Origin of the sequence: Streptomyces sp. NPDC092045, assembly GCF_044756005.1 — a bacterium.
Classification (GTDB): domain Bacteria; phylum Actinomycetota; class Actinomycetes; order Streptomycetales; family Streptomycetaceae; genus Streptomyces.
In genome coordinates this window covers 1-108,249 of record NZ_JBIVSC010000020.1, presented here as the reverse complement: position 1 = coordinate 108,249, position 108,249 = coordinate 1, and the positions used below count along the sequence as shown (strand labels likewise).

Here is a 108,249-nt window from a genome sequence, read left to right as displayed (position 1 = left end):
ACAGCCGGTGCGCCAGGTGGATGGGCAGCGGCATCAGCTCGGGCGTCTCGTCCGACGCGTAGCCGAACATCAGACCCTGGTCGCCCGCGCCCTGCTTGTCGAGCTCGTCCTCGTCGCCCTCGACCCGCTTCTCGTACGCGGTGTCGACACCCTGGGCGATGTCCGGCGACTGCGACCCGATGGACACCGACACGCCGCAGGAGGCGCCGTCGAAGCCCTTCTTCGAGGAGTCGTAACCGATCTCGAGGATCTTGTTCCGGACGAGGGTGGGGATGTCCGCCCACGCCTTGGTGGTCACCTCTCCGGCGACGTGCACCAGGCCGGTGGTGATCAGCGTCTCGACGGCGACACGCGAGGTGGGGTCCTCGCGCAGCAGGGCGTCGAGGATGGTGTCGCTGATCTGGTCAGCGATCTTGTCGGGGTGTCCCTCGGTGACGGATTCCGAGGTGAACAGACGACGGGACACAACGCTCCCTGGGGTTGCAGCGGCTGCTGGCTACTCGTGGCTCGGACCGGCAGGGGGCTGCGCCCCGCGACGTTCCACGAACAGTCTATCGGTCGTGGTCGGGCTGTGGACCAGGTGTCTCGCCCGGTGGATGGCCCCGGACGGCCGGAACCGGCCGCCGACAAGGGCGGAACGTCCGTTCCGGTGGGACGCGAATCACTCGCCAGGAGGTGTTTCGCCCCCTTCTCCCGGGTGACGGCGTGCCGCGCGGTGACCGGACCCGGACATCTCAGTCGGTGGGACGGAGCCTCGGCAGGACCAGGTCCCAGACCGTCTCGGCGAGCGCTTCCTTCGGGCCGTACGGCACGGGGGTCTCGGCGCCGTCCGCGGCGAGCACCACGGCCTCGTTCTCCTCGGAGCCGAAGGTCTTGCGCTCCCCCACCTCGTTGACGACGAGGAGGTCGCAGCCCTTGCGGGCGAGCTTCTCGCGTCCGTTGGCGAGGACGTCGTCGGTCTCGGCGGCGAAGCCGACGACCACCTGGCCGGGCAGGGCGCGGTCGGCGGAGAGCTCGGCGAGGATGTCGGGGTTGCGGACGAGCTCGACGACGGGGGCGCCGTCGTCGCCCTTCTTCTTGATCTTTCCGGGGGCGTAGACGGCCGGCCGGAAGTCGGCGACGGCGGCCGCCATGACCACCGCGTCGGCGTCGGCGACGGCCTTGAGGACGGCCTCGCGGAGCTGGACGGCGGTGCCGACGCGGACGACGTCGACGCCGGCCGGGTCGGGGAGGCCGGTGTTGGCCTCGACGAGGGTGACCCGGGCGCCCCGGGCGGCGGCGGCCCGCGCGAGGGCGTAGCCCTGCTTGCCGGAGGAGCGGTTGCCCAGGTAGCGGACGGGGTCGAGGGGCTCGCGGGTGCCGCCCGCGCTGACCACGACGTGGCGGCCGGCGAGGTCGGGGGCGGTGGCGCCCCGGGCGAGGACGCGGCGGCAGACCTCGAAGATCTCGCCGGGGTCGGGCAGCCGCCCCTTGCCGGTGTCGACGCCGGTGAGGCGGCCGACCGCGGGCTCGACGACGACGGCGCCACGGCGGCGCAGGGTCGCCACGTTCTCCCGCGTCGCCGGGTGCTCCCACATCTCGGTGTGCATGGCGGGGGCGAAGACGACGGGACAGCGCGCGGTGAGCAGCGTGTTGGTGAGCAGGTCGTCGGCGAGGCCGTGGGCGGCCTTGGCGAGCATGTCGGCGGTGGCGGGGGCGACCACGACGAGGTCGGCGGCCTGGCCGATGCGGACGTGCGGCACCTCGTGGACGGACTCCCACACCCCGGTCGAGACGGGGTTGCCGGAGAGCGCGGACCAGGTGGCCTCGCCGACGAAGTGGAGCGCGGAGTCGGTGGGCACGACCCTGACGTCGTGGCCCGACTCGGTGAACCTGCGGAGCAGCTCGCACGCCTTGTAGGCGGCGATGCCGCCGCTGACGCCCAGGACGACCTTCGGCTTTGCCACGACTTCCACGACTCCCCGCACTCGGATGCGTACGACTCCATGAGACACCACAGGCCCGGCGGATGTTCCGCCGGGCCTGTGGTGACAGATATGACAAACGCCGCGTGCTTACTGCGCCGGGCCCTCGATGGCCTCGGACGTCAGCAGGCCCGCGTTGATCTCGCGCAGCGCGATCGAGAGCGGCTTCTCGTGGACGTGGGTGTCGACGAGCGGACCCACGTACTCCAGCAGGCCCTCGCCGAGCTGGGAGTAGTACGCGTTGATCTGACGCGCGCGCTTGGCCGCGTAGATCACGAGGCTGTACTTCGAGTCGGTGGCCTCGAGCAGCTCGTCGATCGGCGGGTTGATGATGCCCTCGGGCGCGGTGATGGAAGAGGACACGCTCTACCTTCCGAAGATGGAGAAAAGATCAGACAACGTTCATCAACGTTAGCAGCTCGCGCGCGACGTCCTCGACGGAGGTGTTGACGAGGGTGGTGTCGAACTCGGACTCGGCGGCCAGCTCGACCTTCGCGGCGTCGAGGCGGCGCTCGATGACCTCGGGGGACTCGGTGCCGCGGCCGGTGAGGCGGCGGACCAGCTCGTCCCAGCTCGGCGGGGCGAGGAAGACCAGCTGGGACTCCGGCATGGAGTCCTTCACCTGGCGGGCGCCCTGGAGGTCGATCTCCAGGAGGACGGGCTCGCCGGCGTCGAGGCGGTCGAGGACCGCGCCGCGCGGGGTGCCGTAGCGGTTCCCCGCGAACTCGGCCCATTCGAGGAGCTCACCGTTGGCGATCAGCTTGTCGAACTCGTCGTCCGCCACGAAGAAGTAGTGGACGCCGTGCTTCTCGCCGGGGCGGGGCTTCCGCGTCGTCGCCGACACCGAGAGCCAGACCTCGGGGTGGACCTTGCGCATATGCGCGACGACCGTGCTCTTGCCGACCCCCGAGGGGCCGGAGAGCACGGTCAGCCGCGGACGTACCTCTGCTGCCATGCAGCGATTATTCCAGCTTCGCGGGCATGCCCGGGACGCGCGTCCCGGATCAGGCGCCGGTCGAGCCGAACTCCCGCTCCAGGGAGGCGATCTGGTTGGAGCCGAGACCGCGCACCCGGCGGCTCTCGGAGATGCCGAGCCGCTCCATGATCTGCTTGGCGCGGACCTTGCCCACGCCCGGCAGGGACTCGAGGAGCGCGGAGACCTTCATCTTGCCGATGACGTCGTTCTCCTGGCCGGTCTTGATGACCTCGTGGAGGGAGGCTCCGGAGTGCTTGAGTCGATTCTTGACCTCGGCCCGCTCCCGGCGAGCCGCGGCGGCCTTCTCGAGCGCGGCAGCGCGCTGTTCAGGGGTAAGGGGCGGAAGAGCCACGCCTACGTCACCTCGGATGTCGATCTGTCGGATACGGACCGGTGAGGAAGCTAGTCGCCCCGCACCAGTGGAGCGACGGTCAACGGAGTGGCCGCTGAACGCCTGCTCTGCCCCGGAGACTAGCGGCCGAGGCCGCTCCAGTCAGCGAGAACAGCGGAAAAGTCCTGGTCAGCATCGACCGACCAGGGCTTTTCCGACATAACGACCGGGTTTTGAGCCAAGATTTCGTCAAGTGGCGGGGCGGCCGACCGGGGCGGGCCCGGAAAGCGGCCCGATCCGCTCCGACCTGCGGATTGGTCCCGGACCGGCCCCGGACGGCTCCCGACGGGGTTACGCGCCGACGGCCGCGCGGATCTCGTCCGCGTAGCGGAGCGCGGAGTCCCGCAGGGCGGTCGCGTCCGGGCCGTGCCGCAGGACCCCGCGGCTGACGTTCGGGACGACGTTGCGGACCGCCGCGCCGAAGACGGCGGGGAGGTCGGCGGGGGTCGCGCCCTGGGCGCCGATGCCGGGGGCCAGGAGCGGGCCGTTGACGTCCAGGTCGAAGGAGGACAGGTCGCCGAGGGTGGCGCCGACGACCGCGCCGAAGGAGCCCATGGGCGTCTCCCCCGCGTTCTCCTCGGCCAGGTGGGCGAGCATCGTCGCGCCGATCGTCCGTCCGGCCGGGTCGTCGGTGCGCACGGCCCGCTGGACCTCGCTCCCCTCCGGGTTGGAGGTCAGCGCGAGGACGAAGAGGCCGGCGCCGGACTCGCGGGCCAGGTCGACGGCCGGCTTCAGGGAGCCGTAGCCGAGGTACGGGGAGACCGTGAGCGCGTCGGAGAAGAGCGGGGAGCCCTCGCGCAGGAAGGCCTCGGCGTAGGCGGCCATGGTGGAGCCGATGTCGCCGCGCTTGGCGTCCATGACGACCAGGCCGCCCGCCGCGCGCAGGTCGGAGACGGCGCGCTCCAGGACGGCGACGCCGCGCGAGCCGAAGCGCTCGAAGAAGGCGGACTGGGGCTTGAAGACGGCCACCGTGCCGGCGAGGGCCTCGACGACGGTGAAGGTGAAGCGCTCCAGACCGGCGATGTCGTCGCCGAGGCCCCAGGAGTCGAGCAGGGCGGCGTGCGGGTCGATGCCGACGCAGAGGGGGCCGCGCTCGTCCATGGCGGAGCGCAGACGGGATCCGAAGGAGATCGTCATTTCGCGGCCTTCCGGTTGTCGGCGCCGACGGCCTCGGCGAGGGTGGCGTACGGGGAGGCCGCGAGGCGCGCGGCGAGTCCCTTGTGGATCGCGCGGGCGTAGAACGGACCCTCGTAGACGAAGGCGCTGTAGCCCTGGACGAGGGTGGCGCCGGCGAGGATGCGCTGCCAGGCGTCCTCGGCGTTCTCGACGCCGCCGACGCCGACCAGGACCAGGCGGTCGCCCACGCGCGCGTGGAGGCGGCGCAGGACCTCCAGGGAGCGCTGCTTGACCGGGCGGCCGGACAGGCCGCCGGTCTCCTCGACCAGCTCGGGGGCGGACCTCAGGCCGAGGCCCTCGCGGGCGATGGTGGTGTTGGTGGCGATGATGCCGTCGAGACCGAGCTCCAGGGCGAGGTCGGCGACCGCGTCCACGTCCTCGTCGGCCAGGTCGGGGGCGATCTTGACCAGGAGCGGGACCCGGCGGTCGGCGACCGCGCGGTCGGCGGCCTCCCGCACGGCGGTCAGGAGGGGGCGCAGGGACTCGGTGGCCTGGAGGTTGCGCAGGCCCGGGGTGTTCGGGGAGGAGACGTTGACGACGAGGTAGTCGGCGTGCGCGGCGAGGCGCTCGGTGGACTTCACGTAGTCGGCGGCGGCCTCGGCCTCGGGGACGACCTTGGTCTTGCCGATGTTGACGCCCACGACCGTCCTGAAGACCGGCACGCGCGCGCGGAGGCGGGCGGCGACGGCGGCGGAACCCTCGTTGTTGAAGCCCATGCGGTTGATCAGGGCACGGTCCGGGACGAGCCGGAAGAGGCGCTTCCGGGGATTGCCGGGCTGGGCCTCGCCGGTGACGGTGCCGATCTCGACGTGGTCGAAGCCGAGCATCGCCATGCCGTCGATGGCCACGGCGTTCTTGTCGAAGCCGGCGGCGAGGCCGAAGGGGCCGTGCATGCGCAGGCCGAGGGCCTCGGTGCGCAGCTCCTCGTACCGGGGGGCGAGGACGGCGGCGACGAAGGTGCGGAGCACCGGGACGCGGGCGGCCAGGCGGATCCAGCGGAAGGCCAGGTAGTGGGCCTTCTCCGGGTCCATCCGCTTGAAGACCAGGTGGAAGAACAGCTTGTACATCGTCCGGAATATCCCTTGTTCGGTCATGAAGAGGGGGACACCGCGCGGTGGCCGGTGTCCCCCTTCTCCGTACGGCTGCCGGGCCTGCCCGGCGGGTCGTGGCCGGGGCCGCGACCCGCCGGACGGCGCCTAGTCGCGGGCCGCGACGAGGTGCTCGGCGTGCTCCTGGAGGGAGCGGACGCCGGCGCCGCCGTGGTTGAGCGCGTCGATGCCCTGGACGGCCGCGGCGAGCGCCTGGACGGTGGTCAGGCACGGGACGCCGCGGGCGACGGCGGCGGTGCGGATCTCGTAGCCGTCGAGGCGGCCGCCGGTGCCGTAGGGGGTGTTGACGATGAGGTCGACCTCTCCGTCGTGGACGAGCTGGACGATCGTCTTCTCGCCGTCCGGGCCCTCGCCCTCGCTGAGCTTGCGCACGATGGTGGCGTTGATGCCGTTGCGCTTGAGGACCTCGGCGGTGCCGGAGGTGGCCAGGAGCTCGAAGCCGTGGGCGACCAGCTCGCGGGCCGGGAAGATCATCGAGCGCTTGTCCCGGTTGGCGACCGAGATGAACGCGCGGCCCTTGGTCGGCAGCGGCCCGTACGCGCCGGCCTGCGACTTGGCGTACGCCGTGCCGAAGACCGAGTCGATGCCCATGACCTCGCCGGTGGAGCGCATCTCCGGGCCGAGGACGGTGTCGACGCCGCGGCCGTGGATGTCGCGGAAGCGGCTCCAGGGCATGACGGCCTCCTTGACGGAGATCGGCGCGTCGAACGGCAGGGTGCCGCCATCGCCGTTCCTCGGCAGCAGGCCCTCGGCGCGCAGCTCGGCGATGGTGGCGCCCAGCGAGATGCGGGCGGCGGCCTTCGCCAGCGGCACCGCGGTGGCCTTGGAGGTGAAGGGGACCGTCCGGGAGGCGCGCGGGTTGGCCTCCAGGACGTAGAGGATGTCCCCGGCCATGGCGAACTGGATGTTGATCAGGCCGCGGACGCCGACGCCCTTGGCGATGGCCTCGGTGGAGGCGCGCAGCCGCTTGATGTCGTGGCCGCCGAGGGTGATCGGGGGCAGGGCGCAGGCCGAGTCGCCGGAGTGGATGCCGGCCTCCTCGATGTGCTCCATCACGCCGCCGAGGTAGAGCTCCTCGCCGTCGTAGAGCGCGTCCACGTCGATCTCGATGGCGTCGTCGAGGAAGCGGTCGACCAGGACCGGCCGGGTGGGGCTGATCTCGGTGGACTCGGCGATGTACGACTCCAGGCGGGCCTCGTCGTACACGATCTCCATGCCGCGGCCGCCGAGCACGTACGACGGGCGGACCAGGACGGGGTAGCCGATCTCGTCGGCGATGGCCTTGGCGCCGGCGAAGGTGGTGGCGGTGCCGTGCTTGGGGGCCGGGAGGCCGGCCTCGGCGAGGACCTGTCCGAAGGCGCCGCGGTCCTCGGCGGCGTGGATGGCCTCCGGGGAGGTGCCGACGACCGGCACGCCGTTGTCCTTGAGCGCCTGGGACAGGCCCAGCGGGGTCTGGCCGCCGAGCTGGACGACGACGCCGGCGACGGGCCCGGCGAGGGTCTCGGCGTGGACGATCTCCAGGACGTCCTCCAGGGTGAGCGGCTCGAAGTAGAGCCGGTCGGAGGTGTCGTAGTCGGTGGAGACGGTCTCGGGGTTGCAGTTGACCATCACGGTCTCGTAGCCCGCGTCGCTCAGGGCGAAGGAGGCGTGGACGCAGGAGTAGTCGAACTCGATGCCCTGGCCGATGCGGTTCGGGCCCGAACCCAGGATGATCACGGCGGGCTTCTCGCGCGGCGCGACCTCGTTCTCCTCGTCGTAGGAGGAGTAGAAGTACGGGGTCTTCGCGGCGAACTCGGCGGCGCAGGTGTCGACCGTCTTGTAGACCGGGCGGACGCCGAGGGCGTGCCGGACCTCGCGGACGACGTCCTCGCGCAGGCCGCGGATCTCGGCGATCTGGACGTCGGAGAAGCCGTGGCGCTTGGCCTCGGCCAGGAGCTCGGGGTCGAGCTTCTCGGCGGCGGCCAGCTCGTCGGCGATCTCCTTGATCAGGAAGAGCTGGTCGACGAACCACGGGTCGATCTTCGTGGCGTCGAAGACCTCCTCCGGGGTGGCGCCGGCGCGGATCGCCTGCATGACGGTGTTGATCCGGCCGTCGGTCGGGCGCACGGCCAGGCGCAGCAGCTCGTCCTTGTCGCCGGGCTCGCCCACGAAGGTGAACTGCGAGCCCTTCTTCTCCAGGGAGCGCAGGGCCTTCTGGAGCGCCTCGGTGAAGTTGCGGCCGATCGCCATGGCCTCGCCGACCGACTTCATGGTCGTGGTCAGCGTGGAGTCGGCGGCGGGGAACTTCTCGAAGGCGAAGCGGGGGGCCTTGACGACGACGTAGTCGAGCGTGGGCTCGAAGGACGCCGGGGTCTTCTCCGTGATGTCGTTCGGGATCTCGTCGAGCGTGTAGCCGACGGCGAGGCGGGCGGCGATCTTGGCGATCGGGAAGCCGGTCGCCTTGGAGGCCAGGGCGCTCGACCGGGAGACGCGGGGGTTCATCTCGATGACGATGATCCGGCCGTCGGTCGGGTCGATCGCGAACTGGATGTTGCAGCCGCCGGTGTCGACGCCGACCTCGCGGATGATCGCGATGCCGATGTCGCGCAGCCGCTGGTACTCGCGGTCGGTGAGCGTCATCGCCGGGGCGACGGTGATCGAGTCGCCGGTGTGGACGCCCATCGGGTCGAAGTTCTCGATGGAGCAGACGACCACGACGTTGTCGTTCTTGTCGCGCATCAGCTCCAGCTCGTACTCCTTCCAGCCGAGGATGGACTCCTCCAGGAGCACCTCGGTGGTCGGGGAGAGCGTCAGGCCCTGGCCGGCGATGCGGCGCAGCTCCTCCTCGTCGTGGGCGAAGCCGGAGCCGGCGCCGCCCATGGTGAAGGAGGGTCGGACGACGACGGGGTAGCCGCCGAGCGTCTCGACGCCCTTGATGACGTCGTCCATGGAGTGGCAGATGACCGAGCGGGCGGACTCGCCGTGGCCGATCTTGGCCTTGACGGCCTCGACGACGCCCTTGAAGAGGTCGCGGTCCTCGCCCTTGTGGATGGCCTCGACGTTGGCGCCGATCAGCTCGACGCCGTACTTCTCCAGGACGCCCTGCTCGTGCATGGAGATCGCGGTGTTCAGCGCGGTCTGCCCGCCCAGCGTCGGCAGGAGCGCGTCGGGGCGCTCCTTGGCGATGATCTTCTCGACGAACTCCGGGGTGATCGGCTCGACGTACGTGGCGTCGGCGATCTCCGGGTCGGTCATGATCGTGGCCGGGTTGGAGTTGACCAGGATCACCCGCAGGCCCTCGGCCTTGAGGATGCGGCACGCCTGGGTGCCGGAGTAGTCGAACTCCGCGGCCTGGCCGATCACGATCGGGCCGGAGCCGATGACCAGGACGGACTGGATATCGGTGCGCTTAGGCACGCTCGGCCTCCATCAGGGCGGTTTCCATCAAAGACGTGAAACGGTCGAAGAGGTACGCGGCGTCGTGCGGACCCGCGGCTGCCTCGGGGTGGTACTGGACCGAGAAGGCCGGCCGGTCGAGCAGCTGGAGGCCCTCCACGACGTTGTCGTTGAGGCAGACGTGGGAGACCTCGGCGCGGCCGAAGGGGGTGTCGGAGACCTTGTCGAGGGGCGCGTCCACGGCGAAGCCGTGGTTGTGCGCGGTGACCTCGACCTTGCCGGTGGTGCGGTCCTGGACCGGCTGGTTGATGCCCCGGTGGCCGTACTTCAGCTTGTACGTGCCGAAGCCGAGGGCGCGGCCCAGGATCTGGTTGCCGAAGCAGATGCCGAAGAGCGGCGTCCTCCGCTCCAGGACGGCCCGCATGAGGGCGACGGGGCCGTCGGCGGTGGCCGGGTCGCCGGGGCCGTTGGAGAAGAACACCCCGTCGGGCTCGACGGCGTAGACGTCCTCGACGGTGGCGGTGGCGGGCAGGACGTGGACCTCGATGCCGCGCTCGGCCATCCGGTGCGGGGTCATGCCCTTGATGCCGAGGTCGACGGCGGCGACGGTGAACTTCTTCTCGCCGACGGCGGGGACCACGTAGGTCTCCTTGGTGGCGACCTCGGCGGAGAGGTTCGCGCCCTTCATCTGGGGCTGCGCCTTGACCTTGGCGAGCAGGGCCTCGTCGCGGACGCCCGTCCAGGCGTCGCCGGAGAAGATGCCGACGCGCATGGCGCCGCGCTCGCGCAGGTGGCGGGTGAGGGCGCGGGTGTCGACGCCGGAGATCCCGACGACGCCCTGGCGCTCCAGCTCCTCGTCGAGCGAGCGGCGCGCGCGCCAGTTGGAGGAGACGCGGGCGGGGTCGCGGACGACGTAGCCGGAGACCCAGATGCGGCCGGACTCGGGGTCCTCGTCGTTGACGCCGGTGTTGCCGACGTGCGGGGCGGTCATGACCACGACCTGGCGGTGGTACGAGGGGTCGGTGAGGGTCTCCTGGTAGCCGGTCATGCCGGTGGAGAACACGGCCTCGCCGAAGGTCTCCCCCACGGCCCCGTAGGCGCGGCCGCGGAAGATGCGGCCGTCCTCCAGGACGAGTACGGCGGGAGCCTTGGCGGGTCCCCTGGTGGAGGTCGTCATCGTGCGATGCCTTCCGTTGCGCTGGTCATGGAATGGACGGTGTCGACCCAGGCGGTGTGTTCCGCCGCCCGGTCGGACCGGAAGCCGGAGTCGAGGAGGACGCCGCCGTGCTCCCAGGTGACGATCAGGAGCCCGCCCTCGGCGAGGACCTTTCCGGCGATGCCCTTGTCGAGGCGGGCCTCGCGCAGGGCGTCGGCCGGGATGTGGAAGTCGTTCGCCCCGGGGCGGACGACCGTGATCCCGGCGTCGGTGAGCGTGAGCTCGACGCGGCTGCGGGCGCCGAGGCCGTGGGCGACGATCCGGTCGAGCCACTGCCCGGCGGTCGTGGACCCGTGGTAGCGCCCGCTGAGGGTCAGTTTCGCCTCGCCGGCCGTCTCCGGCACGGCGGGCAGGGCGGGGAGGTCGGACTGGAGGCTGCCGCGCCACTTCCATCCCTGGCGCATGAGCCAGTACACGAGGGCGACGAAGAGCAGCAGTCCGGCGACCCAGCCGAGCCGTCCGGCCCAGTCGGTCACCTCCGCCGACTTCTGTTCGGCTGCCTCTGCGGCGATTGCGATGAGTGGTGTCACGCCAGCTTCCCGTCCACGACCGTTGCCCGGCCCCGCAGGAAGGTGTGGGTGACGCGTCCCGGCAGCTCGCGGCCCTCGTACGGGGTGTTGCGGCTGCGGGAGGCGAAGTCCGCGGGGTCCACGACTCCACGGTAAGCCGGATCGACCAGGGTCAGGTTCGCGGGCTCACCAGCCGAGACGGGACGTCCGTGGCCCGTGGCCCGGCCGATGCGCGCGGGGGCGAAGGACATGCGGTCGGCGACGCCGGCCCAGTCGAGGAGGCCGGTCTCGACCATCGTCTGCTGGACGACGGAGAGGGCGGTCTCCAGGCCGACCATGCCCATGGCGGCGGCGGCCCACTCGCAGTCCTTGTCCTCGTGCGGGTGCGGGGCGTGGTCGGTGGCGACGATGTCGATCGTGCCGTCGGCCAGCGCCTCGCGAAGCGCGAGGACGTCCTTCTCGGTGCGCAGCGGCGGGTTGACCTTGTAGACCGGGTTGTACGAGCGGACCAGCTCGTCCGTGAGGAGGAGGTGGTGCGGGGTGACCTCGGCGGTGACGTCGATGCCGCGGGACTTGGCCCAGCGGACGATCTCGACGGAGCCGGCGGTGGAGAGGTGGCAGATGTGGACGCGGGAGCCGACGTGCTCGGCGAGGAGGACGTCGCGGGCGATGATCGACTCCTCGGCGACGGCGGGCCAGCCGCCGAGGCCGAGCTCGGCGGAGACGATGCCCTCGTTCATCTGGGCGCCCTCGGTGAGGCGGGGCTCCTGGGCGTGCTGGGCGACGACGCCGCCGAAGGCCTTCACGTACTCCAGGGCGCGGCGCATGATCACGGCGTCGTCGACGCACTTGCCGTCGTCGGAGAAGACGGTGACGCCGGCGGCGGAGTCGTGCATGGCGCCGAGCTCGGCGAGCTTCTTCCCCTCCAGGCCCACGGTGACGGCGCCGATGGGCTGCACGTCGCAGTAGCCGGACTCCTTGCCGAGGCGCCAGACCTGCTCGACGACGCCGGCGGTGTCGGCGACCGGGTGGGTGTTGGCCATGGCGAAGACGGAGGTGTAGCCGCCGGAGGCGGCGGCGCGGGTGCCGGTGAGGACGGTCTCGGAGTCCTCGCGGCCGGGCTCGCGCAGGTGGGTGTGGAGGTCGACCAGGCCCGGCAGGAGGATCTGTCCGTCGGCCTCGATCACGGTCGCGCCCTCGGCGGAGAGCCCGCTTCCGACCTCGGCGACGGTCTCGCCGTCGATCAGGACGTCCCGGACCTCGCCGCCGAGCACCTTCGCGCCGCGGATAAGGATCTTGCTCATGGTCACTTGTTCTCCTCGGTGCGCGCGGCGGGGGTGGTGGTGACGGCGGGCTCGGAGCCGCCCAGGAGCAGGTAGAGCACGGCCATGCGGACGGACACGCCGTTGGCGACCTGCTCGACGACCGTGCAGCGGTCGGAGTCGGCGACCTCGGCGGTGATCTCCATGCCGCGGACCATGGGGCCGGGGTGCATCACGATGGCGTGCTCGGGCATCCTGGCCATCCGCTCGCCGTCGAGCCCGTAGCGGCGCGAGTACTCGCGCTCGGTGGGGAAGAAGGCGGCGTTCATCCGCTCGCGCTGCACGCGCAGCATCATCACGGCGTCGGACTTCGGCAGCACGGCGTCGAGGTCGTACGAGATCTCGCAGGGCCAGGTCTCGACGCCGACGGGGACCAGGGTGGGCGGGGCCACCAGGGTGACCTCGGCGCCGAGGGTGTGCAGCAGGTCGACGTTGGAGCGGGCGACCCGGCTGTGCAGGACGTCGCCGACGAGGGTGATCCGCCTGCCCGCGAGGTCCTGGCCGAGTCCGGTGTCGCGGCCGACGAGGCGGCGGCGCATGGTGAAGGCGTCCAGGAGGGCCTGGGTGGGGTGCTGGTGGGTGCCGTCGCCGGCGTTGACGACGGGGGCGTCGATCCAGCCGGAGGTGGCGAGGCGGTACGGGGCGCCGGAGGCGCCGTGCCGGATGACGACCGCGTCGACGCCCATGGCCTCCAGGGTCTGGGCGGTGTCCTTGAGGGACTCGCCCTTGGAGACGCTGGAGCCCTTGGCCGCGAAGTTGATGACGTCGGCGGAGAGGCGCTTCTCGGCGGCCTCGAAGGAGATCCGGGTCCGGGTGGAGTCCTCGAAGAAGAGGTTGCAGATGGTGCGGCCGCGCAGGGTCGGCAGCTTCTTGATGGGGCGGTCGGCCACCCGGGCCATCTCCTCGGCGGTGTCGAGGATCAGTACGGCGTCGTCGCGGGTGAGGTCGGCGGCCGAGATGAGGTGACGCATCATCGGGGTTTCTCTCCGTGGTGGGGAGGCGTGAGGGCGTGCGGGGGCAGGGAGGTGCCCCGGCCCCGGCGGGGAGGCCGGTCCGGCTAGGAGACGGGCTTGGAGCCGAGCAGGACGGTGTCGCGACCGTCCTCCTCGGCGAGCAGGACCTTGACCGTCTCCCGCAGCGACGTGGGGAGGTTCTTGCCGACGTAGTCGGCGCGGATGGGCAGCTCGCGGTGGCCGCGGTCGACGAGGACGGCGAGCTGGACCGCACGGGGGCGGCCGATGTCGCCGAGGGCGTCGAGGGCGGCGCGGATCGTGCGGCCGGAGAAGAGGACGTCGTCGACGAGGACGACGAGGCGCCCGTCGATGCCGTCGGCGGGGATCTCGGTGCGGCCGATGGCGCGGGCGGGCTTCATCCGCAGGTCGTCCCGGTACATGGTGATGTCCAGGGAGCCGACCGGGACCTTGGTGCCGGTGATGGCGGCGAGCTTCTCGGCGAGCCGGCGGGCGAGGAAGACGCCGCGGGTGGGAATGCCGAGGAGGACCACGTCGTCGGCGCCCTTGGCGCGCTCGACGATCTCGTGGGCGATGCGGGTGAGGACCCGCGCGATGTCGGGGCCTTCGAGAACGGGCCGCGCGTCGTCGCCGTACTGCTGGGTGTCCATGAGAAACGGACCTCCTTCTCCGCCTCACGGGACGGCTCTTAAAGGACGTCGTACTTGCGCTCCCACCCTACCAGGGGTGGCGCGGCGCGCTCCGCACACCCGGGCGCCCCTCCGGGCGCCGTCCCCCGGGAGGGGGCGGTACGGACCTTTCGGCTTGACGGGTGGGTGTAACGCTGCGTAACCTCACAGTGAGTTACCAGCCGCGCGGCGCAGCCGCATGTCGTCACAGCGTCCGGGAGCGTTATGTCCAGCGAATACGCAAAGCAGCTCGGGGCCAAACTCCGCGCCATCCGCACCCAGCAGGGTCTCTCGCTCCACGGGGTGGAGGAGAAGTCCCAGGGCCGCTGGAAGGCCGTGGTGGTCGGCTCCTACGAGCGGGGCGACCGCGCCGTGACCGTGCAGCGCCTCGCCGAGCTGGCGGACTTCTACGGGGTGCCGGTGCAGGAGCTCCTGCCGGGCACGACGCCGGGCGGGGCCGCCGAGCCGCCGCCGAAGCTGGTCCTGGACCTGGAGCGCCTGGCCCACGTCCCGCAGGAGAAGGCCGGCCCGCTCCAGCGCTACGCGGCGACGATCCAGTCGCAGCGCGGCGACTACAACGGCAAGGTGCTGTCGATCCGCCAGGACGACCTGCGCACCCTCGCCGTCATCTACGACCAGTCCCCCTCGGTCCTCACCGAGCAGCTGATCAGCTGGGGTGTGCTGGACGCGGACGCGCGCCGCGCGGTCGCCCACGAGGACAACTGACCCCTTCGCAGGGCTCAGCAGAAACGTACCGCCGGATCCGTGGACGTCACCGACGTCCACGGATCCCGTGCTTTCCGGACCCGTACGGGGGCGCTCCCGGGCCCGGGAGCGCTTTCGGACCTCCGAGGGACACCCGAACGGCCGAAGGGGCCCGCGGCATCGAGTGCTGCGGGCCCCTTCGGGTGTGTCGGCGGGTGCGGGCGCGGACTCAGGCGTCCACGTCCCGGCGCAGGCGCGGCTTCAGGTCCTTGAAGCGCGCCAGGAGGCCGTTGACGAAGGCCGGCGACTCGTCGGTGGAGAACTCCTTGGCGAGCTGCACCGCCTCGTCGATCGCGACCGCGTCGGGCGTGCCGTCCTCCCAGATCAGCTCGTACGCGCCGAGGCGCACGATGTTCCGGTCGGTGACGGGCATCCGGTCGAGGTCCCAGTCCACCGCGTAGGTGGCGATGAGCTCGTCGATGCGCGCCACGTGGGACGCGTACCCCTCCACCAGCTGCATGGTGAACTCGTTGACCGGCGGCTGCCGGTCGTCCGACCGGGCGTGCCGGACCTGGTCCGCGAGGACCTCCTGCACGGAGGCACCGCGCTGGTCGGCCTCGAAGAGGATCTGGAAGGCGCGCTTGCGGGCCTTGCTCCGGGCGGCCACGGTTAGTCGTTCACCCGGCCGAGGTAGTCGCTGCTGCGCGTGTCGACCTTGATCTTCTCACCGGTGGTGATGAAGAGCGGGACCTGGATCTCGTGGCCGGTCTCCAGGGTGGCGGGCTTGGTGCCACCGGTGGAGCGGTCGCCCTGGACGCCCGGGTCGGTGTGCTGGATCGTCAGGACGACGGCGGCCGGGAGCTCGACGTAGAGGACCTCGCCCTCGTGCTGCGCGACGGAGGCGGTGAAGCCCTCGATCAGGAAGTTCGCGGCGTCGCCGACCGACTTGCGGTCGACGTGGAGCTGGTCGTACGTCTCCATGTCCATGAAGACGAAGTAGTCGCCGTCCATGTAGGAGAACTGCATGTCACGACGGTCGATGGTGGCCGTCTCGACCTTGACGCCCGCGTTGAAGGTCTTGTCGACGACCTTGCCGGACAGCACGTTCTTGAGCTTGGTGCGCACGAAGGCCGGGCCCTTGCCGGGCTTGACGTGCTGGAACTCGACGACGGACCAGAGCTGGCCGCCTTCGAGCTTGAGCACCATGCCGTTCTTGAGGTCGTTCGTGGAAGCCACGGTTGCGGAATCTCCTGGACTCTGGACTGACGTGGGACCGGGGAGGCGTGCGCGCCCTACAGCGCGAGCAGCTCCTTGGTCGTGATGGTGAGTAGCTCGGGTCCGCCGTCCGCCTCCTGGCGCACGACGAGCGTGTCATCGATCCGGACCCCGCCCCGGCCCGGGAGGTGGACCCCCGGTTCGACGGTGACCGGCACACAAGCGTCCAGTTTACCCATGGCCGAGGGTGACAACTGCGGGTCCTCGTCGATTTCGAGCCCCACACCGTGCCCGGTGAGGGGCACGGCGGTCTCCGCGTGCCCCGCCGCCTTCAGGATCCGGCGGGCCGCCCGGTCCACGTCCCGGTACTCGGCGCCGGGCACGAGCGACTCCCGGCCGGCCCGCTGAGCGGCGAAGACGAGTTCGTACAGCTCGATCTGCCACTCGGCGGGGGTGGTGCCGATGACGAACGTGCGGCCGATCTCGCACCGGTAGCCGCGGTAGTCGGCGCCGAGGCAGACGGAGAGGAAATCGCCCTCCTCGACCCGGCGGTCGGTGGGCCGGTGCCTGCGGCGGCCGGAGTGCGGGCCGGTCGCCACGGAGGTCGGGAAGGCGGCCCCATCGGCGCCGTGGTCGACGAGCCGGCGCTCCAGTTCCAGGGCGAGGTGGCGCTCGGTCCGTCCCACCAGGATGGATTCGAGGAGTTCGCCGAGGGCCTGGTCGGCGATCTCGGCGGCGATCCGCAGGCAGCCGATCTCGTCCTCGTCCTTGACGATCCTGAGCTGCTCCACGGCGCAGGCCAGGTCGGTGAGGCGGGGCGCGGCCGCGACGGTGCCCATGGCCCGGTGCCGGGCCACCGTCAGGTGGTGCTCCTCGACGGCGAGCGCGTCGGCGCCCGCCCGGCGGGCGAGGTCGACGGCGGCGACGGCCGGGTCGCCGCCCCCGGTGGGCAGGACCTGCTGCCGGAGCAGTTCGTCGAGCCGTCCGTCGGCCGGCTCGCCCCCGGGCGGGACGGGGCGGAGCAGGACGTCGGCCTCCGGTTCGGGGCCGACCAGCAGGACGGCGCCCGGCGGGGAGCCGCCCGCGAGATAGCGGACGTTGGCGGGGCGGGAGACCAGGGCCGCCGGGCTGCCCGCGGCCGCGCACCTGTCGCGCAGCCGTACACGGCGGTCCGCATACACCTCTGACATGCTCCGAGCCTACGAGGAGCGGGCCGCGACGGCCTGTTCGGGACGGCCGACCGGGCGCCCGGCCCCCGGCGGGCACGGCCTCACCAGGAGGGCGGGCTCGCGATCGCGCGGGCGAGGACGTCGTCGAGGACGCGGGCGGTGGTCTCGACGTCGTACGTGGAGTTGTCGATGATCGGCAGGCCCGAGCCGTACCAGCCGGCCATCCGGCCGTGGATGGCGGCGACCTCCTCGTCCGAGAGGCGCCGGTTGCCGCTGCGCTGGGCGTTGCGCTCCAGGACGACCTCCAGGCCGGGCAGGAGGACGACGGGCAGCAGGCCGGGGCCGACGTGGCGTTTCCAGCCGCCGAGGCCGACGACGGGCCGGTCGGGGAAGACGGCGTCGTCGACGACGCAGGAGATGCCGTTGGCGAGGAAGTTGCGCGCGGCGAAGCCGCAGGTGCGGCGGGCGAGCCGGTACTGCGCCTCGGAGTGCTCGTTCCAGCCGGACTGGGGGTCGGCGAAGCCGGAGCAGACCCATTCGCGGACGTCGTCGAGGCTGATGTGCGCGGTGGGCACGCGGCGGCGCTGCGCCCAGTGCCGGGCGACGGTCGTCTTGCCGGCGCCGGCGGGGCCGATGAGCAGCACGGCCAGGGTCGCGCCGCCGGTCCCGGCCCCGTGCTCCACGGGCGGCGCGAGGGGCGCGACCGGGGGCGGCAGCGGGACGTTTCCGGTGGGCTCGGGGCGGGGGGCCGGCGGGGCGGCGGGGTACTGGGGCGCGGCCGGGGGCCGGGGGGCGGAGGAGTGGGGCGCCGGGGAGTGCCCGGGTATGCCGCCGGAGGCGACCGCGCCCCAGCCCTGCGTCCCCGGTCCCGTGGCGGGCGGGGCCGGGGGTGCCGGGTGCGGAGGCGCCGCGGGCGGCGCCGGGTGCCGGGGCGCGGAGGTCCCGCTGGGGACGGCCGGGTGGACGCCGAGACGGGAGCCGGTGCCCGGTCCCGCGTCCGTGCCCGGTCCCGTCCTCGGGTAGGAGGTGTCCCCCGCTCCGGGGCCGGGCGTCCCGCCGGGCCGCTCGTGCGGTGGCAGCGGACCCCCCACTGCGTGCTGCATCCGGTGCCACTCCGTCTCGTACGCCTGTCGTCTTCCGGGACCGGTCGTGTACCCGGACGGCGAAACGTTACCGCCCCGGGCCCCCGCAGGGGGAACGGCCGAGAGTGCTTTCCGGTGCCCCGGCGGCGGGAATCCCGCCGGGGGAATCCGTCCACGGGAATCCGCCGACGGGTCTCCCGTGGAGGGGGGTTCCGCCGACGGCGGTCCCGTCAGTCGGAGAGTTCCTCGGCGAGCGCCCGCAGCGCCAGCCGGTAGGAGCCGATGCCGAACCCGGCGACCGTCCCCGTCGCCACGGCCGCGATCACCGAGGTGTGCCGGAACTCCTCGCGGGCGTACGGGTTCGAGATGTGCACCTCGATGAGCGGCGCGGTCCGCTGGGCGGCCGCGTCCCGCATCCCGTACGAGTAGTGCGTGAACGCCCCGGGGTTCACGACCACCGGGACCGAGCCGTCCGCCGCCTCGTGGAGCCAGCGGATCATCTCGCCCTCGTCGTTGGTCTCCCGCACCTCGACGTCGAAGCCGAGCTCCGCGCCGAGGGCGCGGCAGGACTCGACGAGCCCCTTGTAGGAGGTGGCGCCGTAGATGTCGGGCTCGCGGGAGCCGAGCCGGCCCAGGTTGGGGCCGTTGAGCACCAGTACCGGACGCGGCTCGCTCACGCGGACACCTCGCCGTACGCCGCGGTCAGGACGGCCGGGTCGGGGCCCTCCAGGACGGTGGGCCTGGCGAGCCCGTCGAGCACGATGAACCGCAGCAGGTCGCCGCGGGACTTCTTGTCGACCCGCATGGTCTCCAGGAGCTTGGGCCACTGGTCGCCGCGGTAGCCGAGCGGCAGGCCGACGGACTCCAGGATCGCGCGGTGCCGGTCGGCGGTGGCGTCGTCGAGGCGGCCGGCGAGGCGGCCGAGTTCGGCGGCGAAGACCATGCCGACGGAGACGGCGGCGCCGTGGCGCCACTTGTACCGCTCGTTCTTCTCGATGGCGTGGGCGAGGGTGTGGCCGTAGTTGAGGATCTCGCGGCGGCCGGACTCCTTGAGGTCGCCGGAGACGACCTCGGCCTTGACCCTGATCGAGCGGACGAGCAGCTCGGCGGTGTGCGGTCCGGTCGGGGTGCGGGCGGCCTGCGGGTCCTCCTCGATGAGGTCGAGGATCACCGGGTCGACGATGAAGCCGGCCTTGATGATCTCCGCGAGGCCGCTGACGTAGTCGTGGACCGGCAGCGAGTCGAGGGCCGCGAGGTCGCAGACGACCCCGGCGGGCGGGTGGAAGGCGCCGACGAGGTTCTTGCCCTCGGCGGTGTTGATGCCCGTCTTGCCGCCGACGGCCGCGTCGACCATCGCCAGGACGGTGGTCGGCACGGCGATCCAGCGCACGCCCCGGAGCCAGGTCGCGGCGACGAAGCCGGCCAGGTCCGTGGTGGCGCCGCCGCCGACGCCGACGACGACGTCGGTGCGGGTGAAGCCGGTCTGGCCCAGGGCCTTCCAGCAGTAGGCGGCGACCTCGGCGGTCTTGGCCTCCTCGGCGTTCGGCACCTGGATGGCGACCGCCTCGTAGCCCTGCTCGGCGAGGTCGGCGCGCAGCGCCTCGCCGGTGTCGGCGAGCGCCTCGGGGTGGATCACGGCGACCCGCTTGGCCCGGTCGCCGATCAGGCCGGGCAGCTCGCCGAGGAGCTGCCGGCCGACCAGTACCTCGTACGGGTCCGTGCCCGCGCTGCCGGCCACGTGGATGCGGGTCACGTCCTGGTCCGTCGTCATGCGTCCTTCTCGATTTCCAGTGCCGAGAGGACCGCGTCCGCGACCTCGTCGGGGGTGCGGTCGTCGGTGGCGACGACGACCCGGGCTACTTCGGTGTAGAGGTGGCGGCGCGCCTCCATCAGCTCGCGCCACTGGCGGCGCGGGTTGACGGCGAGCAGCGGCCGCGCGGTGTTGAGGCCGACGCGGCGGACCGCCTCCTCGACGTCCATGGAGAGGTACGCGACGGGCAGCCCGGCGAGCAGCTCGCGGGTGCCGGGGTCGAGGACGGCGCCGCCGCCGAGGGCGAGGACGCCCTCGTGCCCGGCGACGGCCCGGGCGACGGCGTCCCGCTCCAGGGCGCGGAAGTGCTCCTCGCCGTCCTCGACGAAGATGTCGGAGATCTCGCGTCCCTCGGCGGCGACGATGTCGGCGTCGGTGTCCCGGTAGGGCGCGCCCAGGCGCTCGGCCAGGAGCGCGCCCACCGTGGACTTGCCGGAGCCCATCGGCCCGACGAGGACGACCAGGGGTCCGGCGGTCACCGGATGTGCAGGTTGTCGAGGTACGACCGCACGTTGCGCCGGGTCTCGGGGACGCTGTCGCCGCCGAACTTCTCCAGGACGGCGTCCGCGAGGACGAGCGCGACCATGGCCTCGGCGACGATGCCGGCGGCGGGGACGGCGCAGACGTCGGAGCGCTGGTGGTGGGCGGCGGCGACCTCGCCGGTGGCGACGTCGACGGTGGCGAGGGCGCGGGGGACGGTCGCGATGGGCTTCATCGCGGCCCGGACGCGGAGCAGTTCGCCGGTGGTGAGGCCGCCCTCGGTGCCGCCGGAGCGGCCGGAGGAGCGGCGGATGCCCTCGTCGGTCCTGACGATCTCGTCGTGGGCCTTGGATCCGGGCACCCGGGCGAGCTCGAAGCCGTCGCCGACCTCGACGCCCTTGATGGCCTGGATGCCCATGAGCGCGGCGGCGAGGCGGGCGTCGAGGCGCCGGTCCCAGTGGACGTGCGAGCCGAGGCCGACGGGCACGCCGTGGGCGAGGACCTCGACGACGCCGCCGAGGGTGTCGCCGTCCTTGTGGGCCTGGTCGATCTCGGCGACCATCGCCTTCGACGCGTCGGCGTCGAGGCAGCGGACCGGGTCGGCGTCGAGCTTCTCGACGTCGGCGGGGGTCGGGTGGAGGCCGTACGGCGCCTTGGCGGCGGCCAGCTCGACGACGTGCGAGACGATCTCGATGCCGGCGGCCTCCTTGAGGAAGGAGCGGGCGACGGCGCCGAGGGCGACGCGGGCGGCGGTCTCGCGGGCGCTGGCGCGCTCCAGGATCGGCCGGGCCTCGTCGAAGCCGTACTTCTGCATGCCGGCGAGGTCGGCGTGGCCGGGGCGGGGCCGGGTCAGGGGCGCGTTGCGGCCCGTCTCCTTGAGCTCCGAGGGGTCGACCGGGTCGGCCGACATGACCTTCTCCCACTTGGGCCACTCGGTGTTGCCGACCATGACGGCGATCGGGGATCCGAGGGAGAGCCCGTGCCGGACGCCGCCGAGGAAGGTGATCTCGTCCTGTTCGAACTTCATCCGGGCGCCGCGTCCATACCCGAGGCGTCGTCGTGCGAGGTGGTCCGCCACCAGCTCCGTGGTGACCGGGACACCGGCGGGCAGACCCTCAAGGGTCGCTACCAGCGCGGGTCCGTGGGATTCCCCAGCCGTCAGCCAACGCAACCTGCTCAACGATGCTCCTCATGCTCGCGCCTGGCACTGCGACGGCGCGCCCGGGTGCGCGGCCCTGGCCCGCCACACCCGATCCTCCCACGTCGGAGCGGCCGTTTGGGCGCACGTCCGGCCAGCGGACCGGAGTCTCACATTCCGGAACACCCCGTCCATGCGCCGGGGCTGCGGAGCCCCTCTCCCGCGATCTGCCCCGTGACCAGGAGAGGAGGCCGTGCGCGGCGGCCGCACCGAGGAGTCCGGGCACGGCGTACCGCACCCGCGCGGGCAGGCCGCCGAAGAACCCCGCGTGCGGAAAGCGCATCAAGTCGGAGGCGGCGTCCCCCGTGGACGCCGGCACCGGTTCCCCGTTCGTTTCCCCCGCGTTCCCCCCGCGGCGCCGACCGGGGCCGGCGCCTGCCGGGGGCCTACCGGGCGGTCAGCGCCTCTTCCCCCGTCGCCCTCATGGCGGCGAGCGGGGCCGGCGCGCGGCCCGTCATCAGCTCCACCTGGAGGACGGCCTGGTGGACGAGGAGGTCGAGGCCTCCGACGACCTTGCCGCCGCGGTCGGACCAGGCGGCGGCCAGCGGGGTCGGCCAGGGGTCGTAGAGGACGTCGAAGAGGGTGCCGACGGCGTCCGGGACGGCGGCGGCCAGGGCGTTCGTGGTCCCGGCGGGGGTGGTCGCGATCACCAGCGGGGCGTCGAGGGCCTCCGCCGCGCGGTCCCAGTCGGCGGTGCGCACGTCCACGCCGAGCCGCTCGCCCCAGCCGCGCATCTCCTCGGCCCGCGCCTCGCTGCGCACGTACGCGGTGACGGGTCCCGCGCAGACGCGGGCGAGGGCGGCGAGCGCGGAGGAGGCGGTGGCGCCGGCGCCGAGGACGGCGGCGGCCTCCACCTTCTCGACGCCCCGCTCGCGCAGGGCGGCGATCATGCCGGGGATGTCGGTGTTGTCGCCGGTCCGCCGCCCGTCCTCGTGGAGGACGACGGTGTTGACGGCCTCCACGGACGCGGCCGTGTCGCTGATCCCGTCGAGCAGCGGGATGACCGCCCGCTTGAGCGGCATGGTCAGCGAGAGCCCGGCCCAGCTGCCGTCCAGCCCGCCCACGAACCCCGGCAGGGCCGCCTCGTCGATCTCGAAGCGCTCGTACGACCAGTCGTGCAGGCCGAGTTCGGCGTACGCGGCGCGGTGCAGGACCGGGGAGAGGGAGTGGGCGATCGGCGAACCGAGGACGGCGGCGCGGCGGGCCGTCTCACTGGTTCGAGTTGGCATTGAACTTGTCCTTCAGCTTGAGGAACTCGTCGTGCGTCTTGGCGAACTCGGTCTTGTTCATGCCGTCCGTGGCCACGAAGTAGATCCAGCCGTCCTTGGTCGGGTCGACCATGGCGGCCAGCGCCTCGTTGCCGGGGTTGCCGATCGGCCCGGGCGGCAGCCCCTTGTGCTTGTAGGTGTTGTACGGGTCGGTGTTGCTGTTGGCTTCCTTCTCCGAGATCTTGATCTCGCTCTGACCCTTCAGGTAGTTGAGGGTCGAGTCGAACTGCAACAGCTGGTACGTCTCCCGGTTGTCCGGCTTGAGGCGGTTGTAGACCACCTCCGCCATCCGGCGGAAGTCGTCGTGGGTCTTGCCCTCCGCCTGGACCAGGCTCGCGACCGTGACGAGTTCCCACGGTCCGCCGACGCCCAGGGCCTTCGCCTTCGCGTCCAGCTCCAGCTTGCCGTACTCCTGGTTCGCGCGGGCGACCATCCTGCGCAGGGCGTCCTCGGGCTTGCTGCCCTTGGCGACCGGGTAGCTCGCCGGGAAGAGGAATCCTTCCAGCGGGTCCTTGATGTCGGGGTGCTTCTTGGCCCAGTCGGGCAGGCCGAGGGAGTCCGCCTTCGCGAAGGCGATCTCCTTGGTGGTGCCGGGCTTGAGGTCCAGGCGCTGGTCGAGGGTGTTGTAGACCCAGACGTTCCGCTTGCCCTCGGGGATGATGAGGTTGGCCTGGCTCGCCGGGTCGAGCATCAGCTTGACCGCGCTCTCCGCCGACATCTCCTTCTTCATGGTGTAGACGCCGGCCTGGATGGACTGGCCCTTGGGGTCCTTGAGCTGTGCGGAGGTGAAGGCGTCGACGCTCTTGACGACCCCCGCCTTCTTCAGGATGTTGCCGATGTCGGAGCCGTACGACCCCTTCGGGATCTCGACCTGGACCTCGCCGGCGCCGCCGCCCGCGTAGTCCGGCACCTCGGCGAAGCGACCCTGCCAGAACTGGTAGCCGAAGTAGGCGACACCGCCGACGCCGCCCACCAGGACGACGGCGACGACCAGGCAGGCCACGCCGTTCTTGCCCTTGCGCTTCTTCTCCTTGCCGCGGCGGTCGCGGTCGTCGCCGCGGGAGCCCCGGCCGCGCGCCGGTTCCTCGTCGTACCCGTCGTCGTAGTCGTCGTGGTCGCGGGCGTCCCTGCCGCCGCGCCCGGCGCCGCGGTCGTCCTCGCCGGTGAAGAAGGGGTGGTTCTCCTCCTCCGGCTCCGGCTCACGGCGCGCCTCCTCCTCCGGGGCCCAGTCGACCACCGGCTCCGGCGGGTGCTGCCGGTGGCCGGGGGGCCGGGGCGGCGGGTACGCCTCGGGCGTGCCGTAGAGGTCCGGGTTCTGGCCGCCGTACGGATCGGCCGGAGGCGTGCCGTAGGCCATCGCCGCCTGGCCGGTCTCCCAGTTGCCGTCGTACTGCTGTCCGAGCTCCCCGGGCGTGTCGTAACCGCCCGGGTGGCCCGTTCCGTACTGCTGCTGGTCGTACGGCTGCTGCTGGCGGTACTGCGGCTCGTACTGCTGCGGCTGCTGGTGGCGCGGATCGGGGTAGGCCTCCGGCTGCTGCCGGTACTGCTGCCGGTAGGGGTCGTCCGCGTATCCCTGGCCGCCCTGCCCGTACGGGTCCTGGCCGCCGTACTGGTTCGCCTGCTGCGGATGCGGGTACTGCTGCTGGCCCTCCCACCCCTGGTCCCCGTAGAGCGGGTCCCCGGGGTGCCACGGTTCGGAGCCCGGGCTCCGGCCATACTCAGTCATCGATCCCCAAAACAGCCGCGAGGCTTCCGGACGATCCGCCTCTACGTAGTGCGGTGGCTGTTCGAACACCGCCGCATCGCGCGGAACGTTACCGTATCGCGATCAGATGACCACTTCGACGCCCTCGCCGGGAGGATTACCCGATACCCGTTCGGACTCAAGAGCGTTCTGGAGGATGATCACGGCGGCCGCCTGGTCGATGACGGACCGGCCCTTCTTCGACTTCACCCCGGAGGCCCGCAGGCCCTGGGTGGCGGTGACCGTCGTCATCCGCTCGTCGACCAGCCGGACCGGCACGGGGGCGATGCCCTTGGCCATCTCGCGGGCGAAGGCGCGGACCTTGGTCGCGGCCGGGCCCTCCCGCCCGCTGAGCGAACGGGGCAGGCCCACGACGACCTCGATCGGCCCGTACTCCTCGACGATCTGCCGGAGCCGCCGGTGGGCGGCCGGGACGTCGCGTCCCGGCACGGTCTCCACCGGCGTGGCGAGGACCCCGTCGGGGTCGCACGAGGCGACCCCGATCCGGGCGTCCCCGACGTCGACCGCGATGCGGCGGCCGCGGCGCATCGTCACGCCGTCTCCACCACGAGGCGCTCGACGGCGGCGATGGCCTCGCCGACGGCCTCCGGGTTCTGGCCGCCGCCCTGGGCGACGTCCGGCTTGCCGCCGCCACCGCCGCCGAGGGTCTTGGCGGCGGTGCGGACCAGCTCGCCGGCCTTGAGGCCGCGCTCGCGGGCGGCCTCGTTGGTGGCGATGACGGTCAGCGGCTTGCCGTTGACCGTGGTGAACAGGGCGACGACGGCCGGGCGGCCGCCGGAGATCCGGCCGCGCACGTCGAGGACCAGCTTGCGCAGGTCGTCGGCGGTGGTGCCGTCCGGGACCCGGCCGGTCACCAGGGCGACGCCGCGGACGTCGCGGGCGGAGTCGACGAGGCCGGCGGCGGCCTGGAGGACCTTCTCCGCGCGGAACTTCTCGATCTCCTTCTCGGCGTCCTTCAGCTTGCCGAGCATGGCGGAGATCTTCTCCGGCAGCTCCTCCGGGCGGCCCTTGACCAGCTCCTGGAGCTGGGCGACGACCGTGTGCTCCTTGGCGAGGAAGTTGTACGCGTCGACGCCGACCAGGGCCTCGATGCGGCGCACGCCGGAGCCGATCGAGGATTCGCCGAGCAGCTTCACCAGGCCCAGCTGGGCGGTGTTGTGGACGTGGGTGCCGCCGCACAGCTCCTTGGAGAAGTCGCCGATGGTGACGACGCGGACCTGCTCGCCGTACTTCTCGCCGAACTCGGCGATGGCGCCCTGGCGCTTGGCCTCGTCGATCGGCATGACCTCGGCGTGGACCTCCAGCTCGCGCGAGAGGACCTCGTTGATCTTCTGCTCGACGTCGGTGAGGACGGCGCCGGGGACGGCGTTCGGCGAGCCGAAGTCGAAGCGGAAGCGGCCGGGCTGGTTCTCGGAACCGGCCTGGGCGGCCGTCGGGCCGAGGGCGTCGCGCAGGGCCTGGTGGGTGAGGTGGGTGGCCGAGTGGGCGCGGGCGATGGCCCGGCGGCGGCGCACGTCGATGGCGGCGTAGGCGGTGGCGCCCACGGTCACCTCGCCGACCTGCACGGAGCCCTTGTGCACCGAGACGCCCGGGACCGGCTGCTGCACGTCGCGGATGTCGATGACGGCGCCGCTGTGCAGCTTGATGCGGCCCTGGTCGGCGATCTGGCCGCCGCCCTCGGCGTAGAACGGGGTGCGGTCGAGGACGACCTCGACCTCGTCGCCCTCGGTGGCGGCCGGCGAGGGGACGCCGTTGACGAGGAGGCCCACGACGGTGGTCTCGCCCTCGGTGCTGGTGTAGCCGGTGAACCGGGTGGCGCCGCTGGTGTCGGCGATCTCCCGGTACGCGGTCATGTCGGCGTGGCCGGTCTTCTTGGCCTTGGCGTCGGCCTTGGCGCGGTCCCGCTGCTCCTTCATCAGGCGGCGGAAGCCGTCCTCGTCCACGGACAGGCCCTGCTCGGCGGCCATCTCCAGGGTGAGGTCGATCGGGAAGCCCCAGGTGTCGTGGAGCAGGAACGCCTTGTCGCCGGAGAGGACCGTGCCGCCGGAGGACTTGGTCTCGGTGACGGCGGTGTCGAGGATGTTGGTGCCGCCGCGGAGGGCCTTGAGGAAGGCGGCCTCCTCGGCGAGGGCGACGGTCTCGATGCGCTTGCGGTCGGTGACCAGCTCCGGGTACTGCTCGCCCATCGTCTCGATCACGGTGTCGACGAGGTCCTGGACGACCGGGCCGGTGGCGCCGAGCAGGCGCATGTTGCGGACGGCGCGGCGCATGATGCGGCGCAGCACGTAGCCGCGGCCCTCGTTGCCGGGGGTGACGCCGTCGCCGATGAGCATGACGGAGGTGCGCATGTGGTCGGCGACCACGCGGAGCGAGACGTCGCTCTCGTGGTTCGCGCCGTACCGGACGCCGGTCAGCTCGGTGGCCTTGTCGATGACGACCTTGAGGGTGTCCGTCTCGTACATGTTCTGGACGCCCTGGAGGATCATCGCCAGGCGCTCCAGGCCGAGGCCCGTGTCGATGTTCTTGGCGGGCAGGTCGCCGAGGATCGGGAAGTCGTCCTTGCCGGAGCCCTCCCCGCGCTCGTACTGCATGAAGACCAGGTTCCAGATCTCCACGTACCGCTCGTCGTTGACGGCCGGACCGCCCTCGACGCCGAACTCGGGGCCGCGGTCGTAGTTGATCTCGGAGCAGGGGCCGCAGGGGCCGGGGACGCCCATGGACCAGAAGTTGGGGCCCATGCCGAGGCGCTGGATGCGCTCGGCGGGGACGCCGACGACGTCGCGCCAGATGCGCTCGGCCTCGTCGTCCTGCTCGTAGACGGTGATCCAGAGCTTCTCCGGCTCGAGCCCGTAGCCGCCGTGCTCCACCGGGGTGGTCAGCAGCTCCCAGGCGAGCTTGATGGCGCCTTCCTTGAAGTAGTCGCCGAAGGAGAAGTTGCCGCACATCTGGAAGAACGTGCCGTGGCGGGTGGTCTTGCCGACCTCTTCGATGTCGGGGGTGCGCACGCACTTCTGCACGCTGGAGGCGCGCGAGAAGGGCGGCTTGACCTCGCCGAGGAAGTAGGGCTTGAAGGGCACCATGCCGGCGGGGACGAGCAGCAGAGTCGGGTCGTCCGCGATGAGCGACGCCGAAGGGACGACGGTGTGCCCGCGCTCCTCGAAGAAGCTCAGCCAGCGGCGGCGGATTTCAGCCGACTCCATCAGTGGTCCTCATTCCGGTTGTACGAACTCTTGGGAAGGGTGAAATGCGAAGGCGGGGTGGGACCGAGGGCGGTCCTGCGGCGGGGCTCCGGGAGCTCCCGGGCCTGTGCCGCTGCCGGGTCGGCGGGGGCGTCGAGTCCGAGCGCCTCCCCCAGCTCGGCCTCCCGCTGGACCATGCCCGCCCTCACGTCGAGGGCGAAGTCCTTGAGCCGGTGGCCGGTCTCGACGGCCTTGTTCGCGGCCTGGGCCGCCAGGCTCTCGGGGGTCAGCTGCTTCAGCTTCCGGTTGACCTTGGCGGTGGCCCACACACCGGCGGCTGCGCCGGCCGTGAACCAGAACGTGCGGCGGAACATCTCGGGTCAGCCCTTCTGCTTCCGGCGGCGCATGGACGGCACGGTGCGGCCGACGATCACGGTGCGGCGCGCGGAGGCGCGCGGCGCCTCCTCCCCGTCCCGGCTCCGGCCGAGCGCCCGGCGCACGCCGTAGCCGAAGGCGGCCACCTTGACGAGCGGGCCGCCGAAGGTGGAGGCGACGGTGGTGGAGAGCGCGGAGGCGTTGGAGGTGACCTCCTGGACGTCCGAGGCGATGGCGTCGACCCGGTCGAGCTGGGTCTGCGCCGACCGCACGGTCGCGGAGGCCTCGGCGAGCAGGGGAACGGCCTGCTCCGTCACGTCCGCCACGAGCTTGGTGGTCGCCCTGAGCGTCTGCGCCAGCCTCGCCAGCGCCACGGCGAGGAAGGAGACGAGGATCGCCCAGAAGACGGCCACCAGGATCCCGGCAACCTCTCCACCGGTCACGCTGCACCGCTCTCTGCTGTCGTTGGGCCTTGTGAAAGTCGTCCCCCGACCCTATCGCGCCCGGGCTGTCGCGCCGTACCGCATTACCGTGCGCGAGACGCCCGTCACGGGATCCGGTTGTACGCAGCGCGCGCGGGTGAGTACGCTCCGTGTCCCATGCGACGGAGCAATCTTCCGGCGGAGCTGAACCGGTTCGTCGGACGGGCCGCCGAGCAGGCCGCGTTGACGGCGCTCCTCGGGACGTCCCGCCTGGTCACGGTCGTGGGCGTGGGCGGGGTGGGCAAGACGCGGCTCGCGCTGCGGACGGCCGCGGAGGTGCAGAAACGCTACGGCGACGGGGTCCGGCTCGCCGGGCTCGCGTCCCTGCGCGACCCGGAGCTGGTGGCGCACGCCCTGGCCGAGGCGCTCGGCCTCACGGACCACACGCCGAGGCCGCCGCGCGAGGTGCTGGTGGAGCACCTCGCGGAGCGGCGCGTCCTGCTGGTCCTCGACGGTTTCGAGCACCTGGTGGAGAGCTGCGCCCCGCTGGTGCGGGAGCTGCTCGCGCACGCGCCCGGCCTCACCGTCCTCGCGGCCGGGCGCAGGCCGCTGCGGGTGGCGGGCGAGGCGGTGTTCCCGCTGGCGCCGATGGGCGAGGCGGACGCGGTGGCCCTGCTGGCGGAACGGGCGGCGGAGGCGGGCGCGGCGGTGCTGCCGGGCACGGGCGGCGCGGACGCCCCGGCGCGCATCGACGGCGCGGACACCCTCGCGGGTCCGAACGGTGCGGACGCGGGCACGGTCGCGGGCGCGGGCGCCGGCCGGGCGACCTCCGAAGTACCGCAAGCCGTAAGGGAGTTGTGCCGACGGCTCGACGGGATCCCGCTCGCCCTGGAACTGGCGGCCGGACGGCTGCCCCTGCTCTCCGCCGAGCAGATGCTGCAACGGCTCGATGACCGCTTCCGGCTCCTGTCGGACGGCGAGCGCGGGGCGCTCCCCCGCCACCGGGCACTGCGGACGGCGATCGGCTGGAGCCACGAGCTGTGCACGCCCCCGGAGCGGCTGCTGTGGGCGCGGCTCTCGGTGTTCGCGGGCCCCTTCGACCTGGAGGCGGTGGAGTACGTGTGCGGGGGCCGCGAGCTGCCGCCGGAGCGGATCCTGGACCTGCTCGGCGGGCTGCTCGCGCAGTCGCTCGTCTCGCGGGAGGACACGCCGGCGGGCCCGGCCTACCGGATGCTGGGGACGGTCGCCGCGTACGGCGCGGAGTGGCTGGCGGCGCTGGGCGACACGGAGCGGATGCGGCGCCGGCACCGCGACTGGTACATGGGCCTGGCCACCTGGTGCGAGCTGGAGTGGTTCAGTCCGCGCCAGGCGGAGGTGGCGGCGCGCACGGACGCGGCGCTGCCCGATCTGCGGGCGGCCCTGGAGCTGTGCCTGGAGCTTCCGGAGGACGCGCACCTCGCCCAGCACATGGCGGGCACGCTCTGGTTCGCCTGGGCGGGCTGCGGGCGGCTCTCGGAGGGCCGGTACTGGCTGGACCGGGCGCTCGCCCCGGAGTCCGGGCACGAGGAGGCGCGGCTGAAGGCGCTGTGGGTGCTCGGGTACGTGGCGGTCCTCCAGGGGGACGGCACGGCGGCGGTGGCGGCGCTCCACGAGTGCGGGGAGCGGGCCAGGTCCTCGGGGAACGCGCTGGCGGAGGCGTACGCGACGCACCGGATGGGCTGTCTGGCGCTGCTCACGGACGACGCGGCGCGCGCGGAGGAGCTGATCGGGCGGGCGCTCGACTCCTACCGGGAGCTGGGCGAACTGAACAGCAACGTGCTGATGGGCCGGGTCGAGGTGGCGATGGCGCGGGCCTTCCGGGGCGACCTGGAGGGGGCGGCGGCGCTCTGCCGGGAGGTCCGGGAGATCTGCGAGGAGCGCGGGGAGCTGTGGACGCGGGCGTACGCCCTCTACGTCCTGGCGTACGCGGCGTGGACCCGGGACGCGTACGGGGAGGCGCGGGAGCTGCTGACCGAGTGCGTCTCGATCGACCACGCCTTCCACGACCTGGTGGGGCTCGTCCTGGCGATCGAGCTGCTGGCGCTCGTGACGGTGAGCGAGGGGGATCCGGCGGAGGCGGCGGTGCTCCAGGGTGCGGCGGTGCCCCTGTGGGACGCGGTGGGCGTCCGGCTCTTCGGCGCGGAGTCGTTCGGCGGTCCGGGAGAGCTGTGCGAGGGGCGGGCGCGCGAGGCGCTGGGCGCGGAGGCGTACGAGGAGGCGTTCCGGGAGGGGCGGGGGCTCTCGGCGGACGCGGTGGTGGAGCGGGCGCTCGCCGGGCGCCGGGATCCGGCCACGGGCGGCCCGGCGGCGCCGCGCCCGTTCCGCACGGGCCGGCCCGCGGGGGTCCCGGGAACGCGGAAGCCCGCCGGCTCCCCCACCGGAAAGGGCGGGGAAGCGGCGGGCTGAACACCGCGGGGGCGGTACCGCGCCTGCGTCAGCGGGCGTAGTACTCGACGACCAGCTGCTCGTCGCAGATGACCGGGATCTCCTTGCGGTTCGGGTCGCGGTCGAGGCGGAACGCCAGCGCCTTCAGGTTGACCTGGAGGTAGCGGGGGGTCTCGCCGTCGGCGGCGAAGCCACCCTCGCGGGCGACCTCGAACAGCGGCTTGGTGCGGCTGCGCTCGCGGACCATGACGACGTCGTCCGGACGGACGCGGAAGGACGGCTTGTCGACCTTCTGGCCGTTGACCTGGATGTGGCCGTGGACGACCATCTGACGGGCCTGGTAGATGGTGCGGGCGATGCCCGAACGCAGGACCAGGGCGTCGAGGCGACGCTCGAGCTCGACGACCAGCGCCTCGCCCGTCTTGCCCTCGGCCTTCTTGGCGCGGTCGTAGGCGCGCGCCATCTGGCGCTCGCTGATGTCGTACTGGGCGCGCAGGCGCTGCTTCTCGAGCAGACGGACCTTGTAGTCCGAGTTCTGCTTGCGACCACGGCCGTGCTCGCCCGGCGGGTACGGGCGGGCCTCGAAGTACTTGACGGCCTTCGGCGTCAGCGCGATACCGAGCGCACGGGACTTCTTGACCTTGGGACGCGACTGGTTAGGCACGTTCTCCAGACCTCCGTTGTAGGTTAGGTTAGGCTCACCTTACTCAAGGAGATCGCATGTCTCGCCCGGGGAACACCACGCGCATCACGGACGGCAACACAAAGAACGACGCCCAATCCATGGATGAAGCCCTGGATGGCATCGATACGACGGAGGTCCGATCAGCTCATGGTCAGCCGCGTCCCAGCGGACTTGAAATCGCGCGGATGCCGTCAGCAGCCGAGCGCACACGAACTCTCGTACAGAGTACATGCTCCGGCGTACTGCTGATCCCGGGGGCCGAGGCGCACCGACCCGAGCAGCTCGCGCCCGAGGCGCGGGCCGTGGGCCCCGACGGCGAGGTCTTCCTGCTCTACGCGGCCGACGCCCCGCCCGTGCGGGCCGCCACGCACGCCGTGGACGACGAGCTGCCGGTCGTCCTGGAGCTCACGGACGTGGCCCCCGTCTCCGTCCCCCACCGCATCCGGGGCCGCGCCTGGGTCTCCGGCTGGCTCACCTGTCTGCCGGGCGTCGCCGAGCAGGGCCGCGTGATGCTGCGCCTGGAGGTCGGGGAGGCGCGCGTGGACGACCTGTGGGGCACCGCCGGGATCGACGCCGAGGAGTTCGCGGCCGCCGCGCCCGACCCGCTGCACGCGCACGAGACGGAGCTCCTCCAGCACCTGGCGGCGGCGCACGGCGATCGGCTGCGGGAGCTGGCCTCGCTGCTCGGCGACCGCTCGGCCGCCCTCGTCCCCACCCGGGACGCGGCCCCGCTCGCCCTGGACCGCTTCGGTCTGCGGGTCCGCTTCAGCGCGGGCCCCGGGAACTGCTTCGACGCCCGCTTCGACTTCCCCGAGCCGGTGCGGGAGGTCTCCGAACTGCGCCGCGAGATGCACCGGCTCTTCGAGGCCGCCCGCGCCTGAGCGCGCTACCGCCGCGGCTCCTCGCCCTTCAGGCGCGTCCGCGTCCACTCCACCACGTCCGCGTACCGCGCCTCCCCGCCGTGGCGGGTGGGCTCGTAGTACCGGCGGCCGTGGATCGCGTCCGGGGCGTACTGCTGGGCCGCGATGCCGCCCGGCACGTCGTGCGGGTACACGTACCCCCGCGCGTGGCCGAGCTCGGCCGCGCCCTTGTAGTGGCCGTCGCGCAGGTGCGCCGGGACCGGGCCCGCCAGGCCGCCGCGCACGTCCGCGAGGGCGGCGCCGATCGCGGTCGTCGCCGCGTTCGACTTCGGTGCCAGGGCCAGGGCGATGGTGGCGTGGCTCAGGGTCAGCGCCGCCTCCGGGAAGCCGATCATGGCGACGGCCTGGGCGGCGGCGACGGCGATCGGCAGGGCGTTCGGATCGGCGAGGCCGATGTCCTCGCTCGCGGAGATCATCAGGCGCCGCGCGATGAAGCGCGGGTCCTCGCCCGCCTCGATCATCCGCGCCAGGTAGTGCAGGGCCGCGTCCACGTCCGAGCCCCGGATCGACTTGATGAGCGCGCTGGCCACGTCGTAGTGCTGGTCGCCGTCCCGGTCGTACTTCACGGCGGCCCGGTCGACGGTCTCCTCCACCGTCAGGAGGGTGATCTCCGCCTCCTTCTTGGCGATCGCCGCGCCGGCGGCGGCCTCCAGGGCCGTCAGGGCGCGGCGGGCGTCGCCGCCCGCGACCCGGAGGAGGTGGGACTCGGCGTCCTCCGGCAGGGTCACGGCCCCGCCGAGGCCGCGCTCGTCCGTGAGCGCCCGGGCGAGCAGCCCCTTCAGGTCCTCGTCGGTCAGCGGCTCCAGGGTGAGGAGCAGCGAGCGGGAGAGGAGCGGGGAGATCACCGAGAAGTAGGGGTTCTCGGTGGTGGCGGCGATCAGGGTCACCCAGCGGTTCTCGACGGCCGGCAGCAGGGAGTCCTGCTGGGCCTTGGAGAAGCGGTGGATCTCGTCGAGGAAGAGGACGGTCTCCTTGCCGTAGCCGCCCACCGCGCGCCGGGCCCCGTCGATGACGGCCCGGACCTCCTTGACGCCGGCGGTGATGGCGGACAGCTCCACGAACCGCTTGTTCGTGGCCTTCGAGACGACGTACGCCAGGGTGGTCTTCCCGATGCCCGGCGGGCCCCAGAGGATCACGGAGGAGGCTCCGGCGGGGCCGCCGTCGCCGTCGTCCACGAGCCGGCGCAGCGGCGATCCGGGCTTGAGCAGGTGCCGCTGCCCCACCACCTCGTCGAGGGTGCGGGGGCGCATCCGGACGGCCAGCGGGCTGCTGGACGGGTCCTTCTCCTGGCGGTCTTCGGCGGCTGCGGTAAAGAGGTCGGGCTCCACGTTCACGAAGCCTAGGTCACGCCGCCGACAACGCCGCCGGGGCCGGCCCGCCCGGCGCCCGGGTCAGCTCGTCCAGAAGTCCCACCAGCGGGTCAGGATCAGCATGCCGATGATCCCGACGTGCAGGGCGGGCAGGACCCAGGTGAACTCGCCGAAGAAGGTCCTCAGGCCGGCCGGGGCCGGGATCACGCCGTGGCGCACGTTGTGCGAGGTCACGTACCAGAACATGACGATGGTCCCGACCCAGGCCAGGCAGCACCACAGGCAGAGCGCGTTGATCTCGTACAGCGACTGGTAGGTGAGCCAGGCGCAGAAGACGACGCCGAAGAGGGTGCCGGCGTTGAGGCCGAGCCAGTACCAGCGCCGGTAGCGGGCCCCGGCGAGCAGGCCGACGCCGATCGCGATCACCATGCCGTACGTGACGAGGCCGAGCATCGGGTTGGGGAAGCCGAAGACCGAGGCCTGCTCGCTCTTCATGATGTTGCCGCAGGACACGACCGGGTTGAGGCTGCACCCGGGGGTGAAGCCCGGGTCCTCCAGGAGCTTGAACTTGTCGATCGTGATGACCCAGGCGGCGAGCAGTCCGGCCGCGCCCGTGATCACCAGGAGCCAGGCGAGGGCGCGGCTCGCTCCGATCGTGCCGGGTGCCGGGTCGTCCACCGCTGCTTTCGTCATGTTTCCGATCCATCGCTCACGGGCTGCTGGGCACGGTCATTCTGCCGTAAGGAGGTCGCCGTCGACCGTTCGGTGGACATAAGGAAGGGCCCGGCCGCTCGCGCGCACCGGGCCCCGCCTCCGCGCGTACGACCGGACGTCAGGCCAGCTCGGCCCGCACCGCGTCCAGGAGGCCGTCCAGGGCGACGGCCCGCTGCTCGCCGGACTCCATGTCCTTGAGCTGGACGACGCCCTCGGCGAGGTCGCGCTCGCCGGCGACGACGGTGAGGCGGGCGCCCGAGCGGTTGGCGTCCTTCATGGAGCCCTTGAGGCCCTTGCCGCCGAAGGAGAAGTCCGCGGCGATCCCGGCCCTGCGCAGCTCGGTGACCTTGCCGAAGAGGATCCGGCGGGCCTCCTCGCCCAGGGCGACGGCGAAGACGCTGGTGGCGGAGGGCAGGTCGAGCGCGACGCCCTCGGCCTCCAGGGCGAGGACCGTGCGGTCCACGCCGAGCGCCCAGCCGACGGACGGCAGCGCGGGGCCGCCGATCATCTCGGAGAGGCCGTCGTAGCGGCCGCCGCCGCCGACCGCCGACTGCGAGCCGAGGCCGTCGTGGACGAACTCGAAGGTGGTGCGGGTGTAGTAGTCGAGGCCGCGCACCAGCCGGTCGTCGTCCTCGAAGACGACGCCCGCCGCGGTGATCAGGGCGCGCACCTCCTCGTGGTACGCCTTGCACGCGTCGCACAGGTGGTCGCGCAGGAGCGGGGCGCCGACGAGCTGCTTCTGCACCGCCTCGCGCTTGTCGTCGAGGACGCGCAGCGGGTTGATCTCGGCGCGGCGCAGGGTGTCCTCGTCGAGGTCGAGCCCGCGCAGGAAGTCCTGGAGGGCCTCCCGGTAGACCGGGCGGCACTCCTTGTCGCCGAGCGAGTTCAGCAGGATGCGGAAGTTCCGCAGGCCGAGCGAGCGGTAGGCCTCGTCGGCCAGGATGATCAGCTCGGCGTCGAGCGCCGGGTCCTCGGCGCCGATCGCCTCGGCGCCGACCTGCGAGAAGTGCCTGTAGCGGCCCTTCTGCGGGCGCTCGTAGCGGTAGTACGAGCCGGAGTACCAGAGCTTCACCGGCAGGTTGCCCTGCTTGTGGAGGTTGGCCTCCAGGGCGGCGCGGAGCACGGAGGCGGTGCCCTCAGGACGGAGGGCGAGGCGGTCGCCGCCCTTGGTCTCGAAGGCGTACATCTCCTTGGTCACGATGTCGGTGGACTCGCCGACGCCGCGGGCGAAGAGGTTCACGTCCTCGAAGCCGGGGGTCTCGACGTAGCCGTAGCCGGAGCGGCGCAGCGGGGCCGCGATGGCCTCGCGGACCGCGAGGTAGGTCGCCGAGACCGGCGGGATGAGGTCGTACGTGCCCTTGGGGGCCTTGAAGGTGCTCACGTGAGTCGTCACATTCCTCGTCGGGGAGCGTCGGGGCTCCCGAGGCCGGCGGCCACCTGCCGGAGGTAGGGGTTGGTGGCGCGTTCCTGGCCGATGGTCGTCTGGGGACCGTGTCCCGACAGCACCACGGTCGAGTTGTCGAGGGGCAGGCACACGCGGGCCAGCGATCCGAGCATCTCGTCCATGTCACCGCCGGGCAGGTCGGTGCGTCCGACGGAGCCGGCGAACAGCAGATCCCCGGAGAAGAACACGGAGGGGATCTCCGCGGTCTCGGGCATCCGGAAGGTCACCGACCCCTTGGTATGGCCGGGCGCGTGGGCGACGGAGAACTCCAGACCGGCGAGCTTCAGCTCGGATCCGTCGGCGAGCTCGCGCACGTCGGCGGGCTCCCCCACCGTCAGCTCGCCCATGAGGGGCGTCCCGAGGGAGCGGCCGAGGGCCTTCTCCGGGTCGCTCATCATGTAGCGGTCGGACGGGTGGATCCACGCGGGGACGTCATGGGCGCCGCACACCGGGACGACGGAGGCGACGTGGTCGATGTGTCCGTGGGTGAGGACGACGGCGACGGGCTTGAGACGGTGCTTCCTGAGCGTCTCCTCGACTCCCCGGGCGGCCTGGTGGCCGGGGTCGATGATCACGCACTCCTCGCCCGCGGCGGGGGCGACCAGGTAGCAGTTGGTGCCCCAGGCCCCGGCGGGAAAGCCGGCAATCAGCACGTTCGTCCTTGGATGTCGTCCGGCACGGGGCGCGGAAATCACGGGAATGACGGGATTCAGCAGATCAGAGCCTACCGGCGGTGCCTGTTCCACAGCCAACCCGTATACGGTACGGGCACATCCGGCCAGGACGGGAACAGACGAGCGACAAGGAGCGGACCGGTGGTCACCAGCGATCAGCGGCGGCGGCAGCTTGCCAGGGATAAGTACGTGCGGCAGCAGCAGCGGCGGGAGGAGAAGCGCCGCAAGGACAGGCGCCGCAACACCGTCGTCGCGGCCGTCCTCGCGGTGGTGCTCGCCTCGGGCGGCGCCGTGTACGCCTCGGTGGCGCTGTCGGACGGCTCGAAGAAGGGCTCGGACGGCGCGGCGGGCGACACGGCCACCACCCCGGCGCCCTCGCCGTCGCAGGAGTCCGCGAGCCCCGAGCCGAAGCTCACCGTGGACCGGAAGGCCGTGTACGACATGGCGCTCAAGACCAACGCGGGCGACATCACGATCACCATGGACGCGGCGAAGACCCCGCGCACGGTGAACTCCTTCAAGCACCTCGCCGACAAGAAGTACTTCGACGGCAGCAAGTGCCACCGCCTCACCACGCAGAACATCTTCGTGCTGCAGTGCGGCGACCCCCAGGGCACCGGCACGGGCGGCCCCGGCTACACCATCCCGGACGAGAACCTGGACGCCCTGGGCAAGCCCGGCGCGGACGGCTCGGTGACCTTCCCGGCCGGCACCGTGGCCATGGCCAACACCGGGCAGCCGGGCACCGGCGGCTCGCAGTTCTTCCTCGTCTACAAGGACACCAAGCTGCCGCCGACCTACACCCCCTTCGGGAAGATCGACGCGGCCGGCCTCAAGGCGGTCCAGGAGGTCGCCGCCGCCGGTGTCGAGGGCGGCGCCACGGACGGCGCCCCGAAGAAGGCCGTCACCGTCGAGAAGGCCACCGTCACGAAGAAGTGAACCCGCGCGTCCGCACCAGCGGGCCGACCGTCGAATCTCGGTCGCGCTGAGTGCGGACAGCCGGGGCGCGGTTCGCCTAGATTGGCGGTGTGCAGCGTGGGCCGTCGGCCGCGCTGCGGAAGGCGGGCGAGGCCCGCCGGGAAACTGTGGACGATGCCCGCGGGGTGCGACCCCGCGACGGCATCATGGTGAGGAGGCGCTGTGAGCAGCGACCCGTGGGGCCGCGTCGACGAGACGGGCACCGTGTACGTGCGGACGGCCGAGGGTGAGAAGGTCGTCGGATCGTGGCAGGCCGGCACCCCCGAGGAGGCCCTGGCCTACTTCGAGCGCAAGTACGAGGGCCTGGTGGTCGAGATCGGCCTCCTCGAGAAGCGGGTGAGGACCACCGACCTCTCGGCGAAGGACGCCAACGCGGCGATCGAGCACATCCGGCACCAGGTCGACGAGCACCACGTCGTCGGCGACCTGGCCGCGCTCTCCGCCCGCCTGGACAAGCTCGTCGAGACGGTCGAGTCGCGCCGCGAGGAGCGCCGGGCCCAGAAGGCGAAGCAGGCCGACGAGGCGCGCGTCGCCAAGGAGAAGCTCGTCACGGAGGCCGAGGAGCTGGCCCAGAGCGAGCAGTGGCGTTCGGCCGGCGAGCGGCTGCGCGCGCTCGTGGACACGTGGAAGGGCCTTCCCCGGCTCGACCGCAAGTCCGACGACGAGCTGTGGCACCGCTTCTCGCACGCCCGCTCGGCGTTCTCGAAGCGCCGCAAGGCCCACTTCGCGTCCCTGGACGCGCAGCGCGAGGACGCCCGCAAGGCGAAGGAGCGCCTGGTCGCGGAGGCGGAGTCGCTGTCGAACTCCACCGACTGGGGGACCACGGCGGCCCGCTACCGCGAGCTGATGACGGACTGGAAGGCGGCCGGCCGCGCCCAGCGCGAGCACGAGGACGACCTGTGGAACCGTTTCCGCGGCGCCCAGGACGTCTTCTTCGCGGCGCGCGGCGAGGTCTTCGCCGAGCGGGACGCGGAGCAGGGCGAGAACCTCAAGGTGAAGGAGGAGCTCGCGACCGAGGCCGAGAAGCTCGTCCCGGTGACGGACCTGAAGGCGGCCCGCGCGGCCTTCCGCTCCCTCAACGAGCGCTGGGAGGCCGTCGGCCACGTCCCGCGTGACGCCCGCCCCAAGGTCGAGGGCCGGATGCACGCGGTGGAGCGGGCGATCCAGGAGGCCGAGGAGGCCGAGTGGCGCCGGACGAACCCGGAGGCGCGCGCGCGTGCCGCGGGTCTGACCGGCCAGCTCCAGGACGCGGTCGAGAAGCTGCGCAAGCAGATCGACGCGGCCCGCGCCGCCGGCAACGACGCCAAGGCCGACAAGCTCTCGCGCGAGCTGGAGGGCCGCCAGGCCCTGCTCGACCAGGCCCTGAAGGGTCTGGAGGAGTTCGGCGGCTGATCCGCCCGTACGCGAAGGAGGGCGGCCCCGGTACGCAGGTACCGGGGCCGCCCTCCTTCGTGCGGCGCCGTTACGGCCGACGGGCCGAGGTCACGCGGTACACGTCGTAGACGCCCTCCACGCCCCGCACGGCCTTCAGGACGTGGCCCAGGTGCTTCGGGTCGCCCATCTCGAAGGTGAAGCGGGAGGTGGCCACCCGGTCGCGGGAGGTCTGGACGGCCGCCGAGAGGATGTTGACGTGCTGGTCGGAGAGGACCCGGGTGACGTCGGAGAGCAGCCGGGAGCGGTCCAGGGCCTCGACCTGGATGGCGACGAGGAAGACCGAGGACTGGGTCGGGGCCCACTCGACCTCCAGGATCCGCTCCGGCTCCCGGGACAGCGAGTCCACGTTGACGCAGTCGCTGCGGTGCACCGAGACCCCGCTGCCCCGGGTGACGAAGCCGATGATCGGGTCGCCGGGGACGGGGGTGCAGCAGCGGGCCAGCTTCACCCAGACGTCCTCGACGCCCTTGACGACGACGCCGGGGTCGGCGTTGGAGCGGCGCTTGGAGCGGCCGCGGGCCGGCGGCGCGGACTCGTCGATGTCCTCGGTGGCGGCCTCCTCGCCGCCGAGCGCCTGGACCAGCTTCTGCACGATGGACTGGGCGGTGACGTGGCCCTCGCCGATCGCCGCGTACAGCGAGGAGATGTCGCTGTAGCGCATCTCGTGGGCGAGGGTGACGAGGGAGTCGCCGGTGAGGATCCGCTGGATCGGCAGGTTCTGCTTGCGCATGGCCCGCGCGATGGCGTCCTTGCCCTGCTCGATGGCCTCGTCCCGGCGCTCCTTGGAGAACCAGGCGCGGATCTTGTTGCGGGCGCGCGGGGACTTGACGAAGCCGAGCCAGTCGCGCGAGGGGCCCGCGCCGGCGGCCTTGGAGGTGAAGACCTCGACCAGGTCGCCGTTGTCGAGGGTCGATTCGAGCGGGACGAGCCGCCCGTTGACCCGGGCCCCTATCGTGCGGTGGCCGACCTCGGTGTGGACCGCGTAGGAGAAGTCGACGGGGGTGGCGCCGGCGGGCAGCGCGATGACGTCGCCCTTGGGCGTGAAGACGAAGACCTCGTTGCGGGAGAGGTCGAAGCGCAGGGACTCCAGGAACTCGCCGGGGTCCTCGGTCTCCTTCTGCCAGTCGAGGAGCTGGCGGAGCCACGCCATGTCGTTGAGGTGGTCGTCCTTGCCGGTCTTCTTCGGCACGTCGGTGCGCACCTTGGAGGCGCCGGCGACGGCCTCCTGCTTGTACTTCCAGTGCGCGGCGATGCCGTACTCGGCGCGCCGGTGCATGTCGAAGGTGCGGATCTGGAGCTCGACGGGCTTGCCGTTGGGTCCGATGACCGTCGTGTGCAGCGACTGGTACATGTTGAACTTCGGCATCGCGATGTAGTCCTTGAACCGGCCGGGGACCGGGTTCCATCGCGCGTGGACGGTGCCGAGGGCCGCGTAGCAGTCGCGGACGGTGTCCACGAGGACGCGGATGCCGACCAGGTCGTAGATCTCCGCGAAGTCCCGGCCGCGGACGATCATCTTCTGGTAGACGCTGTAGTAGTGCTTGGGGCGGCCGGTGACGGTGGCCTTGATGCGGGCGGCGCGCAGGTCGGCCTGGACCTCGTCGGTGACGACGGCCAGGTACTCGTCCCGCTTGGGGGCGCGCTCGGCGACGAGCCGGACGATCTCGTCGTACATCTTGGGGTAGAGGATCGCGAAGGCGAGGTCCTCCAGCTCCCACTTGATGGTGTTCATGCCCAGCCGGTGGGCCAGGGGCGCGTAGATCTCCAGGGTCTCGCGGGCCTTCTTCTCCTGCTTCTCCCGCTTGAGGTAGCGCATGGTGCGCATGTTGTGCAGGCGGTCGGCGAGCTTGATGACCAGGACGCGCGGGTCCTTGGCCATGGCGACGACCATCTTGCGGACGGTCTCGGCCTGGGCGGCCTCGCCGAACTTGACCTTGTCGAGCTTGGTGACGCCGTCGACGAGCAGCGCGACCTGGTCGCCGAAGTCCCGGCGGAGGGTGTCGAGGCCGTACTCGGTGTCCTCGACGGTGTCGTGCAGGAGTCCGGCCATCAGGGTCGCCGGGTCCATGCCGAGCTCGGCGAGGATGGTGGTGACGGCGAGCGGGTGCGTGATGTACGGGTCGCCGCTCTTGCGCTTCTGGCCGCGGTGCCAGCGCTCGGCGACCTGGTAGGCCCGCTCGACCTGGCGCAGCGTGGCCGTCTCGATCTTGGGGTCGTTGGAGCGGACGATCCGGAGCAGCGGTTCGAGGACCGGGTTGTACGGGGAGGAGCGCTGCACGCCGAGCCGGGCGAGGCGGGCGCGGACGCGGTTGGACGAGCCGCCCGAGCGGGCGGGCGCGGTCGGCGCGGGGCGCGCGGCCGGAGCGGCCGCGGGGGCCGGCTCGGGCGCGGCGGGCGCGGGCCCGGTCTCCGCGGGCTTGTTCTGGGGCGTGCCGGTCCCCGGCGCGGCCTTTTCGGCCTTCGGGTCGGGCTGCGCGGCGGAGATTGGCTGGGCCTCGTCTGGCAAGAGCGCTCCTCGTGCATGTCCGGGTCCCCCGGTCAGGCCCGGAACGGCCATGGTATCGAGCCCGGACCCGCACTGCTCACGCGGCCGGGGAGTGAACGGATCCGGCCACGGGCGGCATCCGTTCCCGGGCGGCCGGACCGGGGCACTCCGGAAAACGACGGGGGCGCTCCGGGGATTCCCCGGAGCGCCCCGTACGGGCCGGAGCCCGGTGTCAGACGGTGATCAGCGCCGTGAGCGGAGCGCCCTTCAGGGCCGGCTCCAGCCGGGCGCGGCCCGGCAGGAAGCCCAGCTCCATGAGGACGGCGACGCCCGCGACCTCGGCGCCGGCGCGGCGGACGAGTTCGAGGGAGGCCTCGGCCGTGCCGCCGGTGGCGAGGACGTCGTCGATGACCATGACGCGGTCGCCCGCGACCAGGTCCTCGGCGTGCACCTCGATCTCGGCGGTGCCGTACTCCAGCTCGTACGCCTGGCGGAGCGTGGCGCCGGGGAGCTTGCCGGCCTTGCGGACCGGGATGAAGCCCAGGCCCGCGCGGACGGCCACCGGGGCGGCCAGGATGAAGCCGCGGGCCTCCAGGCCGACGACCTTCGTCGCGCCGTGCGCGGCGCACAGCCCGGCGAGGGTGCCGGTGAGGGCCCCGAACGCCTCCGGGTCCGCGAGCAGCGGCGTGATGTCCTTGAACAGCACGCCGGGCTTCGGGTAGTCCGGTACGTCGCGGATGCGGCTGAGCAGGAGGTCGGTGACGTCCTGGGCCCCGGCGGTCATCCTCGGTGCTCCTGGGTGCGGCCCCGGCGTCCGGCCCGGGGGCCGACGACCGCGGCCTCGGTGCCGTCGGCGAACGCGTCGCCGTCCGCGGACTCGCCCTTGGCGGCGGCGCTGGCCCGCTTGGCCAGGACGCGCTTCTTGAGGGCCTTGATCGCCGGGTCGCGCTCCTTGAGGTCGGCGACGAGCGGGGTGGCGATGAAGATCGACGAGTACGCGCCTGCCGCGAGGCCCACGAACAGCGACAGCGAGATGTCGTTGAGCATGCCGGCGCCGAGGACGCCGCCGCCGATGAAGAGCAGGCCGGCGACCGGCAGCAGGGCGACGACGGTGGTGTTGATCGAACGGACCAGGGTGCCGTTGATCGAGCGGTTGGCCAGCTCGCTGTAGGTGAAGCGGGTCTGCTTCGTGATGTCCTTCGTGGACTCCTTGAGGGAGTCGAAGACGACCACCGTGTCGTACAGCGAATAGCCGAGGATCGTCAGCAGGCCGATGACCGTGCCGACGGTGACCTCGAAGCCGACCAGGGAGTAGATGCCCACGGTGATGGTGAGGTCGTGGATGAGGGCGATGAGCGCCGCGACCGCCATTCTCCACTCGAAGGCGATGGCCAGGTAGATCACCACCAGGATCATGAAGACCCCGAGGCCGGTCCAGGCCTTGTTGGCGATCTGCTCGCCCCAGCTCGGGCCGACCAGCTCGGCGGCGATCTTGTCCTCGGCGACGTTCAGGTCCTTGGCCAGCTCCGAGCGGACCTGGTCGGACTGGGCGGTGTCGAGACCGCCGACCTGGATGCGCAGCGAGCCGTTGCCGAGCTGCTGGACGATCGCGTCGTGGCCGGAGGCCTCCTCCGCGTACTCCTGGGCCTGGCTGACCGAGACGTCCGTCTTCGGGGTGGTGAAGACGGCGCCGCCCTGGAACTCGATGCCCATGTTGAGGCCGCGGACGGCCAGGGCGACGATGGCGGTGATGGTGATCAGGACGGACAGGCCGTACCAGATCTTGCGGTTGCCGATGAAGTCGTAGCCGACCTCACCGCGGTGGAGTCGGGCGCCGAGATCTCCGAGCTTCGACATCTCACGCCTCCTTCGGGTCGACAGGGCCGGCGGGGGCGGTGGTGCGGCGGGTGCGGCGCAGCGGCGGCTTGGCACCGAGGCGCTTCGGGTCCAGGCCGGACCACGGGTGGCCGTCGCCGAAGAACTTGGTCCGCGCGAGCAGCGTCATGATCGGCTTGGTGAAGAGGAACACCACGACGATGTCGAGCAGGGTGGTCAGGCCGAGCGTGAACGCGAAGCCCTGGACCTTGCCGACGGTGACGACGAAGAGCACGGCCGCGGCCAGGAACGACACGAAGTCGGAGACCAGGATGGTGCGGCGGGCGCGCGGCCAGGCGCGCTCGACGGCCGGGCGGAGTGTGCGGCCCTCGCGGAGCTCGTCGCGGATGCGCTCGAAGTAGACGATGAACGAGTCCGCCGTGATGCCGATGGCGACGATGGCGCCGCAGACGGCCGGCAGGTTCAGCGCGAAGCCGATGGCCGGGCCGAGCAGGGACATGATCACGTAGGTCAGCAGCGCGGAGACGCCGAGGCTGAGGATGGCGATCAGCGACAGGCCGCGGTAGTAGGCGACCAGGTAGACGATGACCAGGGCGAGGCCGATGGCGCCGGCGATCAGGCCGGCCTCCAGCTGGTCGCCGCCGAGCGCGGCGGTGACGGTGTCGACGCTCTGGGTCTGGAAGGAGAGCGGCAGGGCGCCGTAGGACAGGATGTTGCCGAGGTCCTGGGCGGACTGCTGGGTGAAGCTGCCGGAGATCTCGGCGCTGGCGCTCAGCGTCTGGCGCACCGAGGGGGCCGAGACGACCTCGCCGTCGAGGACGATCGCGAACCGGTTCTGGGGGTCGGCCTGCTGCGACAGCTTGCTGGTGATCGACTGGAACTTCTTCGATCCGCCGTCGGTGAAGTCCATGGTGACGATCCACATGCCGCGCTGCTGGTCGAAGGCGCCCTGGGCGTCGTCGACGTCGCGGCCCTCCACCTCGGCCGGGCCGAGGAGGTACTTCGACCAGACGCCCGGGGCGTCCTCGCCGCAGGCCACGGTGGGCTCGGCCGGCTTGACGCCCTGGCCGGCGGCGGTGCGCTGCTTGGGGTCGAGGCAGTTCAGGGCGGTGAACTTCTGCTCCAGCGCCGCGGTGCCGGGGTCGGGCGTGGGAGTCGCCTGCGGGGTCCCGGTGGCCTTCGGCGTCGCGGAGGACGAGGGCGAGGCGCTGCCGGTGGGCGTCGGGCTCGGGGCCTTGAGGGCCTCGGTGAGCGCGCGGCCCTGCGTGGAGGCGGTGGCCGACGGGGTGGCCGACTTCTCGCCCGCGGTGGCACCGGAGGGGGTGGCCGACGGCTTCGGCGAGGCCGAGCCCGAGGGGGTGGCGGTCGGCGCGGCCTGGGGCGCGCCGTTCGTCACCGCGAGAACGGGCCGGAAGTAGAGCTGGGCGGTGGTGCCGACCTGCTCACGGGCCTGCTTCTCGTTCGTCCCGCGGGGGATGTTGACGATGATGTTCTCGCGGCCCTGGGTCTGGACCTCGGCCTCGGAGACACCCAGACCGTTGACACGGCGCTCGATGATGTCGACCGCCGTGTTCATGTTGGTCTCGTTGACCGCCGACTCCTGGCCGGGGTCGGCCTTGGCCTTGAGCGTGATCGACGTGCCGCCGGCGAGGTCGATGCCGAGGCGCGGGGTGGTGTGCCCCGACCAGAACATGCCGCCGGTGAGCGCGACCATGGCGATCAGGATGAGTGCCAGGGCGCGGCCCGGCCGGCTCTGTCCCCCCGCCGGCCTTCGGCCCTTCTTCGGTGCTGCCACCTGTCGTATCTCCCTGTCCAACCGCCGCGCGACGGGTGTGCGCGCGACGGCCACGAAGTGTGTGTGGGGACCATCCCCCGCAGACGTGGAACCGTTCGGGGGCGCCCGCCCGCCGGTGGGCGTGCGCGCGTTCCCCCGATCGCGATTACTTCGCGCCGGCCTCGCCGTCGGTCTTGCCGTCCTTCTCCCCCTCGGCGGCGGCCTCGGCCGCGTCCGACTTCTTCGTCAGGTCGGCCTTGGGCGCGTCCTCGGCGGTGACGTCGGTGGCGCCGCCGGTCAGCGAGGAGGCGTCGTCCGGGACGACGGTGGCGGAGTCCGAGGACTCGTCGCCGTCGTCGTCGCCGTGGACGATCCGGTTGTACTCGGAGTCCTCGAGGACCGCGCCGATCGCGTTCTTCGCGTAGACGGCGTGCACGCCCGGGGCGACCTCGAGGAGGACGGTCTCGTCGCCGATCTCCTTGACGGTGGCGTACATCCCCCCGATCGTGCGCACGCCGGTGCCGGGCTGCATCTCGTCACGCATCTGCGCCGCCGCCTGCTGCTTCTTCTTGGCGGAGCGGGTCATCAGGAACATGGCCCCGATGAGGACGATGAAGGGGAGGAGGGTCACGATGTTCACGGGACGGGTTTCCTTCGCATGGTCGCGGAGAACCCGCGGCCTGATCTTCGGGGGTGGGCGCGCCGACCGGAAAGGGCGGCATCGGCGGAGTCTAGGCGAGTCCGCATCGCTGGAACAACGTCCAGCATCGCACCCTGGTTCCGGTACGGGCGAGTGTCCGCACCGTCACGCCCCGAAGAGCCCCTGTTGTCCCGTTCCCGTCCCGCTCCCCGCGCCGCCCGGGCCCGCTGCCTGCGGCGGAACGAGACCGAGGTGCGCCCAGGCGGCGGGGGTGGCGACCCGGCCGCGGGGCGTGCGGGCCAGTAGCCCCTCGCGCACGAGGAAGGGCTCGGCGACCTCCTCGACGGTCTCGCGCTCCTCCCCCACCGCGACGGCGAGGGTGGACAGGCCGACCGGTCCGCCGCCGAAGAGCTTGAGGAGGGCCTCCAGGACGGCGCGGTCGAGCCGGTCGAGGCCGCGGCCGTCGACCTCGTACACGCTGAGGGCGGCCTCGGAGATCTCCCGGGTGATCGCTCCGTCCGCCCTGACCTGGGCGTAGTCGCGGACCCGGCGCAGCAGGCGGTTGGCGATGCGGGGGGTGCCGCGGGAGCGGCCGGCGATCTCGGCGGCCCCGGCCGGGTCGATGGCGACGTCGAGGAGTCCGGCGGAGCGGTGGATGACCCGCTGGAGCTCGGACGGGTCGTAGAACTCCATGTGGCCGGTGAAGCCGAAGCGGTCGCGCAGCGGGGGCGGCAGGAGTCCGGCGCGGGTGGTGGCGCCGACGAGGGTGAAGGGCGGCAGTTCGAGGGGGATGGCGGTGGCGCCGGGGCCCTTGCCGACGATGACGTCGACGCGGAAGTCCTCCATCGCCATGTAGAGCATCTCCTCGGCGGGCCGGGACATGCGGTGGATCTCGTCGAGGAAGAGGATCTCGCCCTCCTGGAGGGAGGAGAGGATCGCGGCGAGGTCTCCGGCGTGCTGGATGGCGGGGCCGGAGGTGATGCGGATCGGGGCGTTCATCTCGGCCGCGATGATCATCGAGAGGGTGGTCTTGCCGAGTCCGGGAGCGCCGGAGAGCAGGACGTGGTCGGCGGTGGCGCCGCGCTGCCGGGCGGCCTTGAGGACCAGGTCGAGCTGCTGGCGGACCTTCTCCTGGCCGACGAACTCGTCGAGGTCCTTGGGCCGCAGGGCCGCCTCGACGGCCTGGTCGTCGCCTTCCGCGGCGGCGCCGACGATGCGCGCCTCGGCGTCGGGTGCCCCGGCGGTGGTGTCGTCGTCCCAGTTCACGGTGGGTGCCTTCTCGTTCGTACGGCCCGGCCGGGCGCGGTCGGGGGTGGTCAGCGGGCGCGGTTGAGGGTCTGCAGGGCGGCGCGGAGGAGCTGCGGCACGGGGGCGGTGCCGGTCTCGGCGAGGGCGGCCTCGGCCTGCGGGGTGACGGCGTCGACGGCCTCCTCGGCCTCGCGGCTCGCGTAGCCGAGGCCGATGAGGGCGGCGGTGAGCTGCTCGGTCCAGGGCGCGGGGCCGGAGGCGACGCGCTGGGCGCCGACGAGGCCGCTGCTGCCGAGGGGCGAGCCGAGCTTGTCCTTCAGTTCGAGCAGGAGCTTCTGCGCGCCCTTCTTCCCGATGCCGGGGACGGCCGTGAGGGCCTTCTCGTCCCCGGTGGAGACGGCCAGGCGCAGCGCGTCGGGGCTGTGGACGCCGAGCATGGCCTGGGCGAGGCGGGGGCCGACGCCGCTGGCGGTCTGGAGGAGCTCGAAGACCTGCCGCTCGTCGTCGTCGGCGAAGCCGTACAGGGTGAGGGAGTCCTCGCGGACGACGAGGGAGGTGGCGAGCCGGGCCTCCTCGCCGATCCGCAGTCCGGCGATGGTCGCCGGGGTGCACTGGAGGGACATGCCCACGCCGCCGACCTGGACGACGGCCGTGGTGGGGGCGAGGGCGGCGACCTGGCCGCTGACGAAGGCGATCATCGGGTTCGGCCTTTCACTGCGGACGCGTGCCGGGCGGCCGCTTCCTGGAGGCGGTTCTGGGCGGCGACGGCCTGCTGGAGCCGGTTCTGGGCGGGGGCGCGCCAGATGTGGCAGATGGCGAGGGCGAGGGCGTCGGCGGCGTCGGCGGGCTTGGGCGGCTCGGAGAGCCGGAGGAGCCGGGTCACCATGGTGCCGACCTGGGCCTTGTCCGCGCGGCCGCTGCCGGTGACGGCGGCCTTGACCTCGCTGGGGGTGTGCAGGGCGACGGGGATGCCGCGGCGGGAGGCACAGAGCATGGCGACCGCGCTGGCCTGGGCGGTGCCCATCACCGTGCGCACGTTGTGCTGGCTGAACACCCGCTCCACGGCGACGAGTTCGGGCGAGAAGCGGTCGATCCACTCCTCTATGCCCTGCTCGATGCCGACCAGGCGCATGCCGGTGTCGGCGTCCGCGGGCGTCCGCACCACTCCGACGCCGAGCATGGTCAGGGGCCGGCCGGCGACGCCCTCGACGACGCCGACGCCGCACCGGGTGAGCCCGGGGTCCACTCCGAGTACGCGCACGTCACCCCCCTCCCTTCGATCTCCTGTTTGAGCAGGCTATCGGCTGCCACCGACAAAGCGGCGGGCCGACGGGAGCGTGTCCCCGTCGGCCCGCCGCGAAAAGCAGGTGATCAGGCGTCGACCTTCGCCATGACCTCGTCGCTGACGTCGAAGTTGGCGAAGACGTTCTGCACGTCGTCGCTGTCCTCGAGCGCGTCGATCAGCTTGAACATCTTGCGCGCGCCCTCCTCGTCCAGCTCGACCTGCATGGTCGGGACGAAGCTGGAATCGGCGGAGTCGTAGTCGATGCCGGCCTCCTGGAGGGCGGTGCGGACCGCGACCAGGTCGGTGGCCTCGCTGACGACCTCGAAGGACTCTCCGAGGTCGTTGACCTCCTCGGCGCCCGCTTCGAGCACCGCGGCCAGGACGTCGTCCTCGGACAGCTCGCCCTTGGGGAGCACGACGACGCCCTTGCGGTTGAACAGGTACGAGACGGAGCCCGGGTCGGCCATGGAGCCGCCGTTGCGGGTCATGGCCACGCGCACGTCGGAGGCGGCGCGGTTGCGGTTGTCGGTGAGGCACTCGATGAGCACCGCGACGCCGTTCGGGCCGTAGCCCTCGTACATGATCGTGGCGTAGTCGACGCCGCCGGCCTCGAGGCCGCCGCCGCGCTTGACCGCGGAGTCGATGTTCTTGTTCGGGACCGAGCTCTTCTTGGCCTTCTGGATGGCGTCGAAGAGGGTCGGGTTGCCCTCGGGGTCGGCGCCGCCCGTGCGGGCCGCGACCTCGATGTTCTTGATCAGCTTCGCGAAGAGCTTGCCGCGCTTGGCGTCGATCACGGCCTTCTTGTGCTTCGTCGTAGCCCATTTAGAGTGGCCGGACATCTGCCTGTCTCCTTCGCGTAACCCATTTCTGAACGAACCCCAGAGATCCTACCGGGATCGGATCAGCCCGCCGCGCGCACCATGTCGACGAACAGGGCGTGGATGCGGTGGTCGCCGGTGAGTTCGGGATGGAACGAGGTCGCGAGCGCCCGGCCCTGCCGTACGGCGACGACGTGGCCCCCGTGCTCGGCGAGGACCTCGACGTCCGCGCCGACCGACTCCACCCAGGGGGCCCGGATGAAGACGCCCTCGACGGGGCCGCCCGCGACGCCCGCGACGGTGACGTCGGCCTCGAAGGACTCGTTCTGCCGGCCGAAGGCGTTGCGGCGGACGATCATGTCGATGCCGCCGAAGGTCTCCTGGCCCGAGCGCGGGTCGAGGATCTTGTCGGCGAGCATGATCAGGCCGGCGCAGGTGCCGTAGACCGGGAGGCCGGCGGCGATGCGCTCGCGCAGCGGCTCCATGAGGCCGAAGAGCGCGGCCAGCTTGGAGATGGTGGTGGACTCACCACCGGGAATGACCAGGCCGTCGACCTCGGCGAGCTCCTCGGGGCGCCTCACCGGCCTGGCCACGGCGTCCGCCGCGGCCAGGGCGATCAGGTGCTCCCGCACGTCGCCCTGGAGGGCCAGGACACCCATCACGGGAGTGCTGCTCATCGGTGCTTACCAGCCCCGGTTGGCGTAGCGCTCGGCCTCGGGGAGGGTGTCGCAGTTGATGCCGACCATGGCCTCGCCCAGGTTGCGGGAGGCGTCCGCGATGACCTTCGGGTCGTCGTAGAAGGTGGTGGCCTTCACGATGGCGGCGGCGCGCTTGGCCGGGTCGCCCGACTTGAAGATGCCGGAGCCGACGAAGACGCCCTCGGCGCCGAGCTGGCGCATGAGCGCGGCGTCGGCGGGGGTGGCGACACCACCGGCGGAGAAGAGGACGACCGGCAGCTTGCCGAGCTCGGCGACCTCCTTGACGAGCTCGTACGGGGCGCGCAGGTCCTTGGCGGCGGCGAACAGCTCGTTGTTGTCGAAGCCGCGCAGCCTGGCGATCTCGTTCTTGATCTGGCGCAGGTGGCGGACGGCCTCGACGACGTTGCCGGTGCCGGCCTCGCCCTTGGAGCGGATCATGGCCGCGCCCTCGGCGATGCGGCGCAGGGCCTCGCCCAGGTTGGTGGCGCCACAGACGAAGGGGGTGGTGAAGGCCCACTTGTCGGAGTGGTTGACCTCGTCGGCCGGGGTGAGGACCTCGGACTCGTCGATGTAGTCGACGCCGAGGGACTGGAGGACCTGGGCCTCGACGAAGTGGCCGATGCGGGACTTGGCCATCACCGGGATGGAGACCGCGCCGATGATCTCCTCGATCATGTTCGGGTCGGACATGCGGGCCACGCCGCCGTCCTTGCGGATGTCCGCGGGGACCCGCTCCAGGGCCATGACGGCCACGGCGCCGGCGTCCTCGGCGATCTTCGCCTGCTCGGCGTTGACCACGTCCATGATCACGCCGCCCTTGAGCTGCTCGGCCATGCCGCGCTTCACGCGCGCGGTGCCGGTCTCGGGGGACGAGGAGGGGGTGGAAGGCGTGGTGGACACGGATACCTCACTGGTGACAACGGGGGTTGACGACAGAGACGAGGAAACAGTCCACTCGGGGGCCACGGCAAGGGCCAATGTGGACCCGGTGGATCGTTTTCGCAGGTTGGAAGGATCAAGCCGGGCGATCGGCAAGGGCCACCGGGGGCTCGTCGTCCATTTCGAAGGCCAGTGGGAAGGGCGCGTGGCCCGCGAGCCGGAACCAGCGGACCGTGCGGTGGCGGCGCAGGGCCCGGGCGGCCCGTACGGCGTCGTTGTGGAAGCGGCGGGCCATCGGCACCCGGCGCACGGCCTGCGCCAGCTCCCCCGCGGCCTCCTCGCCGCCCGGGGCCTCCCGGACGAGGTCCATCTGCTCGGGCTCGCCGAAGACGGCCCGCAGCGCCTGGCTGAGCTCGCTCTCGGCGACCTCCCGCTGGTCCTCCTCGGCCTGCCGGGCGGCGTGCGCGGCCTCGTAGAGCACGATCGAGGCGGCCGGGTCGAGGACCCCGGAGGTGGCCAGCTCCTGGGTGACCGAGGCCCGGCGCAGCAGCTGGGCGTCCAGGGCCGCGCGGGCGGCGTCGATGCGCGAGTGCAGCCGGTCGAGCCGCCCGGCGGTCCAGCTGAGGTAGACGCCGATGACGATCAGCGCGACGACGGTCCAGATCAGGGTTTGGGTCACGGGCGCACAGGCTACCGGGGCGGTGGCGGCACGCCTTCCCGAAGGGCGGGGCCAGGCCCGGGACCGGGGCTGAGGACCCGGACCGGAGGACCCGGACCGAGGGCAGCCGAGAGCCCCGGTGCTCCCTACAACCCCAGCCGTGCCCGCAGGCCGCCCGCCCGTTCGTCCGTGTCCACGGCCGCCGCGCCGTCCGTGACGGTCTCGTAGACCGCGAGGACGTCCGCGCCGACGGTGGACCAGTCGAAGCGGCGGACGTGGGCCGAGCCCCGGGCGCTCAGCTCCTTGCGGCGCTCCTCGTCGCCCAGGAGGCGGATCGCCGCGTCCGCGAGGGCGTCGGCGTCCTCGTTGGCGAAGAGTTCGCCCGCGCCGCCCTGGTCGAGGACCTGCGCGAAGGCGTCCAGGTCGGCGGCGAGCACGGGCGCGCCGGCCGACATCGCCTCGACGAGGATGATGCCGAAGCTCTCGCCGCCGGTGTTGGGCGCCACGTACACGTCGACGCTGCGCAGCAGCCGCGCCTTGTCCTCGTCGCTGACCATGCCGAGGAACTCCACCCGGGACCGCATCTCGCGCGGCAGCGACGCCACCGCCTCCTCCTCGTCGCCGCGCCCGGCGACCAGGAGCCGCGCCCCGGGCCGCTCGGTGAGGACGCGGGGCAGCGCCTTCATGAGGACGGGCAGGCCCTTGCGGGGCTCGTCGATCCGGCCGATGAAGCCGAGGGTCTCGCCCTGCCACTCCTTCTTCGGCTCGGCGCGGGCGAAGAAGTCCACGTCGACGCCGTTGGGGATGACGACGGCGTCGCCGCCGAGGTGCTCGACGAGCGTGCGCCGCGCGTACTCGCTCACCGCGATCCGCGCGCTGATCTTCTCCAGGGCGGGCTGGAGGATCGGGTACGCGGCGATCATCGCCCGCGAGCGCGGGTTCGAGGTGTGGAAGGTCGCCACGATCGGACCCTGCGCCGCCCAGCAGGTGAGCAGCCCGAGCGACGGCGAGGTGGGCTCGTGGATGTGCACGACGTCGAAGGCGTTGTCGTGCAGCCAGCGGCGCACCCGCGCGGCGGACAGGAAGCCGAAGTTGAGCCGGGCCACCGAGCCGTTGTACGGCACGGGGACGGCCCGGCCGGCCGAGACCACGTACGGCGGCAGCGGGGTCTCGTCGTCGGCGGGAGCCAGGACGGAGACCTCGTGGCCGAGCCGGATCAGGTGCTCGGCCAGGTCGCGGATGTGGAACTGGACGCCGCCCGGCACGTCCCAGGAGTACGGGCAGACGATCCCGATCTTCACGCCGCCCCGCCCTCTCTCCCGCCCGAAGCCGGCTCACCCGGAGCCCGGCCGTCCGGAGCCCGCTCACCCGGGGCCCCCTCGCCCGGAGCCCGCTCCTCCAGGTCCGCGAGCCACAGCCGTTGCAGCATGTGCCAGTCCTCCGGGTGGTCCGCGATGCCCTCGGCGAAGGCGTCGGCGAGGGCCTGCGTCATGACGGCCGTCCTCTCCGCCCGTGTACCCGCGTCCGGCACGTCCACCGGCGGGTGGACCCGGCCCTTCATGACGGGCGTGTCGTCGTACCAGAGCGTCACCGGCAGCAGCAGGGCGCCCGTCTGCTGGGCGAGTATCGCCGGCCCCGCCGGCATCCGCGCGGTCTCCCCGAAGAACGTGACCTCGGTGCCGGAGGCCGACAGGTCCCGGTCCGCGACCAGGCAGACGAGCCCGCCGGCCCGCAGCCGCCGCGCCAGCCTGCCGAAGGCGGAGCCGCCGGTGTGCGGCACGACCTCCATGCCCAGGGACTCGCGGTAGGCGACGAACCGGTCGTACAGCGACTCCGGCTTCAGCCGCTCCGCGACCGTGGTGAACGGCAGGCCGAGCACGCGGGTCGCCCACACGCCCGCGAGGTCCCAGTTCGCCAGGTGCGGCAGGGCGAGGACGACCCCGCGCCCGGAGGCGAGGCCTTCCTTCAGATAGTGGATGTCCTTGATGTCTATCCCGCGTTCGACCCGCTCCTTGCTCCAGGTCGGCAGCCGGAAGGACTCCATCCAGTACCGCATGTACGAGCGCATCCCGGCCCTCGACAGCTCGGCGAGCCGCTCGGGCGTGGCGTCCGGCACCACGCGCGCGAGGTTGGACTCCAGGCGCAGGACGCTCTTGCCGCGCCGCTTCCACGCGACGTCGGCGATCCGTCGGCCGAGGCCCGCGGCCACCGGCTCGGGAAGCTTCTTCACGGTCGCCCAGCCAAGCCCGTACAGGCCGTCGCTGAGCCGGTCCTTGAGGTCGCTCACGACGCCGCCCCGCTTCCCCCGGCCGCGGCGGCGTCCGCCTCGGCCGACTCCCGCCGCACGGTGACCACCCGCTGCCCCAGGGTGACCGCGCTGCCGGCGGCCACGATCCACAGCGCGATCGGCAGCAGCACCTGGACGCCGGGGACGCCGAAGGCGTGCAGTCCGGCGAGCCCGGCGGCGACCAGGGAGATCACGAGCCGCTCGGCGCGCTCGACCAGGCCGTTGACGGCGACCGGCAGCCCGATCGACTCGCCTCGGGCCTTGGTGTACGAGACGACCTGACCGCTCGCCAGGCAGAAGATGGACACGGCGCACATCACGTTGTCGTCGCCCTTGCCGGCGTACCAGAGCGCGAAGCCGCCGAAGATCGCGCCGTCGGCGACCCGGTCGAGCGTCGAGTCGAGGAAGGCGCCCCAGCGGCTGGAGACGCCCGCCTGCCGGGCCATGTTGCCGTCGACGAGGTCGGAGAAGACGAACAGGGTGATGACGATCGTTCCCCAGAAGAACTCTCCGCGGGGGAAGAAGACCAGCGCGCCGGCCATCACCCCCGCCGTGCCGATGAGCGTGACCGCGTCGGGGCTGACGCCCCTGCGGAGCAGAAACGCGGCGAACGGTGTGAGGACACGCGTGAAAAAGGCACGCGCGTACTTGTTCAGCATGGCCTTCCCGAGGTTCGGTGGGCCGCGCGGCCCCTGCGACCACCGGCCCGCCCATCGTAGTCACCGGTGCCCCCGGCTACCGGCGGGTACCCGCCCCGCCGCGTCGGCGTCCATCGGTCGGGAGCCCGCCCCGCCGCGTCGGCGTCCCCCGCGGGAGCCCGGCGGACGCGGCGCGCGGGCCCCCGACCGATGGACGCGCCCCGGTGTCGGTGCCAAGCTCGAAGGACCACCGAGGCACCGCGGGCACCGCGGAAGCCGCGCCACCACGACACGCCGCTCCCCCGCGCCCGCGTCCCGCCGCACCGTGCGAGCAGTCGGGAGGAACACGTCATGGGTGACAGGGCGAAGACACCCGCCGGGGCCGCCGGCAGGGCTCCGACGGCCGACCGGCCCTCGGACATACGGAACGTGGTGCTGGTCGGCCACAGCGGATCGGGCAAGACGACGCTCGTCGAGGCCCTCGCGCAGACCGCGGGCGCGCTCAACCGGGCCGGACGCGTCGAGGACGGCGGCACGGTCTCGGACCACGACGAGATCGAGCGGCGCCGCCACCGCTCCGTCCAGCTCTCGCTCGTCCCGGTCGGCTGGGACGGCCACAAGATCAATCTGATCGACACCCCCGGGTACGCCGACTTCGTCGGGGAGCTGAGGGCCGGTCTGCGCGCGGCGGACGCGGCCCTCTTCGTCGTCTCGGCCGCCCAGGAGGCCGACGCCGTCGCCGCCTCCACGCGCGCGATCTGGGAGGAGTGCGCCGCCGTCGGCATGCCCCGCGCCATCGTCGTCACCCACCTCGACACGGCCCGCACCGGCTTCGCGGAGCTGACCGGGGTCTGCGCCGGGCTCTTCGGCCACGACGACCCGGACGCCGTCCTCCCCCTCCACCTGCCGGTCCACGGCCCCGAGGCCGCCGACGGGCACGCGCCCGCGACCGGCCTGATCGACCTGCTCCCGGAGCGGGTCCTCGACTACTCCACGGGGGCGCGGCGGGAGGAACCGCCCGACGAGAGCGGGCGGGAGCGGATCGCGGAGGCCCGCGCCCGGCTCATCGAGGGGATCATCGCCGAGAGCGAGGACGAGACCCTGATGGACCGCTACCTCGGCGGCGAGCCGATCGACCCGGGGATCCTCGTCGCCGACCTGGAGAAGGCGGTCGCCCGGGGCGCCTTCCACCCGGTCCTCGCGGCCGCCCCCGCCGCCGAGGGCGGCACGCAGGGCCTCGGCACCGTCGAACTCCTGGACCTGATCACCCGCGGCTTCCCCTCCCCCCTGGAGCACGGGCCGCGCGCCGTCACCACCCCCGACGGCCGGCACCGGCCCGCGGTCACCTGCGACCCCGGGGGCCCGCTGGTCGCCGAGGTCGTCAAGACCGCCGCCGACCCCTACGTGGGCCGGATCTCGCTGCTCCGGGTCTTCTCCGGCACCCTGCGCCCCGACGAGACCGTCCACGTCTGCGGGCACGGCCTCGCGGACCGGCCCCGCCCCGCCCCTGCCCCCGCTTCCGCTCACGCCCCCGCTCCCGCTCCCGGCGAGCAGGACCTCCACGAGGCCGACGACCGGATCGGCGGTCTGACCTCCCCCTTCGGCAAGCAGCAGCGCCCCATGGCGCACTGCGTCGCCGGGGACCTCGCCTGCGTCGCCCGCCTCGGGCACGCGGAGACCGGCGACACCGTCTCCGCCAAGGACGACCCGCTCCTGATGGAGCCGTGGACCCTGCCCGAACCGCTGCTGCCGCTCGCCGTCCGGGCCCACGGCAAGGCCGACGAGGACCGGCTCTCCCAGGGCCTCGCCCGGTTGGTCGCCGAGGACCCGGCCCTGCGGCTCGAACAGAACCCGGACACCCGGCAGACGGTCCTGTGGTGCCTGGGCGAGGCCCACCAGGACGTCGCCCTCGAACGCCTCCGCGAGCGCCACGGCGTCCGGGTCGACGCCGTGCCCTACGAGGTCGCGCTGCGCGAGACCTTCGGCGGCGCCGCCTCGGGCCGCGGCCGGCACGTCAAGCAGTCCGGCGGCCACGGCCAGTACGCCGTCTGCGAGATCGACGTGGAGCCGCTGCCGCCGGGCAGCGGCGTCGAGTTCGTCGACAAGGTGGTCGGCGGCGCGGTCCCGCGCCCCTTCGTCACCTCCGTCGAGAAGGGCGTGCGGGCCCAGGCCGCGCGCGGGATCGCCACCGGCCATCCGCTCGTCGACGTCCGGGTCACCCTGCGCGACGGCAAGGCCCACTCCGTCGACTCCTCCGACGCCGCCTTCCAGACGGCCGGCGCCCTCGCCCTGCGCGAGGCGGCCGCCGACGTCCCCGTCCGCCTCCTGGAACCGGTGGACGGGGTCGGGGTCCTCGTCCCCGACGAGTACGTCGGCCCGGTCATGAGCGACCTGTCGGGACGGCGCGGCCGGATCGTCGGCACCGACCGGGCGGGCCCGGGGCGGACCCTCGTGCGGGCCGAGGTGCCGGAGGCCGAGATCGTGCGGTACGCGGCCGACCTGAGGTCCGTGTCGCACGGCACCGGACGGTTCGACCGCGCGTACGTCCGGCACGAGCCGATGCCGCCCCACGTGGCGGAGAAGTTCCGGCAACAGACCGAAAACTGACCCCGGTTGACGGCCCGACAGCCACGTCCGCCCGCTCCGCCGCCGCGGGGCGGGCGGCATTCGGCCGTCCCCCCGCGCTCCGGTGACGCGCCGGGCGGTACCCGGTTACGCTGGGGTGCCCAGCTCAGAAGGTGTGCGGGGCACCGCAGTTGGGAAACAGCCCGCACAGGGACTCGGCGCGATGGGGGCGGCAGTGGCGATGGACGGTTTCGGTCTCGGGGCGCAGGTCCCCCTCCAGGGCTCGGACGGGCAGACGGGGGCGACCCACGCCCTCGCCTCCGCCGCGTACCGCGACGGCCCCGTCGACAAGATCAAGGAAGCCGACAACGACCTGTACAAGTCGACGGTCACCCCGGGCAAGTGGCACAAGCTCTTCCGCCCCGACCTCGGCGAGGCCTTCTCCCGCGCCGTCCAGGTGCGGATGCTCGGCGGGGCCCGCGGCGCCCTCATCCAGTCCTTCGGCGTGGAGCCCCAGCCGGTGGTGGTCCACTGCCTCGCCGCCAACCGCATCCGCAAGCAGCGGGACGTGCGGCTGACGCTGATCACGCTCGTCTGCGGGGTCCTCTTCCTGCCCGGCCTGCTGCTCTGGCTCGCCGTCATCCAGCTCCGCCGGTTCGCCGCGGGCTCCGACAACAGGCGCACCAGTTTCCTCGGCACCGCCGTACTCGTCGCCGCCGGGTTCCTCGCCCTGCTCGTGATGTTCAAGCTGCCCTTCGCCGGGATCCTGCCGACCTATCTGCGCGCCATGCTGGTGGCCCCGGTCATCGGCTGGTTCCTCGCCCGCCGCGTCGTCGAGAGGACCGCCGTCGAGCTGCGCGAGCGCTGGAGCGCCCTGCTCGGCGGCGGCGGCATCGGCGCCAAGATCCCCGAGGCCGCGCCGCGGGACCCGGGCGAGAAGGCCGCCGAGGAGCTCCGCCAGAACCTGGAGAAGCTCTCCGCCGAGCAGCAGTCCAACGTCGTGTTCTACGCCGGTCCCAAGGGCGTCCTCGGCCTGGGCACCCGCTGGGGCAGCTGGACGCTCGCCGAGGAGCTGGTCCCGGTACCGGGCAAGGAGATGCACGACTTCCGCGCCTGGGACGTCGTCCGCAAGATCCACGAGCAGCTCACCCTCCTGGAGCGCGGCTCCCTCAAGACCGGCTTCCCCAAGCCGACCGTGAAGCACTGGATCGTCTCGCCGGTGGGCGAGGGGGCCGGATCCGTCAGCCGCCCCGAGGGCGACAACATCGTCCACTACCAGGTGAAGCCCCACGAGATACAGCGCATCTGCAACGACCAGCAGTTCGGCGCGGGCAACCGCCACTACCTCGGCGTGCAGTTCACCCTCTGGGACGGGAACCTCGTCCTCACGATGATGGTCACCGTGACCTCGCTCCACCACACGCTCCGCGTCGAGGTCACCGGCCACGCCCTCGGCCCCGTCCACGGCCTGTTCGGCGAGAAGCCCGCGGCGAAGACCAAGGCGGTCTCCAAGTCCGTCCGCTTCTGGGAGACCCGTGAGGTCAAGCTGCCGCTGACCACCACCGACGACGTCGTCCGGACGGCCGTCCGCGCCCCGCTCACCTGGTTCCCGCCGGTCCTGGAGTTCCTCGGCGGCAAGCTCGTCCTGCCGGAGCCCTTCGGCCTGCGCCACGTCTGGGCCGGACCGCTCTGGAAGAACCGCTTCATGGCCGACGACGCCATCCGCATGGCGACGCCGGTGCTGCGCGCGGTCCACAAGGCCACCATCAAGGTCCTCGACGAGCACAACGTCGACACCGAGCGCTTCACCAACCGCTCGCTCGCCCTCAGCGGCGGCGCCCAGGAGGCGAGCCCCCGGAAGGCCGACGTGTACGACGCCTGACCGGTCCGTACGACACGAGGACCCGGCCCCCGTACAGATCGGGGCCGGGTCTCGCTCTCCGTACGGCTCAGATACCGGCCGGCCAGGCGTCGGCCAGCATCTTCCGGGTGTCCGCGAGCAGCTGCGGCAGCACCTTCGTGTGCCCGACGACCGGCATGAAGTTGGTGTCCCCGCCCCAGCGCGGCACCACGTGCTGGTGCAGGTGCGCGGCGATGCCGGCGCCCGCCACCGTGCCCTGGTTCATGCCGATGTTGAACCCGTGCGCGCCGGAGGCCGCCCGCAGCGCCACCATCGCCCGCTTCGTGAAGTCGCCCAGCTCCGCCGTCTCCGCCGCGTCCAGGTCCGTGTAGTCGGCGACGTGCCGGTAGGGGACGACCATGAGGTGACCGCCGTTGTACGGGTACAGGTTGAGGACCGCGTACACGCTCTCGCCGCGCGCGATCACCAGGCCGTCCCCGTCCGACGCCGAGGGGATCGCGCAGAACGGACAGCCGTCCCCGGCACCCGGCCCGGTCGGCTTGTTCTCGCCCTGGATGTACGCCATCCGGTGAGGCGTCCACAGGCGCTGGAACGCGTCCTGCGTCCCCACTCCGATCTGCTGCTCCGGCTCAGTCGTCATGCCGTGCAGCATATTGCGTCGTCCGTTCGGAACGTGTCGCCGGGGCGACGCATCCGTCCGCCGTCCATGCTGGTGCGATGAGCGACAGGCCACCGCCGCCGGCACCGTCCCGGCTGGAGCACTGGGACCGCCGCATGGAGGTCCCGCTCGCCCTGGCCTCCTTCGCCTTCCTCGGTGCCTACGCCGTCCACGTCCTCGCCCGCGGCCTCCAGGAGGTCTGGCACGACGTCTGCCTCTCGGTCACCCTCGGCTCCTGGACCTTCTTCGTCGTGGACTACCTGGTGCGGCTCCGGCTGAGCGGCCTCGCCCCGCACCGCTTCCTGCGCACCCACCTCCTCGACACCCTGGTGGTGGTCCTCCCCCTGCTGCGCCCGCTGCGCATGGTGAACCTGTACGGCAGGGTCCAGCGCCGCCACGGTCCGAGGCTCAGCCTCTACGGGCGCGTGATGGTCTACTCGGGCCTCAGCGTGTCCCTGCTCGGCTTCGCGGGGTCGCTCACGGTCTACCACCACGAGGTGGACGCCCCCGGGGCCACGATCCTCACCTTCGGCGACTCGGTCTGGTGGACCTGCGCGACGCTGGCGACGGTGGGGTACGGGGACGTGTCCCCGGTGACCCCGGCCGGCCGGGTGACGGCGGTGGGCCTGATGGCCTGCGGCCTGGCGCTGCTGGGGGCGGTGACGGGTTCGTTCTCGTCCTGGCTGATCCAGGCGTTCACGAGGGAGGACGAGAAGAGGCCCCCGGGGAGTCCCCCGGGGGCCTGATCACCGCTCGTGCGGAGAGGCGTCACACCTGGACGCGGCTCTCCACCACGTCGACGAGCTTCGCCAGCGCCGCGTCGCGCGGGATGCCGTTCTCCTGCGAGCCGTCGCGGTAGCGGAAGGAGACGGTGCCGGCCGCCATGTCGTCGTCGCCGACGATGATCATGAACGGCACCTTCTGCTTCTGGTGGGTGCGGATCTTCTTCTGCATCCGGTCCGAGGACGCGTCCACGTCGACCCGGAGGCCCAGCTTCTTCGCCTCGGCCGCGAAGCCCTGGAGGTACTCGACGTGGGAGTCGCCGATCGGGATGCCGACGGCCTGCACGGGCGCCAGCCACGGCGGCATCGCGCCCGCGTAGTGCTCCAGGAGCACCGCGAAGAACCGCTCGATCGAGCCGAACAGCGCGCGGTGGATCATGACCGGGCGCTGCTTGGTGCCGTCCGGGGCGGTGTACTCCAGGTCGAAGCGCTCCGGCAGGTTGAAGTCGAGCTGCACGGTCGACATCTGCCAGGTGCGGCCGATGGCGTCCCGCGCCTGCACCGAGATCTTCGGGCCGTAGAACGCGGCGCCGCCCGGGTCGGGGGTCAGCGGGAGGCCCTGCTTCTCGGCGACCTGCTGGAGGACCGCGGTGGCCTCCTCCCACGCCTCGTCCGAGCCGACGAACTTGGTCTCGTCCTTGGTGGACAGCTCCAGGTAGAAGTCGGTCAGACCGTAGTCGCGGAGCAGGTCCAGGACGAAGGTGAGGGTCCGGTCCAGCTCCTCCGCCATCTGCTCGCGGGTGCAGTAGATGTGCGCGTCGTCCTGGGTGAAGCCGCGGGCCCGGGTCAGACCGTGGACGACGCCGGACTTCTCGTACCGGTACACGGTGCCGAACTCGAACAGCCGCAGCGGCAGCTCGCGGTAGGAGCGTCCGCGCGCGTCGAAGATCAGGTTGTGCATCGGGCAGTTCATGGGCTTGAGGTAGTAGTCCACGCCCTCGTCGAGCTGCATGGGGGGGTACATGCCCTCGGCGTACCAGTCGAGGTGGCCGGACTTCTCGAACAGCTTGCCCTTGGTGGCGTGCGGCGAGTAGACGAACTCGTAGCCCTCCTGCTCGTGCCGCTTGCGCGAGTAGTCCTCCATGACCCGGCGGATGATGCCGCCCTTGGGGTGGAAGACCGCGAGGCCGGAGCCGATCTCGTCCGGGATCGAGAAGAGGTCGAGCTCGTTGCCCAGCTTGCGGTGGTCGCGCTTCTCGGCCTCGGCGAGGAAGTCGAGGTGCGCCTTCAGCTCGTCCTTCGACGGCCAGGCGGTGCCGTAGATGCGCTGGAGCATCGGGTTCTTCTCGCTGCCGCGCCAGTAGGCGGCCGCGTTCCGCATCAGCTTGAACGCCGGGATGTTCCGGGTGGTCGGCAGGTGGGGGCCGCGGCAGAGGTCCTTCCAGCACAGCTCGCCGGTCTTGGCGTCGAGGTTGTCGTAGATGGTCAGCTCGCCGCCGCCCACCTCGACGTTCGCGCCGTCGTCCGTCGACGCGGAGCCCTTGATGCCGATGAGCTCCAGCTTGTACGGCTCGTCCGCCAGCTCCTCGCGGGCGGCCTCGTCGGTCACCACCCGGCGGGCGAAGCGCTGGCCGCGCTTCTGGATCTCCTGCATCTTCTTCTCGACGACCTTGAGGTCCTCGGGGGTGAAGGGCCGGTCGACGTCGAAGTCGTAGTAGAAGCCGTCCCGGACCGGCGGGCCGATGCCCAGCTTGGCCTCGGGGAAGAGCTCCTGCACGGCCTGGGCCATGACGTGCGCGGTCGAGTGGCGCAGGATGTCGAGACCGTCCGGGGAGGAGATCTCGACGCCCTCGACGACGTCGCCGTCGGCGAGCTCGTACGACAGGTCCTTCAGCTCACCGCCGACGCGGGCGGCGACGATCGTACGGTCGTCGGCGAACAGGGCGCCGGCGGTGGTGCCCGCGCTCACCGCCCTCTCCTCTGCTTCCGAGGCGGACTGGACGGTCACACGGACATCAGACACTGGTGCTCCATACATCGGGGCGCCGGCAGACACGAGGTGCCGGCACCGGCGGTGCGCGACAGAGACGAGGTGCCGCGCTCCGTCGATCCTACGGGCTCCGCCGGACGCCCGTCCCCGGCGTTTCCGCGCTCCGCCCGCGCCCGTCCCCGGCGTCCCCGGTGCCCGACCGGCCTCAGTCCTCCGGCCCGCAGGCCTCCTCGAAGAAGTCGAGGTTCTCGTGGAGCGCCTTCATCAGGCGGTCCCGCTCCACCTCGTCGACCTGGACGGGGACGACCTCGGAGGCGTCGGTGAGGCGGCGGAAGCCGCCCCGGCTCTCCAGCCGGCCGGAGACCCGGATCGGGAGTCCGACGAGGTGGGCGTGGCCGGCGGTGCGGTACGCCTCCTCGTCGAGGGTGGCGCGGACGTGCGGGACCTCGGCCCCGCCGAGGACGCGGAGCCGGACGGTGCCCTCGCCCCGGGGTCCGGAGCGGCGCATGCGGACGACGGCGCCGGTGAGGCGGACCGGCACGGAGGGCTCGCCGTTGCGGTAGCGGGCGCTCGCCCCGCGCAGGGCGGGCAGGTCGCCGGGCGAGAACTCGACCGGTTCGGGCCGGGCGGCGCACCCGTCGGGCGGTCCGGCGGCCGGGGCCCACTCCAGGGCGACGCGGGCGCCCTCGGTGCCCCGGACGAGGGCGACGAGGGCCTCGGTGAGCTCACGGCTGACGCCCGCCCCGACGGCGGCGTCGAAGGCCTCCATGCGGCCGGTGGCCCGCTGGTAGTCGACGGCCTCGCGGGCCGCGTGGAGGGCGTGGTGGAGCCGGACGGCGATCGGGCGTCCCGGTTCGACGGGCAGGAAGGCGGTGAGGGCGCGCCCGCCGGGGGACGCGCCGACGAGGACGCTCTCCAGGGAGGCCCGGGCCGGGCGCCGGTGCCGGGCGCCGTAGTAGCCGGCCCGGCCGCGCACGGCGAGGGCACCGGCGAGGAGGAGCTGGCGGGCGGCCGATCCGAGCTGTTCCCGCACGGTCCAGGGGACGGTGCCGGCGGGGCCAGGAGGCACGTCGCGCCACCAGCGGATCTCGTCGCTGGGCACGGCGAGGCCGGTGAGGACCTCGCGGGCGGAGGGCGCGGCGCTGTGGGCGAGGGCGGCGAGGGCCTCGGCGAGCAGGTCCTCGCAGTCCGGGAAGGCGCGGCTCTCGGGGACGAGGAGGCTCGTGCCGGTGCCGGTGCCGGGCGGGGTCCAGCGGCCGTAGCGGCCGGCCGCCCCGCCGCGCCGCCGCCAGCCGTGGCGGGCGAGCAGGGCGCCGAGGACCCGCGGGTCGACGCGGTCGGGGCCGGGCGCGCCGTGGACGTCGGCCCAGGGCCCGGCGGAGGGGCCGGGCCGGGGCGCGGGAGCGTCGCCGGTCACCGGGTGGGGGCGGTGGGGCGGGGCGACGGGGCCGTACCCGGCGCCGTCGTCCTCTCCCCCGTGCCCCTCCCGCTCGTGTCCCGGGTCGTCGATCGGTCGGTGCATCAGGGTCTCCCTCCCACCCCGACCCGGGTCATGATGTCGCAGAGCGCCCGGTCGTCGAAGATCCGTGTCGTCGGGATGCGCACGGTGGTCCGGCGCCGTCCCGTGACCGGGTGTCCGGCCAGGTTGGTCCAGTAGCAGCAGTGCCTCAGGTCGAGCCCGTCGTGGTCCGCCCTCAGCCAGTCGTCCTGGGACCTCGGGACGAGCATCACGACCAGGATCTTGTGCACGGACACGGGGGTCCGGGCGAGCTTCACCAGGTGGTCGTTGTCCAGGGTGAAGGAGAACGCGCTCCCCCGGGGGCGCGGCGGTATCTGGTAGGTGCACTTGAGCTGCACCTTGATGGTCACCTCGTCGTCGACGGTGTGGCCGGGGGCGCTGTGGCTCACGTGCCAGTCGATGCCGTTGTCCGGAAAGGGCTGGGACAGCGAGCAGCCCGCCGCGGCGGCGACGGCGTGCAGGTATCCCACCTGGAGGGTCTCCATGCAGGCGGTGGCGGCGAGTGAGCCGCGCGTCGGAGCCGCCCGCCGGGGCGGCAGCCCTCCCGACTCGGGCTGGGCGAGCGCCATGTCGTCTTCCTTCCCCGTCCCTTCTGTTGTGACCGGTCCGCGTACGGCGCAAACAGTCCGGGTATCACCGTTTCGGGGCAGGGGGTTGGCCATCTGCCGCACGTGTGCAGGGAGTTCGGGGATGACGATGCACTGGTACGAAGGGCCCCTGGCGGCTTTCGACACGGAGACGACGGGAATCGACGTCGAGGGGGACCGGATCGTCTCGGCCGCCCTCGTCGTGCAGGACACGGCCGGGGCGCGTCCGCGGGTGACGCGGTGGCTGGTGAATCCGGGCATACCGGTGCCCGCGGAGGCCACCGCCGTGCACGGCCTGACGGACGATCACCTCCAGCGGAACGGCCGGTGGCCCGCTCCGGTGATGGAGGAGCTGGGGCGGGCGCTGTCCGAGCAGATCGCGGCGGGGCGTCCGCTGGTGGTGATGAACGCGCCGTTCGACCTGACGCTCCTGGACCGGGAGTTGCGGCGGCACCGGGCCTCGACGCTGGACCACTACCTGGCGGGCGCGCCGCTGTGCGTGCTCGACCCGCGGGTCCTGGACAAGCACCTGGACCGCTACCGGAAGGGGCGCAGGACGCTGACGGACCTGTGCGCGCACTACGAGGTGGAGCTGGCGGGGGCGCACGACGCGGCGGCGGACGCGACGGCGGCGATGGACGTCGTACGGGCGGTGGCGCGGCGGTTCTCGTCCCGGCTCGAACGGCTGACGCCGGCGGAGCTGCACACGCTCCAGGCCGTGTGGCACGCGGCCCAGGCGCGGGGGCTCCAGGCGTGGTTCGCGCGGCAGGGGACGCCGGAGACGGTGGACCCGTCGTGGCCGCTGCGTCCGGAGCTGCGGGCGGCGGCGTGATCCGCGGGGCGCGCCCGCGATGACAGAGGCCGGTCCGTCTTTCGACGGACCGGCCTCTCCCGGTGGGCGATACTGGGATCGAACCAGTGACCCCTTCGGTGTGAACGAAGTGCTCTCCCGCTGAGCTAATCGCCCGGGAACGGGTTGAACCATACAGGCCTTCCGGCCCTTCCTTCAAACCGATCGCAGGTGGGCGGCGAGCCCCCGTCTCCCGCCGCGCATCATCAGGGCGTGGTTGGCGCGGAAGACGAGCCTGCCGGGGACGGCGAGCACCCTCAGGAGCCGGGCGCGGACCTCGACCTCCTGCTCGTACAGGACGCGGGTGCCGGTGCCTTCCGGGGCGAGGGTCCAGCGGACCCGGCCCTCCAGGTCCCCGCCGAGACCGACCTCCAGGACCCGGGCGGCGGGGTCGCGGCGCAGGGCGCGGACGGTGACGACGAGGTCGTACGGGAGGAGGGAGCGGAAGCGGGCGGTGCCGGAGGTCTCGTCGCGGGGGACGACCTCGCGGACCTGGGGCCACCAGCGGGGATAGTCCTCGGCCCGTTCGAGGGCGGCGTAGACGGCGTCGGGCGGGGCGGCGAGCCGCCAGACGCTGCGGAAGCGGTACCGGTACCGGTCCATGGGCCCAGTGTGGGCGTACTCAGGCGGGAAGATGAGTACGGACGCCCATTCCCGGCGGCCGGGCCCGGGCCGACACTCCGGGTATGGACAACTCCCTGCCGCCCGCGGACGAGCTGGTGCTCGTCGACCGCGAGCTGGCCCAACTCGAAGCGCGCCGCACCCATCTGCTGGCGCGGCGGGCCTGGCTGGTCCAGGTCCTGTACCGGCCGGCCCGGGCGGCGGCGCCGCGATGGCCGGTGACGCCGGCGGCCCCGGCGGCGGACTCGACGCCGCGGAGCGCGCAGAACGTGCTCCTGACGCTCGGCGGCACGCTCCTGACGATCGCGGCGGTCGCGTTCACCCTGGTGAGCTGGGGCTCGATGGGGATCGGCGGGCGCGCGGCGGTGCTGTGCGCGGTGACCGGCGCGGCGCTCGCGGCGCCGGTGGCGCTGCTGCGCAGGGGGCTCGTGTCGACGGCCGAGTCGGTGGCGGTCCTGGGGCTCGTCCTGACGGTGCTCGACGCGTACGCGCTGCACCGGGTGGCGCTGCCGGACGCGGACGGCCCCGGGTACGCGGCGGTGGCCTCGGCGGTCCTGGCGGGGGCGTGGGCGGCGTACGGTTCGGCGCTGTCGCGGCTGCGCGTCCCGCTGCCGGCGGCCGTGGTCGCGGCGCAGCTTCCGCTGCCGCTGGGCGTGCTGGCGGCCGGGGGCGGTCCGACGGCGTTCGCGTGGGCGGCGCTCGTCACGGCCGCGGCGGACGGCGCGGCGGTCCTGTGGGCGCGTCCGCTGCCGGTGCGGGTCACGGCGGGGATCGGCGCGGCGGTCCTGGGCGGCTGGGCGTTCCTGACGGGCGGCTGGCTCTCGCTCTCCTCGCCGTGGAGCGGCGCGCCGCTGCTCCTGGCGGGCGCGGCGGTGTTCCTGTACGTGGCGTGGCGGACGCCCGGGTGGGCGGTGGCGGCCTCGGTGGTCGCGGGCCTCGCGGTGGTGGCGGCGGTCGGCGGTCCGCTGCGGTCGGCGGTGCCCGGCGACTGGGCGGTTCCGGGGTACGTGCTGTGCGGGCTGGCCCTGGCGTCGGTGTGGCGGGCGGGCGCGGGCGCCCGGCTGCCGCGCGGGGTCCGGTCGGGCCTCGCGGGCGCGGGGGCGTCGGTGACGGCGCTGGGGCTCCTGTGGGCGCTGCCGCCGGTCGTGGCGGGCGCGCTGGGGCCGCTGGCGCGGACGACGGAGGTCTGGTCGGGCGAGCACGCCGGGCCCGCCCTGGGCTCGTACCCCGCGACGGCCGCCCTGGTCCTCGCGGTGGTCGCCGCCGCCCTCGCGTCCGTCGCCCGGCTGTGGGCGCGGTGCGGGGTCCTCGTCCTGGTCTGGGCGCTCCTCACGGCCCTGCCGGTCTCCCTCGGCCTGCCGTACGCGGCGGCGCTCGCGCTCCAGCTCCTCACGGCGGCGGCGGCCCTGTGGATCGCCGTCCGCCCGGGCCCGCCGGCCCGCGGCCTGCACCGGCCGGAGGCGGCGCCGGACGCGGGGGCGGCGACCGCCCGGGCCGCGGACCCGGCCGCGCCGTCGGCCACCGGCCCGGCGGACCGGCCGGCCGCCGAACCGGCCGCACCGGTCACCGACCCGGCCTCCGGTTCCGTCCCGCCCCCGCCCTCGGCTCCGCCCCGGTTCCCGGGGGCCGGTTTCGGCGCCCCTCGGTCCGGCTGGTCCGGCTGGACGCCCCCGAAGCCCCGGCCGCAGGCTCCCGCGGCGGAGCCCGGGACCGTCCTCGGGTGGGTCGCGTACGCCGGCGGGCTCCTGTCCGCCGTGGGCGCGGTCGCCCTCGCCCTGGACGTGCGGGAGGCCACGTTCGTGGCGCTCGGGGTGGTCCTCGGGCTCCTCGCGGGCGTGGCGGCCCTCGGCGCGGGCGCGCGGCGGACGGTGTCGGCCTGCGGGGCGGTGCTCGCGGCGGCGGGCCTGGTGCTCGCCGGGGCGGAGGCGGCCGGCCTGGAGGACCACTGGACGGCGCTCGCCCTGCTGCTCGTCCCGGCGGCGACGGCGGCCGTCGGGGCCACGGCGCGTCCGGTGGCGCTGCCGGTCGAGATCACCGGTGCGGCCGTGGGCCTCTGCGCCGTCGGGCTCGCCGGGTCGCGGCCCGCGTTCCTCGCGCTCGTCCTGGCGCTCGGCGGCGTGGTCGCGGCGGCGACGGCGGTCCGGCCGGAGCGGCGCCGGCTCGCCTCCTGGGCGGCGGCGGGGCTGTTCCTGCTGGCCACCTGGGTGCGGCTCGGGGCCTGGGGCGTGACGACTCCGGAGGCGTACACGCTGCCGGTGACGGTTCCGGCGCTGGTCGTCGGGTTCCTGCGGCGGCGCCGGGACCCGGAGGCCTCGTCCTGGACGGCGTACGGCCCCGGTCTCGCGGTGACGCTGCTGCCGAGCCTCGGCGCGGCCTGGACGGACCCGGAGTGGGTGCGGCCGCTGGTCCTGGGAGCGGCGGCGCTCGTGGTGACGCTGCTGGGGGCTCGGTTCCGGCTCCAGGCCCTGCTGCTGCTCGGCGGCACGGTGCTCGCCCTGGACGGACTGCACGAGCTGGCGCCGTACGTGGTGCAGGTGGTGGGCGCGCTGCCGCGCTGGCTGCCGCCGGCCCTCGCCGGGCTGCTGCTGCTCGCGGCGGGCGCCACGTACGAGCAGCGGCTGCGGGACGCGCGGAGGCTGCGGGAGCGGCTGACGCGGATGCGGTGAGGGCCCGGGGGCGGGAACGCCGAGGGCCCGGAGACGGTGGTCGTCTCCGGGCCCTCGGTCCGGGTGGTGGGCGATACTGGGTTCGAACCAGTGACCCCTTCGGTGTGAACGAAGTGCTCTCCCACTGAGCTAATCGCCCCGGTGCACCGCACACATTACCCCATGTCAGCGGGGCTGCCGCACCACGCGGAGGTCACTCGTCGATCTTCCACGGCATGACGAGGCCGAGCTTCCAGACGTAGACGCCGAGCAGGACGGCGACGATCACCACGCCGACGACGGTGAGGATGATGTTCCGGCGGCGGACCCTGGGGTCGAGGGCGCTCTGGGCGGCCTCGGTGACCTTGCGCTTGGTCCAGCGGAGCACGAGCTGCGCCCAGACGAACTCGGTCGCCCAGATCGCCATGCCGGCGAAGATGACCAGCCAGCCGGGCCCGGGCAGCGGCAGCATGACCACTCCGGCGCCGACCACGGCGAGTCCCACGATGAAGACGCCGACCTGCCAGCTGAGGTGCAGGGTCCGGCGGGACTTGATGAACTCCGGTGCGCGGGATCCCAGTTCGGCGTCCTGGCCGACCGCGGACTCCCCCGTGCGCTCGTCACTCTCCGCATTCATGCCTCCCAACCTACCGGACGCCGGGTCGACACCTGAATGGCCGTATTACCCAAAGTTACACGGGCCCGTACGAGGGACCTGAACGACCACAAAACCGACAGAGGGGTTTACAACGGCACCGGAGGTGGCATGTCGATTTCGCCGACGTGCGAATCCCCGAGCGCACACTGAGCGAAAGGCCCTGGCGCTTATGAACACCACGGTCAGCTGCGAGCTGCACCTGCGCCTCGTTGTGTCGAGCGAGTCCTCACTGCCTGTACCCGCGGGCCTGCGGTATGACACGGCCGATCCGTATGCCGTGCACGCCACCTTCCACACCGGAGCCGAGGAGACGGTCGAGTGGGTCTTCGCCCGCGACCTTCTCGCCGAGGGGCTGCACCGGCCCACCGGCACGGGCGACGTCCGCGTCTGGCCGTCCCGCAGTCACGGTCAGGGAGTCGTCTGCATCGCCCTGAGCTCTCCCGAGGGAGAAGCCCTGCTCGAGGCCCCGGCGAGGGCCCTGGAGTCGTTCCTGAAGCGGACCGACGCCGCCGTGCCACCGGGCACCGAGCACCGCCACTTCGACCTCGATACGGAGCTCTCCCACATCCTGGCCGACAGCTGAGCCAGGCCGAGAGCCGCACGGCGCCGTCCGACTCGGGGAGACGGCGCCGCGCGGGCAGCCCCACAGGCACGTCATCCGGCGCCCACCACCGCGCAGCCGGCGCGGTGGTGGGCGCCGGTGCCATGTCCGGGTCGCGCTAAAGTCAGCGCCATTCCGCGGGCGCCCGCCCGCGGCCGGCCAGGGAGCGAATCGTGCTGATCCCTCACGACACCCGGATCGCCCTCGACACCGTCGTCGATCTGATGAACACCGCGCCGCAGGGCGACCACCCCGACGCGCTCGCCGACCTCCGGGGCCTCCACGCCTTCGTCCACGCGCACAAGATCAGCGACGTGGGCGACCTCGGCGCCGGCGACCTGCGGGCCGTGCGCGAGGTGCGCGAGAAGTTCGCGGCGGTCTTCTCCGCGCCCGAGGCCCGGATCGCGGCCCCCCTGATCAACCAGCTGGTGGCGGGCGCGGGCACCACCCCGCAGCTCACCGACCACGACGGCTACGACTGGCACGTGCACTACTTCGCGCCGGGCGCCTCGGTGGCGGACCACCTCGCGGCCGACTGCGGCATGGCCCTGGCGTTCATCGTCGTGGCGGGCGAGCAGGAGCGGCTGCGGCGCTGCGAGGCGCCGGACTGCGGCCGGGCCTTCGTCGACCTCTCCCGCAACCGCTCGCGCCGCTACTGCGACAGCCGGACCTGCGGCAACCGGCTGCACGTGGCCGCCTACCGGGCGCGCCGCAAGGAGGCGGCGGGCTGACGTCACGGCCCTGGGTGTCGCGGCGGACGCCACGGCGGGGCGTCACAGCACGAAGAGGTCGTGCACGGCGGCCACGAGCAGCAGACAGCCGATGACGCCGAGGAAGATCATCAGCGGCGGCTGGGAGAGCGCGTACAGACAGCCGCGCGCTTCTTCGCCGGGGGCGCGGGCGGGAACGTCGGTGGGGGCGGGGACGGGGTCCCGCGAGGTATCCAGCATCTCGGGGGGATGATCGCGCACGCGCGCACCCGGGATCGCGGAACACGCCTTCCGGCCGGGCGGGTTCACTCCTTCCCGTGGATCACCGAACCGGGGCGGTCAGCGGAATCGCCAGAAGCGGTCAGATTCCGTGCTTCTTCAGAATCGCCTCGATGTCGCTGAAGTCGTCGCCCGCGGGCTCGGCGGCCCGCGGCTTCCCCGTCACGGCCCGCGGAGGCGCCGGGGCGCCGGGAGCCGCGGCCCTCGGCGCGGGCTCCGCGACGGCGGCCCGCCCTCCGCCGGCCCGGCGCCGCTCGACGGCCCGGGTGGACAGAAAGAGCACCCAGGCCAGACCGAGCACGCCGAAGCCGGCCCAGGCCACCGGGCTGAACGCCGTGCCCGCGATCCAGGCGACGGCCCCCGTCATCACCAGGCCGAGGGGCACCAGGGCGTAGGCCGCGATCCGGGCGGCGGACAGGAAGCGCTTCCGGTACGCGGCGATCGCGGCGATGCCCAGGCCCGCCGCGGACACCGCGGAACAGATGGTCTCGGCGAGCATGCGGTCCTCCAGGTCCCCGGGTGATACGTCCCTTCCATCCTGCACCCCCGCGTCCGTCCGGGGCCATGTCCCCGAGCCGGTCTCAGGGAGATCTCCGGGTCGCCCCGGCCGGGATCTCCTCCCCGGGTCCCGGTGAACCCCCAGGTCCCGGTGGGGGAGACTGCTGACATGAGCGACTCCACCACCGCACCCGTCTCCCCCGTCGTCCTGGAGGCCTGGTTCGACCTCCAGTGCCCCGACTGCCTCCGGGCCCTCGACGACGTCCGCGCGCTCCGCGAGAAGTACGGCGACCGGCTCGACGTGCAGCTGCGCCACTTCCCGCTGGCCAAGCACAAGCACGCGTACGCCGCCGCCCAGGCCGCCGAGGAGGCCGCCGAGCAGGGCAAGGGCTGGCCGTACGCCGAGGCGCTGCTCGCCAGGACCGCCGGGCTCGGCGAGCGGGGCGAGCCGGTCCTCCTGGAGCTGGCGGCCGAACTGGGCCTGGACGCGGAGGAGTTCGACACCGCGCTGATCGACGGCCGGCACCTGCTGACCGTCGACGCGGACGAGGCCGAGGGCAAGGCGATCAAGGTCACCGGCACGCCGACCTACGTCGTCGACGGCGAGCGCCTGGACGGCGGACAGAGCCAGGAGGGCCTGCGGGAGCGGATCGAGGCGATCGTCGACCGCCTCCTCGGCGCCTGACCCGGCCGCCCGGACGGGCCTACAGCAGCGGCTTGGCTCCGTTGACGTGGGTCGTGCGGTAGCCGAGCGACTCGTAGAGCCGGACCGCCGGGGTGTTGTCCGCGAAGACGTGCAGTCCGAGCAGGGTCTCCCCGGCCTCCCGCGCGACCCGCTCGGCGAGCAGCATGAGCGCCCGTCCGCGGCCGCGCCCGCGCTGCTCCTCGTACACCTCCACGTCGTACACGTAGGCCGCCCACCGCCCCGGTTCGAGCTCGGCCCGGCCGGTCCACAGGAAGCCGGCGGGGCGTCCGTCCCGGACGAGCACGTGGATCGCGGTGCCGGGGGTGGCGAGGCCCTCGGGCAGGAGGGCGCGGTGGCTGTTCTCGGCCTTCGCGCGCGCCTGCTCCTCGGGGACGCCCCGCTCGGTCCAGCTCCGCGCGAACGCCTCGCGGGCCCGCACCTCCCACTCCCCGTACTCGGCGCCGGTCATCGGCCTGACCTCGACGCCCTCCGGGAGGACGGGCGGGACGTCGGGCAGCTCCTTGACCATGTTCCGGCTGCGCTCGACGTAGCCGAGCGAGCGGACCATGCGCAGCGCGGGGGCGGCGTCGGCGGGCACCGACGCCCGCACCTGGACGCAGCCCCAGCTCCGCAGCACCTCCTCGGAGGCGAGCGCGGCGACCGTGCCCCGGCCCCTCCCCCGGTCCGGCTCGTCGATCCGGAGGTCCTGGATCACCCCCGAGGCGGCGCCGAAGGCGGGGTCGGTGGCGAGGTGGACGGAGCCGACACGGCGGCTGTTCACGCACACGTCGTAGGTGCGGGAACGGCCGCCGCCGGGCAGCTGCTGAAGCGGCTCGACCGGCCGCAGGGTGGTGGTCATCGGAAGTGTTCTACCCACCGCCGGGGCCGTCCGCCATCGGGTTTCCCCGCGATCCGCGACCGGCCCTACCCGAGGCGCGGGTCCCGGTCGCGGGCCGCGTGCTCGTCGAAGGTCCGCATGGCCTTGGCGGTGACCGGTCCGGGCGCGGGCGACAGTTCGCGCCCGTCGACCCGGTGCACGGCCTGGACGTCGCGGAGGGTCGAGGTCAGGAAGACCTCGTCGGCGCTCTCCAGGACGTCCAGCGGCAGGTCGGCCTCCTCCGCGCCGGTCCACCGCACGGCGAGGGCGCGGGTGATGCCCGCGAGGCAGCCGGAGGAGACCGGCGGGGTGAGGATCCGGCCGTCGACCACGACGAAGACGTTGGATCCGGTGCCCTCGCAGAGCCGCCCCACCGTGTTGGCGAAGAGCGCCTCGGAGGCCCCCCGCTCGCGCGCCTTCGCGAGGGCGACGACGTTCTCGGCGTACGAGGTGGTCTTGAGGCCGGTGAGGGCGCCGCGCTCGTTGCGGGTCCAGGGCACGGTGACCACGGCGGTGGTGTCGGGGCGGCGGCCGGTCCCGCCGAGGGCCACGACGAGGCTGGTCCCGGCGTCGCCGCGCTCGGAGCCGAGCGGGGAGGGGCCGCCGGTGTACGTGATGCGGAGCCGGCCGAGCTCCATCGGGTTGGCCTCCAGGACGGCGGCGCAGGCCCGGCGGACCTCGTCCAGGTCCGGGTCGGGCAGGCCGAGGCCACGGGCCGAGCGGGTGAGGCGCTCCAGGTGGAGGGTGAGGGCGAACGTCTCCCCGCGCTCCGCCTTGACCGTCTCGAAGACGCCGTCGCCGACGGTCAGTCCGTGGTCCAGTACGGAGACCCGGGCGGCCTCCGCGTCGTGCAGCCCGCCGTTGACCCAGAGTTTCATCGAGAAATGGCCTTTCCTGTCGCCTCGGAGGCGCCTGGTTCGTAGGCGCCCGACGCTATCGCGACCAGCCGGGACGCCTTCAGCTCGGTCTCCTCCCACTCGCGCTCCGGATCGGAGCCCCAGGTGATCCCGGCGCCGGTGCCGAAGCGCAGCACGCCCTCGGGGCGGTCGATCCAGAAGGTGCGTATGCCGACGGCCAGCTCGCCGGTGGCCGCGTCGGCGTCGACCCAGCCGACGCCCCCGCAGTAGGGGCCCCGGGGCGCGGTCTCCAGGGCCTCGATGATCCGCAGCGCGCTGGACTTGGGGGCGCCGGTGACCGAGCCGGGCGGGAAGGTGGCGGCAAGCAGTCCGGGCCAGCCGGCGTCCTCGCGCAGCACTCCGGCGACGGTGGAGACGAGGTGGACCAGGCCGGGGTGCTCCTCGACCGCGCAGAGGGCGGGGACGGTGACGGAGCCGGTCTCGCTGACGCGCCCCAGGTCGTTGCGGACCAGGTCGACGATCATCACGTTCTCCGCGTGGTCCTTGGGGAGGAGGTCGGCGGCGGTGCGGCCGGTGCCCTTGATCGGCCCCGAGGAGACCAGGGCCCCGTCCCTGCGCAGGTAGAGCTCGGGGGACGCGGTGGCGATCTCCACGCCGTGGGCGGGCAGGCGAATCGTTCCGGCGTACGGGGCGGGGTTGCCCCGGGCGAGGAGCGCGGTGAGGGCGTCCACGTCGGCGGCGGCCGGGTCCGGCAGCGGCGCGGACAGCACCCGGCAGAGGTTCGCCTGGTAGACCTCGCCGCGCGCGATGTGCTCCCGCACGCGCCGTACGCCCGCGGTGTACGCGGCGCGGTCGAGGGAGGACGTCCAGGCGTCGGCGGCGGGGCCGTGCCAGGCGCCCGGCACGGGTGCGGGCACCGGGTCCGGCCGCACGTCCCCGAAGCGGGCGCAGGTCAGGCGCCCTTCGAAGTCCGCGCAGACGGCCCAGAAGCCGGTGGAGTCCAGGGCCTCGGGGTCGTGGGTGACGTCCCGGAGGTCGGTGGCGACGAGGCCGCCGAAACGGGCCAGAGGTGCGAGGTCGTACACGCGTCGAGTCTAGGTCGGGCGGGGCGGGGGCACCGGGCCGCGTGCGCCGGGGGCTGCGCGCGACCCCGGGAACACGGCGAGTGAACGCCGCGCGAACCCTCCGGGGGTCCCGCCGGGAGGTGATCGTCGGCGCCCCGGAGGGCCCGCAGGTCAGCACGCTGCGGAAACGCGTTTTTGTACTGGCCCGGGAATCCGCTAGAGTTCAACACGTCGCCGGGACGCGCAAGCGGAACGGAAACGACAAGCGGACGTGGCTCAGTTGGTAGAGCATCACCTTGCCAAGGTGAGGGTCGCGAGTTCGAATCTCGTCGTCCGCTCGATGTGGGGGATCTTCCCGAACCCCCGTATTCACTCCTGGTGGAGTGGCCGAGAGGCGAGGCAACGGCCTGCAAAGCCGTCTACACGGGTTCAAATCCCGTCTCCACCTCCAAGGACGATTAGCTCAGCGGGAGAGCGCTTCCCTGACACGGAAGAGGTCACTGGTTCAATCCCAGTATCGTCCACTGGACCTTCGGGTCCCGGATCTCCGGATCCCCCGCGCGATTAGCTCAGCGGGAGAGCGCTTCCCTGACACGGAAGAGGTCACTGGTTCAATCCCAGTATCGCGCACGCAGCACGGCCGCCTTCGGGTAGGTTGTGCACGTCCCGCGCGATTAGCTCAGCGGGAGAGCGCTTCCCTGACACGGAAGAGGTCACTGGTTCAATCCCAGTATCGCGCACCACGAAAAGAAGCCCCGGCCGCGTCTCGCGGCCGGGGCTTCTTCGTGTCAGTACCTCAGGAGGAGAAGAGCATCCGTCCGAAGCCGCGCTGGCGGTAGTGACCGCCGCCGTGGTGGCCGCCGTGGTGCGGGGCGCCCCAGGCCGGCGCGGCGGGAGCGGGCTGCGCCGGGTAGGCCTGCGGGGCGGGCGGCGCCGGCGGGGCCTGCTGCACCCACTGGGACTCCAGGCGGGTCAGGGCCTCCAGCTCGCCGTAGTCCAGGAATATGCCCCGGCAGCCGCTGCACTGCTCGATCTGGACGCCGTTGCGGTTGTACGTGTGCATGGCCGCATGACACTTGGGACACTGCATGCTCGGCTCAACTCCCTGACATTGCCGTTCGAATGGTGGCCTCACCTTACGTGGACGCCAAAAGTGCCTACCCGGTTCGATGTCCGGCGATGCGGGCGCAGGTGTCGACCATCACCTCCTCCACCTCGTCCAGCGGCCGGTGTTCGGCCGCGGACTTCACGAGGGCCAGGGCGGCGGTCTGCACCGTCAGGGCGCGGGCCGGCACGTCGAGCCGGTCCCAGGGATCGGCCCCCACCGCCGGACCGCCCGCCTCCCGGTACGCGCCGAGGAAACGGGACCAGACCTCCGGGGGCAGGATGCCGGCGGCGAACCAGGCGGCCGGGCGGGCCAGGTCCCAGGCGGGATCGCCGGTGCCGAGGTCGTCGACGTCGATGAGCCGCCAGGACGGAGGGGCCCCCGGAGCGGGAGCGGGCGGTACGAGCCGGACGAGTTGGCCCAGGTGGAAGTCGCCGTGGCAGAGCAGGCGGGGGGCGTTCCCGGGAGCCGTGCGGTCCGTGGGGATCGTTCCCCGGGCGGCGAGGACGGTGGCCGCGGCCGGATGGTCCGGCGCCGCCCGGCGCATCCGGTCCACGGCGAGGGCCGCCTTGAGCGGGGCCCGCATCGCCGGGAGCGCGTCCGCGGTCCCGGGCGGGAGCGGAGTGCGGTGGAGCAGGGCCAGGAGCCGCGCCGCCTCCTCCCACGGAGCGGCGTCGGGGTCCGCCGGGTCGACGGGCGGACCGTACGGCCAGACCGTGACCGGCCGTCCGCCGAGCACGTCCGGAGCGGTCGGCGGCAGCGCGAGGGGCGAGAGGAGGACACCCGCCAGGTCCGGGCGGGCGGCCAGCGCGATCCGCGCCCGGTGCGCCTCGGGGTCGGTGTCGGGGGCGTGCGCCTTCACCACGAGCGCCCCGTGGCGCACGACGGTCCCGTCCTCCCGGTCCGCGAGCACCCGGACGAGCCCGCCGTCCGCGCAGCCGCAGGGCGCGGCACCGGGCGGATGGGCGGCGGCACGGGCCAGGGCGGCGAGGCCCTCGATCGGGGCCGACGGGGGCTGGACGGACGGGGGCCGGGTGGGGGTCACGCGGGGAGCGTACGGGGTGGGGCGGCGGGTTCTCGCGGGCGGGCCGCTCGTACGGCGGGCGGGCGGGAACGCGCGAGGGCCGGTCGGCTCCCCGGCCGACCGGCCCCACGCTGCCGTCCGTCGCACCCCCGTCCCCACGGGGCTGATGGCCGGATGTCCCGACCCGGGCCGCTCTCCCGGGTCCGGGGCGCCGCTCAGCGCCCCAGCATCACGCCCACGGACGACGCCTGTGTGACCACCGCTTCCCAGCCGCCGAAGACGACCACGAGCAGGGCCGCGAGAGGAAGGACCATGGCGGTGGCCACCAGGGGGTGACGGCGGCCCGAAGGCCGGCTGGTCGTCCTCGGTGCCGTGTGGGCCATGGTTCCTCTCCCGTCGTGTGGCGCGGCGGGTGCGTAACCTCGGGGGACGAGTGCTGCACCCGCCGCGTGACAACAACCTTAGGAAGCGGGGAGCGCCGGGACGTCATGCCCGCGTACCGACTTGCGGGCCTCCCGGAGGATGACGGCCGCCCGCACGGCGTACTCCCCTGGGTGGAGACGGGGGCCCGCAACCCGGGGTCTTCCCCCAGGGGTTGCGCCGGGGAGGGCGCACCGGGCGAGGGCGCGTGACATCGCTCACTTCCTTGATCGTCGCGGGGGCGTCCGGGTCCGCGAGGGGGTGGGACCCCCTGCCGGGGAGGACGGAGGGCGGGTCACGCCGGGGGCTTCAAGTGGGTTCGGGCGGAAGGGGGTTGGGGGCGGCGAGGTGTCGCCGGTCCCCGGGGGGCCTCCACAGCACTGACAATCGATCCCGGTGCGAGGGCGCGGCCTATGAGCGCGTGCGGGCGCCACTACGTAAGCTGTGCCACGTCGAACGGACGAGGGGACGGACATGGCGATGATGCGGCTCCGGCGCGAGGATCCGCGGATCGTCGGGTCGTTCCGGCTCCACCGCAGGCTGGGGGCCGGCGGGATGGGCGTCGTGTACCTGGGGTCCGACCGGCGCGGCCAGCGGGTCGCCCTGAAGGTCATCCGGCCCGACCTCGCCGAGGACCAGGAGTTCCGGTCGCGGTTCGCCCGCGAGGTGTCGGCGGCCCGGCGGATCCGCGGCGGCTGCACGGCCCGGCTCGTCGCCGCCGACCTGGAGGCCGACCGCCCCTGGTTCGCCACCCAGTACGTGCCCGGCCCCTCGCTGCACGACCGGGTCGCCGAGGAGGGCGCGCTGCGCGCCGCCGACGTGGCCGCGATCGGGGCGGCGCTCTCCGAGGGCCTGGTCGCCGTCCACGAGGCCGGGGTCGTGCACCGGGACCTCAAGCCGTCGAACATCCTGCTCTCCCCCAAGGGCCCCCGGATCATCGACTTCGGCATCGCCTGGGCCACCGGCGCCAGCACCCTCACCCACGTGGGCACCGCCGTCGGCTCGCCCGGCTTCCTCGCCCCCGAGCAGGTGCGCGGCGCCGCCGTCACCCCCGCCACCGACGTCTTCTCGCTCGGCGCCACCCTGGCGTACGCGGCGATGGCCGACTCCCCCTTCGGGCACGGCAGTTCCGAGGTCATGCTCTACCGGGTCGTGCACGAGGAGCCGCAGCTGCACGGCGTGCCCGACGCGCTGGCGCCCCTCGTCCGGGCCTGTCTCGCGAAGGACCCCGAGGACCGGCCGAGCACGCTCCAGCTCTCGATGCGGCTCAAGGAGATCGCGGCGCGCGAGGCGCAGGGGCTGCCCGTCTCCCGCCCGCCCGTGCAGCGGGAGCGGTCCGAGGAGCGGAACACCGTGCGGCCGACGGAGCGGTACACCGAGTACACCGAACGGGACACGCGCGGGCGCGGCCCGGAGCGGGTCGGCGAGCGCGGTCCCGAGCGGGAGCGCGGTGGGGAGCGAGGTCAGGGGCGGGGCGGGTCCTCGCGTTCCTCCGCCGCCGGGCCGCGCACCGGGGGCTCCCGGCCCCCCCAGTCCCGTTCCGGCACCAGGCCCGGCGTCCGCTCCACCTCGACGGGCCGCCGCCCCGCCAACCCCCGGCTGCTGCGGCAGCGGCTCTTCGTCTTCGTGGTCGTGACCCTGGTCGTCGCCCTCGGCATCGCCGCCGCGCAGGCCCTCCAGGGCTGAGCCGCCCCGGGCCCCCGGGGCCCGGGTCCTCGGGTCAGGACTCCGGGCGGCCCGTCGCCACCGCGTAGAACGCGACGGCCGCCGCGGCTCCCACGTTGAGCGAGTCCACGCCGTGGGCCATCGGGATGCGCACCCACTCGTCGGCGGCCCGCAGCGCCTTCTGCGACAGGCCGTCGCCCTCCGCGCCCAGCATCAGCGCCACCCGGTCCCGCTTGTGCGGGGCGGCCTCGTCGATGGAGACCGCCCGCTCCGCCGGGGTGAGCGCGAGCAGATCGAAGCCCGCCTCCCGTACGGCCTCCAGGCCTCCAGGCCAGCCCTCCAGGCGGGCGTACGGGACGGAGAAGACCGCGCCCATGGACACCTTCACGGAGCGCCGGTAGAGCGGGTCCGCGCAGTCCGGGGAGAGCAGGACCGCGTCCATGCCGAGGGCGGCGGCGCTGCGGAAGATCGCGCCGATGTTGGTGTGGTCGTTCACCGACTCCATGATCACCACGCGGCGGGCGCCCGCCAGCAGCTCGGCCGCCTCCGGGAGCGGCTCGCGCCGCATCGACGCGAGGGCGCCCCGGTGCACGTGGTAGCCGGTGACCCGCTCCGCGAGGTCCGGGTCGATCACGTACACCGGCGCCTCGGACGCGTCGATGACGTCCCGCATGGTGTCGACCCACTTGGCCGAGAGCAGCATCGACCGCATCGCGTACCCCGCCCGGCCCGCCCTCCGGATGACCTTCTCGCCCTCCGCGATGAACAGGCCCTCGGCCGGCTCCCGTCTGCGGCGGAGCTCCACGTCGGTCAGGCCCGTGTAGTCGTGCAGGCGGGGGTCGTCGGGAGCGTCGATCGTGATCAGTTCGGCCACTGGGGGATGCTGCCTTGTCCGGGTGAGTGGGGTGGGAAGTCGGGGCGGGGTCGGTCTCATGCCGTCGGCTTGTTCGGGCCCTCCGTCACCACGTCGCCTATGACGATCACCGCCGGCGGGCGCACCTCCTGCGTCCTGACCGTCTCCGCGACCGTCGCGAGCGTCGCGTCCACCCGGCGCTGGGCCGCCGTCGTGCCCTCCTGGACCAGGGCCAGGGGGGTCTCCGGGGCCTTGCCGTGGGCGATCAGGGCCTCCGCGATCTTTCCGATCTTGTCGACGCCCATGAGGATCACCAGGGTGCCCGTCAGCTTGGCGAGCGAGGCCCAGTCGACCAGGGAGCGCGGGTCGTCGGGGGCCACGTGCCCGCTGACCACCGTGAACTCGTGGGCCACCCCCCGGTGGGTGACCGGGATCCCGGCCGCGCCCGGCACCGAGATCGAGCTGGAGATGCCGGGGACCACCGTGCAGGCGATGCCCTCGGCGGCGAGCGCCTGCGCCTCCTCCATGCCCCGGCCGAAGACGAACGGGTCGCCACCCTTCAGGCGGACCACCGACTTCCCCGCCTTCGCGTGCTCGATCAGCGCGTTGTTGATGGCCTCCTGCGCCATGAACCGGCCGTACGGGATCTTCGCCGCGTCGATCACCTCGACGTGCGGGGGCAGTTCGTCCAGGAGGTCGCGGGGGCCGAGGCGGTCCGCGATCACCACGTCCGCCTCCGCGAGCAGACGGCGGCCGCGCACCGTGATCAGGTCCGGGTCGCCGGGGCCGCCGCCGACCAGGGCGACGAACGGGGTGCGGGCGCGGTGCTGGGGCGCCGCGATCGAGCCGTCCCGCAGGCCCTCCACGATCACGTCCCGCACGGCGGCCGAGCGGCGCGGGTCGTGGCCGGTGAGCACCGCCACGGTGACGCCGTCGCCGCGGCCGGTGGCCGGGGTCCAGGCGGTGGCCGCCTCGGCGTCGTCCGAGCGCACGCACCAGGTCCGGGTCCGCTCGGCCTCGGCGGAGGCGGCCTCGTTCGTGGCGGGGTCGGTGGTGGCGACCAGGACGTACCAGGCGTCGGCGAGGTCTCCGTCCTCGTACCGGCGCTTGATCCAGGTGATCTCGCCCGTCTCCGCCATCACGTCCACGGACGGGGTCGCGGAAGGGGAGATCAGGGTGATGTCCGCGCCCGCGGCGATCAGGGCGGGGAGGCGGCGCTGGGCGACCTGGCCGCCGCCGAGGACGACCACGCGGCGGCCGGCGAGGCGGAGGCCCACCGGGTAGGCGGGGTGGGCGTCGGGGGTCGCCTTCTCGGTGTTCTCGGCCATGGGTGAGCGGCTCCTCGGGGCGTGGCATGTGCGGGGCCGCTGCGGCGGTGGAGCGGCTGGTGGGACGCTGTTTCGGGTCCCGGCTTCGGGTTCCGGGTCCGGGTCCGGGTCCCACGATATCGGTGGCCCCGGGGTGTCACCCTGTGACGGATCTCCCCGCCGTGGGCGTGACGTGGGGGCCGCTCCGGAACAGGCTGGCGGAGACTGCGTGATTCACGGCGCCCCGGACCCCGGAAAGGTGCCCCACCGGTCGCGGCGCACGTCACGCTTCGCGTCCCGGGCCCTGTTCCCGCGCGGCCCCGCCCGCTCCCGTGAGCGGGCGGGGCCACGCCGTGGTGCTACTTCTCGGTGACTCCCGCCGAGTCGAACGTGGCCACCTCGTGCATCGCGCGGGCCGCGCTCTGCACCAGCGGGAGGGCGAGCAGGGCGCCCGTTCCCTCGCCGAGGCGGAGGTCCAGGTCGACCAGGGGGCGCAGGCCCAGCTTGTTCAGGGCCGCCACGTGGCCCGGCTCGGCGCTGCGGTGGCCCGCGATGCAGGCCGCGAGCGACTCGGGCGCGATGGCCCGGGCCACGAGGGCCGCCGCTCCGGTGGAGACGCCGTCGAGGATGACCGGGGTGCGCAGGGAGGCCGCGCCCAGGATCAGGCCCACGAGGGCCGCGTGCTCCAGGCCGCCGACCGCCGCGAGGGCGCCGATCGGGTCCTCCGGGTCCGGGGTGTGCAGGGCGAGGGCGCGGCGGACCACGTCCACCTTGCGGGCGTGGGTCTCGTCGTTGATGCCGGTGCCCCGGCCCGTGACCTCGGCCGGGTCCACGTCGGTGAAGACGGAGATCAGGGCGGCGGACGCCGTGGTGTTGGCGATGCCCATCTCGCCCGTGAGCAGGGCCTTGTTGCCCGCCGCGACCAGGTCGCGGGCCGTCTCGATGCCGACCTCGATCGCGGCCAGGACCTCTTCGCGGGTCATGGCCGGGCCGGTGGTGAAGTCGGCGGTGCCGGGGCGGACCTTGCGGGGCAGGAGGCCCGGGGTGGCCGGGAGCTCGGAGGCCACGCCGACGTCGACGACGCAGACCTCGGCGCCGACCTGGTTGGCGAACGCGTTGCAGACCGCTCCCCCGCCGAGGAAGTTGGCGACCATCTGGCCGGTGACCTCCTGCGGCCAGGGCGTGACGCCCTGGGCGTGGACGCCGTGGTCGCCCGCGAAGACCGCGACGGCCGCGGGCTCCGGGACGGGCGGCGGGCACATCCGGGAGAGACCGGCGAGCTGGGCGGAGATGATCTCCAGCATGCCCAGGGCCCCGGCGGGCTTGGTCATGCGCTTCTGGCGCTCCCAGGCCTCGCCGAGCGCCTTGGCGTCCAGCGGGCGGATGTTCGCGACGGTCTCCTGGAGGAGGTCGTGCGGCTCCTCGCCGGGCAGGGCGCGGCGGCCGTACGTCTCCTCGTGGACGACCCAGGCCAGCGGGCGGCGCTTGGACCAGCCCGCCTGCATCAGCTCGGGCTCCTCCGGGAACTCGTCCACGTAGCCCACGCAGAGGTACGCGACCACTTCGAGGTGCTCGGGGAGGCCGAGGGTGCGGACCATCTCGCGCTCGTCGAAGAAGCTGACCCAGCCGACGCCGAGGCCCTCGGCGCGGGCCGCGAGCCAGAGGTTCTCGACCGCGAGCGCGGAGGAGTAGGGGGCCATCTGCGGCTGCGTGTAGCGGCCGAGGGTGTGGCGGCCGCCCCGGGTGGGGTCGGCGGTCACCACGATGTTGACCGGGGTGTCGAGGATGGCCTCGATCTTCAGTTCCTTGAACTGCTTCGCACGGGCCTTCGGCAACGACTTGGCGTACGCCTCGCGCTGCCGCTGGGCCAGCTCGTGCATCGTCTGCCGGGTCTCGGCGGAGCGGATGACGACGAAGTCCCAGGGCTGGGAGTGGCCGACGCTGGGGGCCGTGTGGGCGGCCTCCAGGACGCGGAGCAGCACCTCGTGCGGGATCGGGTCGGAGCGGAAGCCGTTGCGGATGTCGCGGCGCTCGCGCATGACGCGGAGGACGGCCTCGCGCTCGGCGTCGTCGTAGCCCGGGGCCGCCGGGGAGGGTTCCGGGGCCGGCTCCGGGGCCAGGTCCTGGGCCGCCGGCTCCGGGGTCGGCTCCTGAGCCGGGTCCTGGGCCTGTTCCGGGGCCGGGTCCTGCGCCGGTTCCTGGATCCGCTCCGGGGCGGGAACGGCCTCCGGGGCGGAAACGGCCTCGGGGGCCTCTTCCCGGGCCGGGGCGGGCGCCGTCGGTTCCTGGGCGGGAGCGGGCTCTTCGGCGGGAGCCGGTTCCTCGGCGGGAGCCGGTTCCGGGGCGGGCCGCTCGGCGGGGGCCGGCTCCGGGAGCGGGGCCGGCTCCGCCGCCGCGACGGCTTCCGGGGCCTCCGGCTGCTCGGGAGCGGTCTCCGCGACCGGCTCCTCGGGGGTCTGCTCCACAGGGGCCTGCTCCGCCGGGGCCTCGGGTGCGGCCTCCTGCCGGGGCTGCTCGGGCTCGTCCGGTACGGGGGCGGGGGCGGCGGCCACGACGGGCTCCGGCTCGGCCGCTTCCGGCTCGGGCTCGCGCGGCGCGGGCACGACGACCGCCTCGGGGCCGGTCGGCTCCTCCCAGATCTCCGGGGCGGCCTCGGGCGCGGGCTCCGCCTCCGCGGCGGGTTCCTCGGGCCGCTCCTCGGGCGCGGGAGCGGGCTCGGGGGCCGGCTCCGCGACCGGGAGCTGCTCCGCGGTCGGGGCCTGCTCCGCGGTCGGGGCCTGCTCCGCGGTCGGCGTCGGGGCCAGGTGCGGGGCGGTCGGGACGGTGCCCTCGACCTGGACGAACTGGCCGGAGTGGTCGGAATGCGGGACGACCGTTTCTGCGGGGGGCTGCGCCACCGGCTCCTGCGCGGTCCACGGCTCGGCGCCCTGCGGCGCGAGCTGCTGCTCCTGCGGGATGTCGAAGTACTCGGGGCCCGTGGTCGGCGGGCCCGGGGTGCGGGCCGGCACGGGGGCGGGGCCGGTGGCCACGAGGGGCTCCGGAGCGGGCTGCGGGGCCGGGGCGGGCGCGGTGGCCGGACCCCGGTCGGCCAGCGAGCGCACGACTCCGCCGGTGCCCTCGGGCACGGGCGGGCCCATGTGCAGCGGACGGCGGGCGGGCGGCGGGGTCTGTGCCACGGCCGGCGGGGCCGTGGGGACGCCGCCGAGGTCGACGGAGCCCGAGTCGTGGCCGACGGCCTCGTGCGCGCCGGTGTCGAGGATGCCCGGCTCGTAGCCGTGGTCCGTGAGGACCGGCTCGTGCGGGGCGGTGGGGACGCCGTGCGCGGGAGTGCCGGCGACGGGGACGCCGTGCGCCGGGGTCCCGGTGTACGGGGCGGCCGGTACGCCCTGCGGCGGGGTCCGGTCCTGCGGGGCGGTGAGGACGTCGCCGAGGGCGGTGTGCTCGGGGAGCGGGTCCGTGAGCGGGTCGGGCAGGGGGTCCGTCAGCGGGTCGCCCAGCGGGGCCGGGGCCCCCTGGTGCGGGACCGCGGGGACCGGCGGGGGCACGGCGACCGGCGGCGCGGGCACGACGCCCGGCGGGTGCTCGCTCCAGGCGCCCTGGGCGCCCGGCATCAGCAGCAGGTCGTCGTCCTCGGCGGTGTGCTCGGAGGGGTCCAGGAAGGTGTACGCGCCCGGTGCGGGGATGCCCGGCCGCTCGACCATGCCTGCGTTCTCCGGCAGTCCCTCGCCCGGGACCTGGCCGGTGTCCGTCATGCGTACCCCTCGCCCATCGCTTGTGCTCCTTCGGACCTGCGCCCGTCGACAACAACGAGCGCGCGCGCCGCGCGGCACGAGGTGCGCGGGCACCTGCACATTGTCCCGGTCCTCGGCCGTCGTGGCAGGAAGATTCGCCACGGTGCGCTGTGGACTGCGCCACGTCGCGCGGTCCCCCCTTGTCGCGTACCACGCCGGTCGCCCCGAGGGGGCGCCATTTCCGGACATCGCCACACGAAGTGACGAACGTCAGGACGCGGTACAACAATCGGCCAGCCTACCCCGACCGGTGGGGCGGCCGGATCACGGGGAGCGTTCGATCCTGCGTCCGGAGAGCAGGAAGACGGCCGAACGATCGCGTTCCGACCAGGTGTCCGGGTCGAGTCCGACGGTCTGGAGGAGGAGGCTCTCGACGGCGTAGCCGCCGGCGGCGGTGAGGGCGGCGGCGATCGCCTCGGCCTCGTCGCGGGTGGAGGCGTGGGCGACGATGCGCTCCGGACGCCGGTCGGCACAGGCGGTGACGACGGTGACGCCGCCGGCCGCGATCCGCACGACGTCGGGTTCGGGCAGGCTCTCCAGGACGTGCGGGGCCCGGCCCTGGACGGTCTGGAGGGGGACGCCGTGGCGGCGGGCGGCGGCCTCGGTGCGGGCGCGGGCGGCCGGGTCGAGGTCGACGGCGATGACGGCGGCGCCGAAGCGGGCCGCCTCGACGGAGAAGGCGCCGCCCGCGCAGCCGATGTCCCAGACGAGGTCGCCGGTGCGGGGCCCGAGACGGGCGAGTTGGGCGGCTCGGAGGGCGGGGTCCTCGCCCGCTTTCGGGCGGACCTGATCGGTTCCGGTGGCTCGCCCCTCGGAGTCGTACTCCTCGGTGGGGAGGCCCCAGCCGCGGACCGGGCGGACGGAGGGGTCCAGGCCCGCCAGCCAGGGGGCGGCCGGGGTGCCGCCGCCCCCGCCGATGACGAGGACGACGTTCGGGTCGCGCCAGGTGTGGTCGGCGGCCTTGTCGGAGGTGAGGACGGAGACCCGTTCGCGGTCGGTGCCCAGTTCCTCGCAGACGACGAAGGTGCGGTGGATCCCGTCCAGGAGGAGGGCGAGTTCCGCGGGGCCCGCGCCCGGCGAGGTGAGGACGGCGACCTTGGGGTGGGCGCGGCAGACGTTGACGGCGCGGCGCAGGGTGCGCTGCTGGGCGACGACGATCCGGGCGTCCTCCCAGGGCATGCCGGCCCGGGCGAAGGCGGCGCCGACGGAGGAGACGGCGGGGACGACCTCGACCTCCAGGCCGTGCTCGGGGGCGCGCAGGGCGCGGACGACGCCGAAGAAGCCGGGGTCGCCGTCGGCGAGCACCACGGCGGTGCCGCGGTGGCCGGCGATGCGGCGGGCGGCGAGGTCGACGCTGCCGAGGCGGATGCGTTCGGCGGCGGGCGGCACCTCGGGCCGGTCCAGGTGGTGGCCGGCCCCGGCCACCAGGGTGGCGGCGGAGAGCGCGGACAGGGCCGCCGGGGAAAGGGGCGATCCGTCCCAGCCGATCACCGTGACGCGGTCGGCCATCGTCGTCTGTCTCCCTGTGGTGTTGTCGCAGGTCGGGGGCGTGCCGAGCGTACCCGCTCGTCAGCTCCAGTCGGTGTACGAGGAGTATCCGGCCTCGGCCATCTGGTCGGCGACGTCGTCGAGGTCCTCGGGGAGGAGCCCCCAGAGGATGAAGTCGGTGCGCAGCTCGGTCCAGCCGCCGTCCTCGGTGCGGGTGCGGGCTATGCAGGCGTTGCGCAGGACGCCCTCGCTGATGCAGCCGATCTTCTGGGCGACCTGCTGGGAGGCGGTGTTGTCGGCGGCGGTGCGCAGTTCCAGGCGTTCGAACTTCCGGTCGTTGAAGAGCCACCGGGCGGTGGCGAGCGCGGCTTCGGAGGCGTAGCCCTCGCCGCGGGCCCAGGGGGCGACGATGTACGAGAGTTCGGTGGAGCGGACGCGCCAGTTCGTGTTGCCCAGCCGGACGACGCCGACGAGGCGCTGGGTGAGGAACTCGGTGACGGCGAGGTCGAGGCCGCGGCCGGCGGCGCGTTCGGCGGGGGCGCGCTCGGTGATCCAGCGGTGGGCGGCGGCCTCGGTGTAGGGCTGGGGCACGGCGGTCCAGGCGCCGACGAGTTCGTCGTTCATCATCTCGGCGAGCGCGGGGGCGTCCGCCTCCTCGAACGCGCGCAGCACCAACCGGTCCGTGTTGATGGAGATGTCCGGAAAGGTGGTAGTCATGCGCAGCTCCATGCCGTGGACCGTCCGAATCGACCGTGAACGCACAGCATGCAGCATGCCACCGCCGGTGCGCATGGCCGGGTCGGGTAGGGCGGAAGGCCCCGCGCACCGGACGGGGTGCGGGGGCCTTCCGTTCAAGGACTGTACGGGGGAACCGTTCTGACGGACCCTCGGACGGCGGTTACTTCTGGGGGGCGCCGAAGGCCGGGACGACCGAGCCCTTGTAGGTGTCCTCGATGTACTTCTTCACCTCGGGCGAGTTGAGGAGCTCGGCGAGCTTCTGCACGCGGGCGTCCTTCTCGTTGCCGGCCTTGACGGCGAGGAAGTTGGCGTACGGGTTGCCCTCGGCCTTCTCCAGGGCGATGGCGTCCTTCGCCGGCTCCAGCTTCGCCTCCAGGGCGTAGTTGCCGTTGATGACGGCGGCGTCGACGTCGTTCAGGGCGCGGGGCACGGTGGCGGCCTCCAGCTCCTTGAACTCCAGGCCCTTCTTGTCGGTGATGTCGGAGAGCTTGGCGTTGGTGCCGACGCCGTCCTTGAGGGTGATCAGGCCGTTCTCGGCGAGGAGCTGGAGCGAGCGGCCGCCGTTGGTGGTGTCGTTGGGGACGGCGACGGTCTGGCCGGGCTTGATGTCCTTCAGCGACTTGAGCTTCTTGGAGTAGAGGCCGAGCGGCTCCAGGTGGACGTTGACCACGGGGACGACGGTGGTCTTGTTCTTCTGGTTGAAGTCGTCGAGGTACGGCTTGTGCTGGAAGAAGTTGGCGTCGACCTGGCCGGACTGGGTGGCGGTGTTCGGCAGGACGTAGTCCGTGAACTCCTTCACCTCCAGCTTCAGGCCGGCCTTCTCGGCCAGGTTGTCCTTGACGTAGTTGAGGATGTCGGCGTGCGGCGTCGGGGACGCGGCGACGACGAGGGGCTTGTCGGCGGCGCCGGCCGCGTCCTTGGAGGAGGACGGGTCGGAGGAGGTGCCGCAGGCGCTCAGGCCGAGGGCGAGGGCTGCGGTGGCGGCGACGCCGGCGGTGAGCTTGATGTTCTTGCGCACGAAGAGTGCCTCTTTCAGGTGGAGTGGTAGTCGTCTGGACAACAAGTCCGGACTGTTCTTCGCAGGACGAAGTCGGGGGCGGGGCGGACGGCTCAGGCCGTGCGGCCCCGGCGGGCGAGGAGTCGGACGACTCCGTCGCCGATGAGCTGGACGACGGTCACGATGAGGACCAGGACGACCACCGTGACGAGCATGAAGGTGGTGTCGAAGCGCTGGTACCCGTAGGTGACGGCCTTGGATCCGAGGCCTTCGCCGCCGACCGCGCCGGCCATCGCGGAGTAGCCGATGAGCACGATCACGGTGGTGGTGACGCCGGAGACCAGGGAGGGCAGGGCCTGCGGGAGCAGGACCTTGCGGACGATGGTGGGGATGCCGCCGCCCATGGCCTGGACGGCTTCGACGAGGCCGTGGTCCACCTCGCGGATCGCGGTCTCGACGAGGCGCGCGAAGAAGGGGATGGCGCCGATGGCGAGCGGCACGATCATCGCGGTCGGGCCGATGAAGGTGCCGACGACGAAGGTGGTGAAGGGGATCAGGGCGATCAGCAGGATGATGAAGGGCAGCGAGCGCCCGACGTTCACGATCGCGCCGACGACCTTGTTCACCGGCCGGTTCTGGAGCAGTCCGCCCTTGTCCGTGAGGACGAGGAGGATGCCGAGCGGCAGGCCGCCGAGGACGGTGACGACGGTGGCCCACAGGACCATGTAGAGGGTGTCGACGGTGCCCTGCTCCAGCAGGGGCTGCATCTCGGACCAGGTCACTTGGCACCTTCCTTCACCAGTACGGGCGCGGCGGCGGTCCGCGGCGCGGTCTCGGGGTCCTCGGCTTCTTCGACGACCTCGACCTGGAGGCCCTGCTCGCGCAGGAAGCCGACCGGGACGACGTTCTCCTCGTACCGTCCGGGCAGTTCGATCCGCATCCGGCCGATCTGCCTGCCGCCGACGGTGTCCATCGCCGCCCCGAGGATCGAGATGTCGATGTTGTACGTGCGGGAGAGCTGGGAGATGACCGGCCGGGTCGCGGCCTCGCCGTGGAAGGTGACGTCGACGACCGTGCGGTCGGGGCCGGTGGGGGCGCCGCCGACGGGGAAGAGCTCGGCCGCGAGCTGGGAGCCGGGGGTGGCGAGCAGTTCGCCGACGGTGCCGGACTCGACGACGCGCCCGTGCTGCATGAGGGCGGCGGAGTCGCAGATGGTCTTGACGACGTCCATCTCGTGCGTGATGAGCAGGACGGTGAGGCCGAGCTGCTGGTTGAGGTCGCGCAGGAGCTGGAGGATGGAGCGGGTGGTCTCCGGGTCGAGGGCGCTGGTGGCCTCGTCGGAGAGGAGGACCTTGGGCTCGCCGGCGAGGGCGCGGGCGATGCCGACGCGCTGCTTCTGTCCGCCGGAGAGCTGGGCGGGGTAGGCCTTGGCCTTGTCGGCGAGGCCGACGAGGTCGAGGAGTTCCAGGGCGCGGCGGGAGCGCTCGGCGCCGGATATGCCGAGGATCTCCAGGGGGAGCTCGATGTTGTCCTTGACCGTGCGGGAGGACAGCAGGTTGAAGTGCTGGAAGACCATGCCGATGCTGCTGCGCGCCCGGCGCAGGTCCTTGCCCGCGCGGCGGCCCTTGCCGGCGAGGGCGGTGAGGTCGACGCCGTCGACGGTCACCGTGCCGGAGGTGGGGCGCTCCAGGAGGTTGACGCAGCGGATGAGGGAGGACTTGCCGGCGCCGCTCTGGCCGATCACGCCGAACACCTCGCCCTCGCGGACGTGGAGGTCGACGCCGTCCAGAGCGGTGACCTGCCGGCCGCGCGACTCGTAGACCTTGGTCAGGCCCGAAGTGGTGATCACAGGGGTTTCCGTCACTGTCGAGTGCGCGACGCGGGGTCCGTCACGCACGGGGCATTCGTCATCGGACAGTCAGGCGCACGGGGGCCGGTCCGGCGGGTGGCCGGGCGTCGGCGGGTGCGCGGGGCAGGCACGGTCCGCCGCCGTCGGGCGGGGGGGGACCGGTGCGGCCGTCGGTCTCGCTTCGGGGCGCGGGAATCGGCGGGGGCCCTCAGATGGCGCACATTCGACACGTACAACGAGCACCGGGCGTCGTGATCGCCTCGGTCGCAAGGGTGCGGCTGCTCGTCGTGGTCATGTCTGCAAGTAAAGCACGCACGGTCGGGGACGAAAGGGGCGCGTCCGAATAGCGGACGCCGTTGAGACGGTATTCGGACAGCCTGGAGGAGTCCGTTCCGCTTCTCTTCCCTTGTGTGGCCTGGAGGGACGGGGTGGTGGGCGGGGGCGGGCGGGGACCGGCCGGAGGGCCTTCTGTGGCCAAGGCCACGCCGGGGCGGCGGGGGCGGGGGCGGGGCGGGTGTACGGGAGGGTGCGCGGCGGGCGGCGGGAAGGGCACGCGGGGGCGGCAGGGAGCGTGTGCGGCGGGCGGCGGGGCTGGTGCGCGGGAGGCCGCCGGGGAGGTGCGGGGCGGGCGGCGGGAGGTGGTGGGGAGGGCCGAGCGCATCGGGTCATTCGGACCGTAATACCCTCGGGCGCATGCTCGACGCCCTGACGGTCGCGGTCTCCGCGGCCGCGCTCGCCCTCGCCGCCTGGTGCGGCTTCGCCGCCTTCCGCGACCGGCCGACCAAGGACTGGCACTTCATCGGCATGGCCGTGGTGACCTTCCTGGTCCTGGTCCAGCTCATCGTCGGCATCGTCCAGCTGGCGCGCGGCGAGAAGGCCGAGGAGGGCGCGACGATCTTCGTCGCCTATCTGCTCGGCGCCCTGTGCGCGGTGCCGATCGCCGGGTTCATGTCGCTCGCGGAGCGCAGCCGGTGGGGTTCGGCGACGGTGGCGGCCGGCGCGGTCGTCCTGGCGGTGCTCGAAGTGCGTCTCTACGACATCTGGACGGTGGGCTGACCATGACCGCGACCGAGGGAACGACCCGTCTGGTCAAGGGGCCGGGCATGCTCCTCGTCTGGCTGTACGGCGTGATGTCGGTCGGCGCGGTCTCCCGCTCGATCTACCAGATCGCCACCGAGTTCGACCGGGCGCCGCTCGCGTACTCCCTGTCGGCGGTGGCGGCCGTCGTCTACGTCTTCATCACGTACACGCTGGTGCGGGGCGGGGAGAAGGCCCGCAGGGCGGCGCTGGTGTGCTGCGCCGCCGAGCTCACGGGCGTGCTGGTCGTGGGGGCCTGGACGCTGGTCGAGCCGTCCGCCTTCCCGGACGCGACGGTCTGGTCGGACTTCGGCTACGGCTACGTCTTCATCCCGGTGCTGCTGCCGCTGACCGGGATCTGGTGGCTGCGGAGGTCCAAGGCCGCCGCTTAGGGGTGCCCGGCGGACCGGGGTCCCGATCCGCGCCGGGCAGGACCTACGCGGCCTTCTCCAGGGTCACCAGGGTGAGCCGGGGGCCGAGTTCCCGGGTGGAGACCTGGGCGTACCCCTTGCTGCGGTAGAGGCGCAGGTTGACCTCGCTGCGGTGGCCGGTGAAGAGCTGGAAGCGCTTGACCGGCGGAGCGGCCTCGGGGGCGGCGGCGAAGTGGCGCTCTATGGCGTCGAGGAGCCGGCCGCCGAGCCCGTGCCGCCGCATCCGGGGGTGGACGATGAGCTTGGCGATCCGTACGGTGCCGTCCTCGTCGACGCGGGCCCGCACGGAGGCGACGACCTCGTCGCCGAGGCGGGCCACCAGCCCGTGCCCCTCCTCCAGTTCGGCGCGCAGGGCGTCGAGCGACTGGGTGAGCGGTTCGATGGACCAGTCCCCGTAGATCTCCGCCTCGCTCTGGTAGCAGAGGTACTGCAGCTTCAGGATGTGCTCCGCGTCCCGCGCGTCCGCCGCTGAGATGGTCACACTCAGGCCCATGTGTGCACGCCTCCCGCTCATCTGTCGATCATCGGTTCAACACACCCTTCCCCGACGGCCGGGGCCGGGAACCTCCGCAGCCAGCATTCTGCGCAGGCATCCCAGGCAACGGGAACGCATCGGCCCCAGACTCCCCTGTGAGATACCCAACTCTCCTGCGATTTCGCGGTAGGTGAGGTCCTCCGGGTCGAGCATCGCGGCGAGGACGCCGGGGCAGCGGCCGGGGGTGCGGGTGACGGCCGCGCGCAGGGCGCGGCGGCCCTCGGCGGCCATCAGGGAGTGCTCCGGGGAGCCGTGGGGCTCGGCGCCGCCCGGCGCGTGGACGGGCTCGTCCCGGTAGGGGCGCTCCCGGTCGCCGGTCCTGCGGGCGCGGCGGGCCTCGGCGCGTACGGCCCGGCGCAGCCATTCGGCGGGCCGCTCGGGGGCGCCGGTCTCCCGGAGGCGTTCCAGGAGGCGGAGCCAGACGGCCTGTTCCAGGTCGCCGGGGTCGACGCCGGCGGCCGGGGCCTCGGCGTCCGACTCGGCGGCGAGGAGCGGGGCGAGCGCGTCGAGGAGGCGGGCCGACGCGTCGGCGAAGGAGGCGGGGGGTGCGGGTGCCGATGGCGATGCGGGTGCGGGTGCCGGTGCCGGTGCCGGTGCGGCGAGGGTATCGGGGGTGGTCATGCCCCGCACGATGCCGGGGCACGCGCCCGTGGTTGCGGTGCGGGGCGTAAACCACCCGGGAGGGGGTCGTACGGACCCGGGGGCCGGGGCAGGGGTGTGCGGGCCCGGGGGCCGGGCCCGCGGGGGGTGTCAGCGGCGGGCGGTGAGGTCCGCGGCGGCGAGCAGGGCGGTGTCCGGGTTGTCGGAGAAGATGCCGTCGATGCCCGTCTCCAGGTACTTCCTCAGGGCGCCGAAGGAGTCGCCGTAGGCGTTCGGGTCGGTGCCCCGGCGGAACTCGGCGGGCAGGAAGGCGTTCTCGTTGCGGTGCGTGTACGGGTGGAGGACGAGCCCGGCCGCGTGCGCGTCGCGGACCAGGGTGGTCGGGGTGCCGAGCCGGCCGCTCGCGTCCCGGGGGATGACCAGGTCGAGCGTGGGGCCGATGCCCTTGGCGTACGAGGAGATCCACCGCAGGCCCTCGGGAGTGATCAGGTCCGCGACCGTGCGCGGGTCCCCGGCCTCGGTGAAGTCCCAGGGGCGGGTGCCCGCGCCGGAGAGCAGGACCACGCCGGGGGCGTCGACCAGCTTCGCCAGGCGCTGGATGCTGCTGGGCTCGAAGGACTGGAGGATGACCGGGGAGTGCGCGCGGTGGCGTCCGTACCGGCGCAGGAGCCTGGCGAGCCGCTCCTCCAGGCCGAGGCCGAGGGAGCGGAAGTAGCTGGGGTGCTTGGTCTCGACGTACAGCCAGACCTCGCGGCCCCGGCGGCGGCCCTCCTCGTCGGCCCAGCGCAGCACCTCCTCGAAGGTGGGGACCGTCCAGCGCCCGTCGTAGAGGGTGTTCTCCTGGCGGTTGGCCGGGATGCGCTCCTTGGCCCGCAGGGTCTTGAGCTCGGCGAGCGTGAAGTCCTCGGTGAACCAGCCGGTGAGCGCGGTGCCGTCGACGGTCCTGGTGGTCCTCCGGGACGCGAACTCGGGGTGGTCGGCGACGTCGGTGGTGCCGGTGATGTCGTTCTCGTGGCGGCAGACCAGGTGTCCGTCCCGGGTGGGGACGAGGTCCTGCTCGATCACGTGGGCGCCGAGGTCGAGCGCGAGCCGGTACGAGCCCAGGGTGTGTTCGGGGCGGTAGCCGCTCGCGCCGCGGTGGCCGACGATGGTGGGGACGGGCAGGGAGCGGTAGCCGCGGCCCCGGCCGTGCGCGCCGCCCGCCCCGGCGGCCGACGTGGTCCGCGGGGCCCCGTCGGCGGCCTGCGCGGGGCCGGCGGCGAGGGCCGCGGAGGCGCCGAGGGCGGCGGCGCCCGCCGCGCCGAGAAGCGTCCGTCGTGCCGGGGTCCGGCGTTCGCCCTGGGTCATAAGGGATCCTCCTGAGTGAACCGTGGTGTGATGTCCCGCACCTGGCGGCGGTGACCCCGACGCTAGGCACGGAGCCCCTACGGGCGGCAGACCTGCGCGGAACATGGCGGAAACACACGTCAACACCGCGTATCCACTCGGTGAACCCGATGTGCGCGCGGTGGTGACCCGCGAGTATCGTCGCCGGGTGCACCGTCGGTGCGGCCGCCTTCGCCCGACCCGCTTCCCACCGGAGGAACCGTTGTCCCGTCTCGCGATCATCAAGGCAGTGCTCGGGCCGGTCATGCGCCTGATGTTCCGCCCCCGCGTGGAGGGCGCCGAGAACATTCCGGGGACGGGTCCCGTGATCCTCGCGGGGAACCACCTGACCTTCATCGACTCGATGATCATGCCGATCTGCCTGGACCGTCCGGTCTACTTCATCGGCAAGGACGAGTACGTGACGGGCAAGGGCCTCAAGGGCCGGGCGATGGCCTGGTTCTTCACCAGCGTCGGCATGATCCCGGTGGACCGGGACGGCGGCCGGGGCGGTGTGGCGGCGCTGATGACGGGCCGCCGGGTCCTGGAGGAGGGCAAGGTCTTCTCGATCTACCCGGAGGGCACCCGCTCCCCCGACGGCCGGCTGTACCGGGGTCGTACGGGCATCGCGCGGCTGACCCTGATGACGGGCGCGCCGGTGGTGCCGTTCGCGATGATCGGCACCGACAAGATCCAGCCGGGCGGGGCGGGCTTCCCGCGCCCGGGCCGGGTGACGGTCCGCTTCGGCGAGGCGATGGAGTTCTCGCGGTACGAGGGGATGGACCGCGACCGCTACGTCCTGCGGGCGGTGACCGACTCGGTGATGGCCGAGGTGATGCGCCTCTCCGGGCAGGAGTACGTGGACATGTACGCCACCAAGGCGAAGGCCGCGTAGGTCTTCTCGCGCACACGGAAGCGGCCCCCCCCGGGGGGGGGGGGGGGGGGGGGGGGGGGGGGGGGGGGGGGGGGGGGGGCGGCCGGCGGGGGGGGGGGGCCGGGGGGGGGGGGGGCGGGCCGTGCCCCCCCCCCGGGGGCCGGCGGGTTGGGTCTCCGCGCGCCCCCGCCCCCCCCCCGGTCGGGTTGGGGCGGTCGGGGGCCGCTTCCGTGTGCGGGGCGGTGCGTGCCCGTCCGCGAGGGGGCGCGCCCGGTGGTGGGGCGGCGCGTCAGTGTTCGATGCCGTCGGCCAGCTTCTGGCCCTTGAGCAGGAACCAGGCCGCGACCGCCGTCGCGAGGAGGACCGCCGCGCCGACGCCCGCCGCGATCCGCAGGCCGTCGACGAAGGCCTCCTGGCCGGCCGACACCAGGGCCGCCGCCGTCTGCGGGGCGAGGGCTCCGGAGGCCTCGACGGCGCCGCCGAGGGACTCGTGGGCGGCCGACGCGACGTCCGCGGGGACGCCGGCCGGGACGGGGAAGCCCCGGTAGACCCCGGTCACGATGGAGCCGAGGACGGCGATGCCGAGCGCGGCGCCCAGTTCGTACGCGGTCTCGGAGACGGCGGACGCGGAGCCGGCCTGCTCCTTGGGGACGCTGGAGAGGATGACGTCGGCGGTGACGGTGAAGGCGAAGCCCGCGCCGACGCCGACGACGAGCAGGGCGGCGCCGAGCAGCGGGTAGCCGGTGTGCTGGTCGAGGGTGGTCAGGACGGCGAGGGAGAGGCCGACCGCCGCGAGGCCGGCGGTCACCACGGACCGCACGGAGAAGCGGCGGGCCGCGACGCCCGCGACCAGGCCGGCGGTGACCGCACCGACCGCCGCGGGCAGTTCGGCGAGTCCGGCCTCCAGGGGCTGGCGGCCCTGGACCAGCTGGAAGAACTGGGACAGGAAGAACACCAGGCCGGAGAGGCCGAGGATGGTCAGCAGGTCCGCGAGGACGGCGCCGGAGAAGCCGCGGTGGCGGAAGAGGCGCATGTCGAGGAGGGGCGCGGGCAGGGTGAGCTGCCTGCGGACGAACCAGGTGAGCGCGCCGGCGCCGGCGAGGGCGGCGAGGCCCGCGTCGAGGGAGGGGCCGTGCGAGGCCAGTTCCTTGATCGCGTAGACGACGCCGATCATGCCGACGAGGGAGAGGGCGACGCTGGGCAGGTCCCAGGGGCCCGGGTGCGGGTTCTTCGACTCGGGGATCAGCTTGACGCCGACGAGGACGAGGACGGCCATGACGGGCAGGTTGATGAGGAAGACCGAGCCCCACCAGAAGTGCTCCAGGAGGAAGCCGCCGACGACCGGTCCGACGGCCGCGCCGGCCGAGGCCATGGCGCCCCAGATGCCGATGGCGAGGCTGCGCTCGCGCGGGTCGTGGAAGAGGTTGCGGATGAGCGCCAGGGTGGACGGCATCAGGGTCGCGCCGGCGACGCCGAGGAGCGCGCGGGCGACGATCATCGTCTCCGGGCTGGTCGCGTAGGCGTTGAGCACGGAGACGGCGCCGAAGGCGGTGGCGCCGATCAGCAGCAGCTTCTTGCGGCCGATGCGGTCGCCGAGGCTGCCCATGGAGACCAGGAGTCCGGCGATGACGAAGGAGTAGACGTCGCCGATCCAGAGGAGCTGGGTGCCGGTGGGTTCGAGGTCCTCGGAGAGGAAGGGGGTGGCGAGGCCGAGCACCGTGGCGTCGACCGCCACGAGCAGGACGGCCAGGACGAGGACGGAGAGGGCGAGCCAGCGGCCGGGGCGGCGCACGCCCTCGGTGGGGTCGGTGGTCCTGAAGGTGCTGGTGGTCACTTCTCCACGCTCCTGCGCGCTCCGCCGAGCAGCAGCTCGACGATCATGTACTGGAAGTCCTTGGCGGCGACCCGGCCGTCCTGCACGGCCCAGGCGCCGGAACCGACGAGCCCGTAGAAGGCCTCGGTGAGCCAGGCGGGGGAAAGGTCGATCCGGAAGACGCCGTTCTCCTGTCCGCGCCGGAAGAGCGCGGAGACCCGGGCGTCGATGCGGGCCCAGCCCTCGTTCTGCTGGTCGCCCTCGAAGAGCTGGTTCTCGGTGACGAGGAACGAGAGCAGGGGGCCGACGGGTTCGACCGCGGCGACGAGCCGGCGTACGGCCCCGTCCTCGGGCCCCTCGTCGATCCGGGCGGCGTCGAGGGCCGCCTCCAGCTCCTGGAGCCCGAGCTCTTCGAGCGCCCGGACCAGGGCGTCGCGCCCGGCGAAGTGCCGGTGCAGGGTCGCCCGGCCGATTCCGGCGGCCCGGGCGACCTCGTCCATGGTGGCGGTCGCCTTGCGGGTGAGCAGGGCGGCGGCGGCGCGGAGCACCTGGGTGCAGTCGACTGACATGAGACGAGAGTACACCGAATGAGACATCAATGTCTCATTCAATAAATCGATGCCTCGCCGAGGTGGGAACGGAATGCTGTGAACCTGACGAAGCCCCCGCTCCTCATCGACGTGGACGGGCCGCTGAACCCGTACGCGGCCCGGCCCGAGCGGAGCCCGGAGGGGTACGAGACCCATCGGACGAGCCCCACGGGCCGGACGGGGGCGAAGCCGCTGCGGGTGTGGCTCGACCCGGACCACGGGAGCGAGCCGCTCGCGCTCGGGGAGGCGTACGAGCTGGTGTGGGCGACGACCTGGAGGGGCGAGGCGAGCGAGTGGACAGGGCCTCCGCCGGGGCCGCCCGAGCCGCCGTTCGTCGACTGGCCGCAGATGCACGGAAAGGCCCCTCGCGGGACCTTCCGGAAGACGCGGTACATCCTGGAGTACGCGGCGGGGCGGCCGTTCGCGTGGATCGACGACGACACCACGTCCTACGACCACGAGTACGGGGAGCGGAACCACCCCGCCGCCGCCCTGCTCCTGCGCGTCGACGAGCGGATCGGGCCGGTCCGGACGGACTTCGACGCGCTCGCGGAGTGGGCGGCGGCGCTGTGATCCCCTGGCGTCCTACTGCTTCGCGGTGGCCCAGGCGTGCTGGATCACCAGGTCCGCCTTGACCTCGACGAGCTGGACGGCGACGGCGGACGGGGCGGTGCCGCCGCGGCCGCTGCGGGAGGCGAGGGCGCCGGGGACGTCGAGGACCGTGCGGACCTCGGGGGTGAGGTGCTCGGAGATCTTGGCGAACTGCTCGTCCGTCAGCTCGTCCAGCTCCTTGTCCTCCGACTCGGCGACCTTCACGCACTCGCCGGCCACCTCGTGCGCCACCCGGAACGGCACGCCCTGCCTGACCAGCCACTCCGCGATGTCCGTGGCCAGCGAGAAGCCGGCCGGGGCGAGGGCCTCCATCCGCTCCCGGTGGACGGTGAGCGTGGCCATCATGCCGGTGAAGGCGGGCAGCAGGAGCTCCAGCTGGTCGCAGGAGTCGAAGACCGGCTCCTTGTCCTCCTGGAGGTCCCGGTTGTAGGCGAGCGGGAGCGCCTTGAGGGTGGCCATCAGACCGGAGAGGTTGCCGATGAGGCGGCCGGACTTGCCCCGGGCGAGCTCGGCGATGTCGGGGTTCTTCTTCTGCGGCATGATCGACGAGCCGGTGGAGAAGGCGTCGTGGAGGGTCACGAAGGAGAACTCCTTCGTGTTCCAGATGATGACCTCCTCCGCGATCCGGGAGAGGTTCACCCCGATCATCGCGGTGATGAAGGCGAACTCGGCGACGAAGTCGCGGGAGGCCGTGCCGTCGATCGAGTTGCCCGCGCTGCCCCGCTCGAAGCCGAGGTCCTTCGCGACCGCCTCCGGGTCGAGGCCGAGGGAGGAGCCGGCGAGGGCGCCGGAGCCGTACGGGGAGACCGCCGTCCGGGTGTCCCACTGGCGCAGCCGCTCGGCGTCCCGGGAGAGGGACTGGACGTGGGCCAGGACGTGGTGGGCGAAGAGCACCGGCTGGGCGTGCTGGAGGTGCGTGCGACCGGGCATGGCGACGTCGGCGTGCGCCTCGGCGAGGCCGACGAGGGCGTCCTGGAGGTCGGCGAGCAGACCGCCGATGATCCGGGCGTGGTCGCGCAGGTACATCCGGAAGAGGGTGGCGACCTGGTCGTTCCGGGACCGGCCGGCGCGCAGCTTGCCGCCGAGGTCCGGACCGAGGCGCTCCAGGAGGCCCCGCTCCAGGGCGGTGTGGACGTCCTCGTCGGCGATCGTGCCGACGAAGGAGCCGTCGGCGACGTCCGCCTCCAGCCGGTCGAGCCCGGCCAGCATGCGGGTCAGCTCGTCCTGGGTGAGCAGGCCCGCGGTGTGCAGCACGCGCGCGTGGGCGCGGGAGCCGGCGATGTCGTACGGGGCGAGGCGCCAGTCGAAGTGGACCGACGCGGACAGCTTCGCCAGGGCCTCGGCCGGACCGTCGGCGAACCGTCCGCCCCAGAGCCGTACGTCACCGTTGTTGCTGCTCACAGCTGCTGCTCCTCGGGAGGGTGGGGGTACCGCCGCCTTCCCGGCCCCGGGCCTCGCCGCGGGACAGGAGAAGACGATGGCATAACTATGCAATCCTCCGTATGTTTTGTCAACGCACGGCGGCGGGTGCGCCTCCGGACCCATATTCGGCGGCGCCCCCGGCTTGGCGGATCTAGGCTCCGCCCATGCCCACCAGCGTCTTCGACGACCTCTCCGACCAGCTCGCCCGCGCCCTCACGGAGTCCGACCCGGGCGCGTGGACCGCCTTCGACGAGGCCGTCCGGGCCGAGCTGCGGTGGGGCCGCTCCGTCCCGGCCGTCCACACCTGGTTCCCCGGCGACCCGGACCGGCGGTCCACCGCCGTCGAGACGGCCGTCGCCCTGTGCGGTCCGGACGGGCGGGCGCGGGGGGCCGCCCTCTTCGTCGTGCGCGGCTTCCCCGAACTCCTCCCCCTGGTCGTCGTCCGGTGCGCCGACTGGGCCGGGCCCGTACGGGAGCGGGCGCGGTCCGTGCTGCGCGCGGAGCTGCCGGGACTGTCGCCCGAGGCGTTCGGCGACCTCCTGGCGGTCGCCCTGCTGACCGGCGGGCGCCTGCGCGGGGACGCCGCGCGGACGCTGCTGACCGGGGCCCTGCGGGAGGGGCCCGGAGGCCGGGTCGCCGCGCTGCTCGGGAGCGGTGACCGCCGGATCCGGCGGCTGGCCCACCGGATCGGCGTCGAGCGCGGGCTCCTCTCCCCCGCCCGGCTCGCGGAGACCGCCGCCGCCGACCCCGACGCGGTCGTCCAGGACCTCTGCGCGAACGCGGTGCTCGCGACGGTCCGGGACGCGGCCGACGGAGCCCTCCTCGATCCGCTCCTGCGCTCCCGGCAGGGCCGGACGCGGGCCGCCGGGGTCACGGGGCTGCGCAGGACGGGACGCGCCGCCGAGGCCGAACCCTTCCTGTACGACCGCTCCGCGTCGGTGCGCGCCTGCGCCCGCTGGGTGCTGCGGCAGACGGGCACGGAACCGCTGCCGCTCTACCGGGCGGCCTGCGCCGCCGGGGACGGGGTGCCCGACGACGCGCCGCTCGGGCTCGCCGAGTGCGGCGACCGGGCCGTGGACGCCCCGGCCCTGTGGGCGCTCACGGGACACGGGCGGCCCCGCGTACGGGCGAGCGCCGTGGCGGGACTGCGCCGGCTCGACGCCGTACGGGTCGAGCCCCTCGTACCCCTGCTGGACGACGGTTCGGCGCGGGTCGTACGGGAGACCGTGACGGCGCTGCTGCCGTGGGCCGACCGGCTGCCGGCCGGCGCGCTCCTCCGGCGCGCGGCCGACGGCCACGCCCCGCACGTGCGGAAGGGCGCGCTGCGGCTGCTCGCCGAGACCGGTGGCGCCGCGTTCCTGGAGGCGGCCCGGCTGCTCGTCGGCGACCCGGACCCGCGGCTGCGCGCCCGGGCGCGCCGGGTGGTGGCGTGAACGGCACTCCCGCCGGGCTCCACCGGATCCCGTGCGCCTCCGGCGTCGAGTCCTCGCCGGCCGGGGCCGGAACCTTCCGCGCGTGAACGGGCCCGTAACGGCGGCCCGTTGCGGCTGCGTGCCGATGGACGCGGTGCGGGCGGCCCCCGGCCCGGCCGGTTCCGGCCGCCGAACGCGCGTCGCCGTCGGAGCGCGGGGCGGTCCGACGGCGAGCGCGGGCCCCCGGGGCCGGGGGGCTACTTCTGGGCCAGCTTCAGGAGGTGGTCGGCCAGGGCCTGGCCGCCCACCGGGTCGCGGCTGATCAGCAGGAGGGTGTCGTCGCCCGCGATCGTGCCGAGGATGGCGTGCAGTTCGGCCTGGTCGATGGCCGACGCGAGGAACTGGGCGGCGCCCGGCGGGGTCCGCAGGACCACCAGGTTCGCGGAGGCCTCGGCGGAGATCAGCAGTTCGCCGGAGAGGCGCCGCATGCGCTCCTCCTTGGCGGACTCGCCGAGCGGGGCCTGCGGGGTGCGGAAGCCGCCCTCGCTGGGGACCGCGTAGATCAGCTCGCCGCCGGTGTTGCGGATCTTCACCGCGCCCAGCTCGTCGAGGTCGCGGGAGAGCGTCGCCTGCGTGACGCTCAGCCCGTCGTCCGCCAGGAGCTTGGCGAGCTGGCTCTGCGAGCGCACCGGCTGCCGGTTGAGGATGTCGACGATCCTGCGGTGGCGTGCGGTGCGGGTCTGCGGAACGGACGGCCCTCCGTGCTCGTTCTCCTGCGCGTCGGTCATCGTCGTCTCATTCTCCGCTTCGTCCTTGCCCGTTCACCACGTCGAGGACCCCGGGCAGCGCCCGGACGAAGGCGTCCGCCTCGGCGTCGGTGAGGAGCAGCGAGGGCATGATCCGTACGACATCGGGGGCGGGCGCGTTCACCAGGAGGCCGGCGTCCTGAGCCGCCTGCTGCACCTGGGGCGCGAGGGACTCCGTGAGCACGATACCCAGCAGGAGGCCCGCGCCACGGACGTGGGAGACCAGCGGGTGGCCCAGGGCCTCGATTCCCTGCCGCAGCCGCTCGCCGACCGCCTTCACGTGGTCGAGGGCCGCGTCGGCGGCGAGGGTGTCCAGGACGGCGAGTCCGGCGGCGCAGGCGACCGGGTTGCCGCCGAAGGTGGTGCCGTGGTGGCCGGGGCCGAAGAGGTAGGCGGCCGGGCCGAAGGCGACGGTCGCGCCGATCGGGAGGCCGCCGCCGAGGCCCTTGGCGAGGGTGACGACGTCCGCCTCGACGCCTTCCGCCTGGGCCGCGAACCAGTGGCCGCAGCGGCCGATGCCGGTCTGGACCTCGTCGAGGACGAGCAGGGTGCCGGTGGCGCGGGTGATCTCCCGGGCCGCCTTCAGGTAGCCGGGGGGCGGGACGACGACGCCGTTCTCGCCCTGGATCGGCTCGATGATCACCAGGGCGGTGTCCTCGGTGACCGCGGCCCGCAGCGCCTCGGCGTCGCCGTACGGCACGTGGGTGACGTCGCCGGGCAGCGGCAGGAAGGGGGTCTGCTTGGCGGGCTGGCCGGTGAGGGCCAGGGAGCCCATGGTCCGGCCGTGGAAGCCTCCCCGGGTGGCGACCATGTGGGAACGGCCGGTGAGCCGGCCGATCTTGAAGGCGCCCTCGACGGCCTCGGCGCCCGAGTTGCAGAAGAAGACCCTGCCGGGCCGCCCGAAGAGCCCGAGGAGCCGTTCGGCGAGGGCGACGGGGGGCTCGGCGACGAAGAGGTTGGAGACGTGGCCGAGGGTCCCGACCTGCCGGGAGACGGCCTCCACGACCGCCGGGTGGGCGTGGCCGAGGGCGTTGACGGCGATGCCGCCGACGAAGTCCAGGTACTCCTTGCCGTCGGCGTCCCAGACCCTGGCGCCCTCGCCGCGGACGAGGGGCAGCCGGGGCGTGCCGTAGTTGTTCATGAGCGAGCCCTGCCACCGGCGGGTCAGCTCGGCGTTGCCGCCGCCCGCGTCGTCGCCGGTGGTGGCTTCGGTGCTGTCGTTGGCGCTCATCAGTCCCCCAGTCCGTTCCGGTCGTCGGGTACGACCATCGTGCCGATGCCCTCGTCGGTGAAGATCTCCAGGAGGATCGAGTGCGGGACCCGGCCGTCGATCACGCGGGCCGTGGTGACCCCGTTCCGCACGGCGTGCAGGCAGCCCTCCATCTTGGGGACCATGCCGCTGGAGAGCTCGGGCAGCAGCTTCTCCAGCTGGCTCGCGGTGAGCCTGCTGATGACCTCGTCGCTGTTCGGCCAGTCCTCGTAGAGGCCCTCGACGTCGGTCAGGACCATCAGGGTCTCGGCACCCAGCGCCGCAGCGAGTGCCGCAGCCGCCGTATCAGCATTGACGTTGTAGACATGTCCGTCGTCCTGGGAGCGTGCGATGGAGGAGATGACCGGGATCCGGCCGTCGTCCAGGAGTGCTTCGATGGCGCCGGTCTCGATGGCGGTGATCTCGCCGACCCGGCCGATGTCGACCTGCTCGCCCTCGATGAGCGGCCGGTGCTGCGTGGCGGTGATGGTGCGGGCGTCCTCGCCGGTCATCCCGACGGCGAACGGGCCGTGCTGGTTGAGCAGCCCGACCAGCTCGCGCTGGACCTGCCCGGCGAGCACCATCCGCACGACGTCCATCGCCTCGGGGGTGGTGACCCGGAGCCCGGCCTTGAACTCGCTGACCAGGCCGTGCCGGTCGAGGGCGGCGTTGATCTGGGGGCCGCCGCCGTGCACCACGACCGGCTTGAGGCCGGCGTGGCGCAGGAAGACGACGTCCTGGGCGAAGGCCGCCTTGAGGTCCTCGTCGACCATGGCGTTGCCGCCGAACTTGATGACGACGGTCCTGCCGTGGTGGCGGGTGAGCCAGGGCAGCGCCTCGATGAGGATCTGGGCCTTGGGGAGCGCGGTGTGCTTCCGCGTGGCGCCGGTCACGACGAGTACGCGCTGTTCTCGTGGACGTAGTCCGCGGTGAGGTCGTTCGCCCAGATGACGGCGGACTCGGTGCCGGCGGCGAGGTCGGCGGTGATCGTGACCTCCCGGTAGCGCATGTCGACGAGGTCGCGGTCCTCGCCGACGGAGCCGTTCCGGCAGACCCAGACGCCGTTGATGGCGACGTCGAGCTCGTCGGGCTCGAAGGCGGCCGACGTGGTGCCGATGGCGGAGAGCACCCGGCCCCAGTTGGGGTCCTCGCCGTGGATGGCGCACTTGAGGAGGTTGTTGCGGGCGATGGAGCGGCCCACCTCGACGGCGTCGTCCTCGGTCGCGGCGTTGACCACCTCGATGCGGATGTCCTTGCTGGCGCCCTCGGCGTCGCCGATGAGCTGGCGGGCCAGGTCGTCGCAGACGGCCCGTACGGCCCCGGCGAACTCCTCCTGGGCGGGGGTGAGGCCGGAGGCGCCGGAGGCGAGGAGCAGCACGGTGTCGTTGGTGGACATGCAGCCGTCGGAGTCGACCCGGTCGAAGGTGACGCGGGTGGCGCCCCGGAGGGCGTCGTCGAGGCCCTTGGCGTCCACGTCGGCGTCGGTGGTGAGGACGACGAGCATGGTGGCGAGGCCGGGGGCGAGCATGCCGGCGCCCTTGGCCATGCCGCCGACCGTCCAGCCGTCCCTGGTCGCCACGGCGGTCTTGTGGACGGTGTCGGTGGTCTTGATGGCGATGGCGGCCTTCTCGCCGCCGTGCTCGGAGAGTTCGGCCGCGGCCTTCTCGACGCCGGGGAGCAGCCTGTCCATGGGGAGCAGGATGCCGATGAGGCCGGTGGAGGCGACGGCGACCTCGCCGGCGCCGACCTCCTCGCCCTTCGCGGAGAGCACCTCCGCGACCTTCTCGGCGGTGGCGTGGGTGTCCTGGAAGCCCTGGGGGCCGGTGCAGGCGTTGGCGCCGCCGGAGTTGAGGACGACGGCGGTCAGTTCGCCGTCGGCGAGGACCTGCTGGGACCAGACGACGGGGGCGGCCTTGACGCGGTTGGAGGTGAAGACTCCCGCGGCGGCGCGGCGGGGCCCGGTGTTGACCACGAGGGCCAGGTCCGGGTTGCCGTTCTGCTTGATCCCGGCGGCGATGCCCGCCGCCGTGAATCCCTTCGCTGCGGTGACGCTCACGGAGCGACTCCAATCGTGGAAAGTCCGGTGTCCTCGGGGAGCCCGAGGGCGATGTTCATGCTCTGCACCGCGCCGCCGGCGGTGCCCTTGGTCAGGTTGTCGATGGCGCTGATCGCGATGATCCGGTTCGCGCCCGGATCGTACGCGACCTGTACCTGAACGGCGTTGGAGCCGTAGACGGACGCGGTCGCCGGCCACTGCCCCTCGGGGAGCAGGTGGACGAACGGCTCGTCCGCGAAGGCCTTCTCGTACGCGGCCCGTACGGCTTCGGCGGTGACGCCCGGCCTCGCGGCGGCCGTGCAGGTGGCGAGGATGCCGCGGGGCATCGGGGCCAGGGTGGGCGTGAAGGAGACGGTGACCCGCTCCCCCGCCGGTCCGCTGAGGTTCTGGATCATCTCGGGGGTGTGGCGGTGGCCGCCGCCGACCCCGTACGGCGACATGCTGCCCATGACCTCGCTGCCGAGCAGGTGCGGCTTGGCGGCCTTGCCGGCGCCGGAGGTGCCGGAGGCGGCGACGATCACGGCCTCGGGCTCGGCGAGGCCGTCCGCGTACGCCGGGAAGAGGGCGAGGGAGACGGCGGTGGGGTAGCAGCCGGGCACCGCGACGCGCCTGGACCCTTCGAGCGCGGCTCGGGCGCCCGGCAGTTCGGGGAGGCCGTAGGGCCAGGTCCCGGCGTGCGGGGAGCCGTAGTACGCCTCCCAGTCGGCCGGGTCCTCCAGCCGGAAGTCGGCGCCCATGTCGACGACGAGGACGTCCGGTCCGAGCTGCTCGGCGACGGCGGCGGACTGGCCGTGCGGCAGCGCGAGGAAGACGACGTCGTGCCCGGCGAGCTCCTCGGCGGCGGTGGGCACGAGGACGCGGTCGGCGAGCGGGAGGAGGTGGGGCTGGAGGGCCCCGAGTCGCTGACCGGCGTTGGAGTGGCCGGTCAGGGCCCCGATCTCGACGTGGGGGTGCGCCAGGAGCAGACGCAGGAGCTCTCCGCCCGCGTATCCGCTCGCACCCGCCACTGCTACTCGTACCGTCATCGAAACCCTCCTCATGGATGGCATGACTATACGTAAGCACGCAGCTTTATGCAACGAGCCACCGGAGGGGACCGCCGTCGACCGCGGATCGCGGCGGGGGCTCCCGGAAGCCCCTCCCCCGAGGACCCCTCCTCGGGGACTTTCCCGATCCTCTTTGCATGACCATGCGAGATGATGCATACTCTTCCCATGTCCAAGGTCCTCACCTCCCTGCCCGCCGGCGAGCGCGTCGGCATCGCCTTCTCCGGCGGCCTCGACACCTCCGTCGCGGTCGCATGGATGCGCGACAAGGGCGCCATCCCCTGCACCTACACCGCCGACATCGGCCAGTACGACGAGCCCGACATCGCCTCAGTGCCCGGTCGCGCGAAGACCTACGGTGCCGAGATCGCGCGCCTGGTCGACTGCCGGGCGGCGCTGGTCGAGGAGGGGCTCGCCGCGCTCACCTGCGGCGCGTTCCACATCCGCTCGGGCGGCCGCGCCTACTTCAACACCACTCCCCTGGGCCGCGCCGTCACCGGTACCCTCCTGGTCCGGGCGATGCTGGAGGACGACGTCCAGATCTGGGGCGACGGCTCGACCTTCAAGGGCAACGACATCGAGCGGTTCTACCGCTACGGCCTGCTCGCCAACCCCCACCTGCGGATCTACAAGCCGTGGCTGGACACCGACTTCGTGACCGAGCTCGGCGGCCGCAAGGAGATGTCGGAGTGGCTCCTCGCCCACGACCTCCCCTACCGCGACAGCACGGAGAAGGCGTACTCCACCGACGCCAACATCTGGGGCGCCACCCACGAGGCCAAGACCCTGGAGCACCTGGACACGGGCGTGGAGACCGTGGAGCCGATCATGGGCGTCCGGTTCTGGGACCCGTCGGTCGAGATCGCCGCCGAGGACGTGACGATCGGCTTCGACCAGGGCCGCCCGGTCACCATCGACGGCAAGGAGTTCTCCTCCCCCGTCGACCTGGTGATGGAGGCCAACGCCATCGGCGGCCGCCACGGCATGGGCATGTCGGACCAGATCGAGAACCGGATCATCGAGGCCAAGAGCCGGGGCATCTACGAGGCCCCCGGCATGGCCCTGCTGCACGCCGCGTACGAGCGCCTGGTCAACGCGATCCACAACGAGGACACCCTCGCCCAGTACCACAACGAGGGCCGTCGCCTCGGCCGGCTCATGTACGAGGGCCGGTGGCTGGACCCGCAGGCCCTGATGGTCCGCGAGTCGCTCCAGCGCTGGGTCGGCGCGGCCGTCACCGGCGAGGTGACACTGCGGCTGCGGCGCGGTGAGGACTACTCGATCCTCGACACCACGGGCCCGGCGTTCAGCTACCACCCGGACAAGCTGTCCATGGAGCGCACCGAGGACTCGGCCTTCGGTCCGGCGGACCGGATCGGCCAGCTCACCATGCGGAACCTCGACATCGCCGACTCCCGCGCCAAGCTGGAGCAGTACGCGGGCCTCGGCCTGATCGGCAGCGGCGGTCCGGCCATCGGCGCCGCGCAGGCCGCCGCGACCGGACTGATCGGCAGCATGCCGGAGGGCGGGGCCGAGGCCATCGCCTCGCGCGGCGAGTCCTCGGACGAGGACGAGCTGCTCGACCGGGCCGCGATGGAGTTCGGCACGGACTGACGCGCGGGCCGTCGGGCGACGGCCCGCCGCTCGGCGAGAAGGCCGGTTCGGCACCTCCGGGTGCCGGGCCGGCCTTCTCGCCGAGCGGCGGCCGGATGCGGTGTGCGGGCGGTCGTTTCGCGAGGCTCGTGGACCCGGTGCGGGCGGCCTTTTCGCGAGAGCTCGTGAGCGCTCGGTGCGGGGGGCCTTTCGCGAGGCTCGTGGGCTCGGTGCGGGCGGTCGTTTCGCGAGGCTCCAGGACCCGACGCGGGCGGTACGAAAGGTCGGGCGCTGCCTCGGCGAGCTGTGCGGCGAAGGGCGCGCCGGTGTCCCGTACGACGGCCGCGTCGTAGCCGAGTTCGGCGACGAGCCGCTCGGCCTTGGCCGGTGATCCGGTGGTGCCGACAACCCGGCCCGCGCCGAGGAGCCGGGTGATCTGCCCGGCCATCGTGCCGACCGCGCCCGCCCCGCCGGTCACCAGGACCGTGTCGCCGGGGCGCACCTCCGCGCCCCGGGTGAGGGCGGCGTGCGCGGTCCTGCCCTGGGAGAGGTGGGCGACCGGGTCGGGCAGCGCGTCGCCGAGGGGCGTGCGGGCGGTGGCGGAGACGGCGGCGTACTCGCGCCAGCCCTGCCGGTGGAGGACCGGCTCCCCGGGGCGCGGGCACGGGGAGCGCGGTCGTGACGAGTTCGAGGTGGCCGGGGGTCGGGAGGCCGTGGGCGGGCCGGGTGCGCAGCCGGATCTCGCGGTGGGCGGCCACGGCGTGCTCCAGGAGGAGGGCGGGCGGGTCGGCGGGACCGTAAACCCTGACCCGCGCGTCAGGGGCAAGCCCGCCCGTCGGGCACCTCCTCCGGAGACGCCGGGAGTGTCCTGTCGATCCGACCAGACCGGATCGGATCAGGGAGCGGTGTCCGGTGCCGTGCGTCGCGGGGCGGCGTCGCGGAGCGCCGGCGACCGGTGGCGGCGCGGCCGGGTGCGGCACCGGACACCGCGAGCCCGGCACGACCGGCGAGACATCCCCTAGGGGGCGTCTTCAAAGGTGATCATGCGATGGGGGATCATGCTTGTCGTGGTGCGTCGTCATGAGCTTTCGGATGCCGAATGGGCTGTGC

At 73.2% G+C, this 108,249-nt stretch carries 100 protein-coding genes and 7 tRNA genes; 25 read left to right on the top strand and 82 right to left on the bottom strand.

Going from position 1 to position 108,249, the window contains the following annotated elements:
- The 13 genes from ACIQKA_RS30105 to pyrR all read right to left on the bottom strand — a co-directional run.
- Positions 1 to 466: S-adenosylmethionine synthetase N-terminal domain-containing protein (locus ACIQKA_RS30105; protein ID WP_392334750.1), on the bottom strand; the 466-nt coding region annotated here is incomplete at its 3' end.
- A 268-nt stretch (positions 467 to 734) separates the two neighbouring features.
- On the bottom strand, positions 735 to 1,946 hold the full coding sequence (gene coaBC, locus ACIQKA_RS30100) for a bifunctional phosphopantothenoylcysteine decarboxylase/phosphopantothenate--cysteine ligase CoaBC (RefSeq protein ID WP_383155973.1): 1,212 nt from the start codon (positions 1,944 to 1,946) through the stop codon (positions 735 to 737).
- 108 nt (positions 1,947 to 2,054) lie between these two features.
- Positions 2,055 to 2,327 carry a DNA-directed RNA polymerase subunit omega gene (rpoZ, locus tag ACIQKA_RS30095; protein WP_005319902.1) on the bottom strand — a complete coding sequence of 91 codons (273 nt, stop codon included), beginning with the start codon at positions 2,325 to 2,327 and terminating at the stop codon, positions 2,055 to 2,057.
- Between the two features lie 28 nt (positions 2,328 to 2,355).
- Positions 2,356 to 2,919: a guanylate kinase gene (gene gmk / locus ACIQKA_RS30090; RefSeq protein WP_383155976.1), complete on the bottom strand. Its 564-nt coding sequence runs from the start codon at positions 2,917 to 2,919 to the stop codon at positions 2,356 to 2,358.
- A 49-nt stretch (positions 2,920 to 2,968) separates the two neighbouring features.
- The gene (locus ACIQKA_RS30085; RefSeq protein ID WP_030204477.1) at positions 2,969 to 3,292 is read right to left on the bottom strand and encodes an integration host factor; all 324 of its coding nucleotides are present in this window, start codon (positions 3,290 to 3,292) and stop codon (positions 2,969 to 2,971) included.
- Between the two features lie 330 nt (positions 3,293 to 3,622).
- Positions 3,623 to 4,468, bottom strand: coding sequence for an orotidine-5'-phosphate decarboxylase (gene pyrF, locus ACIQKA_RS30080; protein WP_383445125.1), 846 nt, complete (start codon positions 4,466 to 4,468; stop codon positions 3,623 to 3,625).
- Complete coding sequence (locus tag ACIQKA_RS30075) at positions 4,465 to 5,574, bottom strand: quinone-dependent dihydroorotate dehydrogenase (RefSeq protein ID WP_383435752.1); 1,110 nt, start codon at positions 5,572 to 5,574, stop codon at positions 4,465 to 4,467. The genes pyrF and ACIQKA_RS30075 overlap by 4 nt, the downstream gene beginning before the upstream one ends.
- Before the next feature lie 129 nt (positions 5,575 to 5,703).
- The gene (gene carB / locus ACIQKA_RS30070; protein WP_383155985.1) at positions 5,704 to 9,012 is read right to left on the bottom strand and encodes a carbamoyl-phosphate synthase large subunit; all 3,309 of its coding nucleotides are present in this window, start codon (positions 9,010 to 9,012) and stop codon (positions 5,704 to 5,706) included.
- Entirely contained in the window at positions 9,005 to 10,168 is a 1,164-nt protein-coding gene (carA, locus tag ACIQKA_RS30065; protein WP_383155987.1) for a glutamine-hydrolyzing carbamoyl-phosphate synthase small subunit, read from the bottom strand. Before carA ends, carB begins: the two co-directional genes overlap by 8 nt.
- On the bottom strand, positions 10,165 to 10,737 hold the full coding sequence (locus ACIQKA_RS30060; RefSeq protein WP_402542958.1) for a hypothetical protein: 573 nt from the start codon (positions 10,735 to 10,737) through the stop codon (positions 10,165 to 10,167). The genes carA and ACIQKA_RS30060 overlap by 4 nt, the downstream gene beginning before the upstream one ends.
- A complete protein-coding gene (locus ACIQKA_RS30055; RefSeq protein WP_383155991.1) occupies positions 10,734 to 12,020 on the bottom strand; it encodes a dihydroorotase in 1,287 nt (428 codons plus the stop codon). The genes ACIQKA_RS30060 and ACIQKA_RS30055 overlap by 4 nt, the downstream gene beginning before the upstream one ends.
- 2 nt (positions 12,021 to 12,022) lie before the next feature.
- A complete protein-coding gene (locus ACIQKA_RS30050) occupies positions 12,023 to 13,012 on the bottom strand; it encodes an aspartate carbamoyltransferase catalytic subunit (RefSeq protein WP_383155993.1) in 990 nt (329 codons plus the stop codon).
- An 83-nt stretch (positions 13,013 to 13,095) separates the two neighbouring features.
- Positions 13,096 to 13,659: a bifunctional pyr operon transcriptional regulator/uracil phosphoribosyltransferase PyrR gene (pyrR, locus tag ACIQKA_RS30045; protein ID WP_383155996.1), complete on the bottom strand. Its 564-nt coding sequence runs from the start codon at positions 13,657 to 13,659 to the stop codon at positions 13,096 to 13,098.
- A 243-nt stretch (positions 13,660 to 13,902) separates the two neighbouring features.
- On the opposite strand from pyrR, the gene bldD reads away from it, so the two are divergent.
- A complete protein-coding gene (gene bldD, locus ACIQKA_RS30040) occupies positions 13,903 to 14,403 on the top strand; it encodes a transcriptional regulator BldD (RefSeq protein ID WP_017242229.1) in 501 nt (166 codons plus the stop codon).
- 208 nt (positions 14,404 to 14,611) lie between these two features.
- Here the strand turns inward: bldD and nusB are convergent, their stop codons facing one another.
- The 14 genes from nusB to ACIQKA_RS29970 all read right to left on the bottom strand — a co-directional run bounded on the left by nusB (position 14,612) and on the right by ACIQKA_RS29970 (position 28,366).
- Positions 14,612 to 15,049, bottom strand: a complete 438-nt coding sequence (gene nusB, locus ACIQKA_RS30035; RefSeq protein WP_383155999.1) for a transcription antitermination factor NusB — start codon at positions 15,047 to 15,049, stop codon at positions 14,612 to 14,614.
- A 2-nt stretch (positions 15,050 to 15,051) separates the two neighbouring features.
- The gene (gene efp / locus ACIQKA_RS30030; RefSeq protein WP_366377628.1) at positions 15,052 to 15,618 is read right to left on the bottom strand and encodes an elongation factor P; all 567 of its coding nucleotides are present in this window, start codon (positions 15,616 to 15,618) and stop codon (positions 15,052 to 15,054) included.
- Between the two features lie 56 nt (positions 15,619 to 15,674).
- Entirely contained in the window at positions 15,675 to 16,787 is a 1,113-nt protein-coding gene (locus tag ACIQKA_RS30025; protein WP_383156001.1) for a M24 family metallopeptidase, read from the bottom strand.
- Positions 16,788 to 16,867: 80 nt separating this feature from the next.
- Positions 16,868 to 17,869, bottom strand: coding sequence for an AAA family ATPase (locus ACIQKA_RS30020; protein ID WP_390111777.1), 1,002 nt, complete (start codon positions 17,867 to 17,869; stop codon positions 16,868 to 16,870).
- Between the two features lie 209 nt (positions 17,870 to 18,078).
- Positions 18,079 to 18,525, bottom strand: coding sequence for a type II 3-dehydroquinate dehydratase (aroQ, locus tag ACIQKA_RS30015; protein ID WP_383435743.1), 447 nt, complete (start codon positions 18,523 to 18,525; stop codon positions 18,079 to 18,081).
- The gene (gene aroB, locus ACIQKA_RS30010; RefSeq protein ID WP_402542957.1) at positions 18,522 to 19,619 is read right to left on the bottom strand and encodes a 3-dehydroquinate synthase; all 1,098 of its coding nucleotides are present in this window, start codon (positions 19,617 to 19,619) and stop codon (positions 18,522 to 18,524) included. Before aroB ends, aroQ begins: the two co-directional genes overlap by 4 nt.
- On the bottom strand, positions 19,616 to 20,137 hold the full coding sequence (locus ACIQKA_RS30005) for a shikimate kinase (RefSeq protein ID WP_383156011.1): 522 nt from the start codon (positions 20,135 to 20,137) through the stop codon (positions 19,616 to 19,618). The genes aroB and ACIQKA_RS30005 overlap by 4 nt, the downstream gene beginning before the upstream one ends.
- Positions 20,134 to 21,318 carry a chorismate synthase gene (gene aroC / locus ACIQKA_RS30000; RefSeq protein WP_383156014.1) on the bottom strand — a complete coding sequence of 395 codons (1,185 nt, stop codon included), beginning with the start codon at positions 21,316 to 21,318 and terminating at the stop codon, positions 20,134 to 20,136. The genes ACIQKA_RS30005 and aroC overlap by 4 nt, the downstream gene beginning before the upstream one ends.
- A gap of 404 nt (positions 21,319 to 21,722) precedes the next feature.
- Positions 21,723 to 22,565: a shikimate dehydrogenase gene (locus tag ACIQKA_RS29995; RefSeq protein ID WP_402542956.1), complete on the bottom strand. Its 843-nt coding sequence runs from the start codon at positions 22,563 to 22,565 to the stop codon at positions 21,723 to 21,725.
- The gene (mltG, locus tag ACIQKA_RS29990) at positions 22,546 to 24,330 is read right to left on the bottom strand and encodes an endolytic transglycosylase MltG (protein WP_390111782.1); all 1,785 of its coding nucleotides are present in this window, start codon (positions 24,328 to 24,330) and stop codon (positions 22,546 to 22,548) included. Before mltG ends, ACIQKA_RS29995 begins: the two co-directional genes overlap by 20 nt.
- Positions 24,331 to 24,432: 102 nt before the next feature.
- Complete coding sequence (gene ruvX, locus ACIQKA_RS29985) at positions 24,433 to 24,897, bottom strand: Holliday junction resolvase RuvX (protein WP_402542960.1); 465 nt, start codon at positions 24,895 to 24,897, stop codon at positions 24,433 to 24,435.
- A gap of 2 nt (positions 24,898 to 24,899) precedes the next feature.
- Positions 24,900 to 27,569: an alanine--tRNA ligase gene (gene alaS / locus ACIQKA_RS29980; RefSeq protein ID WP_383445146.1), complete on the bottom strand. Its 2,670-nt coding sequence runs from the start codon at positions 27,567 to 27,569 to the stop codon at positions 24,900 to 24,902.
- Complete coding sequence (locus ACIQKA_RS29975; protein WP_383156023.1) at positions 27,569 to 27,922, bottom strand: DUF6167 family protein; 354 nt, start codon at positions 27,920 to 27,922, stop codon at positions 27,569 to 27,571. Before ACIQKA_RS29975 ends, alaS begins: the two co-directional genes overlap by 1 nt.
- 6 nt (positions 27,923 to 27,928) lie before the next feature.
- On the bottom strand, positions 27,929 to 28,366 hold the full coding sequence (locus tag ACIQKA_RS29970; protein WP_366377616.1) for a DUF948 domain-containing protein: 438 nt from the start codon (positions 28,364 to 28,366) through the stop codon (positions 27,929 to 27,931).
- Between the two features lie 156 nt (positions 28,367 to 28,522).
- Here ACIQKA_RS29970 and ACIQKA_RS29965 point away from each other — a divergent pair, with 156 nt between their 5' ends.
- Positions 28,523 to 30,790 carry an AAA family ATPase gene (locus tag ACIQKA_RS29965; protein ID WP_391095516.1) on the top strand — a complete coding sequence of 756 codons (2,268 nt, stop codon included), beginning with the start codon at positions 28,523 to 28,525 and terminating at the stop codon, positions 30,788 to 30,790.
- A gap of 28 nt (positions 30,791 to 30,818) precedes the next feature.
- On the opposite strand, the gene rpsD is transcribed toward ACIQKA_RS29965, so the two are convergent.
- Positions 30,819 to 31,433, bottom strand: coding sequence for a 30S ribosomal protein S4 (gene rpsD / locus ACIQKA_RS29960; protein ID WP_030214918.1), 615 nt, complete (start codon positions 31,431 to 31,433; stop codon positions 30,819 to 30,821).
- Between the two features lie 206 nt (positions 31,434 to 31,639).
- Here rpsD and ACIQKA_RS29955 point away from each other — a divergent pair, with 206 nt between their 5' ends.
- Entirely contained in the window at positions 31,640 to 32,335 is a 696-nt protein-coding gene (locus ACIQKA_RS29955; RefSeq protein ID WP_391095517.1) for a DUF2470 domain-containing protein, read from the top strand.
- Between the two features lie 5 nt (positions 32,336 to 32,340).
- Here ACIQKA_RS29955 and ACIQKA_RS29950 read toward each other — a convergent pair whose 3' ends face one another.
- From ACIQKA_RS29950 to ACIQKA_RS29935, 4 genes are all read right to left on the bottom strand, one after another.
- Positions 32,341 to 33,702, bottom strand: coding sequence for a replication-associated recombination protein A (locus ACIQKA_RS29950; RefSeq protein ID WP_383156037.1), 1,362 nt, complete (start codon positions 33,700 to 33,702; stop codon positions 32,341 to 32,343).
- Positions 33,703 to 33,765: 63 nt separating this feature from the next.
- The gene (locus ACIQKA_RS29945) at positions 33,766 to 34,377 is read right to left on the bottom strand and encodes a vitamin K epoxide reductase family protein (RefSeq protein WP_383156028.1); all 612 of its coding nucleotides are present in this window, start codon (positions 34,375 to 34,377) and stop codon (positions 33,766 to 33,768) included.
- 139 nt (positions 34,378 to 34,516) lie between these two features.
- Entirely contained in the window at positions 34,517 to 35,779 is a 1,263-nt protein-coding gene (gene hisS, locus ACIQKA_RS29940; RefSeq protein WP_383156030.1) for a histidine--tRNA ligase, read from the bottom strand.
- 8 nt (positions 35,780 to 35,787) lie between these two features.
- Positions 35,788 to 36,495 (bottom strand): MBL fold metallo-hydrolase, encoded by a 708-nt coding sequence (locus ACIQKA_RS29935; protein WP_383435721.1) that lies wholly within the window; start codon positions 36,493 to 36,495, stop codon positions 35,788 to 35,790.
- 162 nt (positions 36,496 to 36,657) lie between these two features.
- Between ACIQKA_RS29935 and ACIQKA_RS29930 the strand changes: the two genes are divergently transcribed.
- Together ACIQKA_RS29930 and ACIQKA_RS29925 are read left to right on the top strand one after the other, a co-directional pair.
- Positions 36,658 to 37,455 (top strand): peptidylprolyl isomerase, encoded by a 798-nt coding sequence (locus ACIQKA_RS29930; protein ID WP_383435718.1) that lies wholly within the window; start codon positions 36,658 to 36,660, stop codon positions 37,453 to 37,455.
- Positions 37,456 to 37,656: 201 nt separating this feature from the next.
- Complete coding sequence (locus ACIQKA_RS29925) at positions 37,657 to 38,886, top strand: DUF349 domain-containing protein (RefSeq protein ID WP_383445149.1); 1,230 nt, start codon at positions 37,657 to 37,659, stop codon at positions 38,884 to 38,886.
- Positions 38,887 to 38,956: 70 nt separating this feature from the next.
- On the opposite strand, the gene ACIQKA_RS29920 is transcribed toward ACIQKA_RS29925, so the two are convergent.
- The 15 genes from ACIQKA_RS29920 to pgsA all read right to left on the bottom strand — a co-directional run bounded on the left by ACIQKA_RS29920 (position 38,957) and on the right by pgsA (position 54,195).
- A complete protein-coding gene (locus ACIQKA_RS29920) occupies positions 38,957 to 41,434 on the bottom strand; it encodes a RelA/SpoT family protein (protein ID WP_402542955.1) in 2,478 nt (825 codons plus the stop codon).
- Positions 41,435 to 41,645: 211 nt separating this feature from the next.
- On the bottom strand, positions 41,646 to 42,197 hold the full coding sequence (locus ACIQKA_RS29915; RefSeq protein ID WP_383160057.1) for an adenine phosphoribosyltransferase: 552 nt from the start codon (positions 42,195 to 42,197) through the stop codon (positions 41,646 to 41,648).
- Positions 42,194 to 43,270 (bottom strand): protein translocase subunit SecF, encoded by a 1,077-nt coding sequence (gene secF, locus ACIQKA_RS29910; protein ID WP_383160059.1) that lies wholly within the window; start codon positions 43,268 to 43,270, stop codon positions 42,194 to 42,196. Before secF ends, ACIQKA_RS29915 begins: the two co-directional genes overlap by 4 nt.
- Before the next feature lies 1 nt (position 43,271).
- Entirely contained in the window at positions 43,272 to 45,044 is a 1,773-nt protein-coding gene (gene secD / locus ACIQKA_RS29905; RefSeq protein WP_383160062.1) for a protein translocase subunit SecD, read from the bottom strand.
- 145 nt (positions 45,045 to 45,189) lie between these two features.
- Complete coding sequence (yajC, locus tag ACIQKA_RS29900; RefSeq protein WP_383160065.1) at positions 45,190 to 45,663, bottom strand: preprotein translocase subunit YajC; 474 nt, start codon at positions 45,661 to 45,663, stop codon at positions 45,190 to 45,192.
- A 165-nt stretch (positions 45,664 to 45,828) separates the two neighbouring features.
- On the bottom strand, positions 45,829 to 46,929 hold the full coding sequence (ruvB, locus tag ACIQKA_RS29895; RefSeq protein WP_383160067.1) for a Holliday junction branch migration DNA helicase RuvB: 1,101 nt from the start codon (positions 46,927 to 46,929) through the stop codon (positions 45,829 to 45,831).
- Between the two features lie 50 nt (positions 46,930 to 46,979).
- Positions 46,980 to 47,609: a Holliday junction branch migration protein RuvA gene (gene ruvA / locus ACIQKA_RS29890; RefSeq protein ID WP_383160069.1), complete on the bottom strand. Its 630-nt coding sequence runs from the start codon at positions 47,607 to 47,609 to the stop codon at positions 46,980 to 46,982.
- Positions 47,606 to 48,172, bottom strand: coding sequence for a crossover junction endodeoxyribonuclease RuvC (ruvC, locus tag ACIQKA_RS29885; RefSeq protein ID WP_390111796.1), 567 nt, complete (start codon positions 48,170 to 48,172; stop codon positions 47,606 to 47,608). Before ruvC ends, ruvA begins: the two co-directional genes overlap by 4 nt.
- 110 nt (positions 48,173 to 48,282) lie before the next feature.
- Positions 48,283 to 49,035: a YebC/PmpR family DNA-binding transcriptional regulator gene (locus ACIQKA_RS29880; protein ID WP_383156941.1), complete on the bottom strand. Its 753-nt coding sequence runs from the start codon at positions 49,033 to 49,035 to the stop codon at positions 48,283 to 48,285.
- Positions 49,036 to 49,097: 62 nt separating this feature from the next.
- Positions 49,098 to 49,691, bottom strand: a complete 594-nt coding sequence (pdxT, locus tag ACIQKA_RS29875) for a pyridoxal 5'-phosphate synthase glutaminase subunit PdxT (RefSeq protein ID WP_402542954.1) — start codon at positions 49,689 to 49,691, stop codon at positions 49,098 to 49,100.
- 6 nt (positions 49,692 to 49,697) lie between these two features.
- Positions 49,698 to 50,612: a pyridoxal 5'-phosphate synthase lyase subunit PdxS gene (pdxS, locus tag ACIQKA_RS29870; protein ID WP_121831719.1), complete on the bottom strand. Its 915-nt coding sequence runs from the start codon at positions 50,610 to 50,612 to the stop codon at positions 49,698 to 49,700.
- A 115-nt stretch (positions 50,613 to 50,727) separates the two neighbouring features.
- Entirely contained in the window at positions 50,728 to 51,270 is a 543-nt protein-coding gene (locus ACIQKA_RS29865) for a hypothetical protein (RefSeq protein ID WP_383156946.1), read from the bottom strand.
- Positions 51,271 to 51,395: 125 nt separating this feature from the next.
- Complete coding sequence (locus ACIQKA_RS29860) at positions 51,396 to 52,550, bottom strand: glycosyltransferase family 4 protein (RefSeq protein ID WP_383156948.1); 1,155 nt, start codon at positions 52,548 to 52,550, stop codon at positions 51,396 to 51,398.
- Positions 52,547 to 53,536: a phosphatidylinositol mannoside acyltransferase gene (locus tag ACIQKA_RS29855; RefSeq protein WP_402542953.1), complete on the bottom strand. Its 990-nt coding sequence runs from the start codon at positions 53,534 to 53,536 to the stop codon at positions 52,547 to 52,549. Before ACIQKA_RS29855 ends, ACIQKA_RS29860 begins: the two co-directional genes overlap by 4 nt.
- Positions 53,533 to 54,195, bottom strand: coding sequence for a phosphatidylinositol phosphate synthase (gene pgsA, locus ACIQKA_RS29850; RefSeq protein WP_125659596.1), 663 nt, complete (start codon positions 54,193 to 54,195; stop codon positions 53,533 to 53,535). Before pgsA ends, ACIQKA_RS29855 begins: the two co-directional genes overlap by 4 nt.
- Before the next feature lie 330 nt (positions 54,196 to 54,525).
- Between pgsA and ACIQKA_RS29845 the strand changes: the two genes are divergently transcribed.
- Both ACIQKA_RS29845 and ACIQKA_RS29840 read left to right on the top strand, forming a co-directional pair.
- Positions 54,526 to 56,781: an elongation factor G-like protein EF-G2 gene (locus ACIQKA_RS29845; protein ID WP_402542952.1), complete on the top strand. Its 2,256-nt coding sequence runs from the start codon at positions 54,526 to 54,528 to the stop codon at positions 56,779 to 56,781.
- 181 nt (positions 56,782 to 56,962) lie between these two features.
- On the top strand, positions 56,963 to 58,621 hold the full coding sequence (locus ACIQKA_RS29840; protein WP_383156955.1) for a hypothetical protein: 1,659 nt from the start codon (positions 56,963 to 56,965) through the stop codon (positions 58,619 to 58,621).
- 67 nt (positions 58,622 to 58,688) lie between these two features.
- On the opposite strand, the gene ACIQKA_RS29835 is transcribed toward ACIQKA_RS29840, so the two are convergent.
- Entirely contained in the window at positions 58,689 to 59,252 is a 564-nt protein-coding gene (locus ACIQKA_RS29835; RefSeq protein WP_383156957.1) for an HIT family protein, read from the bottom strand.
- A gap of 65 nt (positions 59,253 to 59,317) precedes the next feature.
- On the opposite strand from ACIQKA_RS29835, the gene ACIQKA_RS29830 reads away from it, so the two are divergent.
- Positions 59,318 to 60,004: a potassium channel family protein gene (locus ACIQKA_RS29830; protein ID WP_383156960.1), complete on the top strand. Its 687-nt coding sequence runs from the start codon at positions 59,318 to 59,320 to the stop codon at positions 60,002 to 60,004.
- A 22-nt stretch (positions 60,005 to 60,026) separates the two neighbouring features.
- Here the strand turns inward: ACIQKA_RS29830 and thrS are convergent, their stop codons facing one another.
- The 3 genes from thrS to ACIQKA_RS29815 form a co-directional block, all read right to left on the bottom strand.
- A complete protein-coding gene (thrS, locus tag ACIQKA_RS29825) occupies positions 60,027 to 62,003 on the bottom strand; it encodes a threonine--tRNA ligase (RefSeq protein ID WP_390111808.1) in 1,977 nt (658 codons plus the stop codon).
- Between the two features lie 172 nt (positions 62,004 to 62,175).
- Positions 62,176 to 63,492: a hypothetical protein gene (locus tag ACIQKA_RS29820; protein ID WP_383156965.1), complete on the bottom strand. Its 1,317-nt coding sequence runs from the start codon at positions 63,490 to 63,492 to the stop codon at positions 62,176 to 62,178.
- Entirely contained in the window at positions 63,492 to 64,058 is a 567-nt protein-coding gene (locus ACIQKA_RS29815) for a DUF4365 domain-containing protein (RefSeq protein WP_383156968.1), read from the bottom strand. The genes ACIQKA_RS29820 and ACIQKA_RS29815 overlap by 1 nt, the downstream gene beginning before the upstream one ends.
- A gap of 121 nt (positions 64,059 to 64,179) precedes the next feature.
- On the opposite strand from ACIQKA_RS29815, the gene ACIQKA_RS29810 reads away from it, so the two are divergent.
- A complete protein-coding gene (locus ACIQKA_RS29810) occupies positions 64,180 to 64,908 on the top strand; it encodes a 3'-5' exonuclease (RefSeq protein WP_381414642.1) in 729 nt (242 codons plus the stop codon).
- A 63-nt stretch (positions 64,909 to 64,971) separates the two neighbouring features.
- Here the strand turns inward: ACIQKA_RS29810 and ACIQKA_RS29805 are convergent.
- Positions 64,972 to 65,043: transfer RNA gene (locus tag ACIQKA_RS29805), tRNA-Val, on the bottom strand.
- Between the two features lie 39 nt (positions 65,044 to 65,082).
- Positions 65,083 to 65,529: an SRPBCC family protein gene (locus ACIQKA_RS29800; protein WP_402542951.1), complete on the bottom strand. Its 447-nt coding sequence runs from the start codon at positions 65,527 to 65,529 to the stop codon at positions 65,083 to 65,085.
- Positions 65,530 to 65,612: 83 nt separating this feature from the next.
- Between ACIQKA_RS29800 and ACIQKA_RS29795 the strand changes: the two genes are divergently transcribed.
- Positions 65,613 to 68,213, top strand: a complete 2,601-nt coding sequence (locus ACIQKA_RS29795; RefSeq protein WP_402542950.1) for an SCO7613 C-terminal domain-containing membrane protein — start codon at positions 65,613 to 65,615, stop codon at positions 68,211 to 68,213.
- Between the two features lie 64 nt (positions 68,214 to 68,277).
- Here ACIQKA_RS29795 and ACIQKA_RS29790 read toward each other — a convergent pair.
- Positions 68,278 to 68,352 (bottom strand) — tRNA-Val (locus ACIQKA_RS29790).
- A gap of 54 nt (positions 68,353 to 68,406) precedes the next feature.
- Positions 68,407 to 68,829, bottom strand: a complete 423-nt coding sequence (locus ACIQKA_RS29785) for a TIGR02611 family protein (RefSeq protein ID WP_402542949.1) — start codon at positions 68,827 to 68,829, stop codon at positions 68,407 to 68,409.
- A gap of 190 nt (positions 68,830 to 69,019) precedes the next feature.
- Between ACIQKA_RS29785 and ACIQKA_RS29780 the strand changes: the two genes are divergently transcribed.
- Both ACIQKA_RS29780 and ACIQKA_RS29775 read left to right on the top strand, forming a co-directional pair.
- On the top strand, positions 69,020 to 69,433 hold the full coding sequence (locus tag ACIQKA_RS29780) for an SsgA family sporulation/cell division regulator (protein ID WP_015032345.1): 414 nt from the start codon (positions 69,020 to 69,022) through the stop codon (positions 69,431 to 69,433).
- 191 nt (positions 69,434 to 69,624) lie between these two features.
- Positions 69,625 to 70,182, top strand: a complete 558-nt coding sequence (locus ACIQKA_RS29775) for a CGNR zinc finger domain-containing protein (protein WP_383156977.1) — start codon at positions 69,625 to 69,627, stop codon at positions 70,180 to 70,182.
- A gap of 42 nt (positions 70,183 to 70,224) precedes the next feature.
- On the opposite strand, the gene ACIQKA_RS29770 is transcribed toward ACIQKA_RS29775, so the two are convergent.
- Positions 70,225 to 70,401: a hypothetical protein gene (locus ACIQKA_RS29770; RefSeq protein WP_383219625.1), complete on the bottom strand. Its 177-nt coding sequence runs from the start codon at positions 70,399 to 70,401 to the stop codon at positions 70,225 to 70,227.
- 121 nt (positions 70,402 to 70,522) lie between these two features.
- Positions 70,523 to 70,939, bottom strand: coding sequence for a hypothetical protein (locus tag ACIQKA_RS29765; protein ID WP_383156979.1), 417 nt, complete (start codon positions 70,937 to 70,939; stop codon positions 70,523 to 70,525).
- Between the two features lie 168 nt (positions 70,940 to 71,107).
- On the opposite strand from ACIQKA_RS29765, the gene ACIQKA_RS29760 reads away from it, so the two are divergent.
- Positions 71,108 to 71,623: a DsbA family protein gene (locus tag ACIQKA_RS29760; RefSeq protein WP_383434284.1), complete on the top strand. Its 516-nt coding sequence runs from the start codon at positions 71,108 to 71,110 to the stop codon at positions 71,621 to 71,623.
- A 19-nt stretch (positions 71,624 to 71,642) separates the two neighbouring features.
- Here the strand turns inward: ACIQKA_RS29760 and ACIQKA_RS29755 are convergent, their stop codons facing one another.
- The 3 genes from ACIQKA_RS29755 to ACIQKA_RS29745 all read right to left on the bottom strand — a co-directional run bounded on the left by ACIQKA_RS29755 (position 71,643) and on the right by ACIQKA_RS29745 (position 74,442).
- A complete protein-coding gene (locus ACIQKA_RS29755) occupies positions 71,643 to 72,482 on the bottom strand; it encodes a GNAT family N-acetyltransferase (RefSeq protein ID WP_390111820.1) in 840 nt (279 codons plus the stop codon).
- A gap of 65 nt (positions 72,483 to 72,547) precedes the next feature.
- Complete coding sequence (locus tag ACIQKA_RS29750; protein ID WP_391095530.1) at positions 72,548 to 73,378, bottom strand: aminotransferase class IV; 831 nt, start codon at positions 73,376 to 73,378, stop codon at positions 72,548 to 72,550.
- The gene (locus ACIQKA_RS29745; RefSeq protein ID WP_383434290.1) at positions 73,375 to 74,442 is read right to left on the bottom strand and encodes a chorismate-binding protein; all 1,068 of its coding nucleotides are present in this window, start codon (positions 74,440 to 74,442) and stop codon (positions 73,375 to 73,377) included. The genes ACIQKA_RS29750 and ACIQKA_RS29745 overlap by 4 nt, the downstream gene beginning before the upstream one ends.
- A gap of 244 nt (positions 74,443 to 74,686) precedes the next feature.
- On the opposite strand from ACIQKA_RS29745, the gene ACIQKA_RS29740 reads away from it, so the two are divergent.
- The 5 genes from ACIQKA_RS29740 (at position 74,687) to ACIQKA_RS29720 (ending at position 75,164) form a co-directional block, all read left to right on the top strand.
- A tRNA-Gly gene (locus tag ACIQKA_RS29740) sits at positions 74,687 to 74,759 on the top strand.
- Between the two features lie 39 nt (positions 74,760 to 74,798).
- Positions 74,799 to 74,872: transfer RNA gene (locus ACIQKA_RS29735), tRNA-Cys, on the top strand.
- 1 nt (position 74,873) lies between these two features.
- Positions 74,874 to 74,945: transfer RNA gene (locus tag ACIQKA_RS29730), tRNA-Val, on the top strand.
- Positions 74,946 to 74,979: 34 nt separating this feature from the next.
- Positions 74,980 to 75,051: transfer RNA gene (locus ACIQKA_RS29725), tRNA-Val, on the top strand.
- A 38-nt stretch (positions 75,052 to 75,089) separates the two neighbouring features.
- Positions 75,090 to 75,164, top strand: a tRNA-Val gene (locus ACIQKA_RS29720).
- Between the two features lie 53 nt (positions 75,165 to 75,217).
- On the opposite strand, the gene ACIQKA_RS29715 is transcribed toward ACIQKA_RS29720, so the two are convergent.
- The 3 genes from ACIQKA_RS29715 to ACIQKA_RS29705 form a co-directional block, all read right to left on the bottom strand.
- Entirely contained in the window at positions 75,218 to 75,511 is a 294-nt protein-coding gene (locus ACIQKA_RS29715) for a zf-TFIIB domain-containing protein (protein WP_053644148.1), read from the bottom strand.
- A 67-nt stretch (positions 75,512 to 75,578) separates the two neighbouring features.
- Positions 75,579 to 76,571, bottom strand: coding sequence for an aminoglycoside phosphotransferase family protein (locus ACIQKA_RS29710; RefSeq protein WP_402542948.1), 993 nt, complete (start codon positions 76,569 to 76,571; stop codon positions 75,579 to 75,581).
- 194 nt (positions 76,572 to 76,765) lie between these two features.
- Positions 76,766 to 76,933, bottom strand: a complete 168-nt coding sequence (locus tag ACIQKA_RS29705; RefSeq protein ID WP_383156992.1) for a hypothetical protein — start codon at positions 76,931 to 76,933, stop codon at positions 76,766 to 76,768.
- Positions 76,934 to 77,444: 511 nt separating this feature from the next.
- Here ACIQKA_RS29705 and ACIQKA_RS29700 point away from each other — a divergent pair.
- On the top strand, positions 77,445 to 78,656 hold the full coding sequence (locus tag ACIQKA_RS29700) for a serine/threonine-protein kinase (RefSeq protein ID WP_402542947.1): 1,212 nt from the start codon (positions 77,445 to 77,447) through the stop codon (positions 78,654 to 78,656).
- A 34-nt stretch (positions 78,657 to 78,690) separates the two neighbouring features.
- Here the strand turns inward: ACIQKA_RS29700 and ACIQKA_RS29695 are convergent, their stop codons facing one another.
- The 8 genes from ACIQKA_RS29695 to ACIQKA_RS29660 all read right to left on the bottom strand — a co-directional run bounded on the left by ACIQKA_RS29695 (position 78,691) and on the right by ACIQKA_RS29660 (position 89,658).
- The gene (locus tag ACIQKA_RS29695; RefSeq protein WP_383434299.1) at positions 78,691 to 79,509 is read right to left on the bottom strand and encodes a TrmH family RNA methyltransferase; all 819 of its coding nucleotides are present in this window, start codon (positions 79,507 to 79,509) and stop codon (positions 78,691 to 78,693) included.
- A gap of 56 nt (positions 79,510 to 79,565) precedes the next feature.
- Entirely contained in the window at positions 79,566 to 80,816 is a 1,251-nt protein-coding gene (cobA, locus tag ACIQKA_RS29690) for a uroporphyrinogen-III C-methyltransferase (RefSeq protein WP_383156999.1), read from the bottom strand.
- A 338-nt stretch (positions 80,817 to 81,154) separates the two neighbouring features.
- The gene (gene cobT, locus ACIQKA_RS29685; RefSeq protein WP_402542946.1) at positions 81,155 to 84,547 is read right to left on the bottom strand and encodes a nicotinate-nucleotide--dimethylbenzimidazole phosphoribosyltransferase; all 3,393 of its coding nucleotides are present in this window, start codon (positions 84,545 to 84,547) and stop codon (positions 81,155 to 81,157) included.
- Between the two features lie 303 nt (positions 84,548 to 84,850).
- Positions 84,851 to 86,095 (bottom strand): precorrin-6y C5,15-methyltransferase (decarboxylating) subunit CbiE, encoded by a 1,245-nt coding sequence (gene cbiE, locus ACIQKA_RS29680; protein WP_391095538.1) that lies wholly within the window; start codon positions 86,093 to 86,095, stop codon positions 84,851 to 84,853.
- Between the two features lie 60 nt (positions 86,096 to 86,155).
- Positions 86,156 to 86,791, bottom strand: coding sequence for a GNAT family N-acetyltransferase (locus ACIQKA_RS29675; RefSeq protein WP_383159708.1), 636 nt, complete (start codon positions 86,789 to 86,791; stop codon positions 86,156 to 86,158).
- 181 nt (positions 86,792 to 86,972) lie between these two features.
- A complete protein-coding gene (locus tag ACIQKA_RS29670) occupies positions 86,973 to 87,830 on the bottom strand; it encodes a MetQ/NlpA family ABC transporter substrate-binding protein (protein WP_383159711.1) in 858 nt (285 codons plus the stop codon).
- 92 nt (positions 87,831 to 87,922) lie between these two features.
- Entirely contained in the window at positions 87,923 to 88,591 is a 669-nt protein-coding gene (locus ACIQKA_RS29665) for a methionine ABC transporter permease (protein WP_383159713.1), read from the bottom strand.
- Entirely contained in the window at positions 88,588 to 89,658 is a 1,071-nt protein-coding gene (locus ACIQKA_RS29660; protein WP_383434305.1) for a methionine ABC transporter ATP-binding protein, read from the bottom strand. Before ACIQKA_RS29660 ends, ACIQKA_RS29665 begins: the two co-directional genes overlap by 4 nt.
- A 693-nt stretch (positions 89,659 to 90,351) precedes the next feature.
- On the opposite strand from ACIQKA_RS29660, the gene ACIQKA_RS29655 reads away from it, so the two are divergent.
- Together ACIQKA_RS29655 and ACIQKA_RS29650 are read left to right on the top strand one after the other, a co-directional pair.
- Positions 90,352 to 90,714 carry a hypothetical protein gene (locus ACIQKA_RS29655; protein ID WP_383159718.1) on the top strand — a complete coding sequence of 121 codons (363 nt, stop codon included), beginning with the start codon at positions 90,352 to 90,354 and terminating at the stop codon, positions 90,712 to 90,714.
- 2 nt (positions 90,715 to 90,716) lie between these two features.
- The gene (locus ACIQKA_RS29650; RefSeq protein WP_376243994.1) at positions 90,717 to 91,127 is read left to right on the top strand and encodes a hypothetical protein; all 411 of its coding nucleotides are present in this window, start codon (positions 90,717 to 90,719) and stop codon (positions 91,125 to 91,127) included.
- Between the two features lie 43 nt (positions 91,128 to 91,170).
- Here the strand turns inward: ACIQKA_RS29650 and ACIQKA_RS29645 are convergent, their stop codons facing one another.
- The 3 genes from ACIQKA_RS29645 to ACIQKA_RS29635 form a co-directional block, all read right to left on the bottom strand.
- Positions 91,171 to 91,659 (bottom strand): GNAT family N-acetyltransferase, encoded by a 489-nt coding sequence (locus ACIQKA_RS29645; protein WP_366377565.1) that lies wholly within the window; start codon positions 91,657 to 91,659, stop codon positions 91,171 to 91,173.
- A 36-nt stretch (positions 91,660 to 91,695) separates the two neighbouring features.
- Positions 91,696 to 92,322 (bottom strand): sigma-70 family RNA polymerase sigma factor, encoded by a 627-nt coding sequence (locus ACIQKA_RS29640; protein ID WP_402542945.1) that lies wholly within the window; start codon positions 92,320 to 92,322, stop codon positions 91,696 to 91,698.
- 129 nt (positions 92,323 to 92,451) lie between these two features.
- On the bottom strand, positions 92,452 to 93,648 hold the full coding sequence (locus tag ACIQKA_RS29635; RefSeq protein ID WP_402542944.1) for a glycerophosphodiester phosphodiesterase: 1,197 nt from the start codon (positions 93,646 to 93,648) through the stop codon (positions 92,452 to 92,454).
- Positions 93,649 to 93,889: 241 nt separating this feature from the next.
- On the opposite strand from ACIQKA_RS29635, the gene ACIQKA_RS29630 reads away from it, so the two are divergent.
- On the top strand, positions 93,890 to 94,561 hold the full coding sequence (locus ACIQKA_RS29630; protein ID WP_062758594.1) for a 1-acyl-sn-glycerol-3-phosphate acyltransferase: 672 nt from the start codon (positions 93,890 to 93,892) through the stop codon (positions 94,559 to 94,561).
- Between the two features lie 268 nt (positions 94,562 to 94,829).
- Here ACIQKA_RS29630 and ACIQKA_RS29625 read toward each other — a convergent pair whose 3' ends face one another.
- Together ACIQKA_RS29625 and ACIQKA_RS29620 are read right to left on the bottom strand one after the other, a co-directional pair.
- On the bottom strand, positions 94,830 to 96,374 hold the full coding sequence (locus ACIQKA_RS29625) for an MFS transporter (protein WP_383159842.1): 1,545 nt from the start codon (positions 96,372 to 96,374) through the stop codon (positions 94,830 to 94,832).
- Entirely contained in the window at positions 96,371 to 96,922 is a 552-nt protein-coding gene (locus tag ACIQKA_RS29620; RefSeq protein ID WP_402542943.1) for a TetR/AcrR family transcriptional regulator, read from the bottom strand. The genes ACIQKA_RS29625 and ACIQKA_RS29620 overlap by 4 nt, the downstream gene beginning before the upstream one ends.
- Before the next feature lie 84 nt (positions 96,923 to 97,006).
- On the opposite strand from ACIQKA_RS29620, the gene ACIQKA_RS29615 reads away from it, so the two are divergent.
- Complete coding sequence (locus ACIQKA_RS29615; protein WP_402542959.1) at positions 97,007 to 97,516, top strand: hypothetical protein; 510 nt, start codon at positions 97,007 to 97,009, stop codon at positions 97,514 to 97,516.
- 12 nt (positions 97,517 to 97,528) lie between these two features.
- Here ACIQKA_RS29615 and argH read toward each other — a convergent pair whose 3' ends face one another.
- Positions 97,529 to 98,956, bottom strand: a complete 1,428-nt coding sequence (gene argH / locus ACIQKA_RS29610) for an argininosuccinate lyase (protein ID WP_383159838.1) — start codon at positions 98,954 to 98,956, stop codon at positions 97,529 to 97,531.
- Positions 98,957 to 99,141: 185 nt separating this feature from the next.
- Here argH and ACIQKA_RS29605 point away from each other — a divergent pair, with 185 nt between their 5' ends.
- Complete coding sequence (locus tag ACIQKA_RS29605) at positions 99,142 to 100,410, top strand: hypothetical protein (protein ID WP_402542942.1); 1,269 nt, start codon at positions 99,142 to 99,144, stop codon at positions 100,408 to 100,410.
- A 236-nt stretch (positions 100,411 to 100,646) separates the two neighbouring features.
- Here the strand turns inward: ACIQKA_RS29605 and ACIQKA_RS29600 are convergent, their stop codons facing one another.
- Genes ACIQKA_RS29600 through argC form a run of 5 tightly spaced genes read right to left on the bottom strand, consistent with a single transcriptional unit; the run spans position 100,647 to position 105,525 of the window.
- Positions 100,647 to 101,177, bottom strand: coding sequence for an arginine repressor (locus tag ACIQKA_RS29600; RefSeq protein ID WP_030214728.1), 531 nt, complete (start codon positions 101,175 to 101,177; stop codon positions 100,647 to 100,649).
- 7 nt (positions 101,178 to 101,184) lie between these two features.
- A complete protein-coding gene (locus ACIQKA_RS29595; protein ID WP_402542941.1) occupies positions 101,185 to 102,426 on the bottom strand; it encodes an acetylornithine transaminase in 1,242 nt (413 codons plus the stop codon).
- Entirely contained in the window at positions 102,426 to 103,337 is a 912-nt protein-coding gene (argB, locus tag ACIQKA_RS29590; protein ID WP_383159832.1) for an acetylglutamate kinase, read from the bottom strand. Before argB ends, ACIQKA_RS29595 begins: the two co-directional genes overlap by 1 nt.
- Entirely contained in the window at positions 103,334 to 104,500 is a 1,167-nt protein-coding gene (gene argJ, locus ACIQKA_RS29585; RefSeq protein ID WP_383159829.1) for a bifunctional glutamate N-acetyltransferase/amino-acid acetyltransferase ArgJ, read from the bottom strand. Before argJ ends, argB begins: the two co-directional genes overlap by 4 nt.
- Positions 104,497 to 105,525, bottom strand: a complete 1,029-nt coding sequence (argC, locus tag ACIQKA_RS29580) for an N-acetyl-gamma-glutamyl-phosphate reductase (protein ID WP_383159827.1) — start codon at positions 105,523 to 105,525, stop codon at positions 104,497 to 104,499. Before argC ends, argJ begins: the two co-directional genes overlap by 4 nt.
- A 189-nt stretch (positions 105,526 to 105,714) precedes the next feature.
- Here argC and argG point away from each other — a divergent pair, with 189 nt between their 5' ends.
- Entirely contained in the window at positions 105,715 to 107,160 is a 1,446-nt protein-coding gene (gene argG / locus ACIQKA_RS29575; protein ID WP_383159824.1) for an argininosuccinate synthase, read from the top strand.
- Positions 107,161 to 108,249 lie beyond the last annotated feature (1,089 nt).

Bases quoted from the DNA above. Each gene is read 5' to 3' on its own strand.
- gmk (WP_383155976.1), bottom strand. From the start codon at position 2,919: ATGGCAGCAGAGGTACGTCCGCGGCTGACCGTGCTCTCCGGCCCCTCG.
- pyrF (WP_383445125.1), bottom strand. From the start codon at position 4,468: ATGACGATCTCCTTCGGATCCCGTCTGCGCTCCGCCATGGACGAGCGC.
- ACIQKA_RS30075 (WP_383435752.1), bottom strand. From the start codon at position 5,574: ATGTACAAGCTGTTCTTCCACCTGGTCTTCAAGCGGATGGACCCGGAG.
- carA (WP_383155987.1), bottom strand. From the start codon at position 10,168: ATGACGACCTCCACCAGGGGACCCGCCAAGGCTCCCGCCGTACTCGTC.
- ACIQKA_RS30055 (WP_383155991.1), bottom strand. From the start codon at position 12,020: ATGAGCAAGATCCTTATCCGCGGCGCGAAGGTGCTCGGCGGCGAGGTC.
- ACIQKA_RS30050 (WP_383155993.1), bottom strand. From the start codon at position 13,012: ATGATGCGTCACCTCATCTCGGCCGCCGACCTCACCCGCGACGACGCC.
- pyrR (WP_383155996.1), bottom strand. From the start codon at position 13,659: ATGGACACCCAGCAGTACGGCGACGACGCGCGGCCCGTTCTCGAAGGC.
- bldD (WP_017242229.1), top strand. From the start codon at position 13,903: ATGTCCAGCGAATACGCAAAGCAGCTCGGGGCCAAACTCCGCGCCATC.
- ACIQKA_RS30025 (WP_383156001.1), bottom strand. From the start codon at position 16,787: ATGTCAGAGGTGTATGCGGACCGCCGTGTACGGCTGCGCGACAGGTGC.
- ACIQKA_RS30020 (WP_390111777.1), bottom strand. From the start codon at position 17,869: ATGCAGCACGCAGTGGGGGGTCCGCTGCCACCGCACGAGCGGCCCGGC.
- aroB (WP_402542957.1), bottom strand. From the start codon at position 19,619: ATGACGACGGACCAGGACGTGACCCGCATCCACGTGGCCGGCAGCGCG.
- ACIQKA_RS29995 (WP_402542956.1), bottom strand. From the start codon at position 22,565: ATGCCAACTCGAACCAGTGAGACGGCCCGCCGCGCCGCCGTCCTCGGT.
- mltG (WP_390111782.1), bottom strand. From the start codon at position 24,330: ATGACTGAGTATGGCCGGAGCCCGGGCTCCGAACCGTGGCACCCCGGG.
- ruvX (WP_402542960.1), bottom strand. From the start codon at position 24,897: ATGCGCCGCGGCCGCCGCATCGCGGTCGACGTCGGGGACGCCCGGATC.
- alaS (WP_383445146.1), bottom strand. From the start codon at position 27,569: ATGGAGTCGGCTGAAATCCGCCGCCGCTGGCTGAGCTTCTTCGAGGAG.
- ACIQKA_RS29975 (WP_383156023.1), bottom strand. From the start codon at position 27,922: ATGTTCCGCCGCACGTTCTGGTTCACGGCCGGCGCAGCCGCCGGTGTG.
- ACIQKA_RS29965 (WP_391095516.1), top strand. From the start codon at position 28,523: ATGCGACGGAGCAATCTTCCGGCGGAGCTGAACCGGTTCGTCGGACGG.
- ACIQKA_RS29955 (WP_391095517.1), top strand. From the start codon at position 31,640: ATGCCGTCAGCAGCCGAGCGCACACGAACTCTCGTACAGAGTACATGC.
- ACIQKA_RS29945 (WP_383156028.1), bottom strand. From the start codon at position 34,377: ATGACGAAAGCAGCGGTGGACGACCCGGCACCCGGCACGATCGGAGCG.
- ACIQKA_RS29915 (WP_383160057.1), bottom strand. From the start codon at position 42,197: ATGACCGCCGGGGCCCAGGACGTCACCGACCTCCTGCTCAGCCGCATC.
- secF (WP_383160059.1), bottom strand. From the start codon at position 43,270: ATGTCGAAGCTCGGAGATCTCGGCGCCCGACTCCACCGCGGTGAGGTC.
- ruvA (WP_383160069.1), bottom strand. From the start codon at position 47,609: ATGATCGCCTTCGTCAGCGGCCAGGTCGCCGCCCTCGCCCCCACCACG.
- ACIQKA_RS29880 (WP_383156941.1), bottom strand. From the start codon at position 49,035: ATGTCCGGCCACTCTAAATGGGCTACGACGAAGCACAAGAAGGCCGTG.
- pdxT (WP_402542954.1), bottom strand. From the start codon at position 49,691: ATGAGCAGCACTCCCGTGATGGGTGTCCTGGCCCTCCAGGGCGACGTG.
- pgsA (WP_125659596.1), bottom strand. From the start codon at position 54,195: ATGCTGAACAAGTACGCGCGTGCCTTTTTCACGCGTGTCCTCACACCG.
- ACIQKA_RS29845 (WP_402542952.1), top strand. From the start codon at position 54,526: ATGGGTGACAGGGCGAAGACACCCGCCGGGGCCGCCGGCAGGGCTCCG.
- ACIQKA_RS29840 (WP_383156955.1), top strand. From the start codon at position 56,963: ATGGGGGCGGCAGTGGCGATGGACGGTTTCGGTCTCGGGGCGCAGGTC.
- ACIQKA_RS29835 (WP_383156957.1), bottom strand. From the start codon at position 59,252: ATGCTGCACGGCATGACGACTGAGCCGGAGCAGCAGATCGGAGTGGGG.
- ACIQKA_RS29830 (WP_383156960.1), top strand. From the start codon at position 59,318: ATGAGCGACAGGCCACCGCCGCCGGCACCGTCCCGGCTGGAGCACTGG.
- ACIQKA_RS29820 (WP_383156965.1), bottom strand. From the start codon at position 63,492: ATGCACCGACCGATCGACGACCCGGGACACGAGCGGGAGGGGCACGGG.
- ACIQKA_RS29815 (WP_383156968.1), bottom strand. From the start codon at position 64,058: ATGGCGCTCGCCCAGCCCGAGTCGGGAGGGCTGCCGCCCCGGCGGGCG.
- ACIQKA_RS29810 (WP_381414642.1), top strand. From the start codon at position 64,180: ATGACGATGCACTGGTACGAAGGGCCCCTGGCGGCTTTCGACACGGAG.
- ACIQKA_RS29800 (WP_402542951.1), bottom strand. From the start codon at position 65,529: ATGGACCGGTACCGGTACCGCTTCCGCAGCGTCTGGCGGCTCGCCGCC.
- ACIQKA_RS29795 (WP_402542950.1), top strand. From the start codon at position 65,613: ATGGACAACTCCCTGCCGCCCGCGGACGAGCTGGTGCTCGTCGACCGC.
- ACIQKA_RS29785 (WP_402542949.1), bottom strand. From the start codon at position 68,829: ATGAATGCGGAGAGTGACGAGCGCACGGGGGAGTCCGCGGTCGGCCAG.
- ACIQKA_RS29780 (WP_015032345.1), top strand. From the start codon at position 69,020: ATGAACACCACGGTCAGCTGCGAGCTGCACCTGCGCCTCGTTGTGTCG.
- ACIQKA_RS29770 (WP_383219625.1), bottom strand. From the start codon at position 70,401: ATGCTGGATACCTCGCGGGACCCCGTCCCCGCCCCCACCGACGTTCCC.
- ACIQKA_RS29765 (WP_383156979.1), bottom strand. From the start codon at position 70,939: ATGCTCGCCGAGACCATCTGTTCCGCGGTGTCCGCGGCGGGCCTGGGC.
- ACIQKA_RS29760 (WP_383434284.1), top strand. From the start codon at position 71,108: ATGAGCGACTCCACCACCGCACCCGTCTCCCCCGTCGTCCTGGAGGCC.
- ACIQKA_RS29755 (WP_390111820.1), bottom strand. From the start codon at position 72,482: ATGACCACCACCCTGCGGCCGGTCGAGCCGCTTCAGCAGCTGCCCGGC.
- ACIQKA_RS29750 (WP_391095530.1), bottom strand. From the start codon at position 73,378: ATGAAACTCTGGGTCAACGGCGGGCTGCACGACGCGGAGGCCGCCCGG.
- ACIQKA_RS29715 (WP_053644148.1), bottom strand. From the start codon at position 75,511: ATGCAGTGTCCCAAGTGTCATGCGGCCATGCACACGTACAACCGCAAC.
- ACIQKA_RS29705 (WP_383156992.1), bottom strand. From the start codon at position 76,933: ATGGCCCACACGGCACCGAGGACGACCAGCCGGCCTTCGGGCCGCCGT.
- ACIQKA_RS29700 (WP_402542947.1), top strand. From the start codon at position 77,445: ATGGCGATGATGCGGCTCCGGCGCGAGGATCCGCGGATCGTCGGGTCG.
- cobA (WP_383156999.1), bottom strand. From the start codon at position 80,816: ATGGCCGAGAACACCGAGAAGGCGACCCCCGACGCCCACCCCGCCTAC.
- cobT (WP_402542946.1), bottom strand. From the start codon at position 84,547: ATGACGGACACCGGCCAGGTCCCGGGCGAGGGACTGCCGGAGAACGCA.
- cbiE (WP_391095538.1), bottom strand. From the start codon at position 86,095: ATGGCCGACCGCGTCACGGTGATCGGCTGGGACGGATCGCCCCTTTCC.
- ACIQKA_RS29675 (WP_383159708.1), bottom strand. From the start codon at position 86,791: ATGACTACCACCTTTCCGGACATCTCCATCAACACGGACCGGTTGGTG.
- ACIQKA_RS29655 (WP_383159718.1), top strand. From the start codon at position 90,352: ATGCTCGACGCCCTGACGGTCGCGGTCTCCGCGGCCGCGCTCGCCCTC.
- ACIQKA_RS29650 (WP_376243994.1), top strand. From the start codon at position 90,717: ATGACCGCGACCGAGGGAACGACCCGTCTGGTCAAGGGGCCGGGCATG.
- ACIQKA_RS29645 (WP_366377565.1), bottom strand. From the start codon at position 91,659: ATGGGCCTGAGTGTGACCATCTCAGCGGCGGACGCGCGGGACGCGGAG.
- ACIQKA_RS29640 (WP_402542945.1), bottom strand. From the start codon at position 92,322: ATGACCACCCCCGATACCCTCGCCGCACCGGCACCGGCACCGGCACCC.
- ACIQKA_RS29635 (WP_402542944.1), bottom strand. From the start codon at position 93,648: ATGACCCAGGGCGAACGCCGGACCCCGGCACGACGGACGCTTCTCGGC.
- ACIQKA_RS29620 (WP_402542943.1), bottom strand. From the start codon at position 96,922: ATGTCAGTCGACTGCACCCAGGTGCTCCGCGCCGCCGCCGCCCTGCTC.
- ACIQKA_RS29605 (WP_402542942.1), top strand. From the start codon at position 99,142: ATGCCCACCAGCGTCTTCGACGACCTCTCCGACCAGCTCGCCCGCGCC.
- ACIQKA_RS29600 (WP_030214728.1), bottom strand. From the start codon at position 101,177: ATGACCGACGCGCAGGAGAACGAGCACGGAGGGCCGTCCGTTCCGCAG.
- ACIQKA_RS29595 (WP_402542941.1), bottom strand. From the start codon at position 102,426: ATGAGCGCCAACGACAGCACCGAAGCCACCACCGGCGACGACGCGGGC.
- argC (WP_383159827.1), bottom strand. From the start codon at position 105,525: ATGACGGTACGAGTAGCAGTGGCGGGTGCGAGCGGATACGCGGGCGGA.
- argG (WP_383159824.1), top strand. From the start codon at position 105,715: ATGTCCAAGGTCCTCACCTCCCTGCCCGCCGGCGAGCGCGTCGGCATC.